The sequence below is a fragment of the Rhodococcus aetherivorans genome (assembly GCF_025722975.1).
Taxonomy (GTDB): Bacteria; Actinomycetota; Actinomycetes; order Mycobacteriales; family Mycobacteriaceae; genus Rhodococcus; species Rhodococcus aetherivorans.
Genome location: NZ_CP106982.1, coordinates 1,709,939 through 1,825,281 on the forward strand (window position 1 = coordinate 1,709,939; position 115,343 = coordinate 1,825,281).

Annotated in this window: 99 protein-coding genes and 3 riboswitches (2 of these 102 running past the window's edge); of the genes, 43 read left to right on the forward strand and 56 right to left on the reverse strand. The window is 70.1% G+C overall.

Going from position 1 to position 115,343, the window contains the following annotated elements; translation table 11 throughout:
- The 3 genes from OCS65_RS07880 to OCS65_RS07890 form a co-directional block, all read right to left on the reverse strand.
- Nucleotides 1-323, reverse strand: partial view of an LLM class flavin-dependent oxidoreductase gene (locus tag OCS65_RS07880; protein ID WP_043796671.1) — the start only. The gene continues 667 nt to the left of window position 1, outside the view; 323 of the gene's 990 nt are visible here — the first part of the coding sequence; the start codon lies at nucleotides 321-323; its stop codon lies beyond the left edge, outside the window.
- A gap of 101 nt (nucleotides 324-424) precedes the next feature.
- Entirely contained in the window at nucleotides 425-964 is a 540-nt protein-coding gene (locus OCS65_RS07885) for a flavin reductase family protein (protein WP_006945120.1), read from the reverse strand.
- 89 nt (nucleotides 965-1,053) lie between these two features.
- Nucleotides 1,054-1,443 (reverse strand): nuclear transport factor 2 family protein, encoded by a 390-nt coding sequence (locus tag OCS65_RS07890; RefSeq protein WP_043796674.1) that lies wholly within the window; start codon nucleotides 1,441-1,443, stop codon nucleotides 1,054-1,056.
- Nucleotides 1,444-1,727: 284 nt separating this feature from the next.
- Between OCS65_RS07890 and OCS65_RS07895 the strand changes: the two genes are divergently transcribed.
- A complete protein-coding gene (locus OCS65_RS07895; protein ID WP_043796677.1) occupies nucleotides 1,728-3,443 on the forward strand; it encodes a 3-ketosteroid-delta-1-dehydrogenase in 1,716 nt (571 codons plus the stop codon).
- 13 nt (nucleotides 3,444-3,456) lie between these two features.
- Here the strand turns inward: OCS65_RS07895 and OCS65_RS07900 are convergent, their stop codons facing one another.
- The 7 genes from OCS65_RS07900 to OCS65_RS07930 form a co-directional block, all read right to left on the reverse strand.
- Nucleotides 3,457-3,912 carry a hydrogenase maturation protease gene (locus OCS65_RS07900; protein ID WP_043796679.1) on the reverse strand — a complete coding sequence of 152 codons (456 nt, stop codon included), beginning with the start codon at nucleotides 3,910-3,912 and terminating at the stop codon, nucleotides 3,457-3,459.
- Complete coding sequence (locus tag OCS65_RS07905; protein ID WP_185712972.1) at nucleotides 3,909-5,201, reverse strand: Ni/Fe hydrogenase subunit alpha; 1,293 nt, start codon at nucleotides 5,199-5,201, stop codon at nucleotides 3,909-3,911. Before OCS65_RS07905 ends, OCS65_RS07900 begins: the two co-directional genes overlap by 4 nt.
- Nucleotides 5,185-5,958, reverse strand: a complete 774-nt coding sequence (locus OCS65_RS07910; RefSeq protein WP_029545468.1) for an NADH-quinone oxidoreductase subunit B family protein — start codon at nucleotides 5,956-5,958, stop codon at nucleotides 5,185-5,187. Before OCS65_RS07910 ends, OCS65_RS07905 begins: the two co-directional genes overlap by 17 nt.
- Nucleotides 5,958-6,818, reverse strand: coding sequence for an FAD/NAD(P)-binding protein (locus tag OCS65_RS07915; RefSeq protein ID WP_029545466.1), 861 nt, complete (start codon nucleotides 6,816-6,818; stop codon nucleotides 5,958-5,960). The genes OCS65_RS07910 and OCS65_RS07915 overlap by 1 nt, the downstream gene beginning before the upstream one ends.
- On the reverse strand, nucleotides 6,808-7,269 hold the full coding sequence (locus OCS65_RS07920; protein WP_029545463.1) for a Crp/Fnr family transcriptional regulator: 462 nt from the start codon (nucleotides 7,267-7,269) through the stop codon (nucleotides 6,808-6,810). The genes OCS65_RS07915 and OCS65_RS07920 overlap by 11 nt, the downstream gene beginning before the upstream one ends.
- The gene (locus OCS65_RS07925; protein WP_185712971.1) at nucleotides 7,266-8,426 is read right to left on the reverse strand and encodes a 4Fe-4S dicluster domain-containing protein; all 1,161 of its coding nucleotides are present in this window, start codon (nucleotides 8,424-8,426) and stop codon (nucleotides 7,266-7,268) included. The genes OCS65_RS07920 and OCS65_RS07925 overlap by 4 nt, the downstream gene beginning before the upstream one ends.
- A gap of 121 nt (nucleotides 8,427-8,547) precedes the next feature.
- Nucleotides 8,548-9,339: an FAD-binding oxidoreductase gene (locus tag OCS65_RS07930; RefSeq protein WP_168579984.1), complete on the reverse strand. Its 792-nt coding sequence runs from the start codon at nucleotides 9,337-9,339 to the stop codon at nucleotides 8,548-8,550.
- Between the two features lie 175 nt (nucleotides 9,340-9,514).
- Between OCS65_RS07930 and OCS65_RS07935 the strand changes: the two genes are divergently transcribed.
- From OCS65_RS07935 to OCS65_RS07945, 3 genes are all read left to right on the forward strand, one after another.
- On the forward strand, nucleotides 9,515-11,068 hold the full coding sequence (locus OCS65_RS07935; RefSeq protein ID WP_006931227.1) for an AMP-binding protein: 1,554 nt from the start codon (nucleotides 9,515-9,517) through the stop codon (nucleotides 11,066-11,068).
- Between the two features lie 166 nt (nucleotides 11,069-11,234).
- Entirely contained in the window at nucleotides 11,235-12,866 is a 1,632-nt protein-coding gene (locus tag OCS65_RS07940; protein ID WP_263509365.1) for an IS1634 family transposase, read from the forward strand.
- 244 nt (nucleotides 12,867-13,110) lie between these two features.
- Complete coding sequence (locus OCS65_RS07945; protein WP_338049261.1) at nucleotides 13,111-15,927, forward strand: AfsR/SARP family transcriptional regulator; 2,817 nt, start codon at nucleotides 13,111-13,113, stop codon at nucleotides 15,925-15,927.
- On the opposite strand, the gene OCS65_RS07950 is transcribed toward OCS65_RS07945, so the two are convergent.
- The 16 genes from OCS65_RS07950 to OCS65_RS08020 form a co-directional block, all read right to left on the reverse strand.
- Complete coding sequence (locus OCS65_RS07950; protein ID WP_065922218.1) at nucleotides 15,928-16,473, reverse strand: phage tail protein; 546 nt, start codon at nucleotides 16,471-16,473, stop codon at nucleotides 15,928-15,930. It abuts the gene before it with no gap.
- Nucleotides 16,470-18,419 (reverse strand): putative baseplate assembly protein, encoded by a 1,950-nt coding sequence (locus tag OCS65_RS07955; protein ID WP_065922219.1) that lies wholly within the window; start codon nucleotides 18,417-18,419, stop codon nucleotides 16,470-16,472. Before OCS65_RS07955 ends, OCS65_RS07950 begins: the two co-directional genes overlap by 4 nt.
- Before the next feature lie 4 nt (nucleotides 18,420-18,423).
- Nucleotides 18,424-18,861 (reverse strand): GPW/gp25 family protein, encoded by a 438-nt coding sequence (locus tag OCS65_RS07960; protein ID WP_065922220.1) that lies wholly within the window; start codon nucleotides 18,859-18,861, stop codon nucleotides 18,424-18,426.
- Nucleotides 18,862-18,864: 3 nt separating this feature from the next.
- The gene (locus OCS65_RS07965; RefSeq protein WP_335740036.1) at nucleotides 18,865-19,179 is read right to left on the reverse strand and encodes a PAAR domain-containing protein; all 315 of its coding nucleotides are present in this window, start codon (nucleotides 19,177-19,179) and stop codon (nucleotides 18,865-18,867) included.
- Nucleotides 19,157-20,968: a VgrG-related protein gene (locus OCS65_RS07970; RefSeq protein WP_065922221.1), complete on the reverse strand. Its 1,812-nt coding sequence runs from the start codon at nucleotides 20,966-20,968 to the stop codon at nucleotides 19,157-19,159. The genes OCS65_RS07965 and OCS65_RS07970 overlap by 23 nt, the downstream gene beginning before the upstream one ends.
- Nucleotides 20,965-21,759 carry a CIS tube protein gene (locus OCS65_RS07975; RefSeq protein WP_065922222.1) on the reverse strand — a complete coding sequence of 265 codons (795 nt, stop codon included), beginning with the start codon at nucleotides 21,757-21,759 and terminating at the stop codon, nucleotides 20,965-20,967. Before OCS65_RS07975 ends, OCS65_RS07970 begins: the two co-directional genes overlap by 4 nt.
- A gap of 10 nt (nucleotides 21,760-21,769) precedes the next feature.
- A complete protein-coding gene (locus OCS65_RS07980) occupies nucleotides 21,770-22,210 on the reverse strand; it encodes a phage tail protein (protein ID WP_065922223.1) in 441 nt (146 codons plus the stop codon).
- Nucleotides 22,211-24,758: 2,548 nt separating this feature from the next.
- Nucleotides 24,759-24,959: a DUF6760 family protein gene (locus tag OCS65_RS29850; protein ID WP_306430604.1), complete on the reverse strand. Its 201-nt coding sequence runs from the start codon at nucleotides 24,957-24,959 to the stop codon at nucleotides 24,759-24,761.
- Nucleotides 24,911-25,360 (reverse strand): hypothetical protein, encoded by a 450-nt coding sequence (locus tag OCS65_RS07985; RefSeq protein WP_231772565.1) that lies wholly within the window; start codon nucleotides 25,358-25,360, stop codon nucleotides 24,911-24,913. Before OCS65_RS07985 ends, OCS65_RS29850 begins: the two co-directional genes overlap by 49 nt.
- The gene (locus tag OCS65_RS07990) at nucleotides 25,353-25,805 is read right to left on the reverse strand and encodes a phage tail protein (RefSeq protein WP_050035730.1); all 453 of its coding nucleotides are present in this window, start codon (nucleotides 25,803-25,805) and stop codon (nucleotides 25,353-25,355) included. The genes OCS65_RS07985 and OCS65_RS07990 overlap by 8 nt, the downstream gene beginning before the upstream one ends.
- 28 nt (nucleotides 25,806-25,833) lie before the next feature.
- A complete protein-coding gene (locus OCS65_RS07995; RefSeq protein ID WP_065922225.1) occupies nucleotides 25,834-27,369 on the reverse strand; it encodes a phage tail sheath family protein in 1,536 nt (511 codons plus the stop codon).
- Nucleotides 27,370-27,888: 519 nt separating this feature from the next.
- Nucleotides 27,889-31,503, reverse strand: coding sequence for a phage tail protein (locus OCS65_RS08000; RefSeq protein ID WP_263509371.1), 3,615 nt, complete (start codon nucleotides 31,501-31,503; stop codon nucleotides 27,889-27,891).
- Nucleotides 31,504-31,606: 103 nt separating this feature from the next.
- A complete protein-coding gene (locus tag OCS65_RS08005; RefSeq protein ID WP_050036417.1) occupies nucleotides 31,607-32,335 on the reverse strand; it encodes an eCIS core domain-containing protein in 729 nt (242 codons plus the stop codon).
- Nucleotides 32,336-32,458: 123 nt separating this feature from the next.
- Entirely contained in the window at nucleotides 32,459-33,331 is an 873-nt protein-coding gene (locus tag OCS65_RS08010) for an RsiV family protein (RefSeq protein ID WP_185712963.1), read from the reverse strand.
- A gap of 80 nt (nucleotides 33,332-33,411) precedes the next feature.
- Entirely contained in the window at nucleotides 33,412-33,906 is a 495-nt protein-coding gene (locus OCS65_RS08015; protein ID WP_050035726.1) for a hypothetical protein, read from the reverse strand.
- On the reverse strand, nucleotides 33,903-35,393 hold the full coding sequence (locus OCS65_RS08020; RefSeq protein WP_263509374.1) for a peptidoglycan DD-metalloendopeptidase family protein: 1,491 nt from the start codon (nucleotides 35,391-35,393) through the stop codon (nucleotides 33,903-33,905). The genes OCS65_RS08015 and OCS65_RS08020 overlap by 4 nt, the downstream gene beginning before the upstream one ends.
- 1,735 nt (nucleotides 35,394-37,128) lie before the next feature.
- Here OCS65_RS08020 and OCS65_RS08025 point away from each other — a divergent pair.
- On the forward strand, nucleotides 37,129-39,120 hold the full coding sequence (locus tag OCS65_RS08025; protein WP_157127569.1) for a hypothetical protein: 1,992 nt from the start codon (nucleotides 37,129-37,131) through the stop codon (nucleotides 39,118-39,120).
- A gap of 8 nt (nucleotides 39,121-39,128) precedes the next feature.
- Here OCS65_RS08025 and OCS65_RS08030 read toward each other — a convergent pair whose 3' ends face one another.
- The 4 genes from OCS65_RS08030 to OCS65_RS08045 all read right to left on the reverse strand — a co-directional run bounded on the left by OCS65_RS08030 (nucleotide 39,129) and on the right by OCS65_RS08045 (nucleotide 43,929).
- A complete protein-coding gene (locus OCS65_RS08030; RefSeq protein ID WP_065922229.1) occupies nucleotides 39,129-41,153 on the reverse strand; it encodes an ATP-binding protein in 2,025 nt (674 codons plus the stop codon).
- Nucleotides 41,150-41,887: a Pvc16 family protein gene (locus OCS65_RS08035; protein WP_072635971.1), complete on the reverse strand. Its 738-nt coding sequence runs from the start codon at nucleotides 41,885-41,887 to the stop codon at nucleotides 41,150-41,152. Before OCS65_RS08035 ends, OCS65_RS08030 begins: the two co-directional genes overlap by 4 nt.
- Nucleotides 41,888-41,901: 14 nt before the next feature.
- Entirely contained in the window at nucleotides 41,902-42,513 is a 612-nt protein-coding gene (locus tag OCS65_RS08040; protein ID WP_373566445.1) for a response regulator transcription factor, read from the reverse strand.
- A 255-nt stretch (nucleotides 42,514-42,768) separates the two neighbouring features.
- Nucleotides 42,769-43,929 carry an FAD-binding oxidoreductase gene (locus OCS65_RS08045; RefSeq protein WP_006931236.1) on the reverse strand — a complete coding sequence of 387 codons (1,161 nt, stop codon included), beginning with the start codon at nucleotides 43,927-43,929 and terminating at the stop codon, nucleotides 42,769-42,771.
- 242 nt (nucleotides 43,930-44,171) lie between these two features.
- Between OCS65_RS08045 and clpB the strand changes: the two genes are divergently transcribed.
- The 9 genes from clpB to OCS65_RS08090 all read left to right on the forward strand — a co-directional run bounded on the left by clpB (nucleotide 44,172) and on the right by OCS65_RS08090 (nucleotide 53,671).
- Entirely contained in the window at nucleotides 44,172-46,727 is a 2,556-nt protein-coding gene (gene clpB, locus OCS65_RS08050; protein WP_029545447.1) for an ATP-dependent chaperone ClpB, read from the forward strand.
- 77 nt (nucleotides 46,728-46,804) lie between these two features.
- On the forward strand, nucleotides 46,805-47,722 hold the full coding sequence (locus tag OCS65_RS08055) for a DUF5666 domain-containing protein (protein ID WP_029545445.1): 918 nt from the start codon (nucleotides 46,805-46,807) through the stop codon (nucleotides 47,720-47,722).
- Between the two features lie 30 nt (nucleotides 47,723-47,752).
- Nucleotides 47,753-48,412, forward strand: coding sequence for a type III secretion system chaperone family protein (locus OCS65_RS08060; protein ID WP_029545443.1), 660 nt, complete (start codon nucleotides 47,753-47,755; stop codon nucleotides 48,410-48,412).
- Nucleotides 48,413-48,461: 49 nt separating this feature from the next.
- Nucleotides 48,462-49,250: an SDR family NAD(P)-dependent oxidoreductase gene (locus OCS65_RS08065; RefSeq protein ID WP_029545441.1), complete on the forward strand. Its 789-nt coding sequence runs from the start codon at nucleotides 48,462-48,464 to the stop codon at nucleotides 49,248-49,250.
- A 108-nt stretch (nucleotides 49,251-49,358) separates the two neighbouring features.
- A complete protein-coding gene (locus OCS65_RS08070) occupies nucleotides 49,359-49,991 on the forward strand; it encodes a LemA family protein (protein ID WP_306430621.1) in 633 nt (210 codons plus the stop codon).
- Nucleotides 49,992-50,069: 78 nt separating this feature from the next.
- Nucleotides 50,070-50,609 (forward strand): orotate phosphoribosyltransferase, encoded by a 540-nt coding sequence (gene pyrE, locus OCS65_RS08075; protein ID WP_006945331.1) that lies wholly within the window; start codon nucleotides 50,070-50,072, stop codon nucleotides 50,607-50,609.
- Between the two features lie 19 nt (nucleotides 50,610-50,628).
- Nucleotides 50,629-51,735 carry a galactose-1-phosphate uridylyltransferase gene (gene galT / locus OCS65_RS08080; protein ID WP_251551007.1) on the forward strand — a complete coding sequence of 369 codons (1,107 nt, stop codon included), beginning with the start codon at nucleotides 50,629-50,631 and terminating at the stop codon, nucleotides 51,733-51,735.
- Entirely contained in the window at nucleotides 51,732-52,874 is a 1,143-nt protein-coding gene (galK, locus tag OCS65_RS08085; RefSeq protein ID WP_029545435.1) for a galactokinase, read from the forward strand. The genes galT and galK overlap by 4 nt, the downstream gene beginning before the upstream one ends.
- A 47-nt stretch (nucleotides 52,875-52,921) precedes the next feature.
- Nucleotides 52,922-53,671 (forward strand): lysoplasmalogenase, encoded by a 750-nt coding sequence (locus OCS65_RS08090; RefSeq protein ID WP_029545433.1) that lies wholly within the window; start codon nucleotides 52,922-52,924, stop codon nucleotides 53,669-53,671.
- Between the two features lie 36 nt (nucleotides 53,672-53,707).
- On the opposite strand, the gene OCS65_RS08095 is transcribed toward OCS65_RS08090, so the two are convergent.
- On the reverse strand, nucleotides 53,708-54,154 hold the full coding sequence (locus OCS65_RS08095; RefSeq protein ID WP_043796715.1) for a hypothetical protein: 447 nt from the start codon (nucleotides 54,152-54,154) through the stop codon (nucleotides 53,708-53,710).
- Nucleotides 54,155-54,217: 63 nt separating this feature from the next.
- Between OCS65_RS08095 and OCS65_RS08100 the strand changes: the two genes are divergently transcribed.
- The 5 genes from OCS65_RS08100 (at nucleotide 54,218) to OCS65_RS08120 (ending at nucleotide 58,640) form a co-directional block, all read left to right on the forward strand.
- Entirely contained in the window at nucleotides 54,218-54,985 is a 768-nt protein-coding gene (locus OCS65_RS08100; RefSeq protein WP_029545431.1) for an SDR family oxidoreductase, read from the forward strand.
- Between the two features lie 47 nt (nucleotides 54,986-55,032).
- Entirely contained in the window at nucleotides 55,033-55,653 is a 621-nt protein-coding gene (locus OCS65_RS08105) for a hypothetical protein (RefSeq protein ID WP_029545429.1), read from the forward strand.
- A gap of 2 nt (nucleotides 55,654-55,655) precedes the next feature.
- Nucleotides 55,656-56,321, forward strand: a complete 666-nt coding sequence (locus OCS65_RS08110) for a TrmH family RNA methyltransferase (protein WP_029545427.1) — start codon at nucleotides 55,656-55,658, stop codon at nucleotides 56,319-56,321.
- A gap of 76 nt (nucleotides 56,322-56,397) precedes the next feature.
- Nucleotides 56,398-57,558: a glycoside hydrolase family 76 protein gene (locus tag OCS65_RS08115; protein WP_161997176.1), complete on the forward strand. Its 1,161-nt coding sequence runs from the start codon at nucleotides 56,398-56,400 to the stop codon at nucleotides 57,556-57,558.
- A gap of 17 nt (nucleotides 57,559-57,575) precedes the next feature.
- Entirely contained in the window at nucleotides 57,576-58,640 is a 1,065-nt protein-coding gene (locus OCS65_RS08120; RefSeq protein ID WP_065922232.1) for a GTP-binding protein, read from the forward strand.
- On the opposite strand, the gene OCS65_RS08125 is transcribed toward OCS65_RS08120, so the two are convergent.
- Nucleotides 58,637-59,302, reverse strand: a complete 666-nt coding sequence (locus OCS65_RS08125; protein WP_006945353.1) for a DedA family protein — start codon at nucleotides 59,300-59,302, stop codon at nucleotides 58,637-58,639. The genes OCS65_RS08120 and OCS65_RS08125 overlap by 4 nt on opposite strands.
- 23 nt (nucleotides 59,303-59,325) lie before the next feature.
- Entirely contained in the window at nucleotides 59,326-60,099 is a 774-nt protein-coding gene (locus tag OCS65_RS08130) for a DedA family protein (RefSeq protein ID WP_006945355.1), read from the reverse strand.
- 150 nt (nucleotides 60,100-60,249) lie between these two features.
- Here OCS65_RS08130 and fbaA point away from each other — a divergent pair, with 150 nt between their 5' ends.
- Nucleotides 60,250-61,287, forward strand: a complete 1,038-nt coding sequence (gene fbaA / locus OCS65_RS08135; protein ID WP_006945356.1) for a class II fructose-bisphosphate aldolase — start codon at nucleotides 60,250-60,252, stop codon at nucleotides 61,285-61,287.
- A gap of 69 nt (nucleotides 61,288-61,356) precedes the next feature.
- On the opposite strand, the gene OCS65_RS08140 is transcribed toward fbaA, so the two are convergent.
- Nucleotides 61,357-62,343: an Rv0361 family membrane protein gene (locus OCS65_RS08140; protein ID WP_185712957.1), complete on the reverse strand. Its 987-nt coding sequence runs from the start codon at nucleotides 62,341-62,343 to the stop codon at nucleotides 61,357-61,359.
- A gap of 80 nt (nucleotides 62,344-62,423) precedes the next feature.
- Here OCS65_RS08140 and OCS65_RS08145 point away from each other — a divergent pair, with 80 nt between their 5' ends.
- The 3 genes from OCS65_RS08145 to OCS65_RS08155 all read left to right on the forward strand — a co-directional run bounded on the left by OCS65_RS08145 (nucleotide 62,424) and on the right by OCS65_RS08155 (nucleotide 64,974).
- Nucleotides 62,424-62,840 carry a DUF3151 domain-containing protein gene (locus tag OCS65_RS08145; RefSeq protein WP_029545418.1) on the forward strand — a complete coding sequence of 139 codons (417 nt, stop codon included), beginning with the start codon at nucleotides 62,424-62,426 and terminating at the stop codon, nucleotides 62,838-62,840.
- A complete protein-coding gene (locus OCS65_RS08150) occupies nucleotides 62,827-63,972 on the forward strand; it encodes an FUSC family protein (RefSeq protein ID WP_044476451.1) in 1,146 nt (381 codons plus the stop codon). The genes OCS65_RS08145 and OCS65_RS08150 overlap by 14 nt, the downstream gene beginning before the upstream one ends.
- Before the next feature lie 69 nt (nucleotides 63,973-64,041).
- Nucleotides 64,042-64,974 (forward strand): cation diffusion facilitator family transporter, encoded by a 933-nt coding sequence (locus OCS65_RS08155; protein ID WP_006945361.1) that lies wholly within the window; start codon nucleotides 64,042-64,044, stop codon nucleotides 64,972-64,974.
- A 12-nt stretch (nucleotides 64,975-64,986) separates the two neighbouring features.
- Here OCS65_RS08155 and OCS65_RS08160 read toward each other — a convergent pair whose 3' ends face one another.
- Genes OCS65_RS08160 through OCS65_RS08180 form a run of 5 tightly spaced genes read right to left on the reverse strand, consistent with a single transcriptional unit; the run spans nucleotide 64,987 to nucleotide 71,622 of the window.
- Nucleotides 64,987-65,976: an ABC transporter permease gene (locus OCS65_RS08160; RefSeq protein WP_044476452.1), complete on the reverse strand. Its 990-nt coding sequence runs from the start codon at nucleotides 65,974-65,976 to the stop codon at nucleotides 64,987-64,989.
- A gap of 5 nt (nucleotides 65,977-65,981) precedes the next feature.
- Nucleotides 65,982-66,932 carry an ABC transporter permease gene (locus OCS65_RS08165; protein WP_006945380.1) on the reverse strand — a complete coding sequence of 317 codons (951 nt, stop codon included), beginning with the start codon at nucleotides 66,930-66,932 and terminating at the stop codon, nucleotides 65,982-65,984.
- Complete coding sequence (locus OCS65_RS08170; RefSeq protein WP_006945382.1) at nucleotides 66,925-68,520, reverse strand: dipeptide ABC transporter ATP-binding protein; 1,596 nt, start codon at nucleotides 68,518-68,520, stop codon at nucleotides 66,925-66,927. Before OCS65_RS08170 ends, OCS65_RS08165 begins: the two co-directional genes overlap by 8 nt.
- A gap of 1 nt (nucleotide 68,521) precedes the next feature.
- Complete coding sequence (locus tag OCS65_RS08175) at nucleotides 68,522-70,321, reverse strand: ABC transporter substrate-binding protein (protein ID WP_006945383.1); 1,800 nt, start codon at nucleotides 70,319-70,321, stop codon at nucleotides 68,522-68,524.
- Between the two features lie 41 nt (nucleotides 70,322-70,362).
- Nucleotides 70,363-71,622, reverse strand: coding sequence for a GNAT family N-acetyltransferase (locus OCS65_RS08180; protein ID WP_006945384.1), 1,260 nt, complete (start codon nucleotides 71,620-71,622; stop codon nucleotides 70,363-70,365).
- Nucleotides 71,623-71,942: 320 nt separating this feature from the next.
- Here OCS65_RS08180 and OCS65_RS08185 point away from each other — a divergent pair, with 320 nt between their 5' ends.
- The 7 genes from OCS65_RS08185 (at nucleotide 71,943) to OCS65_RS08215 (ending at nucleotide 80,778) form a co-directional block, all read left to right on the forward strand.
- Nucleotides 71,943-73,535: an ABC transporter substrate-binding protein gene (locus OCS65_RS08185; RefSeq protein WP_161997169.1), complete on the forward strand. Its 1,593-nt coding sequence runs from the start codon at nucleotides 71,943-71,945 to the stop codon at nucleotides 73,533-73,535.
- Nucleotides 73,532-74,485, forward strand: a complete 954-nt coding sequence (locus OCS65_RS08190) for an ABC transporter permease (protein WP_006945386.1) — start codon at nucleotides 73,532-73,534, stop codon at nucleotides 74,483-74,485. The genes OCS65_RS08185 and OCS65_RS08190 overlap by 4 nt, the downstream gene beginning before the upstream one ends.
- Nucleotides 74,482-75,372, forward strand: a complete 891-nt coding sequence (locus OCS65_RS08195) for an ABC transporter permease (RefSeq protein ID WP_102799305.1) — start codon at nucleotides 74,482-74,484, stop codon at nucleotides 75,370-75,372. The genes OCS65_RS08190 and OCS65_RS08195 overlap by 4 nt, the downstream gene beginning before the upstream one ends.
- Nucleotides 75,372-77,132: a nickel ABC transporter ATP-binding protein NikE gene (gene nikE, locus OCS65_RS08200; protein ID WP_044476453.1), complete on the forward strand. Its 1,761-nt coding sequence runs from the start codon at nucleotides 75,372-75,374 to the stop codon at nucleotides 77,130-77,132. Before OCS65_RS08195 ends, nikE begins: the two co-directional genes overlap by 1 nt.
- 197 nt (nucleotides 77,133-77,329) lie before the next feature.
- Nucleotides 77,330-78,175, forward strand: a complete 846-nt coding sequence (locus OCS65_RS08205; protein WP_161997168.1) for an LLM class oxidoreductase — start codon at nucleotides 77,330-77,332, stop codon at nucleotides 78,173-78,175.
- 37 nt (nucleotides 78,176-78,212) lie between these two features.
- Complete coding sequence (locus OCS65_RS08210; protein WP_081637061.1) at nucleotides 78,213-79,466, forward strand: acyl-CoA dehydrogenase family protein; 1,254 nt, start codon at nucleotides 78,213-78,215, stop codon at nucleotides 79,464-79,466.
- A 4-nt stretch (nucleotides 79,467-79,470) separates the two neighbouring features.
- Nucleotides 79,471-80,778: an NtaA/DmoA family FMN-dependent monooxygenase gene (locus OCS65_RS08215; protein ID WP_044476454.1), complete on the forward strand. Its 1,308-nt coding sequence runs from the start codon at nucleotides 79,471-79,473 to the stop codon at nucleotides 80,776-80,778.
- A 32-nt stretch (nucleotides 80,779-80,810) separates the two neighbouring features.
- On the opposite strand, the gene OCS65_RS08220 is transcribed toward OCS65_RS08215, so the two are convergent.
- Complete coding sequence (locus OCS65_RS08220; RefSeq protein ID WP_006945392.1) at nucleotides 80,811-81,350, reverse strand: histidine phosphatase family protein; 540 nt, start codon at nucleotides 81,348-81,350, stop codon at nucleotides 80,811-80,813.
- A 59-nt stretch (nucleotides 81,351-81,409) separates the two neighbouring features.
- Nucleotides 81,410-81,523: riboswitch (cobalamin riboswitch) on the forward strand.
- A gap of 59 nt (nucleotides 81,524-81,582) precedes the next feature.
- Here OCS65_RS08220 and OCS65_RS08225 point away from each other — a divergent pair.
- From OCS65_RS08225 to OCS65_RS08240, 4 genes are all read left to right on the forward strand, one after another.
- Complete coding sequence (locus tag OCS65_RS08225; RefSeq protein ID WP_373566487.1) at nucleotides 81,583-81,747, forward strand: CbtB domain-containing protein; 165 nt, start codon at nucleotides 81,583-81,585, stop codon at nucleotides 81,745-81,747.
- Between the two features lie 86 nt (nucleotides 81,748-81,833).
- Nucleotides 81,834-82,625 (forward strand): CbtA family protein, encoded by a 792-nt coding sequence (locus tag OCS65_RS08230; protein WP_263509386.1) that lies wholly within the window; start codon nucleotides 81,834-81,836, stop codon nucleotides 82,623-82,625.
- A 5-nt stretch (nucleotides 82,626-82,630) separates the two neighbouring features.
- Nucleotides 82,631-84,124: a cobyric acid synthase gene (locus OCS65_RS08235; protein WP_006945396.1), complete on the forward strand. Its 1,494-nt coding sequence runs from the start codon at nucleotides 82,631-82,633 to the stop codon at nucleotides 84,122-84,124.
- Nucleotides 84,121-84,855, forward strand: a complete 735-nt coding sequence (locus OCS65_RS08240) for a cobalt-precorrin-6A reductase (protein WP_263509388.1) — start codon at nucleotides 84,121-84,123, stop codon at nucleotides 84,853-84,855. Before OCS65_RS08235 ends, OCS65_RS08240 begins: the two co-directional genes overlap by 4 nt.
- Before the next feature lie 57 nt (nucleotides 84,856-84,912).
- Here the strand turns inward: OCS65_RS08240 and OCS65_RS08245 are convergent, their stop codons facing one another.
- From OCS65_RS08245 to OCS65_RS08265, 5 genes are all read right to left on the reverse strand, one after another.
- Complete coding sequence (locus OCS65_RS08245) at nucleotides 84,913-85,470, reverse strand: hypothetical protein (protein WP_006945398.1); 558 nt, start codon at nucleotides 85,468-85,470, stop codon at nucleotides 84,913-84,915.
- A gap of 53 nt (nucleotides 85,471-85,523) precedes the next feature.
- Complete coding sequence (locus OCS65_RS08250) at nucleotides 85,524-86,474, reverse strand: cobalamin biosynthesis protein (protein WP_203330040.1); 951 nt, start codon at nucleotides 86,472-86,474, stop codon at nucleotides 85,524-85,526.
- The gene (locus tag OCS65_RS08255) at nucleotides 86,456-88,825 is read right to left on the reverse strand and encodes a bifunctional hydrogenobyrinic acid a,c-diamide synthase/histidinol phosphate aminotransferase CobBC (protein WP_029545400.1); all 2,370 of its coding nucleotides are present in this window, start codon (nucleotides 88,823-88,825) and stop codon (nucleotides 86,456-86,458) included. Before OCS65_RS08255 ends, OCS65_RS08250 begins: the two co-directional genes overlap by 19 nt.
- A 100-nt stretch (nucleotides 88,826-88,925) precedes the next feature.
- Nucleotides 88,926-89,540, reverse strand: a complete 615-nt coding sequence (gene cobO, locus OCS65_RS08260; RefSeq protein ID WP_006945402.1) for a cob(I)yrinic acid a,c-diamide adenosyltransferase — start codon at nucleotides 89,538-89,540, stop codon at nucleotides 88,926-88,928.
- On the reverse strand, nucleotides 89,540-91,480 hold the full coding sequence (locus OCS65_RS08265) for a magnesium chelatase subunit D family protein (protein ID WP_029545398.1): 1,941 nt from the start codon (nucleotides 91,478-91,480) through the stop codon (nucleotides 89,540-89,542). The genes cobO and OCS65_RS08265 overlap by 1 nt, the downstream gene beginning before the upstream one ends.
- A 34-nt stretch (nucleotides 91,481-91,514) precedes the next feature.
- Nucleotides 91,515-91,706: riboswitch (cobalamin riboswitch) on the reverse strand.
- A 39-nt stretch (nucleotides 91,707-91,745) separates the two neighbouring features.
- Between OCS65_RS08265 and cbiE the strand changes: the two genes are divergently transcribed.
- Both cbiE and OCS65_RS08275 read left to right on the forward strand, forming a co-directional pair.
- Complete coding sequence (gene cbiE, locus OCS65_RS08270; RefSeq protein ID WP_168579963.1) at nucleotides 91,746-92,948, forward strand: precorrin-6y C5,15-methyltransferase (decarboxylating) subunit CbiE; 1,203 nt, start codon at nucleotides 91,746-91,748, stop codon at nucleotides 92,946-92,948.
- Nucleotides 92,945-93,709, forward strand: a complete 765-nt coding sequence (locus OCS65_RS08275) for a cobalt-precorrin-4/precorrin-4 C(11)-methyltransferase (RefSeq protein WP_251549564.1) — start codon at nucleotides 92,945-92,947, stop codon at nucleotides 93,707-93,709. Before cbiE ends, OCS65_RS08275 begins: the two co-directional genes overlap by 4 nt.
- A 54-nt stretch (nucleotides 93,710-93,763) precedes the next feature.
- Here OCS65_RS08275 and OCS65_RS08280 read toward each other — a convergent pair whose 3' ends face one another.
- From OCS65_RS08280 to OCS65_RS08290, 3 genes are read right to left on the reverse strand one after another with little or no spacing between them, the layout of a single operon-like run.
- Nucleotides 93,764-95,293: a precorrin-2 C(20)-methyltransferase gene (locus tag OCS65_RS08280; RefSeq protein WP_065922248.1), complete on the reverse strand. Its 1,530-nt coding sequence runs from the start codon at nucleotides 95,291-95,293 to the stop codon at nucleotides 93,764-93,766.
- Nucleotides 95,290-95,940, reverse strand: coding sequence for a precorrin-8X methylmutase (locus OCS65_RS08285; RefSeq protein WP_006945411.1), 651 nt, complete (start codon nucleotides 95,938-95,940; stop codon nucleotides 95,290-95,292). The genes OCS65_RS08280 and OCS65_RS08285 overlap by 4 nt, the downstream gene beginning before the upstream one ends.
- A complete protein-coding gene (locus tag OCS65_RS08290) occupies nucleotides 95,937-96,995 on the reverse strand; it encodes a cobalamin biosynthesis protein CobG (protein WP_065922249.1) in 1,059 nt (352 codons plus the stop codon). Before OCS65_RS08290 ends, OCS65_RS08285 begins: the two co-directional genes overlap by 4 nt.
- 37 nt (nucleotides 96,996-97,032) lie before the next feature.
- Nucleotides 97,033-97,226: riboswitch (cobalamin riboswitch) on the forward strand.
- 73 nt (nucleotides 97,227-97,299) lie between these two features.
- Between OCS65_RS08290 and cobN the strand changes: the two genes are divergently transcribed.
- Nucleotides 97,300-100,908, forward strand: a complete 3,609-nt coding sequence (cobN, locus tag OCS65_RS08295; protein ID WP_263509394.1) for a cobaltochelatase subunit CobN — start codon at nucleotides 97,300-97,302, stop codon at nucleotides 100,906-100,908.
- Nucleotides 100,905-101,678, forward strand: coding sequence for a precorrin-6A synthase (deacetylating) (gene cobF / locus OCS65_RS08300; protein ID WP_006945429.1), 774 nt, complete (start codon nucleotides 100,905-100,907; stop codon nucleotides 101,676-101,678). Before cobN ends, cobF begins: the two co-directional genes overlap by 4 nt.
- A gap of 133 nt (nucleotides 101,679-101,811) precedes the next feature.
- On the opposite strand, the gene OCS65_RS08305 is transcribed toward cobF, so the two are convergent.
- The 4 genes from OCS65_RS08305 to OCS65_RS08320 form a co-directional block, all read right to left on the reverse strand.
- Nucleotides 101,812-102,324, reverse strand: a complete 513-nt coding sequence (locus OCS65_RS08305; protein ID WP_006945430.1) for an Rv2732c family membrane protein — start codon at nucleotides 102,322-102,324, stop codon at nucleotides 101,812-101,814.
- Nucleotides 102,325-102,358: 34 nt separating this feature from the next.
- Nucleotides 102,359-103,801 (reverse strand): PepSY-associated TM helix domain-containing protein, encoded by a 1,443-nt coding sequence (locus OCS65_RS08310; RefSeq protein WP_102800155.1) that lies wholly within the window; start codon nucleotides 103,799-103,801, stop codon nucleotides 102,359-102,361.
- A 132-nt stretch (nucleotides 103,802-103,933) separates the two neighbouring features.
- The gene (locus OCS65_RS08315; protein ID WP_029545392.1) at nucleotides 103,934-104,458 is read right to left on the reverse strand and encodes a hypothetical protein; all 525 of its coding nucleotides are present in this window, start codon (nucleotides 104,456-104,458) and stop codon (nucleotides 103,934-103,936) included.
- Between the two features lie 88 nt (nucleotides 104,459-104,546).
- On the reverse strand, nucleotides 104,547-104,867 hold the full coding sequence (locus OCS65_RS08320) for a hypothetical protein (RefSeq protein WP_029545390.1): 321 nt from the start codon (nucleotides 104,865-104,867) through the stop codon (nucleotides 104,547-104,549).
- 225 nt (nucleotides 104,868-105,092) lie between these two features.
- On the opposite strand from OCS65_RS08320, the gene OCS65_RS08325 reads away from it, so the two are divergent.
- Entirely contained in the window at nucleotides 105,093-105,989 is an 897-nt protein-coding gene (locus OCS65_RS08325; RefSeq protein ID WP_006945447.1) for a glucose 1-dehydrogenase, read from the forward strand.
- A 92-nt stretch (nucleotides 105,990-106,081) separates the two neighbouring features.
- Here the strand turns inward: OCS65_RS08325 and OCS65_RS08330 are convergent, their stop codons facing one another.
- Together OCS65_RS08330 and OCS65_RS08335 are read right to left on the reverse strand one after the other, a co-directional pair.
- Nucleotides 106,082-108,226 (reverse strand): catalase, encoded by a 2,145-nt coding sequence (locus tag OCS65_RS08330; protein WP_065922252.1) that lies wholly within the window; start codon nucleotides 108,224-108,226, stop codon nucleotides 106,082-106,084.
- A 421-nt stretch (nucleotides 108,227-108,647) separates the two neighbouring features.
- Nucleotides 108,648-109,115, reverse strand: a complete 468-nt coding sequence (locus OCS65_RS08335) for a pyridoxamine 5'-phosphate oxidase family protein (RefSeq protein WP_006945450.1) — start codon at nucleotides 109,113-109,115, stop codon at nucleotides 108,648-108,650.
- A gap of 63 nt (nucleotides 109,116-109,178) precedes the next feature.
- On the opposite strand from OCS65_RS08335, the gene OCS65_RS08340 reads away from it, so the two are divergent.
- Nucleotides 109,179-110,129: a helix-turn-helix transcriptional regulator gene (locus tag OCS65_RS08340; protein ID WP_065922253.1), complete on the forward strand. Its 951-nt coding sequence runs from the start codon at nucleotides 109,179-109,181 to the stop codon at nucleotides 110,127-110,129.
- Nucleotides 110,130-110,197: 68 nt separating this feature from the next.
- Here the strand turns inward: OCS65_RS08340 and OCS65_RS08345 are convergent, their stop codons facing one another.
- On the reverse strand, nucleotides 110,198-110,848 hold the full coding sequence (locus OCS65_RS08345; RefSeq protein WP_029545383.1) for a hypothetical protein: 651 nt from the start codon (nucleotides 110,846-110,848) through the stop codon (nucleotides 110,198-110,200).
- Nucleotides 110,849-111,112: 264 nt separating this feature from the next.
- Here OCS65_RS08345 and OCS65_RS08350 point away from each other — a divergent pair, with 264 nt between their 5' ends.
- On the forward strand, nucleotides 111,113-112,402 hold the full coding sequence (locus tag OCS65_RS08350) for an adenylosuccinate synthase (RefSeq protein ID WP_006945457.1): 1,290 nt from the start codon (nucleotides 111,113-111,115) through the stop codon (nucleotides 112,400-112,402).
- A 19-nt stretch (nucleotides 112,403-112,421) separates the two neighbouring features.
- Here OCS65_RS08350 and OCS65_RS08355 read toward each other — a convergent pair whose 3' ends face one another.
- Nucleotides 112,422-112,961, reverse strand: coding sequence for a methylated-DNA--[protein]-cysteine S-methyltransferase (locus tag OCS65_RS08355; RefSeq protein ID WP_006945458.1), 540 nt, complete (start codon nucleotides 112,959-112,961; stop codon nucleotides 112,422-112,424).
- 66 nt (nucleotides 112,962-113,027) lie between these two features.
- On the opposite strand from OCS65_RS08355, the gene yczR reads away from it, so the two are divergent.
- The gene (gene yczR / locus OCS65_RS08360; RefSeq protein ID WP_006945460.1) at nucleotides 113,028-114,491 is read left to right on the forward strand and encodes a MocR-like transcription factor YczR; all 1,464 of its coding nucleotides are present in this window, start codon (nucleotides 113,028-113,030) and stop codon (nucleotides 114,489-114,491) included.
- Nucleotides 114,492-114,615: 124 nt separating this feature from the next.
- Nucleotides 114,616-115,343, forward strand: the 5' end (the start) of a protein-coding gene (locus OCS65_RS08365; RefSeq protein ID WP_251549558.1) for a serine/threonine-protein kinase. It continues 2,752 nt past the right edge of the window; 728 of the gene's 3,480 nt are visible here — the first part of the coding sequence; its start codon is at nucleotides 114,616-114,618; the stop codon falls past the right edge of the window.

A 115,343-nucleotide genomic window follows, 5' to 3' on the forward strand; every position in this document is an offset into this window, starting at 1 on the left:
CCGAGACCGAGGTCGATGCGGCCGGGATGCAGCGTCTCGAGGGTGCCGAACTGCTCGGCGATGGTCAGCGGCGAGTGGTTGGGCAGCATGATGCCCCCGGCGCCGAGCCGGATCGTGGACGTGTGGGCGGCGACGTGCGCGATCAGCACGCTGGTGGCCGACGAGGCGATGGTCGGCATGTTGTGGTGTTCGGCGTACCAGATGCGGCGGTAGCCCCACCGCTCGGCGCGCTGCGCCATGTCCACGCTCGCGGCGAAGCTGTCGCGCGCGGTTTCGCCGCGGCCGATGTGAGCCAGGTCGAGAATCGATAGTGGTGTGGTCACCTGGATCCTTCGCGTGTCCGGGGCCCGGGTTCGGGATCCGGGCACACGATCGGTCCAACCACACCGGCCGGTCCACTATTCCGTGACGTGCGCCTCGCCGCTCACCGCACCGGGTTCACGTCGGTGGCGGTGCGGGGATCGAGGAGCGTCTCGCCCGCATACCTGCCGAAGCCGCCGCGGTAGAACAACAGCGGTCCGTCGTCGTGCAGCGCGGTCAGCCCCGTCACACGCGCGACGACGATGGTGTGGTCGCCGGCGTCGTGCTCGGCCTCGACGGTGGCCTCGATGCGGGCCAGCGCGCCCGCGATGGCGGGCGCGCCGTTGTCGCCGCGCGTCCAGTCCACGCCGGTGAACTTGTCGCCGCCGCTGACGGCGAACGCCATGCACGTGTCGCGCTGGTGGTGGGCCAGGACGTTGATCGCGAGGGTGCCGATCTCACGGATCTTCGGCCAGGTCCGCGACGTGCGGGCGGGGCAGAACGACACGAGCGGCGGATCCAGGGACACCGACGCGAACGACTGGCACGCGAAACCCAGCGGTTCGCGGCCGTCGTGGCCGGTCACGACGGTGACGCCGGTGCAGAAGTTGCCCAGCACGTCGCGCATCGTCCGGGGATCGAGCACCGTGTGTTCCGCGCTCATAAGGTTCCTCTCGCCGTTCGGTATCTCTCCAGTGTCCGTCATTCCGGCGGCGGGTTGCGACCGGCGTCCGGCGGACCGTGCCGGGGCTTTCAGCGCTGCCGCATGTCCGACGGCGCCCAGTAGGCGCGCATGCTCGTGATCCGGGCCTGGTCGTCGAAGGTCATCACGTCGATCGGCTCGACCTCGTGCACCCGGCCCCCGGTCTCGGTGACGACCCGGAAGTGGAACGCCGCGCACGACCCGGTCACCCGCAGCGCCAGCAGTTCGGTCGCGCGCCGGGAGCCCTCGAGTGCGCGGTAGAACTCGGCGATCGCCGCCCGTCCGGTCCTCGGCGCGGAGCCGACCGGGTCCTCGAGGGTGGCGTCCTCCGCATACAGCGCAGCGATGTCGGCGCCGCTGCCGTCGGCGACGGCCGCCAGATACTCGACGACGGTGGCGCGGATGCGTTCGGCGTGCGTGACGGTGCCGGACGTGGTCATGGCTGCTCCTGTGGGATCGACGGTTCGTCGCGAGACGAGTCGACGCTAGCGGCACCGTGGACCCGGCCGGGGTCGTCGTCCCACGCATCGGGAGGTTGCGGGATCGCGTTTGCGCGCGCTGCGGTGAGCCGGTGGCGACCGCGCCCACGGACGTCCCGGTGGCCGGGAACCCGCCCGCCGGCGTGGTGGAACTGTCCTAGCGTCGTCGGGCATGCGTGCAGTGGGTCGCCTCGGGTCCGAGGCGCGACCCGACCAGGCAGCGACGATGTGAAGGAGAATTCGAAATGGCGACGAGTCCCGTACCGGCCGTGACCCCCGCCCACGACACCACCGTGGATCTGCTGGTGATCGGGTCCGGCACCGGTATGGCCGCCGCGCTCACCGCGCGCGAGCTCGGCCTGTCGGCGCTGATCGTGGAAAAGACCCGGTACGTGGGTGGCTCCACGGCCCGCTCGGGAGGCGCGTTCTGGGTGCCCGCCAACCCGGTGCTGCGCGAGGCCGGTTCGGGCGACACCCCCGAGCGGGGTCACACCTACGTGCGGTCGGTGGTCGACGGCTCGGCGCCGGCCGAGCGCGGCGAGGCGTTCGTCGATCACGGCGCCGCGACCGTCGAGATGCTCCGGCGCACCACGCCGATGAAGTTCTTCTGGGCCAAGGGCTACGCCGACTACCACCCGGAGCAGCCGGGCGGCGCCGCGGTCGGACGTACCTGTGAGTGCCGGCCGTTCGACACGTCGGTGCTCGGCGACGAGCGCGGACGGTTGCGCCCCGGCCTGATGGAGGCGGGGCTGCCGATGCCCACCACCGGTGCCGACTACAAGTGGCTGAACCTCATGATGCGGGTTCCCCTCAAGGGATTCCCGCGCATCTTCCGGCGGCTGGCGCAGGGTGTGGGCGGCCTCGCGCTCGGCCGGCAGTACGTCGCCGGCGGGCAGGCGATCGCCGCGGGCCTGTTCGCGGGGGTGCTGCGGGCCGGGATCCCCGTCTGGACCGAGACGTCGCTGGTGCGGCTGGTCACCGAGGGCGAGCGGGTGACCGGTGCGGTCCTCGAACAGAACGGCCGTGAGGTGACCGTGACCGCCCGTCGCGGTGTGGTCCTCGCGGCCGGCGGGTTCGACCACGACATGGCCATGCGACGGAAGTTCCAGTCCGACAGGCTCGCCGACAACGAAAGTCTCGGCGCCGAAGGCAACACCGGCGACGCGATCAAGGTCGCCCAGGAGGTGGGCGCCGGCCTCGACCTGATGGACCAGGCATGGTGGTTCCCCGCCGTCGCGCCGACGGCCCCGGGCAAGCCGCCGCTGGTGATGCTGGCGGAACGGTCCCTGCCGGGGTCGTTCATCGTGGACCACACGGGCCGCCGGTTCACCAACGAGTCCTCGGACTACATGTCGTTCGGTCAGGTCGTCCTCGAGCGCGAGCGGGCCGGCGACCCGGTCGAATCGATGTGGATCGTCTTCGACCAGAAGTACCGCAACAGTTACCTGTTCGCGGCGGGGCTGTTCCCGCGCCAGCCCATCCCGGGCTCCTGGTACAAGGCAGGCATCGCGCACCGGGCCACGGATCCGGTCGAGCTGGCGCGCTCGATGGGGATACCCGAGGACGCGTTCGCCGAGACCTTCCGCCGGTTCAACGACGACGCCGCGTCGGGAACGGACTCCGAATTCGGTCGTGGGGGAAGCGCATACGACCGCTACTACGGCGATCCGACGGTCGAGCCGAACCCGAACCTGCGGCCGCTGACCGAAGGGCCGCTCTACGCGGTGAAGATGACGCTGAGCGACCTCGGCACGTGCGGTGGCGTGAAGGCCGACGAGCGGGCGCGGGTGCTGCGCGAGGACGGCAGTGTGATCGACGGTCTCTATGCGATCGGCAACACCGCCGCGAACGCGTTCGGCAACACGTACCCGGGTGCGGGGGCGACGATCGGTCAGGGCCTGGTGTTCGGGTACATCGCCGCGCAGGACGCCGCGAAGGCAGCCGTTCCCGCGAACGGATGACTCGGCAACGGTCTTACCGCTCGCATTCGTCGATCACTGCCCGCACCACGGCGGGCAGTGCCGCGGCGGTGGCGGGCGTCAGGCCGACGCCGTAACCGACCTCCGTCACCTCGAGGGTGTAGACCACGACCCGACCCGGGTCGACGCCCAGGATCCGGCTCAGCGCCCACGCCTCGGCGGGGCCGAGGCTGTGCGAGCCGGCGTGTCGCGAGCGGCGGGCGAGACTCGCCTCCCCGATCTCGTGACGCCGGATCGCGCCGGGCGGACCGGTGCCGACGGTGGCGTCCACGACGACCGCCAACCGCGTCCCGGCCCACGCGTCCAGCATTGCCGTCGGCTCGCCGTCGGAGATCAGGACCCGCCATCCGGGCCGGGACCGGCCGACCTCCCGGGCCGCCGCGGGCCCGACGCCGTCGTCGCGGCGGTACTCGTTGCCGACGCCGATCACCACGAAGTTCGTCGCGATCACCCGCGGTCGATCGTGAGGTCGAGGAAGTGCGTGGCACACGAGATGCACGGGTCGTAGTTGCGGATCACCCGTTCGCACAGCGACGTCAGATCAGCATCGGACAGCTCCAGGCGGCCGGCGATCAGCGTGCGCAGATCGTGTTCGACGGCAGCCTGGTTCTGGGAGGTCGGGGGGACGATCACGGCCGAGCGGATCAGTCCGTCGTCGCCGAGCTCGTAACGGTGGTACAGCAGTCCCCGCGGTGCCTCGCTGACGCCGTGCCCGGTCGCGGCGCGGGCGGCGACCTCGGTGCCGGGCCGGCCGGGACGCTCGTACCCGGCGATCAGGCGGAGCGCCTCCTCCACCGCATAGACGGTTTCGACGGCGCGAACAACGATGCTGCGAAACGGGTTACGGCACTGCGTCCCCAGTCCCGCCGCGTGTGCCGACTGTCGTGCGGTGTCCGACAGCTGCGCGGAGTTCAGGGTGTATCGGGCCAGGGGTCCGGTCAGGTACCGGCGCCCGTCGAGCCGCGCGTACAGGGCCGTCGAGTGCGGGACCTGGTGTTCGACCACATGGTCCGGGAACTGTGCTGCGGCGAAGGAGGATCCGGTCGACGACCGGATCTGCCCGTCCTCGATGGCGTAGCGGTCCGGCCGGTGCAGGGCGAGCAGGTCGTGATCGAGATCGACATCGGGAAAGTCGAACCCGGCCACCCAGCGGACCGTGTCGAGCGCGTCGTCGAGGGCGCGGCGCAGCCGCTCGGCGAGCGGGGCGAGTTCCGTTCGGCTCGGTGCGCGATAGAAGCCGCCGATCCGCACGTTGACCGGGTGGATGGGCCGTCCGCCGACCTGCTCGAGGATCGCGTTGCCGGCCTTCTTCAGGGCCAGCCCGCGTTCGAGCGCGCTCCGATGACGCTCGGCGAGGGCGATCGCGTCGGGAAGGCCGAGGAAGTCGGGGGCGTGCAGGAAGTAGATGTGCAGCACGTGGCTGGCGATCCACTCGCCGCAGTAGAGCAGGCGGCGCAGGTTCAGCACCGGCTCGTCGAGCTCGACCCCGCAGGCCTGCTCCAGCGCATTGCAGGCGCTGACCTGGTAGGCGACGGGGCAGATCCCGCAGATCCGGGAGGTGATGTCCGGAGGCTCGCGGAAATCCCTTCCCCGCAGGAACGACTCGAAGAACCGGGGCGGCTCGTAGATGTTCAGCTCCGCGCGCTGCACCCGCCCGTCGCGCACCGACACGTTCAGTCTGCCCTCGCCCTCGACGCGGGCGAGAGCACGGACCGTCAGCTCTCTACGGCTCCCGCTCACGGCGGTGCCTCTCGGCGAGCACGGGGGCGCCGACGTTGAACGTCGCGAAGGCGCGGTCGATGTCGTCGTCGCTCATGCCGCACGTGCGCAGCCACCCGGCCAGCGACGCGATGTTGGGGTCGGTCGTCGGCCCGAAACAGCCGTAGCAGCCGCGCGACTGCGCCGGGCACAGGGCGCCGCAGCCGGAGTGGGTCACCGGGCCGAGGCAGGGCGTGCCGTCGGCGACCATCACGCAGGTCAATCCCCGGCGCTTGCACTCGGTGCACACACTGGTGTTCGGGATGTTCGGCCGGCGGCCGGCCAGGAACGCGGTGATCACCTCGAGCAACTGGCGCCGGTCGATCGGGCAGCCGCGCAACTCGAAGTCGACCGGCACGTGCGCCGCGATCGCCGTCGACGTCGCGAGGGTCTCGATGTACTCCGGGTGGGCGTAGACCATCGAGGTGAACTCGGCGACGTCGGCGAAGTTGCGCAACGCCTGGATGCCGCCGGCGGTTGCGCACGCGCCGATCGTGACGAGGGTCCGGGACCGCTCCCGGACCCGGTGGATGCGCGCGACGTCCGCGGCGGTGGTGATCGAGCCCTCGACCAGCGACAGGTCGTACGGACCGTCGTCGACGGCGCTCGACAGTTCGAGGAAATGGGCGATCTGCACCGCCCCCGACAGCGCGAGCAGTTCGTCCTCGCAGTCCAGCACGGACAGCTGACATCCGTCGCACGACGCGAACTTCCACACCGCGAGCTTCGGCCTGTCCATCACAGCTCCCGTACGTGCAGCAGCGGTCCGGCCACCGCGTAATCCAGCACCGGGCCGTCCCGGCAGAGCAGGATCTCGCCGAGCTGGCAGTGCCCGCACAGCCCGATCCCGCACTGCATGTTCCGTTCGAGCGAGACCCGGATATCCGGGGGCCGAATCCCCTTGCCCAGCAGCACCCGGGCCGAGAACCGCATCATCGCCTCCGGCCCGCACAGCAGGGCCGTCGTCCGCGCGGGATCGAGATCGAGCCGGCTCAGCGGCGCGGTGACGAATCCGACGGACCCGGACCAGCCCTGGACCGGCTGGTCGATCGTCAGCCGGATCTCCACGCCGCCGTCGGCCCAGTCCTGTAGCTCGCGCCGATACAGGATCTCGGCCGGCCGGCGTGCTCCGACCACGAGCACGACGCGCCGGAAGTCGCCGCGCGCGGCCACCGCACCGAGAACGGCGGCCCGCACCGCGGCCAACCCCACCCCGCCGGCGACGATCACCAGGTCCCGGCCGGTGCACGACTCGAGGTCCCAGCCCACCCCGAACGGGCCGCGCACGCCGACGATCGCGCCGGGCTCGGCGTCGTGCAGGGCCCGGCTCACCGCACCCACCTTCCGCACGGTGTGGACCAGCTCCCCGGTCGTGTCGGTGGGATCCCCGCTGACCGAGAGCGCGATCTCGCCGACCCCGGGGGCGTAGAGCATCATGAACTGCCCGGGCCGGAACCGCGGTCGCGGCGCCCCCAGCGGGGCCAGCGACAGCGTCACCGCATCGGCGGTCTCGACGGTCCGCGAGCGAACCCGGTGGGCGCTGGGCAGCATCGGCGCGCCCGGCGCCGCTGCGGTGTCGTGAGCGAGGTCACCGAACATCGGGACCCGCATACAGGTCCAGCAGTCGCGCCCGGGTGGCCTGCAACCGCTCCAGGAGGGCCCCGAACAGGGCCCGCATCACCGTGTATCCGAACTCGGCGTCGGCCTCGCTCAGCGCCTGCAGCGCCGCGGCGTCCACCTCCAGAGCCGAGGTCGCAGCGGCCGCGACGGCCCCGTAATGCCAGCGGTAGGGCGGCGTCAGCCACGACCATCCCAGGACGTCACCGTCGACGAACGTGTCGAGGGTGACCGGGCCGCGGCCGGGCACCACCGTGTACAGATCCACCCGGCCGTCCTGGAGCAGCCAGCAACTGCGCGCCTCCCCGCCCTCGTGGAAGACGTGCTCCCCGGCGGCGAAGCGGACCGGGTGGGCGAGCGCGGCGATCCGATCCCGCGCCTCCGGGCCCAGCCCCGCCAGAGCCCGGATGCCGTCGAGCGGTGGGGTCGTCATCGGTGCCCGTCCGGTTCGTCGTCGTGGGTGGCGAGCGCGCCGGTGAGGCGGGCCGCCTCCGCGGTGATGTCGATGCCGACCGGGCACCAGTCGATGCAGCGGCCGCAGCCGACACATCCCGAGCTGCCGAACTGGTCGTGCCAGGTGCCGAGCTTGTGCGAGATCCACTGCCGGTACCGGCTCCGGCCGGACGCCCGGACGTCACCGCCGTGGATGTAGGAGAAGTCCGGTTCGAAACAGGACGCCCAGTGCTGCCACCTGCCGGCGTGCCCGTCGGCGAGGTCGGTGACGTCCTCCGTCGACGTACAGAAGCAGGTGGGGCACACCATCGTGCAGTTTCCGCAGGTCAGGCAGCGATCGGCGACATCGTCCCAGACGTCCGCCTCGCGGGCGTCGCGGAGCATCGCCCGCAGGTCGACCTCGGGCATGCTCCGTCCCATCCGGTCGCCGGCCGCCGCCACCGCGTTGCGGGCCCCGGTGGTCTCGTCCGCGGTGGCGTCGCGGTGGGGGAGCAGGTCCAGGATTCGGGCGCCCTCGTCGGTCCCGACGTCCACGAGAAAACGGTGTCCCTGCTCGTCGATGCGTTCGGTCAGGCCCAGGTCGTACCCCGGGCCCGCGGCGGGACCGGTGGCCATCGAGGCGCAGAAGCAGACCTCGCCCGGTTCGGTGCAGTTGACCGCGACGACGAACAGCCCGCGGAACCGTCGCGCGGTGGCCCCGTCGGGATGGGCGCCGCGGGTCAGCACCGTGCCCAGGATGCCGATCGCGGCCAGGTCGCAGCCGCGGACGCCGAGGAACGCGTACCGGGTCTCGTCCGCGGGTGGGGGCCGGTAACTGCCGTCCGGCGCGGTCGACCACAGTTGCTGTCGTGCGGGGTGCAGGAACTGCTTCCACGACTGCGGACCCGCGGAATGGCCGAACACGGCGGTGTCGTCGCGTCGCCGGAGCCGATACCGCCCGGGTGCGGTCGACACGCCCCACCCGTCGGGCAGCTCTCGTCCCGACCCGAGCTCGTCGAGCACGATGGCGTCGTCGCGGACGGTGGGGCCGACGACGCGATATCCCTCGGCCTGCAGCACCTCGATCAGCCGGTCGAGGTGGGCGCGGGACAGGATTGCCGGCGTCGGGGGGTCGGCGTGCGAATCCGCAATACCCATGGCAGCTCCCGTGATTCGAACGGTCACGACCCGGCGCAGCCCTCACTCGTCGCGCTGGTGGCCCCCTCGAGTATCGTCGCGGGCGTACCGCCCGGTCAACCGGCCGGCCGTCGCGGCCCGGTCAGTACGGGTCGAACCGGACGTTCTCGGCGGGGGTCCCGGTCTCGACGAGCGTGTGCAGGGTCGCGCGGACCATCGCCGCGGACCCGCACACGAGCACCTGGTGGTCGCCGAACGCCCCGTAGGAGGTGACCACCTCGTCGAGGCTGCCCTCGAGCAGCTCGTCGGGGTGGAACCCGGGATCGCCGACGTGGGCGACGATGCGGTCGTACCACTCGTCGGGGATCCCGGGGTCGTCGACCGACTCGACCACCGGCACCACGGTCAGCCACGGCAGCGTCTCGGCGAGCAGGATCAGCATGTCGGCGGCGTACAGGTCGCGGGGCGTGCGGCCGCCGACGAACAGGAAGGTCTGGGGCGGGTCCGGCCGGCGCGCGACGTCGAGGATCAGCGCCCTCAGCGGGGCCAGGCCGGTGCCGCCGGCCACCATGATCACGATGCGGCCGGAGTCGTCGACGTGCAGGTTGCCGCCCTGCGGCGCGCCGATCGTCCACACGTCGCCGGGCCGGGTGGCGGTGACGATGCTGCCGCTGACCCAGCCGCCGGGGACGGTACGGACGTGGAACTCGAGCTTGCCGTCGAGCGACGGGGGCAGTGCGGGGGAGAGGCGGCGCGGCAGCCGGGGATGCTGCGGCACGGTGACGTCGACGTACTGCCCGGGCGCGAACGGCACCATCGCGTCGTCGCATTCGAGGCGCACCACCGCGACGTCGTGGCGGAGCCGGTGATGCTCGACGACGGTCGCCGACCACACCGTGTCGGTGGTGTGCAGGGTCTGTCCGGCCGGCTGCATGGTGTGACTCCCGGTGCTCGAGCGTGAAGGTGGCCCCACTCTAGGTCAGGGCCGCAGCCCCGTCCCGAAATGAAACATGTTCCAATTCTGCCGCCGGAGCGGTTATGGTGACGAAGGGGTGATCCCCGCCACGTCGAGCCGTCACCACGCTGACCATCGAGGAGAAGGACTCTCAATGACCGAGGAGTACGCCGACCTGCATCGGCCCGTGTTCACCGCGGACCTGCTCATCACCGCCCTCGAGCGCAGCGCCGAGAAGCCGGCCCTGTACCTCGGCGACGTGGTGCTCACCGGCGGGGAGATGCGCGACGAGATCAGCCGGTTCGGGCAGGCACTCGCCTCGGTCGGGGTGGGGCAGGGATCGTCGGTGGCGATGCTGTCGAAGAACCGCCCCGAGGTTCTCATCTCGATGGGCGCGACGATGGTCGCCGGCTGCCGCAACAGCGCGCTCAATCCCATGGGTTCGCTGTCGGACCACCTCTACATCGTCGACGACGCCGCCATCGAGACCCTCATCTTCGATCCGAACCACTTCGAGGAACGCGCCGCCGAACTGAGGGCACAGGTGCCGACGCTGAAGAACGTCTTCTCCCTCGGCCCGTCGGAGGTCGGCACCGACATCCTCGCCCTGGCCGCACAGTTCACGCCGCAGCGGCTCGTCGCCGCGCCGGTGGCGGCCGAGGACACGTCGAGCATCGTCTACACCGGCGGCACCACCGGCAAACCCAAGGGCGTCATGGGCTCGTTCCGCTCCGGCGCGACGCTCACCCAGATCCAGATGGCCGAATGGCAGTGGCCCGACGAGCCGCGCTTCCTGATCTGCACGCCGCTCTCGCACGCCGGCGCCGCGTTCTTCGTCCCGACGCTGCTGCGCGGCGGATCCCTCTACGTGCTGCCGTATTTCGAGCCGGGCCTGGTGCTCGAGACGATCGAGAAGCACCGCATCAACGCCACCATGCTAGTGCCCACGATGATCTACCTGCTGCTCGACCACCCCGATTTCGACCGCCGCGACCTGTCCAGCCTCGAGACCCTGTTCTACGGCGCGTCGGCGATGTCCCCGGCGCGGCTGCGGGAGGGCATCGAGCGGCTGGGCCCGGTGTTCTTCCAGTTCTACGGGCAGAGCGAATGCGGGATGACCATCTCCGTGCTGCGCAAGGAGGACCACCTCGCCGACGATCCGGAACGCCTCGCCACGTGCGGGCGGCCGGTCCCGTGGCTCGACGTGCGGCTGCTCGACGACGACCTGAACGAGGTGCCGCGCGGGGAGCTGGGGGAGATCTGCGTGCGCGGGCCGCTGGTGATGAAGGGATACCTCGGCAAACCCGCAGAGACCGCCGAGGCGCTGCGGGGCGGCTGGCTGCACACCGGCGACGTCGCCCGGGCCGACAAGAACGGTTTCCTCACCATCGTCGACCGCAAGAAGGACATGATCGTCACCGGCGGATTCAACGTCTTCCCCCGCGAGATCGAGGACGTCATCTCCGCGCATCCGGCGGTCGCGTCCGTCGCGGTCGTCGGCGTGCCCGACGCCAAGTGGGGCGAGGCCGTCAAAGCCTGCGTGGTGCTGCGCGACGGCCGGTCGGTCCGCGCGGAGGAGCTGATCGAGAGAGTCCGCGCCGCAAAGGGTTCGGTGCACGCACCGAAGTCGGTGGACTTCCTCGACGCGCTGCCGCTCACCCCGTTGGGCAAGCTGGACAAGAAGACTCTGCGCGCGTCGTACAGATAGGCGGAACATTCGTTTCGCAACCGAGGCAGGTTGTGCGGCGGGTAGAAACCGACGTCGGACCTGAGTTGGGACATTACTGGCGGGTAGAAGGCTCGGCAGGCTCGTCACCTGCGCCTTCGTGATCCCGCGAAAGCCGATCGGGACACTAAGCGGGTAGGTTCGGGCGGTGGCATTCGTGCGGAAAGTGCGCACCGCATCCGGCGCGGTCGCGGTGCAGCTCGTGCGCAAACATCGGGGCCGCCACGAGATCATCGCGCACGTCGGATCCGCGCACACCGACGTCGAGCTGGGCATCCTTCTCGAAAGAGCCCGCAACCTCCTGCACGGCGACCAAGGCATGCTCGAGCTCGACGTACCGTCACCGGTCGAGCAGATCGCCGACGTCGCCGACTGGCGCACCGGACAGCTATCCGTGTCGCCGCCCACGGCGGGTCGGGAGGTTGCCGGTCCGGGCCGGACCGTGCGCACCACCGCCCGGCTGCTCTACGACGTACTCGCCTCGGTCTACGACCGGCTCGGCTTCGACGTCCTCGACGATGCGGTGTTCAAGGATCTGGTGATCGCACGCATCGTCGAACCGACCTCGAAGATCGATGCCCTGCGTGTCCTCGACGATCTCGGTGCGGACACCGTGTCGTACAAAACGATTCAACGCCACCTCGCGCAGATCCTCACCGGTGACTACCGGGATCGGATCGCCCGCCGCTGCTTCGAATACGCCGCCGCCACCGGCGGGTTGGGGTTGTTGCTGTTCGATGTGACGACCTTGTACTTCGAGGCCGAGAAGGAAGACGACCTGCGCAAGGTCGGCTACAGCAAGGAGCGGCGGGTCGATCCACAGATCGTGGTGGGACTGCTCGTCGATCGAACCGGCTTCCCCTTGGAGATCGGTTGTTTCGAGGGCAACAAGGCCGAAACCCACACCCTGATCCCGATCGTGCGCCAGTTCCAGACCCGCCACGGCGTCGACGGTGTGGAGATGGTCATCGCCGCCGACGCCGGCATGCTCTCCGCCTCGAACCTGACCGCGCTCGACGAGGCGGGCCTGAAGTTCATCGTCGGCTCCCGGGTGACGAAGGCGCCCGCTGATCTGACGTCTCATTTCCATTGGCACGGTGATGTGTTCACCGACGGGCAGATCATCGACACCGTCACACCCCGGCACGCCCGCAGTGTCGTCAACACCGTGAAGAGACGAGCCGAACCGGTCTGGGATCCGGTGCGGCACCCCACCTCGTGGCGGGCGATCTGGCAGTACACCCGCAAACGCGCCGTGCGCGACAACCAAACCCTCAATGCGCAGGAAGCGCGGGCGAAGGCGGTCGTCGACGGCACGAAGAAAGCCAAGGCCACTCGGTTCGTCAAGACCACCACGGCCGGTCAGCAACTCGATGATGCCGCCCTGGGCAGGGCCCGGTCCCTCGTCGGCCTGAAGGGATACGTGACCAACATTCCGGTCACGCTGATGGAACCGGGTGAGGTGATCGGCAAGTACCACGATCTCTGGCATGTCGAGCAGTCGTTTCGGATGTCGAAGACCGATCTGCGGGCACGGCCGATGTTCCACCGCACCCGCGACGCGATCGAAGCACACCTGACCATCGTGTTCGCGGCATTGGCAGTCGCGCGCTGTGTTCAGGACCGGACCGGTGTCGCGATCGCACGAGTGGTCAAACAACTGCGGCCGCTGCGGACCTCGACGATCGCGATCAACGCCGCCGTCCAGGACTTCCCGCCGCAGATCCCGGCCGCCGACCAGGAAATTCTGTCTCGCCTCGGGTTCGAAGCGGGGTACTAAGCGAAATGTCCTAACTCAGGATTCGTTTCGCAACCGAGGCAGGTTGTGCGGCGGGTAGAAACCGACGTCGGATCCTCACGAACACGGACGTCGAGGCTCTACAACTCGCGGCATCCGTAAGTGTTCCGTCCCTCGGAGCTGCAATGAGTTCGGAAATCGGCCCACCGAACACTGGCGTTCGGTTTCGTTCGGGAGGATATTCGAACGGTGGGGATTGCAGTCCGGTGCCAGGGGTGGATCCGAAATGCCAACGTCGGAAATTTTGAGGGCAAAACTTCGAGTGCCCGCTCAACGTGGGTTGCGGCGAGAAAGGTTGTTGAAACAATGCTATGACGAGTTGACCCCCGTGGTCGTCGTCGTCGGTCCGGCGGGATCAGGGAAATCGACATTGTTGTCCCAGGTCGCCGCGTCGACTGACTCCCCGGTCGGGTGGTATCGGGTGACCGAGGACGACTCGACCGAACATGCCTTCGGTAAATATCTCTGCGCTGCTGCTCGGGAAATGGGCGTTGCTCTCGACCCGGAAACGAATTCGATCGACGCTGTTCTCGGCGAATTGGACAAAATCGGCGACGTCGATGCATTGTTGATCATCGACGATGCTCACGAGATCGCCGATAGTGGCGCCGAAACGGCACTGGGTCGTTTCGTCGCATTGCGCCCTCCTCGTCTACGCATCATCCTCGGAACGCGGCGCACCCTGGAAATCAACTTACCCCGACTCGTTGTGTCGGGCGAGGCTCGCGTGATCGATCAGGACCAGTTGCGATTCCGGTCGTGGGAAGTGGAAGAGCTGTTCGCAACCTTCTACGGCGAGCCACTCTCGCCTGAGCCGGCAGCCAGACTGACGCGCCGGACAGGAGGATGGGCAGCAGGCTTGCAGCTGTTTCATCTCGCCACGTCCAAACTCGCGGACTGCGACCGGCAGCGTGCCGTCGGCCACCTCACGGGGCACTCCAGACTCGTCCGGGCGTACCTCGCCCGTAACGTTCTGGCGGAACTGCCGGCCGATCAGCGATGGTTCATGACGCACACCGCCTCGCTCGAGCTCATGACACCTGCCCTCTGCGACACTCTGCTGGGAATCAGCGACAGCGGACGCATTCTTCAGCAGTTGACCGAACATCAGCTGTTCACCGAGTGCGACGACGTCGGTCGGACCTTCCGGTATCACGAGGTGCTCCGGACATACCTCGAGCTCGCATTGCTGGAAGCCAACGGGGAGAGGGAAACCAAGGCGTGGTACCTACGGACAGCCCGGGTGTTGGAGGAGGCCGGCGAGCACCGACATGCCGCCCACGCCTATGCCAAGGCATCGGACTGGGCGGCGGTCTCGCGACTGGTCCGACACGCAGCCAGCTGCACCGTGCCGATAGGGAACGACGATCCCCTTATTACATGCAGCGAGTGGCAGACCGATCCGTGGCTGGCACTCGCGTTGGCGCGCTTGCGCGTGCGGGAGGGGGCCATCGCCGAAGCCGAACAAGTCTATCGAGCGGCGCGCGAGTTGCTCGACGACCCGGAGTTCGTCGCACGGTGCGAATCCGAGCGGCGCGAACTGCTGGCATGGCTGCCGGGAGCGTCGGTCGACGCGCGACTCCTGCAACACTGGCTCGGGCCCCTGCGGGCCGCATTGCGGGCCCCTAACACTGGGCGCGCCGCAACCGAACCAGGAGCGCCGAAGGCGCGATTCGTAGAGGGGATGTGCGCCCTCAGCGCGGGCGACATCGCCTCGGCCAGAGAGGCAATGGTCGAGGCGCAAGCCGCGGACGAGCCGATTGCCGCGATCTCGTCACGGTTGGTGGTCACGATCGTCGATGCGCTTCGCGGAGCGATGCCAGATCCTGCGGTAGTGAACGATCTGGCGTCGAGATGCTATCGGGAGGGCCTGCTGTGGCTCGAGAGAGTTTGCCGCGGCCTGCAGGAATTGGTGCTCATGCGGGACCTTCCCGCCGAGTGGCGCGCCGACATCTGCGAGGAAATGCTGGTCGAGTGCGAGAAGGTCGACGATCACTGGGGCGCTGGACTGCTGACATTCGGGCTCGCGCTCGTCGCGCTGCACCGACGTGACCCGACGGCGTTCGATCGGTTCGAGGATGCGGCACGCCGCTTCGAGCGCCTGAATGCGCCGGTTCTCGTGGTGTGGAGTCGTGTCCTGGGGCTGAACCCGGCCGCCCCCGACATCGTCGCCCGGTCGAAACAGGCAGCCGCCGCCGCACACGGCGTCGGACTGCACCGAGCCGAGATGATGGCATTGTCGTACGCAACAGGCTACGACAAGAGTCGCTCTCCCACTCTCAAAGAACTTGCGCCAATGACGGCCCATCAGACGGATCCGATCCGCGGTGCCGTGCTTCCCGCGATCGGGATCTTCTGCTTCGGCGGATACCGACTGGAGGCATTCGGACAAATCGTCGACCTCACAGGTCTCCGGCCCCAGGCACGGATACTGCTGCACCTCCTGTCGATGACCCCGAACCTCGATTACCACCGGGAGGTGCTCGAAGATGCGCTGTGGCCCGGTGCCGCGCACGAGGTGGCATGCCACCGATTGCAGGTCGCAGTCTCGAGCGTGCGAGGTCTGCTCGGTGAGTACGGGATGACGCTGCAGCGCAGCGACGAGTCGTATCGATTGGCGACGCCCGGGTATGTCTTCTCGGACGTGGTCGAATTCGAACGCGCGTTGTCGAATGCCGCCGCCCGAACCGACCCGGAGGCGGCACGTGACCGGGTGGCATCCCTCGAATACGCGCTCACTCTCTACACCGGCGACCTCCTCCAGGAAGATGGTCCCGCGGAGTTCGTGGCCTCCGAGCGACATCGGCTGCGCAGTGCCGCTGCGAGCGCAGCCGTGGCACTCGCCGAAGACTATGTGGCGCTCGGTGACAGCGTGAAAGCCGACATCGCTGCCCACCGTGCGGTGGATCTGAACCCTTATCAGGATCGGCCCTGGTGGATCATGGTCGATATCCGCGAGAAGGCCGGCGACATGAGCGCCGCCGAACAGGTACGACTCGACCATCGACGGGTGCAGGAAGAACTCGGTCTCGTCGAGAGTTGATCAAACGGCGCCTCCGGAAATCTCGACTCGGTGCGGAATATGTGCAGGCTTGACCGCCTCGACCAAGGCGTCGAATCGGCGTTCGTCGACCATCCTCGGGTCGGTGACGGTCAGGCGGACGACAAGATAGGGATGGGGACTTCCCGGTGGTGCGACACCGGCCGTGGCGGAACCCACGGTCCCTCCGGACTCCTCGATCTCGGGCTCGAGGTCGAACACGGCCGCTACGGCCTCCCTGATCCCATGCACGGTTCCGCGAACCGCCATCGTCCGGACTCCTGCGGCGATGAGGTCGCGTCGGCGGGATTCGGATTCGTGGCCGTCGAAGGCGAGTCCGATCCAGCCGGCGAGCCAGCCGAGCATGTCCTCCGGCGTGGTGTGTGGATCCAGGTAGGCACAGAACGAATCGAGGGTCGCCAGTATCGGCGCGAGGACCTCGTCGAATGCGTCGCAGAGCTGTTGTGTGCGCGCATCCTGTCGATACACCGCGGGCATTGTCTCGACGAGTGGTCGCGGGGACGACAGCGCTGCGAGGGTGCCTCTCATGCCGTCATCACCACCTGGTGGTCGTACGAGTAAACGAGCGTGTCCGCGGCCAGCGGCAAGACCGATGCGCGTTCCCCGCGACTGCCCGTGACGGGATCCGCGGGATACAACCGGATCGACGTGCTGCTCGACATCTCGAAGCCGGGCACCGCACTGATCGCCGCCGCGATCTCACCGTCGCGCACCGCGCGGCCCAGCGGCCAGCCTCGGCCGTCCCGTCCGCCACGCAAGGGGTCGAGATAGCGGTACAGGACATCGAGCAGACCCGATTCGACCTGGGCGGCAGTGAATCCGGGTCCCGGACGCACGTTCACCACGACGACCGTCACGGCCCGATAGACCGGTGGTTCGATGATCAGACGGGTGCCCACGAGCCGGCGTTCGTCGAGATACCGCCGGATTCGCTGGACGGTGTCGTCCGGGGGTTCGAGATCGGCCAGGGCGATGTGTCCCGCATCGTCTGGACGGACGTGGGGAACCAGGAGGACCCGGACCACGCCCGCCTCGGACGCGTCGTTGGACGGAAGACAGTGCACACGAGCGGTCTCCGGCGCGACCTCGCGTGTCAACTCCTCGAAGTCGCGGGCGGTCACCGCGCGCCCGCGGGAGCGCAACAGCAACGGTCCGCGGATCTTGAGTTCCTCCAGGGTTTCCGGGGGTGCACCGCCGATCGCCGGGCCGCGATTCTCGATTCGGGAGATATAGGGCACGCTCGTCTTCAGCACCCGGATCCGTCCGGACGCGACATTCCCTTCGGCGCCGCCGCCCGTCCGATATGCGGCCATGCGTATCGCCGACGATTTCGCCGGCACCGCACCGTACCGCCGCAGGGTCCCGTCGGCCTGACGCAGGGCGGGACCGAAGGACACCTCGCCGGTGACTGCGTCGACGTGGAACACCTTGTCCTGCGCGGTCGATTCGGCGAAGTGTTCCACGTGATGCCACCGCGACTCCTGGCCGGCGTCGACGACCACCATGCTGCATCCCGGCCACCGCAGGACCGGCGTGTGGCGCACCCGAAGGTGCTGGTCGGCAGCACCGTCGGAGACCCCGAGGAACTCGTCGTGCACCACACGGGCGTGGATGACCGGAGTGGTGCCGCCGATCGTCCGGGCGGTGATCTTCCGGATGCGGGGAGGTTCGGAGTAGGTGCGTTCGCCGCTCTCGGTTTCCCGCAGCCGACAGCGGATCCACGCCCGGCGCACGCCGGCGAACACCGATTCCGTGTGCTCCGGGGGGATGTGCAGGACCACGTCGCCGGGCTTGTTCAGGCCTCCCGTCTGGTCGCGGTCGACTTCGCAGCGCTGCCAGCCGGTGGGGGTCCTGGCCTCCCAGACCCGCGGTGGTCGTCGTGGATCGACACCGATGCCGGAGACCTCGCAGTCGATCCGGAGCAGTACCGCGCAGCGCGGAACGGCATTCGACAAGCCGATCACCAGGGAGTCCCCGGGGCGCGGGACCGGTGAGAAACATGTGAACCCGGCCGAGCCGCGCATCTCGTTGGTGCGTTCGACCGGTTCCGAGCCGACCAGCTGGACGCCCACCCAGGCGGCGCTGCAGGGAACGATGTCGAGGCGCTCCGCCGTCGAGAACACGACCGGCTCGGTGACGTCCGTGCGATCCGTCGCCACCTCGGTCTCCGCGCGCACGACGACCGTCTGCGGTTGCGGTGCGGACAGCCAGAAGGTGACCGCCCCCTGAGCAACTCCCGGTGGTCGTCGCTCCACGCCGATCAGTTCCAGGAACTTGAGGTAGTTCCGGTTGGGGACGCGATTGAGCCGGTAGATGAGCTGGTCGACCATCATCGCGAACGTCTCGATGAGCGTGATGCCGGGATCGGAGACGTTGTGGTCGCTCCATTCGGGGCATCTGTCCTGAACCAGTCGACGTGCGTCGTCCACCAGTTGCTGGAAGGTTCTGTCGTCGAGGTTCGGGGCGGGGAGCACGGAGTCACTTCCTCTGCGGTGGTTCGACGGCCGTGAACGACTCGGCGGGTTCGTCGACGATCAGATAGAACGGGAAGACGAGATTGCGGACGTCGTTGCGCTCGCGGAGCGAATAGGAGATGTCGATGTAGCAGGTCGTCGGTACGTCCGGATCGAACCGGACCACCACGTCGACCAGGTCGATGCGGGGCTCCCAGCGGGTGAGGGCATCGTGCACATCGGCGGCGATCGCAGCCGCGGTCCCGTCGTCGGCGGGTGAGAAGACATGATCTTGTACGCGGCACCCGAACTCGGGTCGCATCGGTCGTTCGCCCGGTGTGGTTCGCAGGATCAGCTCGATCGCCTGCTCGATGTCGCGGGGCCCCGACGCCAGCGCCACCGCGCCCGCGGCGTCGAAGCCGACGGGATAGTTCCAGCCACGCCCGACGAAATCGGTGGACATGGGTCAACCTCCGATCAGGACAGTGAGGGCGCCGGAGACGATCGGAGCTCCGCAGGCGGACATATCTCCTATCCGTGCGGCAGGCATCCCGCCGATGAGGACGGTGGCCGAGCCGGGTCCGACGATCGCCGAGGGTGGGTGCGGTGGGGGAGGTGGGAAGCTGCAGATGTGCGGGGTTCCCACCGTCGCCGCCGGTTGACCGGCGATGAGGACGGTGGGGACTCCCGGAGGGCCGATGACTCCGGGATGGCCTGTGGGATCACCGACGCGCGCGGCAGGGGGCACGACCACCTCCTCAGTTGATCTTGACGAGTGCACCGGAGACGATTGCCGGTCCGCCGGACTTGAACTCGGCGGTCGCGCTCGCCGTCACCTTCACGCTCGGGCCGCCGACCTTCACGCCGGTCGTGTCCGCCTCGACCGTTCCCCGGGCGCCCGCGATCTTGACCGAACGCTTGCCCTTCAGGACGATCTCACCCGACGTGAGCTCGATCTTCGAGTCTGCGCCGTCGATCACCACGCCCTGAGTTCCCTCGACGAGAATCCGTCCGTCACTGTGTATCTCGATCTTGGTGCCGATCTTGTCCAGCGACAGACGCAGTCGTCCGTCACCGGTCTCGGCCAGGATGCCTTCGGTCTTCCCGTCCTCGTCGAGCAGATCGATCCGGTGTCCGTTGCGGGAGACGAACGAACGACGATTGACCGCTCCCGATCCGGCGTCGACGAGATCCGGTCCCTTCGTGTCCGGTGTGTCGATTCCGTTGTGCAGCCCGGCGAGGACATAGGGTCGATTCGGGTCATTCTGTTCGAAAGCGACGAGCACTTCGTCTCCGACCTCGGGGACGACGAGTGCGCCGCGATCCTTCCCGGCGCCCGGCTGCACGACGCGCGCCCAGTCGCTGACGTAGTCCTCGGACAACCACGGGAAGGTCAGACGGACCCGGCCGAGCTGTTCCGGGTCGCGGGCGTCGCTGACGACGGCCACGACCACTCCGTAGTCCGCCTCGCCACCGGTGCCGGACGACAGCCCGAACAGGCTGCGTTCCTCCCTGCCGGTGACGGACAGCGACGTGGTGTAGCCCCCGGCGCCGGGCACGTACCGATGGCGGGCTGCGGTCACGAGGTACTTCCCGTCGAACGGTTCACCCATGTTCGCCAGGCAGATCGGGGTGTCCGCCCGCAGTTTCGGGTTCCCGCGGACGAGGGCCTCGACCTGAGCGAACGACCCGCCGATCACCTCGGCGAGAGCGGTCGCCGCCGAGTCGGCTTCGGGCTGGGTGCGGTAGGCGACGTCGGAGGCGACGTAGGTGGGGTCCCCGAAGGTCGCCGCGACCTCCGCCGGGGTGATCGTCGGCAGCACCGCGCTCTTCGTCTCCGCGGGTGCTTCGGCCACGATCGCCTGCTTCTGCGCGATGTCCCACCCCCGTACCTGAACCTTGGCGACCTGCTCGGCGGCGGTCACCACCGAACGCACCCGCAGCAGATCGGTTCCGAAGGTCAGCACGAGCGGATCCCGGCTGGAGGTGCCCTCGGCCTGCGGGGCCTCCTCGGCGGGTTTCCGGGGACCGAAGTCGAGTTTGTTCTCGCGCACGGCGACCTCGAAACCGACCCGTCGCGCGAGGCCGACGAGGAATTCCCAGTCGGTTCGGCCGCACTGGGACAAGTGATCGAAGACGGTTCCGGTGGACGTGATGTTGCCCAGTTCGATGCCGGCGTCACGTGCAACGCCGACCGCCGCGTCCGACGCCGTCGTCTGGGTGAAGGCCCGGGTGTGCCGGCCGCGGAAGAGCCGGTGGGACGCGTCGTAGCCGCGCACGGTCGTGAACGTTCCCGTACCGTCGAATTCGAGTTCGACGGCGGTGACCTCGCCTGTCACCAACGGTTCCGGAACGGCGACCGCGTCGGTGACGACGGCGATCCTCAGCTCGGAGCCGATCTTGATCTTCGATTTGGCGAGCAGGGTCCGGTCGGTGTCGCGGAAGCGCAGGGCAAACATGTCGGGCACCTGCAGGCTCGAATCCACGAATGCCGTTGCGAGCACGGCCACGAGATCGTCGGCCAGACGATCGCCGTCGACCTCGATCTCCAGTCCGGATGCCGATGTCATCGCAGCGATCCGATCTTCGTGAGCAGGTCCGTCACATTCGGCAGCACGAGCGATCGGCCGGGCGGGAGGCGCGTCGGGTCGTCGATTCCGTTGTAGGCGGCCACCGCTCGCCACATGGCTGGATCTCCGTATTCGCGATAGGCCAGCAGGTGCAGCGTGTCGCCCTCGATCACCTCGTGGACCCGGGAGTGGGTGACCGAACCCGACGACGGATTCTGCCGGCTCGTCTCGCCCGGCATCTCCTCCAGGCTCACGCTGCACACAGCGCGGATCGGTTTGCCGGACGCCGAGAAGAGGGTGTACTTCGCGCTCACCTGGGTGACGAAGGCATTGAAACTCGTGGTTCCACCCCACTTCAGCACCACCAGCGGCGGCATGGGCTTCTTGTCCTTCTCGTCGACCGGGACGCAACACGAGAAGAGCTTGTCGACGCACTTCGCGACGTCGGTGTCCTGTTTGAAGGTCGCGTCGAAGAACATCTCCAGGGTGAGCTTGCACGGCTCGGGCCCGGAGTATTCCGGTGGGCCTGCCTTCTTCGTTCCTTTGGCCGGGCTCCGGTCCCACTTCGCGGACTTGGAGATGGTGATCTCCTTGGGATTGAACTGGAACGCGATCGTCCCCAGCGAACTGCCTCGCTTGCTTCCACCCACGGCCTTCTCCGCCTTGTAGAGGAGCAGCTCCGCGTGGCTCTGCGCCTCGGGTGGTGGCGACGGTTTCTTCGCGGCAGCCTTTCCAGCCTTCTTTGCCGGGGCCGTGCCGGGGGTATTGGCCAGTGCGATCGGATCGGACATTCGTCGGCCTTCACTTCGTAGGTCCCGGCAGGATGCCGTGGTGTGCGATCTCGAGGGTCTCGGTGGCGACCTTCGCGGTGTCGACGTTCAGGCTCGGGCCGGTCCACCGGACCGGCACGACGCCGCGCAACGACCAGCCGGCGATGACCGTTCCGTCCGCCGTACGAGCAGTGATGCCAGCCGTGGTGGGTTGGAGATCCTCGAGGGCCTGGCTGAGCCATTCGGTCAGTTTGCGGCTGTTCGGGCCGACCGGTCGAGTGAGTTTGACGTTGGTGAACTTCATGCGAGTGGGAAGCTGCCACACCATGGTGTTGTTGCCGCCCTCCTCACGCTGCTCCATGACGATCTCCACCCCGAGTCCTTCGCAGCTGTTGAAGGAGCCCAGGTCCGTGCCGTCCACCTCCACCGTGAAACACACGCTCACGGCAGGGTCGTCGTCGGAGGTCGACATCGATTGCTCCTTCGGCTCAGATTTGTGGATCGGCGAGCAGACCGGCGCGTTCCCGGTCGAGCCACAGTTCCGTCTTGATGCGGGTGACGATCGGTTCGTAGAGGCGGTTGGCGAGATCGTCGATGTTCATGCCCGCGAGGGGGCCGGCCGGGGACGCGGTACCGGCGATCGGAGTTGCCGTGGTCGGAGGGTGTGGTTCTGTGGTCGAAGCCGGCTCGGATGGAGGGGAAGGCTCCTCCAGGCGCTGAGCGACGGGGGCTTGCCGTGTCGGCTCGACGTCGTCGTCGTCGACCTCACGTGCGACGTGGGCGAACATCTCCCGAAGCGACACCGGTCGGTCGATTCCGCCGGAGAGCGGTCCCGGCGCCGGAGCCGTGATCGGCGATCCGATACCTGCGGGTTGCGAAGTGCCGGTGTGTCGCTGGACTGTGATCGGTGGGTTCGGTGCACCGCGAAGGGTGACCATGGGTGCGGAGGGGCTTGGGTCTACGTCATGGCCCGCGTTGCGGTGGGGCGGGGCGCCGGGCGTCCCGGGCGGATCGGCAGGAACGGCCGCTACTCGCATGAGCGGAACCGGCTCATCCTGCACCGCTGTGTGAGGAGGATCCGGGACGAATTGCACCGACGTAGTCGGGTGGGGTTGCGGCGCAGCAGGAGCGGTGACGGTTTCAGATGTGAGGTTCCGCTGCAACGGGATCCGATGCGGTGGGACGAGTGGTTCTCTTCGGTCGGTAGAGCTGGAGCGGACCGTCTCCGGTGTCGGTGTCGGTGTCGGTGGTAGGGGATGTGTCGGAACCACCGGCCGGGACGCGACATCGTCCGGCACCGGCGTCATGTCATCAGCGATGCTCGACGTATCGGCCGGGTTCTCGGATGCCTCGATCGACTCGATCTCGTCTGTCAAAATCGGCTGCACAGGAGAGCTTGTAGGGCTGGTTGCGTCGATCGGCGTCTCGGAATTTCTCGAGACGGTGGGGACGGTCCGGGTAGGCGAGGGATCGACGTCCGGTGCTCGGTTCGGAACCGGATCAGGCGTTCGCGATCGACTCGACGCTCCGTTCGTGGGAGCGTCGTCGACCCGTTGGACGCTCGGGGCGACCTGCAGCGGAGCTTCTTCGCCGCGAGATCGATGTTCGACCGGGTCGGGAGCGGCGGTGTGACGAGCGACCACGGGGACAATCGGGGCGGGTTCACTCGCCTCGAGGACCGGGCCCGTGACGGTCGGACTCGGCTCGGGATCCGGACTGTCTCCGGGATCCGGAACCGGAACAACGTCGCGCTGCACTATCGGAGGTGCAGGGACCGAGGACGACGACGGGGACGCTCTCTCCGGGACTACGCGGGGCGCAGAGACGAGGTCGTGCGGGATGACGGTCTCGTGTGAAGTGACGGCTTCGGGTGACGGGATGACCCGTTGGACAACGCGCTCTTCGAAGGGCAGGGACGTGGGCGCCGAACGAGGTGCACGCAGCGGTTCGGGGATCGGTGTGCTCGCAGGGCGAGGTTCTTCAGGCGGGGGTGTCTGCACCGACGGTAGGTCGAGTGTGGGCTGCACCGTCTCGACCGCGGTGTCATCGGCTCGGATGTCGAGGCGAATGGGGCGACGGTGGGGTTCGGGTGTGGCGGGATGCTCGGTCGAGTCCGGAGCCGGAGCCGGTTCCGGCCCCGGGGTCGGAGGCGATGACGAACGTTCGAGGCACGGCGCCGATACTTCTGCCGCCGATCGCTGGACGGGACGGCGGAGTGGCTGCTCGCGCGGGGGAGGAAGCCGATCGATGCTCTGCCGTTCCACGTGCGGCGATTCGTGATGCGGGGGACGCGCCCGCGTCCGTTGCGGTTGCGGTTCGAGCTGGGGCTGCGGGCGTGGCTCGATGGATACTCGCTGTGCGACCTCGGGCTGCAGCACCGACGGTGGATCCACGGGCCGGTCCTGCACAACCTCCGCGGGGTCCGAATCCTGGTGGCCCGCGTGGGCAGAGAGAGGCAGGATCCGTCCCACCGGAAGCTCGTCGACCGGGAACGTCGAAACAGTAGGGAGTGCCCGTTCGTCGTCCGGTGGCGACGCAGTGACCATCTCGTCGATCTCGGTATGTGCACCGGGTACCTCGTTCGATACGGGCGACGAGTCGAGGTGACGAACGGGAGCAGGCGGCGGAGCCGTGTCGGTGGGGGTGGACGGCACGGCACCGACCCTTGCTCGCTGGAGGGAGCCCGGGGGCCGGTGGTGCCGCTGTGCGACGGTGTGGGGGGTTGGACCGTCGTGCCGGGACACCGGCGTAGACGTAGGGGCCGCGGTCAGCGACAACCACGGCACACCGGCGCCGACCGTCGGGAGCGGTTCGACGAGAGCCGGCGATCGGGAGGTTGTGAGCGTTCGAGTGAATCCGTCGAACTGTGTGGTCGACTCGATCGGTTCGACCACCCGCTGCACCGGGGGCAACGACAGCCGTTCGCGAGAGGTCCGCGAGGGGCGAACGTCCGGACGTTCGGGCGGTGTCCGGGCCGGTTCGGCCGACCGGCGTTGCCACGGCCATCGGATGGTCATCGCTCACCTCCTCGCGGATTCCGGCGCCAAGTTCCGGCTCAAGCGCACATACCGTTGCCGATCTGCGTGTTCGAGGTCGAGGATCGTGTCGAACGACCAATGCAGGTGATAGGCGATGTACGCGACCTCGGCGTGCAGACGTTCGGTCCCGTACGTCACGATTCCCCCAGGCGGCCCCCGGCGATGTCGACGGCGAAGTCGCATCCGCACTCCGGACAGGTGACGCCCGCCCGGGTGTGCCCGTCCTGATTGATCCGCCGATACAGATCCTGGAGGAAGGCGAGGTCGGACGCGAACATGTTCTCCACGACTCCGGCGTGCACGTCCTCGATGCCGCCGAGCCGGGACACGACCCGACTGATCAGCACCACCGTCAGATACGACGGATCCTCCCGCACCCGGTCGTCGCGTTGGGAGACGAGTTCGTCGCGGGCCGTGGCGAGACGCATGACACCGTCGCGGTGGACGGTGCCTGCCGAATCGATGTAGCCACGGGGCAACAGGAAACCGAATTCCGTGCGCAGCGCTTCTCGGGTACCCGAAGTTTCTGCCGAACGGTCCGGCTCGTGCTCCACTGTCAGGGTGGAGGTGCTGGTTCTACGCACCGTCCACCTCGACGCGTTCGAAGGTCAGTACCAGTTTCTCCGTCATGACGCTGGTGTCGCCGGCCTTCATAGAGCTGACCTCAAGGCTCTTCGGCCAGGCATTGGTGAGTGTGTATCGCTTGACGGGCTGTCCTTCGTAGTCGTACACCACGATGGCGCCGCCCTTGCGAACGTCCTTCATCTTTCCCAGCTGAGAGTCCTTGATCCACTTGTCGAATCCGTGGTCCTCGGTGAGCGGCCGGGTGAGAGTGACCTCACCGGCCTTCCAACGTCCGGGAAGCTTCTTGACGAGGTACTTTCCGTCCTTCGCTTCGTTGGACTTGTACTCGATGACGTCCTGTTCCATTTTCAGGCCGGTCACCTCGGTGATGGCCTTGATCTGAAGCCCGTCGAACTCGAGTCCGAACGAGTGGCCTACCGAGCTGTCGAATTCCGGTAGAGGCATTGCGGTTCCTCACTGTTCGATACGTCGATCACTCGGCGACCAGGCTGGTGCCGCCGGAGAACTGGGACAGTCGGAAGATCACGAACTCGGCTGGCTTCACCGGGGCCACGCCGATCAGGCAGACCACTTCACCCGCATCGATTCCCTCGGCGGGGTTCGTCTCCTCGTCGCACTTGACGTAGAACGCCTCGTCGGGAGTGCTGCCGAACAGTGCGCCCTTACGCCACTCGTTGACGAGGAAGGCGCTGATCGTCCGGCGCAGCTTCGCCCACAACGCTTGATCGTTCGGCTCGAAGACGACCCAGTCCGTGCCGTTGAGGATGGATTCCTCGAGGTAGTTGAAGAGCCTGCGGATGTTGAGATAGCGCCAGGCCGGATCGGAGGACAGCGTGCGGGCTCCCCACACGCGGATCCCACGGCCGGGGAACGAGCGGATGCAGTTGATGCCTACAGGATTGAGCAGGTCGTGTTCGTTACGGGTGATCTGCGTCTGCAGGGAGACGACACCGCGCAGCACCTCGTTCGCGGGGGCCTTGTGTACACCTCGCGTGTCGTCGTTGCGCGCCCAGACGCCGGCGACGAAACCGGAAGGCGGGAGGTAAGTTCCACCGTCCGTGCTCACCCACGGCCAGTACAGGGTTGCGTACTTGGAGTCGTAGTTTGCCTTGTCGCTCTTCCACTCCTTGATCTGTTGCGCATTGAGGCCGGGCGGCGGGTCGAGGATCGCCATCCGGTCACCCATCAGCTCGCAGTGCGCGATCATGGCCTGCTGGACGGAGATGACGGTGTCGAGGTCGATCGCGCTGCGCTGGTAGGCGGTGACCAGATCAGGAACGCAGATCATGGTGATCTCGTCGATCGCCTCGAGACCGGAAAAACCGGTGCGTTCCGAGACGTCACCGACGTAGTCGTCGGTCGTGAGTTGAGCGGACGGCAGCAGCGCTGGTTGTGCGGGTGCCGCCAGCGTCACCTTCTTGCCGACGGCGAGTTCGTCGGAGGCCTGGGCGTTGGGGATCTGTTCGAGCTTGATCGTCCGGGATTGGCCGTTGACGACGGTCGCGGCATTCGTCTTGCCCCGTCCGGGCGTGACACCCGAATGCTCCTCGACGGTTTCACCGCCCCTGCGGACGACGAGCTTGAAGGTCCCGTCCGCGGGCTCTGCGTCACTCGGCACGACTTCTACTTCGATGCCGGATTCGGCTGCGGCCGGGTCGATCGCGAGCACACGGAAGTTGCCGAGAATGCCCTGCGGGGCAGCCTCGACGGGCTTGGGAGCTGACTTCGAACCGCTGTTGCCGTTGCTGTCGCCGATGCGAACGATGTACGCGTTGCCGCCACCGTTCTGGAAGTACGCATAGACCGACCGCGCGAGGCATGCGCCATCGACGAAACCACCGAAGAGACCGGTGAACTGGGTCCAGTTACTGACGAGGGTCGGTTCGTTGAACAGCCCTTTCTCCGACAACCCGACAAAGGCGGCGACGGCGGTCCCGACGCCTTCGATCGGCCGGGATCCGGAGTCAACCTCTTCGACGTAGACCCCGGGCGACAGGTAGGTCGGCATGGCGCCTCCTCGGATGGCGTTCGGTGAGATGGGTTGATGGTGGCCCGATTCTGTGGAGCGGCACAGATGCGGGGGGACGGACGGTCGGGTAGGGGGAAGTGCGCGAAAGGGCACAACGCGTGAGACCGCAGGCAGGATTCAGGGCCCTACGGTATGAGCGCGAACACTGTGCCCGTTCGCAAACAGTGAAATTCTGGTTCGTCCGGAAGTAACCACCGAGTCGACGTGTGGCGATGCATACACAGTTCAATAACCGAGTACTCGTGGCGGCCTGGCTGGCCTCGCGGCTGCTTGGAGGCACCCGTTGGACTCCAAGGTCGCGCGGTGGGATCTGACCACTGTGAAAAACTGTCTCAGACAAGTGATCAACGGGTCTGTGCGTCGAAGGTTCGAGGCTGCTGTGCGCCGACCATTCGGCGCATCACTCGGTCTAACTGGGCTGACTGTTCAGTCTGGGGAATACGTTGGCATCGAGGGGCTTCGAAGTGTGGATTCTCGGTTTCGGGAAAAAGTTGGCATTCACTGAAAGTCGGCTTTCGCGACAAGCTCCTCGATGGCCTTCCCGAGTACTCTTAGTTGGGAATGATAGCAGGTATCAATTTCTGAATCGGATGGCCGAGGTTCGGCATTTTCTCCGCGGCGATCCTTGACGGACTGCTGCTCCGACTTGACCGCCTCTTTGGTGCGTGTCAAAGCTTCAATGGAAATGCGTAATATTTGTGGCGACACTCGACGTGAGTACTGATCTTTCAGGTAAGCGCGCCAGTCTGCCTTCGTTGCAAGTGTTTCTGGTACCGGAGATTTTCGCAGATCTTTTCCGGATCCACCGGCTCGATCGCGGATCATTCCTACGATGTTTCTCATCGAACGAATCAAGCTGAGATCGCCTCGTCCGGATGTGCTCGATTTCAGGGCGTGTGTCTTTTTCTTTGCGGCTTCCTCATATAGGAGAATGGTCGGCTGCAGCTTGTACCCTGTATCCTCGGCGGTGACCTCGCCTTCCTTCTTCAATCCCATGAGTGCTCGTCTGATAAATGCGTCCGGAATTATGTGTTCCGCTATCATCTTCCATTCTGGTATGGGCTTCTTGCCGTGCAGGCTACTAATCTTGGCGCCATACGGTGCGATCGTCCCGATTCCGGGTGCGTGTGTGCCCGGTCCTGCAGACTCGTCCTTCAAGTGCTCCCGAGCTAGTGCCAGTATGCCTTTTTGAACTCTTGCTGCTCGGCGGCCGGCGGCCTTGATCTGCCTGAGCTCTTCTTTCGCTGCAGTTCCGAGTTTGACCAATTGATCTTCGCTTCGCCCACTCAGTGTGTTGAGTCGATTTAGGTAGTGCGCCATCTCGTCCCGAAACTTCCCCTCAAGATCGGAAACTTGCGACCTTACTGTTGCGTCGCAATTCTTGAAGGCGTCGGCTAGGGGAGTTGGGGATGAGGCGACGTAAAGCTTGTCGGGTGATCCTGGTCGGTTGTATAACTTATGAACCTGCCGGCTCGATTTCGGTCGGAACTCGGAATGGAACTTTATGTTAATAAACTCCTTGCACTTCGCTCGGATGTAGTCGGCGATAGATCGAGTACCTGATCTAATTTTTTTCCGTGTCTGCTTGTACTTCTTCTTCGCCCAAGCCTTGCCCGCCTCGAACTTCTTCTTCGCCCAAGCCTTACCCGTGGCGTAGGCGGCCTTCGCCTTCGCCTTGATATTTGCCGCAGCCTTGCCGAGCTTGGACTTCTTCAGCCTGTCGAGGAACTTCTTGCCGTACTTGACCGCCTTGGCGATCAGCCAGTCCACGGCCTTGCCGACGGGAGTCTGCACCTTCTCGAGGATGCTCTTGATCTTGTCGGCGATCCCGCCCAGCCCCAGCAGGCTGGCGAGACCGCTGATCAACATCGGGACGGTCTTCGACAGCGTGCCCTCGATCAGAGCCGCCACCTTGCCGACCCCGCCGGCCGCGATCGACTCGACCGAGTCGAGGACGGAGTCGACGAAGTCCTTCAATCGCTGTGCATTGTCCACGAACCACATCACGGCGTCGTAGATCATCTTGCAGGCCTTGATGAACGCCGCCGCAGGATTGAGAAGCGAGATCAGCCACGTCACGCCGGCCGTGATCACCTTGGTGATGACGAAGTCGCGGATGCGACTCATCACCTGTTCTTTCAGGTCCGAGATCTTCTGCGCGATGAACTTCCACAATGCCGGGACGCCCTCGGTGAGGATCATCTTGACGAAATCGACACCCTTCTCGATCGCGCTCATCGCCTTCTCGCCGACCACGTTGACGATCCGGGTTCTGATCGACGTCCACGTGAGGCCGAGAAGGGACAGCAGCAGACCGATGATGCCCTTCAGGTCGAACTTCTCGGGGATCTCGATGCCGGCTTCGGCGAGGGTACCGAACAACCAGCCCTGCAGACCCTTCTTCAAGTGCGTGAGTATGTTCGACATGAAGTTCTGGATGCCGGTCTTGACCGCGTTGACGAACTTCCCGAGGAAGTCCATCGGGTCCTTGATGATCTTCTCGACGGCGTTTGCGGCTCGGGTGAAGACGCCGAGCAGCATGTCCTTGAGTTTCTTCACCGTGTCGATAGCGCCGCCGATCGCCTCGGCGGCCTGGCCTGCGAATCCCTTGTTCTCCGCCTGAAGCTTCTTGATCTCCTCGTCGACCGCATTGCGTGCCTCGATGTACTTGTCCGCCAGATCGTCGACGAGCGACTCCTGCTTCTCGTCGACGGACTTCTCCAAATCTTCGAATTGCGAACCAATTTCCTTGGCGGCATCACCGGCCAGCTTCTGAAGGTTCTTGGGTTGCTCCGCGACGAACTTCTGGACCTGTGCGCGCCCCTCGGACACCCGGGCCTTCGCACGTGCGAGTTCGGAGCCCACGAGATCGGCGATGCCGCCGATGACGTCCTCCATCCGCGACTCGTACAGCTTCTTCGATTCCAGGAACAGCGCGTTCGCCTCGGGCGGCATGTCCAGGAGCAGGTCCTTCAACCACAACGCGGACCCACCAGGACCGCCGTATCGCTTCGCCTTGTACGCAGCCATGCGGGCCTGGTGGTCGGCGACGAACGCTTCCTTGGCCTTCCTTTCACCTTCCTCGAACCGCTCGGACACGGTCTTGTCGAGACCGGTCAAGATCCCCTCGACGTCGGCCTTTGTCTTGTCGAAGATCTTCTTGATCTCGCCGGTGATCCGGCTTCGTTCCCCTTCGTCGGCGGACTTTGTGGCCTGTTTGCCCGCACCGGCGGCTTGCAGCGCACTGCCTTTCGAGGCGGTAATCGAACTCAATCCGGTCTTCGCCGTGGCATCGGCATCCGCAGTGGCGCCGGCGATGACCTGAGCTTCCTTCTCGCGCACAGCAGCGGGCGCATTCGCGTCGTGCTCCTCGGCAGTCTTCTTCGCCTCGAGTGCACCGGTGAACTCGGGCTCGTTCGATTTGGCGAGTTGTTCCTTGGTGACCCCGGCTTCCGCCATCTTGTGGTCGGTGGCGCAGCTGTCCGCACCCAGTCTCGTCTGGTCGTCGGGTGCAGGTTTCGGTGCCAACAGTTTCGGATCCGGTGGTGGAGGCGCGGACGGCGACGGGGGTGGCTGAAGCGGTGTGACCGGCTTGTCCTTCGCAGTGGAGGTATCCGGTGTCGCCTCGGTCGAATCCTTGATTTCTCGGGCGGACGCCTGCTTCCCTCCGGTGACCTTGCTCATCACCTCGTTCTTGACCTGATCCGCCTTGCCGGATTGCGCGAACTTGTCCGCCTCGTCCAGGTTCTTCGGAGCCTTCGCCGCGATCGCGGCCTTCACCGCGGCGATGAAGCCCGCCTTGTCGAAGCCTCCTGGCTTCGCGGCGTCCATCTTGCCGGTGTGAGCGGCCTTGGCCTGGGCTTCCTTGTCGTCGGGTGGCGCGACGGCCGCGTTCTGTGCCTCGCCCACTTCCTTCGAGGCAGGGGGATGCGCTTTGGTTGCATCGGCTTTGGTCTCGATCTCATGTTTCGCGTGGGCCCATTGCGGATCCTTCTGCGGATCAGCCGGTGTCGGTTCTACGGGTGGCGCAACGCAACCGCTCTGGACGGGTCCGGCGTCGAGACGCTGGGTGACGAGAGACGCAACGGCGTGGTTGCCCGCGGCGGACTGCAAGCGGCGTAGTGAGTTGGAATCCGACCGCACAGCAGCAGCCGATCGCGCAGGAGTGCGTTCCGGGGCAACGGATCTCGTGACTCGAGTGGGTGCAGTCATGGCATCACGCCGATTCTTCCTCGGACTCCTCCTCCTGACGCTGCACGAAGGTCTGGGCGGTTTCGTCTTCCTTTTCCTCCGCGGCCTCCTCACGCTGCACGGCAGCGGATCCCTCTTCCGTGGTTCGCTGGAGTGCGCCGGAGGGCGCGGTCGTGGGAGCGGGTGCGGCCATGACGTGCTCGGCATTCGCGACGGCGTCGCGTTCGAACCGATCCGAGGGATCGCTGATCCGTACCCCACCGCCGGCGTCGGTGCCGTCGACAGGGCCATTGCGCTGCTGCACGACATGCGTCAGTTCGTGAGCGATCATGTGCTTGCCGGTGTCCGATCCGGGGTCGTACCTGTCGTTCTGGAAGACGATGTCCGAACCCACCGTGTACGCCTGTGCATTGACGGATTTCGCGGATTCGTGCGCTGTTCCGTCGCTGTGGACGCGCACGTCTCCGAAGTCCTGACCGAACCGGCCCTCCATCTCAGTGCGCAGGTCGGTGGGCAGCGGTGTTCCCGCAGAGGCGACGACGTCGTGCACGGGCGAACGGTCCTCGTCGAGGAGTGCCGACGCTCCGGCATTGCCGACGACACGCTGCAACCCGGCCATGCCTTCGGGTCCGGCGACGTCCAGACGTCCGGACAACGCCGCTCTCAGAGCGAGAGCCGAGTTCGGTTCGTCGAGTCGCGAAGCCTTGGGACGCAGCTCCGCATCGCCGTCGTGATCTGTCTCGTGCGTGCGCATGGTCTCTCGCTTCCGTCGGTACGCACCGAACATCCACCGTTCTCCAGCTGTACGAAAGATGCGAAGGCGTGGCCGTTCGGGCAACGATGACTGCCCGAACGTGCATCTGATCGGGCAGGATTCTCAGCTGGTGAGGACTGCATGCATGTCCGGGTCGAGCACAGTACTCAGTTCCTCCCACGGCACGGTGAGTTCCACAAGATCGGAGTAGGTCGGTGCGACGGATCCCTCGGCGAAGTAGATCCGCATCCCGTCGGGGGTCGCAAGCCAGCGAGAGAACAATGCCGGGTCGGCGCTGACGGCATTCAGGTCGAACGAGGCGCCCGCGTCGGTGCTCGGGCCGAGTTCGCGGGAGACGGCAACAAGACGATCGAGGCCGTCAGCGGTGTCGGTGAAAATCTCGTCGAGCGTGAGTACGTCACCGGAGTCGATGCCGACCACGACGGTGTCTGCGAAGTCCTCTGCGGACTCCTCGTATTCGGCTGTCACCAGTAGCACGCCACTAGTGACGCGTTCGCCGATATGGGCGACCTCGCCGTCCGAGCCGGTCAATCGACCACCTGCCCGTACCTCCGCGATGCGGTCGTCCAGAGCGGCGCGCATCGCTGCATTGAAGGTATCGGTGACGGCGGGGTCGCCCCCGGTGATCTGGGGGAGGACGACATCGACAGGTACGGGATTCGGCGTGACGACTTCGGTCGAGGCGTCGGTGTAGGGCTCCGGGGTGGCGGTGCCGGAGCCACCTCCGCCGCCTCCGCCAGCGCCACCTCCGCCTGCGCCGCCGTTCCCGTACGGTCCCGGTACGGTGCTGGGCTCCGGTGCTGGTGCGGAGTCGGGCGCTCCGCCTCCCTCAGGTGGGTGGTCGGGGCCACCCGTCGCTGCGCTGGAGTCGGCTTCACCCGGCGGTGCGTTCGCGGCGATGGACGTGTCGGAGACTGCCGAAGGTGTAGTAGGGCCGGTAAGGAGACCGTGGCCGACGAAGATCACTGCCACCACGAGAGCGACCACACCGACCGCAGCGGTGAAGATCCGTCCGCCGTTCTCGAGCATGCCGGGATCCCATCTCTACAGGAAGATCAGAACTGCAGCGACGTCAGCCGCCATCCGTCGTCACCTCTGGTCGCAATCGCCCATGCGACGTGTTCGTTCTCGTCGATGAGCAGGTCGTTCGGTGTCGTTGCCGATTGTCTGATCGAGACGACACGGTGGACGGTGTCGTCGCTGTCGGGGGGATGCTCGTCGGCGAGGAAGGCGGCGTCCGCGCGGACGGTCGCCTGGTCGCGTTTCCACTGCTCCCACTGTGATCCGGGTCCTGGTTGAGAGACGACGGTTTGGGACCCGAGTTCGGGACCGAGGTACGGTGCGGCCCGCTCCAGTGCGGCTGCTCCCGATTCGTCCTCTGCCGGCCTCCATGTGAACATCGTCTCCAGTGCGGTCTCGATGACGACGAGCGGATCCTCCCGGTCGATGTCCGGAGTGGCCGTTCCCTGGACACTCTCCCCGCATCCGGACGCGATGAGCACCACTGCGCACGACGCGAGCAGCGATCCGGAGCACTTCCCGAGGTTCATGTCACTCGCCGCCCCTCCGACTCGGGGTCGAAGTTCGAGACGGTCACGCCACTGTCGGTCGAGGCGTGCACCATCTTGCCGCCGCCAACCGCGATCCCGACGTGGGTGGGAATGTCGAACTCGTTCCACCCTGAGAAGACCAGGTCCCCGGGGTCGAGTTCGTTGACCGGAACGGGGTCGCCGATCTCCCACTGTTCCTGAGTCGAACGTGGCAACACGACCTTGCCGTCCGTTGCCTGCGCCACCGCATGCCGGGTGAGGCCGGGACTGTCGATACCACCCCTGGTCGGGCCGTCAATGTTGCCGCCGCCCCAGACCCACGATGTCCCCTCGAGGGTCCGGGCCACCTCGACGATCCGGTCGCCGACATCGGGCTGCGGCGCCTCGGTCGGCGGCGGTGGGGTCGTCCCCGTCGCCCAGGGCGCGGCCGCGAACGCCATGGCGCGCTCGAGGATCTTCTTCACGTAGGGCTGTGTCTGGGTGGTGTACTCCCCACCGAAGGGCATGCCTCCCGCCTCCAGCACCGCACCGAATCCGGCGTTGTAGGCGGCGAGCGCCAGGGCCACCGGATCGCCGACCACACGGCCCGTGGAGATGGCGTCGGCGCTTGATCGGTGGTTCTCGCACATCAGCGCGCCCTGGGCCATCACAGCGTCAGCGATGCTGTTGACGTCCGGGGGAGGTCCGCTGCCGTCGTAGTCCTTGCCCCAGGTCGTCCACGTGGCAGGCATGAACTGTGCCGGGCCGCGGGCTCCCGTCGACGAGACGGGGGCCGAAGGGCCGTGCCGGAATCCGTTCTCCGCCTCCAGTTGCGCCGCCAGGAGCGGTGCGGTAATACCCGAACACATCACGCCGGCCTTCAGCAGCCACGGTACGAACTCGGGCGGGACGAGTCCGGGGGTGAGAACACCGACGGAGCAGTCGGTGGTGGCGGCCACCAGTTCCACCACGGAGGAACCCGACGATGCGCCCTCGTCGAGCAGGGGAGCGGGGTCGACGGCTCGACCGTTGAAGCGCCCGCCCTCCCACAGTTCGAAGTGCAGGTGCGGTCCGCTGGATTGGCCGTTGGATCCGATGTCGGCGATGTGCTGCCCGGTCCTCACCGGATCACCGGTGCGCACCAGCACGCCGTCGGGGTACATGTGCCCGTAGACGGTGGAGACGACCCCGGTACGTGTCGGTGTGTCGATCACGATCCATTGCCCGAAGCCACTGGCAGGCCCGGCCGCCGAGACGGTGCCGTCGAGAGCTGCGTAGATGTCGGTTCCGGCATCCCCGGCCATGTCGACGCCCTGGTGGAAACCCCCACTTCGGGCACCAAACGGGGACGAGACGACGAACGTGCCGTCCGCGACCGGTTTCCGGTTCATGGGGCACGGGACACCCGCCCCGGTGTCGGCGAACGCCGGTCCCGGTTGACCCAATGCAACTGTCAGGACGACCACGAGCAGGCCCGCGAGCCGTCCGAGTGCACGACGCATTCTCATGGCATGGATCCCGCCGGCATTTTGTGGACTCGATCGCATCCGTTGTACGGCTTCAACTATCACCAGACCTGTTCTACAACGGCAGGGTTGCCGGCCGGTTCGGCCCTTTCGTCGAGGATCCGTGCCCCCGCTGTCCGGTATGCCTGCTCGAACGTTCCGACTGCCGTTCCCGATCGGGCATTCTGTTGCTTGCCAGCGCTCTTCGACCATGGAGCGTGCGACGATCGACTCCCAGGAGGGTTGATGAGATCGCTGCGCTTCCTCTCGGCATTCGTAGCGCTGATCGCAGCGCTGGGGTTCGTCGTGGCGTGCGGAGGCGGAGAACCGGATCCGCAGTCGGCATGGACGGGGACCGACGAAGACTCACTTCCGGACGGAGCCCGAGACGCCATCGAAGGTGCCCTCGAAACCATGTTCACGTGGTATCCGACGACGGACGCCTCGACACGCGACGCCTACGAGCGGGCATCGAAGTATCTGACTCCCGAGCTCGCGGCAGCGAATCACTCCAGTGAACGCGGAACCAGCGTGTGGTGGGACGAATGGAAAGCCGCGGATGCTTCGGTGATCGCCGATGCCCTGGTGATCTTCGGAGAGCACCCGAAGGACTCCGAAAACGCCGTCGAGCGTGCGGTGATGCTGAACCAGAAGGTGACGGCGTCGGACGGGGCGGTTCTCGAGGAGAGCGACATGCGCGTGGACCGTGTCGCTGCTGTCAAACAAGGGAACGACTGGCGCGTCAGCCTCATCTCCTTCTTCCCAGAAATTCCGACCCAGGCGCCACCACCGCCGGAATGCGCTGAGGGAGAGCAGCGTCTGCAGCACCCGACCGGCCCATGCGTCCCGATTCCGCAGGTACCGCCGGGGTCGGGGACTCAGCCTCACAAGCCGGGAAGCCCCGGACCAAGCCCCGGACCGGGAACACCGAATCCCGGAACTACAGGAACCACGTGCCCGGATGGAACTACGGTGCAGGCGGGGCAGACCTGTCCGCCGATTGTGGATCCTCCGGAGCCGTGTCCGGATGGTAGTCCTCGGTTGCCGGATGGGACGTGTTACGAGCCTCCGGAGCCGTGTCCGGATGGTAGTCCTCGGTTGCCGGATGGGACGTGTTACGAGCCTCCTGACTGCCCTCCGGGAAGCTATCCCCTAGCGGACGGAACATGTTACGAGCCTCCCGACTGCCCGCTGGGAAGCATTCCCTTGCCTGATGGGACCTGCTATACGCCCGAGGACGATGATTCCTCCTATATTTGTCCCCCTGGAACGATTGATCGGGAACGCTGTAGACGGCCTAAGCCAGACCGAAGGCGGACCAGGTCGAAGATGATCGCCGCAGATCGATGTGTGTAGGGGGACGGGTAGGTCGAGTAAGAAGCCGGCTGACATGGACGATTCAGGACGGATCTCGAACGCGGATGTCGCACCCATCTGCGGCAACTGCGGCACCGTCAACGCGGCGAATGCCGAATTCTGTGTTCGCTGCGGACGGTTCGTCGGGTTCGAGTCGGGATCGGGCACCCATGAGGGGCGCACACTTACGTCCCAGATCCCGGTGGTGACGTCCTGGAGTCCACCGGATCGGGCTACCGGTTCGGACGTTCGAAGTGCTGCCCCCTCCGCCCCGAGCCGGAGCTCCGCCGGCGGTCACGGTGAGGCGCGTCCTCCCCGCGTCGAGATCGTCACTCCGGAGCTGACGATCGATCCGGAAGGGGGTGGCACGTTCGATCTGCGGGTGCACAACACCTCCACGATCGTCGATCGCTTCCGGGCGGTGCCGCTCGATGCTCCGGGCTGGTTGAAGCTGACGCATCCCGCGATCGCCCTCTATCCCGACGAGGAGAAGCCGGCCACGATCAGCGTCGTGATCGATGCACCCAGATGGCCTGCCGCTCAGAGGTTCACGCTACCGATCCGAGTACATTCGGACGAGGATCCTGACGCCGCCATCGACGTCGCTCTGGCGTTGACGGTGCCACCGATCGGCGACCCCGCTCAGCTCCACGTCGAACCGGAGCGGGTCAGGCTCCGGGACGGGACATCGGCGAAGGTCGAGCTGAAGGTCGACAATCGAAGCAGCAACTATCCTCAACGTTTCGAGTTGAGCGGTTCGGACGCCGAGGATCTCCTCGAATTCGAGTTCTCCGCCGACGTCATCGAAGTTCCTCCGGGGGAGACGGTTCCGATCGGACTCGCCGTCCTCGTGCCACCACCGGAGGCCGGTTCGGCACGGTCGTATCGCGCCACGATCCGCGGTGCGAACGATCAGGCCGAGATCGAGACGCATCTGACGATCGAACAAGAGGTGTCGGCACTGCAGCTGCGGCTCGAACCGAGCACCCTCAAGGCCGCCGACGCGCCCTACGGGCAGGGATGGCTGATCATCGACAACCGCAAAGGTGGCGTCGACCGACATGTCCGGCTCTCCGGTCGAGACCCGGAAGGATCGGTCCGGGTTTTGTTCTATGTAGCAAAGATCGATGTCCGCGCCGGTTCCGAGAGCCGGGTCGGCATCCGCGCCCAACTCGTTGCTCCCCGGAAGGAAGCCGAAACCAGCAAACCCTTCACGGTCGTCGCGACCGACGGCACCAGTGAGGCCACCGTAGACGGAACCCTGATACACACGACCTCGCCGAATCCGATTGCCACAGCCGAAATCCGACTCGAACCCGAGCAGATCACGGTCAAGGACCGCACACACGGTCGCTGCCGTGTAGCGGTGGACAACACCCGTGGATCGCAACCACTGAAAGTGCGGCTGAACGGTTCCGATCCGGAACGCGCCGTCGGATTCGAATTCGAGGCGTGGGCACTCGAAGTGCCGCCGGGCGGGGTGTCGCGGGTCGCGATGACGGTCTCCGCTCCACCACCGCCGGGCGGAGAGACGGTCTCCCGGGAGATCCGGGTCGTGGCAAGCAACGAGGACGGTTCCGTCAAGACCCAGGGCGCCTTCGTGCAGACAGCGTCCCCGGCGCCGATTACCCTCGCTCGGATACGGCTCGAGCCGGAACAGTTCACCGTGCACAACAGTTCGCGTGGACAGTTGCGTGTCGTGGTCGACAACAGGAGCAGGGCCTTGCCTCTCCGGGCGCGACTGGTGGGCCGCGACCCCGAAAACGCCGTCCAGTTCTCCTTCGACCCGCCGACGTTGAACATTCCCCCGGGGCAAGCCGGTTGGGCGAAGGTCACCGTCCGGGCGCCGCGTCCGCGAATGGGGCACGCCAAGGTCCGAAACCTCGAGGTGGGTGCCGAGGACGGCGGAATCGTCGTGGATGCCGGCGCCGTGCTCACCCAGACCTCGGACGACCTGCTTCCGCTGATCCGGATCGCCGCGACCCTCCTTGGAGGCCTGATCGCGTTGATCGGAGCGTTTCTCCCATGGACGGGTGATGCACAGCAGGTTCCGCTGCTGACCGTGCGGCGGTTCCCCGGTATCGGCGACATCATGAGCGTCGCTACCGGAGACGACTACACCTACGTGACTCAACCCATCGCTCGGGCGGTCGTGATCGTGCTCATCGCGCTCATGCTGATCGGCATCCTGCGTCCGAAGGGTGGCATGACCATCATTGCCGGCCTCGCTGCCATCGCTGTCACGATCGGATTCGCGGTCTACGCGGATGCGCAGTTCTCTGCGGCGCCCGGAGGAACCGGTTTGCCGCTCGTGGTGGTGGGGTGCCTCCTCGGATGTGTCGGCGGATTGTGCATCCGAAGTAGCGAATCGTGACGATCGGATCACCCGGCGGCGACGGATTCCGGCACGAGTCGGCCGAGCTTGCGGTATTCCTGACGCACCGCGGGTATGGCATGTTCCATGCCGATCGCGCTGTTGCTCGCCGCCGCGAGGTAGGCGGCGGTGATGGCTGCGGAACGAATGTTGCCGCCCGACAACGTGAACGATCGGGCCAAGTAGTCCATATCGAGATCGTCACTGCACGGTACCGGTGAGTCGAAACAATGCCGCCACAACGCCCGCCGTGCGTCCTCGTCGGGCGTCGGAAAGTCCACGATGGCGTCGAGCCGGCGGACGAATGCCTCGTCGAGGTTGGCGCGCAGATTGGTTGCGAGAACGGCGAGTCCGTCGAAGTTCTCCATGCGTTGCAGCAGATAAGCACTCTCGATGTTCGCGTAGCGATCGTGCGCGTCGCGTACTTCGCTCCTCTTGCCGAAGACGGCATCGGCCTCGTCGAACAGCAGCACGGCATTGACGCCACTCGCTTCCGCGAAGATGCGTTCGAGGTTCTTCTCCGTTTCGCCCACATACTTGTCCACCACCGCGGCCAGGTCCACCGAGTACAGGTCGAGACCGAGATCCCCGGCTATGACCTCGGCGGCCATGGTCTTGCCGGTGCCCGATTCACCTGCGAGGAGGGCGGTGACTCCACGCCCTCGTCCGCCACCGGGCCGCATCCGCCAGTCGGTGAGGACTCGTTCCCGATAGCGAGCACGAGCGGTGAGCTCGTGCAACTGGTCGACGACGCGGTGGGGGAGTACGAGATCATCCCAGCCGACCGAGGGTTCGATGCGCCGGGCGAGTCGCTCCAGCCCAGCCGCGTTCTGCGCCCGCGCTCCCTGGCACAGGTCTCGTCCGGTGAGGGTGCTGCCGGTCAGGCTCGCCGATATACGCGCCGAACGAACCGCACGTTCGATCTGTGCCGGACCCAGCACGAACTGGTTCGCGACCTCGGTGAGGGAGCCGTCGACGACGCTGTCCCCGGCTGCGACGGCCCAGAGGTGTGCTCGGTCCTCGGTCGACAGGCGCTCCGCATCGACCTGGAGCGGCACGCTGTCCGACCAGCGCGGATCCCAGGTGACGGTTCCGATCGCAACGACGGGTGCTGTCAGTTCGCACAACGCCCGGATGATCGCCGTGTGTGTGGCCAGCGCGTCCATGGGTGTCACGACTATCCCGGCTCCGCGTAGCATCGCTTCTCGGCCCAGCCCAACCACCGCGCGGGCCGGGTCGGGGTGCTCGAGCAGCCGGCTGGCGTCCACACACAGGGCGGAGCGACCTGCTGCCTCCAGGGCTGCAACGGCAACAGCAGGAGCGCCGGACCCGATGGACTCCCGGATGTAGGTGCAGTGCTGGCCTGTTCGTATCGTCCGCGCGATCCGGCCGGACACGGGAGACTCGAAATGCCCTGCATCGAAAGGCAGATCGGCGATCTCCGGGTCGCAGCGATCGTCGCCGAGCAGATGCTGGGTCACACGATCCGGAACTCGCAGGCCCCGGGTGAGAAACGGGCGCTCCTCGTCCTCCACCAGTACGAGGCCGGTTTCGATCAGCGGCGCCCCTGCCGCCAATCGTGCGCGGTGCTCGGCTGTCATGGGGGACAGCTCGAGTAGTTCGAGGACCAGGCCGATCGTCGCCCTCCGCCGCGTGACGTCGTCGTTGAGGTAGCCGTAGAGACGTTCGAACCGCGAATTCAAGTCCGGCAGCATGCACATCAGCAACGCGTCGACATCGATGTCGGACAGCCCGGCGGACCGGGCAAGCCGACGCAGCCGCAGGTCGCCGCCCGCCGCTTCTGCCGCGTCGGCCCGGCGATCCAGTGCGATGCGAGCCACGCGGTCGGACTCCGGCGGGGGTGGAACCACGTCGAGCAACGCCACTGCGGATTCGTCGCTCAGATACAGGCCTCGGAAGGGGTCGTCGGGGGTTGGATCGTAACTGCGCCGATGGGTCACGACCATGCGGACGCGTGCCTCGATCAGGGCGCACCGGTCGAGCAGATCCCGCAGGTTGGCGTCCGAGTTCATTCGTTGCGTCCCTGCTTGCGGCGAGCCTTGCGCATGGTGATCGACGGACTCTCGCCGTCCGCCGGAGGTGCGTCCTCCGGCAAGGTCTCGAGGCCGGACGGGACGGGATCGGAGCCGTCCGGCGCCGGCGTGCGTCTGCGCTTCTGCTCACCAGGAACCGAGCCGTGTTTCCCTTCAGCGGACAGGCGCGGAGTGCGAAGGGCAGGTGGAGCGGCCGGGTGCACACGACCGGTAGGTGTGGGCATGCTGACGACGAGGTCGAGGGACGGTTTGAGTTCACCGCCGAGCGCTGTCCAGACGTCCGCGAACGATCGGTCTTCGGGCGGTGGCAGCGCGACGGCGACCGGAACAGGCATCCCGAGGTCGGCCAGCGAACCGGACAACAGGCTCCCCGGCAGTGCATCGTGCCGCAGGAAGCAGGTCAGCAACCGACCCAACAGGTGATGTTCGTCCTCGGGACGTTGGGTCCAGGCGGCCACGAGATAGGAGAGCTTGAAGTAGCGGGGAGGTAGATGCCGGGCGCGCACGAGCCCGTTGTCGTATTCGTTCACGAGGCCACGCTGGCGTCGGCGCAGGTCTTCCCTGATGTCGTACAGGTAGACGTCGACCGTCGGACCGGTGCGGCGGGCCGCCCAGTCCTTGGTCGGTGCGTCGAAGACGACATCAACCTCCGCGTCATCGATCGCCTCGTGCTCGATCAGCTGGCGGAGAGCTGCATCGACATCGGATATCACGGCGACCACCGGCCTCAGATCAGTCCCTCGCGGACGGCATATGCCACGGCGTGCGATCTGTTGCGGAGCTGCAGCCGGGTGGTGATGTCGTGCAGGACGTTCTTGACCGTGCGCTGGCTGTAGCAGAGCTTCTGCGCGATCTCAGAGGTGTCGTGTCCGTCGGCCACCAGACGCAGAACCTGGACCTCGCGTTCGGAGAGTCCCGAGAATCGCAATCCGCGCGGCGTCAGTACCTGTCGCTGCAGGGCACCGACCTGGCCGAGCAGGCGGCCGAGAAGGTCAGGAGGAACGACCCCGTCCCCGGCGATGACGCGCTGGACGGTGCGGACCAGCAGGTCGGGTGTCGCGTCACTACGGCGGAGCAGGCCGCTGATACCGCCCTCTGCCGCGGCGACGAGCGTGGAGTCGTCGATGACACGCAGGACGAGGATCACTCGCGGCGAGAAGCCGCGCTGGAGGGCGTGGAGGGTCCGCATGGCGGCGTCGTCGAGAACGTCAGCGGCGAGGATGGCGACCTCCGCGGATTCCGGATCGGTGTCGACGACGGCCACCTCGCTCCGCATGCGCAGCTGACTGACTACTCCGGCCCGGAGTATCGAGTCGTCGGCGTATACGTAAACAGGCACTCGGGGTTGCATCTCTTGCTCCCGGGGGAGGTGTGAATGGGCAACAACAAGTGTCCGGACGGCGCTCAACATCGGCTCAACGGGCGAATCGGAACGCTCAACACGGTGGACGTCCATTGCCCGGACCGAACGAGATCCCCAGGAATCGCTTCGGAGGTCGAATTACCCGTGAGGCGGCTCGAAGGGGAACGAATTGCGGTCACCGCCGGTGCGGTGCGTAGGCTCACCGGCACACAATGTGCGGCAGATGCGGATCTACAGCGGGTCGAAGCTGATGTTCTGCCGCGGCGTGCCGCCGGCGGACAGTGCGTAGAGGGTGGTCTTGATCATCGACGGGGACCCGGCGATCTGGATCTGCCGATCGGCCCAGGAGCCGAACTGTGAGACCACCTTTCCCAGCTTGCCGTGCAGGGTCCGGTGCAGGCCCGGCGGCGGATCTTCCACGGGAACCGGGTGCCACCACGGGTTCTCGGTCTCCTCCACGACGGGCACGACCGTGAGCCACGGATTGGTGGTGGCCAGCTGCCACAGCGTCTGCAGGTCGTAGAGGTCGCAGGGGTACTTGCCGCCGAAGAACAGGTGCACGCGCGGGTTGTCGCCCCGCATGCCCATCTCCATCAGTTGCGCCCGCAGCGGCGCGAGGCCTGTGCCGGAGGCGATCATCAGCACGTCCTCACCGCTGTCGCGGTCGACGTGCAGGCCGCCGAGCGGCGGCCCGATCACCCAGCGGTCCCCGACGGAGGTGTCGCCGACCAGTGCCGGGCTGACCCAGCCGCCGGACACGCGACGGACGTGGAACTCGATCTGGCCGTACGGGTTCGGGGGGATTGCCGCCGACAGGTACCGCCACATGTGCGGCCGCTGCGGGATCTGCACGCTCATGTACTGCCCGGCGTGGTACGGGATGGGCGAGTCCGTCTCGAGCCGGATGATCGCCAGGTCGGGCAGCACCCGTTCGTGGCCGACGACGGTGGCGCCCCACGCGGCGGGCAGGTCGTCCTCGGCGGCGGCGGCGGCCATGGTGTCGACGACGTGGGTGATGACCCCGGACCACGTGCGGTCGAGGGCGTCGGTCCACAGGATGGGCGGGGTGCACTCGCGCACGGCGGTGTGCAGGGCCCGGCCGGCGGCATGGAAGTGGTCGGGCCGGACGCCGTACTTGCGGTGGTCGCGGCCGAGCTGGGTGAGGAAGGCGGTGACGGTGTCGGGGTCGCCGAGCCGGTTGATCGCCCAGCCGACGGCGGTCGCGAACCGCTGCCGCATCGTCTCCATTCCCGCGGGGAACAGCTCGCGGATGCCGACGGTGTCGCTCCACAGGGCGGTGTAGAAGGCCGTGGCGAAGCGCTCGGCGCCGCCGGGGGTCGCGACGATCGACGCGAAGCTGAGCTGGACACGGGCGACGGCGAAGGCCTCCACGCACCCTCCCGCTCGCCGTCTCTGCTGGTCGGCCGCCACTGTAGTCCCGCGGCGGTGTTTCGGCCACAATCGACGTCGAGCGGCTCGATGACCCCCGCGATGTGCCGCAGGTCACACGACTCGATAAAGTTGAGCGGAACAAACTCAACTTTGGGGCCGTTGAAGCATGCGAACGCCCGCGGCGGGAGGCTGGCGGGTGCAGAATTGATACCGGCTCGCTCAATGAAGGGAAGGGGTTCGCAGTGGACTCGTTCAATCCCACCACCAAGACCCAGGCGGCGATGACGGCTGCCATGCAGTCCGCGTCCGCTGCGGGCAATCCGGAGATCCGTCCGGCCCACCTGCTCGTCGCGCTGCTCGACCAGACCGACGGCATCGCCGCGCCGCTGCTCAAGGCCATCGGCGTGGACCCGACCGTCGTGCACCGGGAGGCGCAGACACTCGTCGACCGGCTGCCCAGCGCCACCGGCGCCACCACCACGCCGCAGCTCGGCCGGGAGGCCGTCGCCGCCCTGACCGCCGCGCAGCACCTCGCCACCGAACTCGACGACGAGTACGTCTCGACCGAGCACGTGCTCGTCGGCCTGGCCGGCGGCGATTCCGACGTCGCCAAGCTCCTCGTCGGGCACGGCGCCACCCCCGCCGCGCTGCGCGACGCGTTCACCACCGTCCGCGGCAGCGCCCGCGTGACCAGCCCGGACCCCGAGGGCACCTACCAGGCGCTCGAGAAGTACTCGACCGACCTCACCGCCCGCGCCCGGGAGGGCAAGCTCGACCCGGTCATCGGCCGCGACAACGAGATCCGTCGCGTCGTCCAGGTGCTGAGCCGGCGTACCAAGAACAACCCCGTGCTCATCGGCGAGCCCGGCGTCGGCAAGACCGCCATCGTCGAGGGCCTCGCCCAGCGCATCGTCGCCGGCGACGTCCCCGAGTCCCTGCGCGGCAAGACCGTCATCGCGCTCGACCTCGGGTCGATGGTCGCCGGCGCCAAGTACCGCGGCGAGTTCGAGGAACGCCTCAAGGCCGTGCTCGACGAGATCAAGGAATCGGCCGGGCAGATCATCACCTTCATCGACGAGCTGCACACCATCGTCGGCGCCGGCGCGACCGGCGAATCGGCGATGGACGCCGGCAACATGATCAAGCCCATGCTCGCCCGCGGCGAGCTGCGCCTCGTCGGCGCCACCACCCTCGACGAGTACCGCAAGTACATCGAGAAGGACGCCGCCCTCGAACGCCGCTTCCAGCAGGTGCTCGTCGGCGAGCCGAGCGTGGAGGACACCGTCGGCATCCTGCGCGGGCTCAAGGAGCGGTACGAGGTGCACCACGGCGTGCGCATCACCGACTCCGCGCTCGTCGCCGCCGCCACCCTCTCCGACCGGTACATCACCTCCCGGTTCCTGCCGGACAAGGCCATCGACCTCGTCGACGAGGCCGCGTCCCGGCTGCGCATGGAGATCGACTCGCGCCCCGAGGAGATCGACTCGGTCGAGCGCATCGTCCGTCGCCTCGAGATCGAGGAGATGGCGCTGCAGAAGGAGACCGACGAGGCCTCCAAGGACCGGCTCGAGAAGCTGCGCGCCGAACTCGCCGACGAACGCGAGAAGCTGAACCAGCTCACCACCCGCTGGCAGAACGAAAAGACCGCCATCGATTCGGTGCGGGGAATCAAGGAACAACTCGAGGCGCTGCGCGGCGAGGAGGAACGCGCCGAACGCGACGGTGACCTCGGCAAGGCCGCGGAGCTGCGCTACGGCCGCATCCCGCAGCTGGAGAAGGAACTGGAGAAGGCCGCCGCCGCGTCCGGAGCCGCCTCCGACGGCGACGTCATGCTCAAGGAGGAGGTCGGCCCGGACGACGTCGCCGACGTCGTCGCCGCCTGGACCGGCATCCCCGCCGGCCGCATGATGGAGGGCGAGACCGCCAAGCTGCTGCGCATGGAGTCCGAGCTCGGCAAGCGGGTCGTCGGCCAGGACGAGGCCGTACAGGCCGTGTCGGACGCGGTGCGCCGCTCGCGGGCGGGCGTCGCCGACCCGAACCGGCCCACCGGCTCGTTCCTGTTCCTCGGCCCTACCGGCGTCGGCAAGACCGAGCTGGCGAAGGCGCTGGCGGACTTCCTGTTCGACGACGAACGCGCCATGGTGCGGATCGACATGTCCGAGTACAGCGAGAAGCACTCCGTCGCGCGGCTCGTCGGCGCCCCTCCGGGCTACGTCGGTTACGAGTCGGGTGGCCAGCTCACCGAGGCGGTGCGTCGCCGCCCCTACTCGGTGGTGCTGTTCGACGAGGTCGAAAAGGCCCACCCGGACGTGTTCGACACGCTGCTGCAGGTGCTCGACGACGGTCGGCTCACCGACGGGCAGGGCCGCACCGTCGACTTCCGCAACACGATCCTGATCCTCACCTCGAACCTCGGTGCGGGTGGCGACCGGGAGCACATCATGGCGGCGGTGCGGGCGGCGTTCAAGCCGGAGTTCATCAACCGGCTCGACGACGTGGTGATCTTCCACTCGCTGACCGAGGAGCAGCTCGAGCAGATCGTCGACATCCAGCTCGAGCAGCTGGCCGGGCGTCTAGCGGCCCGGCGGCTCGCGCTCGACGTGTCGACCTCGGCCCGGTTCTGGCTCGCCGTGCGGGGCTACGACCCGCAGTACGGTGCGCGTCCGCTGCGCCGGCTCATCCAGCAGTCGATCGGCGATCAGCTCGCCAAGAAGCTGCTGGCCGGGGACATCAAGGACGGCGACACCGTCTCGGTGGGCGTCAGCGACGACGGCGACCACCTCGTGATAGGCGCCTGACGGCGCCGGTGCGTCCTTTGGGCTGCTGTGCCAGCCCGAAGGACGCACCGGCGCGCAGCGCCTAACCTGGAGGGACCATGACGAACCCGCACGATCCGCGCACCCCCCAGGAGCGCGCCTACTCGCTCGACGAGGGGCGTGCGGACGACGCGCGCGCGACGGGCACCGGCCGCACCGACCCGGACGCCGACGACACCCGGGTCCTGCACACCGCCGACCCGACCGAGGCGTACGGCCGTCCGCCCGCCAACCCCACCCTGGTCTACCCGGCGTACGACCCCCGGTTCGATCCGACGGCGGCGCCGCCCAACCCGACGCAGGCGTTCGAGCAGCCCGGCTCCTACGGGCCCCAGCCGCAGTACGCGCCGACCCAGCAGTACGCGCCGACCCAGCAGTACACGTCGGCGCAGCAGTACCCGCACACCCAGCAGTACGGGGCGGCGCCACCCACCCCGCCGCACACCGGCGAGTACCCGGCTCTCGACGCGAAGCCGCCCCGGCGGCGCCGTTGGGGCCTGATCCTGCTCGCCGCGGTGGCGCTGATCGTGCTGGCCGGCTTCGGCGGCTATCTGCTCAGCGGCGGCAGCGGCGACGACCCGCAGCAGCGCAGCGCGGCGGCCCCGACCACCACGACCACGGTGCCCCGGCCCGCGCCCACGACGCCCGCGCCCACCACCGACCCGGCCGTGCCCGGCCTGCCGTTCGAGCAGCTGCCCGGCGGGCTCGGCGACGTCATCGGCGCGGCCGGCACCGTCGTCGGCACGATCACCGCCAACGACGGCACCTCCCTCACGCTCAGCGGCATGGGCGGCTCGAGCGTCACCGTGCGGCTCACGCCCGAGACGCAGATCATGTCGCTCGCGGGCTCCGATCCGTCGGCGCTGCGGGTCGGCGACTCGGTCGTCGCGCAGGGCTCGCCGTTGCGGGACGGGGAGATGATCGCCGACACTGTGGTCAGCGCGTCCCTGCCGTCCTTCGGCGGTCCGGGCAACTAGAACGCGATAGGCTGACCCTCGATGACGGTTATGTGGTTCGGACTGGCGGCGATCGCACTCGCGGGTGCGCTGGTGCTGCTCTACATCGACCGCACGCGCCGCGAACAGTCCGGCCGCGTGCGCGAGATCTGGGCGCGCGCCCAGGGCTACAAGTACAGCGCCGCCGACGACACCCTGCCCGGGCACTGGCACCGGGCGGCCCTGGCCAAGCAGGAGTATCTCGGCGCGGTGGACGTGGTCCACGGCATCCGCCGTGGCGAGGAGTTCATCCTCTTCGACATCGAGGAGACCGCGACGATCGTCGCGGTGCGCCGCAAGGTCGGCTCCGACGTCGACATCGACCTGCGCCTGAAGTCGACGCCGCCGCCGAAGGACTCGGACATGAACCTGCTCGGCGCCATCGGTCCGCGCATCGTGTTCGCCACCGACCTCGAGATCGCCCGCCGCATCTGTGACCAGCGCATGGTCGCCTACACCGAGTCGATCCCGCCGCACGTGCAGATGCTGTGGAGCGAGGGCGAATGGACCCTCGGCTCGATCCCCGTGGGCAGCACCGGCCGGGAATGGGACTCGGCCATCGAGACCGTCGCCCGGCTCTCCGGGATCCTGCACGTGCTGCCCCCGATCGTGGAGCCGCAGGAACTCGACCGGGTCGCGCACGACCCCGGCCGCCCCTCCGCGCGGCACTGAGCCCACCGCGTCACCGGAAGCGGCCGGCGCGCTGCGCTAGCTTTAGCCCATGACTTCCGCTGCCACCCGGCCCGTCGCCCTGATCACCGGCCCCACGTCCGGCATCGGCGCAGGCTTCGCGCGCGCGCTCGCCGGCAAGGGGTACGACCTCGTGCTCGTCGCCCGTCGCGAGGAGAGCCTGCGGTCCCTCGCCGACGAACTGACGTCGCGTTTCGGCACCACCTCGGAGGTCCTCGCCGCAGACCTGGCCACCGAGGACGGCCGCGCCTCCGTCGCGCGGCGCCTCGCCGAGGGCGTGGAGATGCTCGTCAACAACGCCGGGTTCGGTACGTCCGGCGAATTCTGGACCGCCGACCCCGCTCTGCTGCAGTCGCAGCTCGACGTCAACGTCACCGCCGTGATGCAGCTGACCCGGGCCGCGCTGCCGCCGATGATCGCGGCAGGCAGGGGCAGCATCGTCAACGTCGCCAGCGTCGCCGGGTTGCTCTCCGGGCGGGGTTCGACGTACTCGGCGAGCAAGGCCTACGTCGTCTCGTTCACCGAGGGACTGGCCGGCGGCCTCGCCGGCACCGGGGTGCGGGTGCAGGCGCTGTGCCCCGGCTTCGTGCACACCGAGTTCCACGAGCGGGCCGGGATCGAGATGAGCTCGATCCCGGAACTGATGTGGCTCGACGTGGACACGGTGGTGCGCACGTCCCTCGCCGACCTCGAGGCCGGCAAGGTGATCAGCATTCCGGGCCTGCAGTACAAGGTGCTCACGACGGTGGGCCGGCTCGTCCCGAAGAACCTGGTGCGCAGGGCGACCAACCTGGTCGGCCGCGGCCGGGGACGGACGTAGGCCCAGCGCAGGTAACGGTCCGGACACGGCGCGCCGACACGGCGCGTCGCGACTCGGGCGTCCCCTCGGCCCCGCGGTAGATTCCGCCCTGTGACGTCTGTGGCTCTTGTGATTGTCGTTGCGGTCGTGGTGGTACTGCTGCTGTGGACGCGCGTCGCCGTCCGCCGCCTCCGGGTGCTGAAGTCGCGCCACCGTGACAGCCTGCGCCTGCTGACCAACGAACTCGACGACCGCTACGACCAGGTGCCCGCCCTCGTCGCGGCCTCCGCCGGCGCCGGCATGGACCGCAGCCGGCTCAGCCCCGTCGTCGGAGCCCGCTCCCTGGCAATCGCCATGCGCGACCAGCGGCTGCCCCTGGGCGAGCGGGCCGCGGCCGAGAACACCCTGTCGGCGGCCCTGCACGACCTGATCGGCGTCCTCGACGGCGTCAACCACTGGCCGTTCATCCGCGTCGCCCGCGAGTTGCAGACCCGCGAGCAGCGCATCGCCGGGGCCGCCCGCGTCCACAACGACCTCGGCCGCGCCATCAACACCGCGACCATCACCTTCCCGGCCTCGGTGTTCGCGCGCCTCGCCGCGGTCGGACCCGTCCCGCTGTTCGAGGTCGCCGCCCCGCCCGCCCCCACCGCCGTGGCCCCGCCGGAGCCCGTCGCGACGGCTCCCGCCTCCGCCCCCGGAGGCGACGCGCCGACCGGCGGATCGGACGCGCCGACCGGCGGATCGGACACCGTCGCGGCCTGACCGTCGGACCCCGACTAGGCTCGTCGTCGCCGGCGCCCTCGGGGCGCGGCGTGGAACGAGAGACGGTGAGGGGTTGCGATGAGTGATCGCGAGGAGTTGGCTGCGCTGGTTCGCGAACTGGCGGTGGTGCACGGCAAGGTGACCTTGTCGTCCGGCAAAGAGGCCGACTACTACGTGGATCTCCGCCGCGCCACCCTGCACCACCGGGCCGGCCCGCTGATCGGCAAGCTCATCCGGGAACTGGTCGCCGACTGGGACTTCGACGCCGTGGGCGGCCTCACCATGGGTGCCGATCCGGTGGCGCTCGCGGTCATGCACGCCGCCGGCCGCCCGATCGACGCGTTCGTCGTCCGCAAGGCCGCCAAGGCGCACGGCATGCAGCGGCAGATCGAGGGTCCCGACGTGCTCGGCAAGCGCGTCCTGGTGGTCGAGGACACGACCACCACGGGCAACTCTCCGCTCACCGCGGTCAAGGCCCTGCGCGACGCCGGCGCGACGGTCGTGGGTGTCGCCACCGTCGTCGACCGGGCCACCGGTGCCGGCGAGGTGATCGCCGCGGAGGGCGTCGAGTACCGCTACCTGCTGGGTCTGCAGGACCTGGGACTGCAGGACGCCTAGGTTCTCCGTGGCCGGGCGGGTGCGACGGACCGCGACGCGCCTCGCGGACGGCCGGGAACTGTTCTATTTCGACGACACCGAGCCGTACGTCGGTGGTGGCGCGGTGCGGGAGCGGCACGACACGCGGCGGCTACCGTCGGCCGGGGCCGCGTCCGAACTCCGCTTCGACCCGCTGACGGGGGAGTGGGTGGTCTCCGCGTCGCACCGCATGGACCGCACCTTCCTGCCGGACCCCGCGGACTGCCCGCTGTGCCCCACCCGTCCGGGCCGGGCCGCCACCGAGATCCCCGCCGACGACTATGACGTGGTGGTGTTCGAGAACCGTTTCCCGGCCCTCGGGCCGGGTGGCGCCGTCGCCGGTCCGGTGGACGGCGACCCGCTGTGGCCGCGACGACCCGCGACGGGCCGCTGCGAGGTGGTCGCGTTCACCGCCGACCACGACGCCCGGTTCGCCGACCTGAGCGTCGCGCGGGCCCGCACGGTGTTCGATGCGCTGGCCGACCGCACCGCCGAGCTCTCGGCCGCCCCCGACGTGCGGCAGGTGTTCTGCTTCGAGAACCGCGGTGCGGAAATCGGTGTGACGCTTCAACATCCGCACGGGCAGATCTATGCCTACCCGTTCCTGCCGGCGCGCTCGCAGGTACTGGTGCAGCGCGCCCGCGCGCACCACGCCGCGACGGGCCGGCTGCTGCAACGCGACGTGCTCGAGGCCGAACGCCGGGCGGGCACGCGCATCGTGTGGTCCGGGCGGCGGTGGACCGCCTACGTGCCGGCCGCGGCGCGGTGGCCGATCGAGGTGCACCTCGCCCCGCATCGCGACGTGCCGGACCTCACCGCCCTCGACGACGCCGAGCGCGACGAGCTGGCGGTGGCCTACCGGGAGTTGCTGCGCCGCGTGGACCTGTTCTTCGACGGCGTGGACCGCGTCCCCTACATCGCGGCCTGGCACCAGGCGCCGGTCGGCGACGAGCGACCGTACGGTCGTCTGTTCTGCCAGATCTTCTCGCTGCGCCGCGCCGCCGACAAGCTCAAGTACCTGGCCGGCTCGGAGTCCGCGATGGGTGTATGGATCAGCGACACCTCCGCCGAACGCATCGCGGCGCGACTTCGGGAGCTCGCCGGATGAAGGTGTGCGCGGCCGCGGCGGCCGAGTTCGCCCGGGAGTTCGGTGGGATACCGGAGGGGGTGTGGTGCGCGCCGGGCCGGGTCAACCTGATCGGTGAGCACGTCGACTACGCCGGCGGGCTGTGCCTGCCCCTGGCGCTGCCGCAGGTCACGGCGGCGGCGGTGCGTCGCCGCGACGACGGGACGGTGCGGCTCGTCAGCGAGGGCTTCGCCGGTGCGTCCTTTGGGCTGCTCCAGCCGCCCAAAGGACGCACCGGCGGCTGGGCCGCCTACGTCGCCGGGGTGATTCATACGCTCGACCCGCCCGGGTTCGCGGGCGTCGACGTCGCGATCGCCTCCGACGTGCCGGTGGGGGCGGGCCTGTCCAGCTCGGCGGCGCTCGAGGCGGCCGTCGCCCTCGCCCTGGCCGAGCTGTACGGGCTGCCGGTCGACGATGCCGGCCGGGCCGCCCTCGCCGCCGCCTGCACGCGGGCCGAGAACGACTGTGTCGGCGCCCCCACCGGCGGCATGGACCAGCAGGTCGCGCTGCGCGGCCGGGCCGGTCGTGCACTGCTGCTGGACTGCGCGACCGGAGCGGTCGAGCACATCCCGATCGACCTGGAATCGCACGGCCTGGCGCTGCTCGTCGTCGACACGGACGCGCCGCACCGCCTCGTCGACGGGCCGTACGGGCAGCGGCGCCGCGACGTCGAGGAGGCCGCGCGCCGGCTCGGCGTGACGAGTCTGCGCGAGGTCGACACCGTGGCTGCGCTCGACGCGCTGACCGATCCGGTGCTGCGGCGCCGGGCCGGGCACGTCGTCACGGAGATCGCCCGGGTGCGTGCCGCCGTCGCCGCGCTGCGGGACGACGCCCCGGACCGGCTCGGGCCGCTGCTCGACGCCGCGCACCGGTCGCTGCGCGACGACTTCGAGGTCAGCTCCGTCGAACTCGACAGCGCCGTCGACGCCGCCCGCGCCGCCGGGGCGCTCGGGGCCCGGATGGTCGGCGGCGGATTCGGCGGATCCGCGATCGCGCTGTGCCGGGCGACGGACGTCGCCGCGGTGGCGGAGGCTGTGACGGCGGCCGCCCGCGAGCGGGACCTGCCGCGGCCGAAGTTCCTGCGTGCGGTGGCGGCGGCGGGCGCCCGGCGTTGCTCCTGAGGGAAAGGCGGCCGGGTGACGTCGTGCGGGTCGGTACGCTGCCGGCCATGGGATGGTTCAGCCGGGACAAGTGGAACGCCGAGCATGTGGTGTTCGCCGCGGCCGCGGCGGCGACGGTCGTGGGCGGGGTGCTCGGCAACGAGCGGTTGCAGCGGGTGGCCAAGCCGCTGATCGGCCCGTCGCTGGCGGTGCGGGTGCTGCGGCACGCCCCGCACACCGACCGGCTCGACACCGCCCTGCTGCTGCTCGGGCTGACCGGCGCGACCGTCGGCGACGTGTTCATGATCGACCCGGACGACGACGCCCGGCTGCTGCGCGGTGCGTCGTCGTTCGCCGTGATGCAGGCCTGCTACTCAGCCCTGCTGGTGCGTCGCGGTGCCCGTCCGACGCGGTCGGCGGCGGTGCCGCGGGCGGTCGCGGCGCTCGGGGCCGCCGGTCTGCTCGGCGCACGGTCCCCGGAGGTGGCGGCGCCGCTGACCGGGTACGGCGCCCTGCTGGGCACCACCGCGACGCTCGCCGCCGATCCGGCGCTCGCGCCCGGGGCCCGGCGGGTGGCCGGACTGCCGATCCCGAACGAGGACCGGCGCAGCTGGCTGGGCGCCGGCGGCCTGGTCTTCACCCTGTCCGACGGCACCATCGTCGTGCGGCGGGTGCTGCTGCGGTCGCAGCGGACCCGGGCCGCGGCGGAGGGATTCGTGCTCGCGACGTACGCGCTCGCGCAGTTGCTCCTCGTCGAGGGCAAGCTCGCCCTCGGCCGGGACGACACTCGCGCGCGCCGGGGCTACCTGCGCGGGTAACGACGGGCGCGGCAGGCACTTTCGTGCGCGCGTCGCCTACGGGCAGAGGACGATCCGGTCGCGGTCGCGGGGGTCGACCCGGATGCCGACGACCCGGCCGGGCTCGAACCGGGCGAGATCCTCGCGGGCGACCTCGTAGAGCACCCGTCCGTGGTACGGCTCGGAGCCCGGCACCGTCAGGTCGAGGTCCAGTTCGGTCAGCTCGCCGTTGTCGACGGTGTGGCCGAGTTGCCGGGCCGAGGTGATGGTGGCCCAGCCCTCGAGGCCGCGGCGGGCGAGGCGGCGGTCGGCGCGCGGCGGCCGCCCGGCGAGGATCATGGCGATGCCCAGCGCCGAGCCGTACGCGGCCAGCAGGAACATGATCTGGTAGGGGACGGTGCCCTCGGGGGAGTTGCCGACGAACAGGCCCAGCCACAGCGCCAGGACGACGATGTACCCGGCGGTGACGAATGCGACGGCACGAACGACTCGAACGTGGTTCATTGCTCCTCCGATGCCAGGATAGTCCGTGACCTGCGCCACGTCCGTCGTCGCTACGCTGCATCCATGAATTCACCCAGTGTGTTCGTCACCGGCGCCGCCTCGGGGATCGGCCGCGCCACCGCACTGCTCTTCGCCCGCCGCGGTTACCGGGTCGCGGCCGTCGACGTCGACGCGGCGGGCCTCGAGGTGCTCGCCGCGGAGCAGCCCGGCATCGTCACCGGCGTTCTCGACGTCACCGACGCGCCGGGCTGGGAGCGGGCGCTGAAGGGGTTCTGCACCGACGGCACCCTCGACCTGCTCGTCAACAACGCCGGCCTCCTGGCGTCGGGACCGTTCGAGACGACCGCGCTCGCACGGCACCGGCAGATGGTCGACGTCAACGTCACCGGCACGATCACGGGCTGCCACAGCGCGTTCGAGTACCTGCGCCGCACGCCCGGCGCCCAGGTGGTCAACCTCTGCTCGGCGTCGGCGCTCTACGGCCAGCCGGAGCTCGCGACCTACAGCGCCACCAAGTTCGCCGTGCGCGGGCTGACCGAGGCGCTCGATCTGGAATGGGCCCCGCACGGCGTCCGGGTGATCGCGTTGTGGCCGCTGTTCGTCGAGACGGCGATGACCCGGGACCTGAACGTCGGCGCCGCGCGGCGGCTCGGGATCCGGCTCACCGCCGACGACGTCGCCCGGGATCTCTACGACCTGACCCGCCCCGGGCGGCGGCCGTCGGGTGTGCACCACGCGGTGGGCTGGCAGGCCAAGGCGTTCGCCGCCCTCGCGCAGGTTACGCCCACCCGGCTCAATCGCCTGGTCAACCGGTGGGTGACCGGCAGCTGAGGCGGTCTCGCTAGAGTGGCGGACGGATCAGCGACGGAAGGAGTCGGGTGAACGTGCGTCGGATGTCGTCGATCGGTGCGGCCGCGGTGGCGGTGCTGGCACTGGCCGGGTGCGGAGGGACCGCGGACGGCGGGGAGCAGCCGGCCGCCGCGTCGTCGGCGAGCGCGGCCGCCACGACCACCACCACGACCGCGGCACCCGTGCCGACGGCCCCCGGGACCACGACGGCCACCGGGACCACGACGACCACGCCGCCGGCGCCGGCCCCCGACAGTGCGCCGACGACGCTGGCGGACGTGCAGTACGAGCGCAACGAGTCGTACTACTTCACCAGCCCCGACGGCGGGTTCCGCTGCGGCATCGTCAGACTCCCCTCGCGCACCGAGGCCGGCTGCGAGGGCGCCACCGATCCGGTCCCCCCGCGTCCCGAGAATTGCATGGTCAACTGGGGCAACGGTATTCGCGTGCAGGACGCGGGCCCGGCGGAGTTCATGTGCTCGGGCGGCTCGGTCTACACCTCCGGCGGCGACGACCCGGTGCTGCCGAGCGGATCGCGGCTGAGCAAGCTCGGCTACACGTGCGAGACCACCGACGCCGACGTCACCTGCGCCAACGACGCCACCGGTCACGGCTTCACGATCGCCGCCGGCTCCAACACGACCTTCTGACCGTGCAACTCGACGACGCTCCCGGCCCCACCGAGTGGGGCGAGCACCCGCACGGGTGCGGCCCGTGGGCCGAGGAGTTCGGCACCGAACCGCCGCAGGATCCGCGCTACGATCCGGAGCTGCTGGCCCGCGGCGACCGCCGCAACGTCGTCGACGCCTACCGCTACTGGACGCGCGAGGCGATCGTCGCCGACATCGACAACCGCCGTCATCCGCTGCACGTGGCGATCGAGAACTTCGGGCACGACGCGAACATCGGCACGGTGGTGCGCACCGCCAACGCGTTCGCGGCGGCCGCCGTGCACATCGTCGGCCGTCGGCGCTGGAACCGTCGCGGGGCCATGGTGACCGACCGGTACCAGCATCTCGTGCACCACCCCGACGTCGACTCCCTGATCGACTGGGCAGCCGGACGGGGACTGACGATCGTCGCGGTGGACAACACACCCGGATCGGTGCCGCTCGAGACCGCGCAGCTGCCCCGCGCGTGCATGCTGCTGTTCGGCCAGGAAGGGCCCGGTGTCACGGCGCGGGCGCGGGAGGTCGCGGCGACGACCGTGTCCATCGCCCAGTTCGGCTCGACCCGCAGCATCAACGCCGGCGTCGCCGCCGGGATCGCGATGCACGCCTGGATCCGGCAGCACGCCGATCTCGACCGGGCCTGGTGAAGAAACGTTCGACGGGGAGCGGCCGATAGGGGAAAGCTGGTATCGGTAGCGACGGTGAGACGAGGTTGGCGACGACATGTCGGATGTGTGGGCCGAGCGGGCGGATCTCGCGGAGGCTGCAGTCATGTCGCGGCACGTGCGGCGGCTGTGGGCGCTGCCCGGCACCGCGCTCGGGGTCGTCGGCTGGCCGGCGGTGCGCCGCGAACGGCTCTTCCTCACCTGGCACTACTGGTGGCAGGCCCACCTGATCGATCTCGCGGTCGACGCCGCCGAGCGGGAGGCGACGCCGCGGCGCCGGCGCCGGGTGCTGCGGCTGACGCGCTCGCACCGGATCCGCAACCTCGCCGGCTGGACCAACAACTACTTCGACGACATGGCCTGGCTCGGCCTGGCGCTCGAGCGGGCGCAGCGGCACCTCTACGTCGACCGCCGCGACGCCATCGCCGTCCTCGAGAACGAGTTGTTCGCGGCGTGGGCGCCCGAGCGGGGCGGCGGCATCCCCTGGCGGCGCCGCGACGACTTCTACAACACCCCGGCCAACGGCCCGGCGGGCCTGCTGCTCGCCCGCACCGGAAAGCTGCTGCGGGCCCAGGAGATGGCGGACTGGATCCACGAGACGCTGCACGACGCGGAGACCGGCCTGATCTTCGACGGGATCCGGCGCGACCGGGTCGAGCGCGCCGTCTACACGTACTGCCAGGGCGTCGTGCTCGGACTGGAAACGGAGCTGGCGGTGCGGATGGGCGATCCGCGGCACCGGGAGCGGGTGCACGCCCTCGTCGAGGCCGTCGACAACCAGCTGACCGAACGGGGGGTGATCACCGGCGGCGGCGGTGGGGACGGTGGGTTGTTCAACGGCATCCTCGTCCGGTACCTGGCGATGGTCGCGACGACGCTGCCGGTGGTCGATCCCGAGGACGAACGGGCGCGCCGGGTCGCGGCGCGGATCGTGCTCGCGTCCGCGCAGGCCGCGTGGGCGAACCGCCTGCAGATCGAGGGGCTGCCCCTGTTCGGGCGGGACTGGTCCGTCCAGGCCCGGCTGCCGGGAACGGCCCCTGGGATCGCGCGCTTCTCCGGCGGCACGGTGCGCAGCTCGGGGGTGGCCGAGCGGGATCTGTCGGTGCAGCTGAGCGGGTGGATGCTGATGGAGTCGGCCTACGCCGTGGCCGCCGAGCGGGCGCCCGGGCCGAGCGCCGCGCGGCCCGACCGCACCCGTTTTGAAAACGGTTATCGATAACGGCTATCGTCGACGGCATGACCGTCGCGACGCCCCTGCCCGTCACCGTGCTCTCCGGCTTCCTCGGCGCGGGCAAGACCACACTGCTCAACCACATCCTCGCCAACCGCGACGGTGCGCGCGTCGCGGTCGTCGTCAACGACATGAGCGAGATCAACATCGACGCCGCGCTCGTCGCCGGCCAGGGCAGCCTCGACCGCACCACCGAGAAGCTCGTCGAGCTCACCAACGGCTGCATCTGCTGCACGCTGCGCGAGGACCTGATCGAGACGGTCGCGCGGCTCGCCCGGGAGAACCGGTTCGACCATCTCGTGATCGAGTCGACCGGCATCTCCGAGCCGATGCCCGTCGCCGCGACGTTCGACTGGGAGTTCGACGACGGCTTCCGCCTCAGCCGGCTCGCGCGCCTCGACACGATGGTCACCGTCGTCGACGCCGCCACATTCCTCGCCGAGCTCGCGCGCGGCGACCGCCTCGACGACCGCGCGCTCGAGGCCGGCGCAGGCGACGAGCGCAGCATCTCCGACCTGCTCGTCGAGCAGGTCGAGTTCGCCGACGTGCTGCTGGTCAACAAGACCGATCTGGTGAGCGACGCCGTCGCCGGGGCCGTCGAGGCCACGCTGCGCCGGCTCAACCCGACGGCGCGGCTGCTGCGCACCGTCCACGGCGCCGTCCCGATCGACGAGGTCCTCGGCACCGGCCGCTACGACCCGGAGGCGGCCGCGCTCGCCCCGGGCTGGGCCGAGGAGCTCGCCGGCGGTCACACCCCGGAGACCGAGGAGTACGGCATCCGCAGCGTCGTCTACCGCGCCGACCGCCCCTTCGACCGGGCCCGGCTCGAGGCGGCGGTGGAGAACCTGCACGGGGTGCTGCGCAGCAAGGGCTTCTGCTGGTTCGCCGACGACCCGGACACCGCGGCGATCTGGTCGCAGGCCGGCCCCAACCTGATGCTCGAACCGGCGCAGCCGTGGTCTCTGACCGGCGAGACGCCGGGCCAGGAGATCGTCTTCATCGGGGTGCGCCTGGACCCGGACACCCCGCGCCGCCTCCTGGATCCGGCTCTCGCGGCCGGGCACTCCTAGTCGGGGTCGACGTCCGCGATCTCCACGTCCACCGCGGGCCGCGCCATCTCGATCCGGTACTGCCGGACGCCGAGCACGGTGCCCACCACGAGGACGGCGGCCATCACGGCGAGGACCGTCGGCAGCAGCCACGAGACCCGCTCGAGGTATTCGCCGAAGTAGAACCCGACGAGCAGCAGGACGGGCGCCCACAGGATCGCGCCGATCGTGGACGCGATCGTGTACCGGGTGTGGTTCATCCGGGCGGCCCCGGCCACCAGCGGCGACAGCGTGCGCACCCACGGGATCCAGCGGGCGATCAGCACCGCCCAGAACCCGTACCGGTCGAGCAGAACATTGACCTTCCGCAGGTTGGCCGCGTTGAGGTATCGGCCGTTGCGGCGGGCGATGAGGTGGTGGCCGCGACGGTGGCCGATCACGTACCCCACCTGGTTCCCGGCGATCGCGGCCACCATCGCGCCGACCGCCAGGGCCCACACCTGCGCCGCACCGGAATGGTGGGCGGCCAGCACGACGCCGGCGGTCAGCAGCATGGAGTCCCCGGGCAGGAACAGTCCGAGGATGATCGCGCACTCGACGAACACGAACGTCACGACGACGAGCCACACCAGGGCGGGCCCGGCGGTTTCGAGAGGACCGAAGGTTTCCGCGGCGAGAATCATGGAGGACGCGTTCGCGCGCGTGCTCAGGGCGTGGTGTCGCGACGGGTCGTCGGCACCGGCACCGTGTCGGCCGTGGCCTCGGCCTCCGTGACGGCCGCGGCCCTGCGCTTGGCGATCAGGTGCTTGCCGATCTCGAGCAGGATCGGGACGACGGAGACGAACACGATGAGCAGGAAGATGATGTCGATGTTGTCGCGGATGAAGGCGATCTGACCGAGCAGGTAGCCCAGCAGCGTCACGCCGGCGCCCCACAGCACACCACCGACGATGTTGTAGGTGAGGAACACCGGATACCGCATGCGGGAGGCGCCCGCGACGACCGGCGCGAAGGTGCGCACGATGGGCACGAACCGGGCGAGGACGATCGTGATCGGACCGTGCCGCTGGAAGAAGTCCTCGGACTGGTCGATGTACTGCTTGTTGAGGATCTTCGCGTCGTAGCTCTTGAACAGGCGGGTGCCGCCCTTGGCGCCGATCCAGTAGCCCACCTGGTCGCCCAGGATCGCCGCGATCGGGATCGTCACCATCAGCACCCACAGCGGCGCGAACGGCGGGATCTCCTCGGACTTCGAGGCGGCGATCAGGCCCGCCGTGAAGAGCAGCGAGTCGCCCGGCAGCAGGGGGAACAGCAGACCCGACTCGATGAACACCACGAGCAGCAGGCCGATGAGCACCCAGGTGCCGAAGGAGTTGAGCAGGTTCACCGGGTCCAGGAATCCCGGCAGCAACGCCAGATTCGTCACGCTCTCCGGGACGACGGTCACGGACTCCAGGCCTCCGAGCACACTCACGGCCACCAGAGTACCGGTGGGAGGCCGGTGGCCCGAATCACGGCGGGCACCCGACTGTGTCCCCGCGCCGGCAGTTGACATACTGCAGGGACAACCCTGGCGCCTCCCGCACCCCCGGGGAGGCACCCATCGACTCTCATCTGGAGGACAGCCGCCGTGCCAATCGCGACTCCCGAGGTCTACGCCGAGATGATCGCCCGCGCCAAGGATCACTCCTTCGCGTTCCCGGCCATCAACTGCACCTCGTCCGAAACCATCAACGCCGCCATCAAGGGCTTCGCGGACGCCGGCAGCGACGGCATCATCCAGTTCTCGACGGGTGGCGCCGAGTTCGGCTCCGGCCTCGGTGTCAAGGACATGGTGACCGGCGCCGTCGCGCTCGCCGAGTTCGCGCACGTCATCGCCGCGAAGTACGACGTCACCATCGCGCTGCACACCGACCACTGCCCGAAGGACAAGCTGGACGGCTTCGTGCGCCCGCTGCTCGCCATCTCGCAGGAGCGGGTGAAGAACGGCGAGAACCCGCTGTTCCAGTCGCACATGTGGGACGGCTCGGCCATCCCGATCGACGAGAACCTGCAGATCGCCCAGGAGCTGCTGGCCCTGTCGAAGGACGCGAACATCATCCTCGAGGTCGAGATCGGCGTCGTCGGCGGTGAAGAGGACGGCGTCGAGAACGCCATCAACGAGAAGCTCTACACCTCGATCGAGGACTTCGAGAAGACGGTCGACGCGCTCGGCGCCGGTGAGAAGGGCAAGTACCTGCTCGCCGCGACGTTCGGCAACGTCCACGGCGTCTACAAGCCGGGCAACGTCAAGCTCGAGCCGTCCGTGCTGGCCGACGGCCAGGCCGCCGCTTCGAAGAAGCTGGGCCTGCCCGCCGGCTCGAAGCCGTTCGACCTGGTCTTCCACGGCGGTTCCGGCTCGCTGAAGTCGGAGATCGACGAGGCGCTGAGCTACGGCGTGGTGAAGATGAACGTCGACACCGACACCCAGTACGCGTTCACCCGCCCGATCGCCGGCCACATGTTCGCCAACTACGACGGTGTGCTGAAGATCGACGGCGAGGTCGGCAACAAGAAGACCTACGACCCGCGCAGCTACCTGAAGAAGGCCGAGGCGTCGATGACCGCTCGGGTCGTCGAGGCCTGCAACGACCTCAAGTCCGCGGGCCGCTCGGTGTCCGCCGGCTGATCCGTCCCTGCGCGGTCATCCCACACGAGCGGTGACGCGGGCCCGGCCCGCGTCACCGCTCGCGTCGTTTCACTCCCCGCAGACCTTCCAGTCCTCGCCCTCCTGGGCCAGGTCGAAGGTGCGCTGGGTGACGTCGGTCGGGGTGCCGGCCGGGTGCGCCGTCACCTGCGCGATGGCCTGGCCGTCGGTGATCTGCACCTTGTCGATGCCCGTGACGACGGGCACGGTGCCCTGGTCGACGGCGGTGCGGTGGATGTCGGCGAACTGCTCGGGCGGCACCGAGGCGTAGAACTCCTGCAGGCCGCCGCACGTCGTGGTGCGCAGCGTCGTCAGGTCGCCGGCGGCGAGCGCCCGGACGAAGGTCTCGACGGTGGTCCGGATCCGAGCCTCCGGCGAGTTCGCCGCCCGGTCGTCCAGGTAGACCTTCACGGCCGCGGCCGCCACCGCGGCGACGACGAGCAGGCCCGCGACGAGGGCCGCGATCGCCCAGCCCCGGCGGCCGCGCCGGGCGGGTGCGACCGGGTCGATGCGCTGCGGCCCCGGGACCGGCTGGACGCGCTGGGGTTCGATGCGCTGGGGTTCGATGCGCTGGGGTTCGACACGCCGCGCCTCCGGCCGGGGCGGCGGGACCCGCGTCGGCTGGACGCGCGGCGGTTCGGCGCGCTGGGGGGCGACCCGCTGCGGCTCCGCGCGTCCGGCCGCCCGATCGGGCTCGATCCGCTGCGGCGCCTGCTTGGGGGTGTGCGTGGTGACGGGGATGCGTGCGGTGGGTGCGTCGGCGGGGGAGGGCGCGGGCTCGGCGCGGCGCGTGGCCGGGATGGCCACGGTCGCCGCCTCGCTCGCCGCGGCCGGCCCGGGCTGTGCGGCCGGCGTGTCCGGGGCGGCGGCGGGATCCGCGGCACCGGCCGGGGCCGGCGCGTCGTCGCCGGGGGTGTCGCGCTCCGAGCCCGCGCGCGGCGCCGGGTCCTCGGCGTCGTCGTGCTCCGCGGAGGACCCGGGGGTGTCCGTCGCCGGACGGGGGGACGTGGTGGTGTCTTCGTTCTTCGGATCCGGCACGCGATCCCCCTTGCTGGACGGACGGCTGTTCTCCCGGGCAGCCTATCGACCGTCTTCGGGCGGTGGGCACAATGGTGGCCATGACGTCTTTCGGTGACCTTCTCGGACCCCAACCCACCCTGCTGCCCGGCGACGACGAGGCGGAGTCGGCGCTGCTGAACCACGAGGACCCGGCGAAGGTGGCCGCCGATCACCCGACCGCGTCGATCGCCTGGGCATACCTGGCCGAAGCCGCCCTTGGGCGCGGCGAGACGATCGCGGCCTACGCCTACGCCCGCACCGGCTACCACCGCGGTCTCGACCAGTTGCGCCGCAACGGCTGGAAGGGCTTCGGTCCCGTGCCGTTCGACCACGAACCGAACCGGGGCTTCCTGCGGTGCGTCGCGACGCTGGCCCGTGCGGCGAAGGAGATCGGCGAGGCCGACGAGCATGCCCGCTGCCTCGACCTGCTCGAGGACTGCGACCCGCGCGCCGCCGAAGCACTTGGCGTCGATTAGTCCCCGGTTACCCACCAGGGTGGGCACGCGCCGGCGGCTGCGCACGTCGGGGCTCCGCCTGCGTTCCTCGGCGCTGCCGATCCTGCAGTGCGCGCTGGCAGCGGGCATCGCCTGGTGGGTCGCCACGGGGCCGGTCGGGCACGAGCAGCCGTTCTTCGCGCCCATCGCGGCGGTGGTGTCGCTCGGGCTGTCACTGGGTGCGCGGATGCGACGGTCGGTCGAACTCGTCTGCGGTGTCACCGTGGGCATCGGTGTCGGCGACCTGATCATCTCGTTCATCGGTAGCGGCCCGTGGCAGATCGCGCTCGTCGTCGCGATGGCGATGGGCACGGCGGTCGCGCTCAACAGCGGCCCGATCTTCTCCATGCAGGCCGGGAACTCGGCGGTGCTGGTGGCGACCCTGATCCCGCCCGGCGGGTCCGGGGGTATCGACCGAATGGTCGACGCCCTCATCGGCGGGCTGGTCGGCATCGCCGTCGTCGCCGTCATCCCCACCCACCCGGTGCGCCGGGCGCGGCGGGAGGCGGCGAACGTGCTGTCCACCACGGCGGACGTGCTGCGCAAGGTCGAGGCCGGCCTGGTCGAGAACAACCCGAAACCCATCGAGGCGGCCCTCAGGGAGGCCCGGGCCACGCAGTCGGCGATCGACGCGATGCGCGCCAACATCTCCGGCGGCAAGGAGGTGAGCCGCATCTCGCCGCTGTACTGGAACAGCCGGCCCCGGCTCGAGCGCCTCATGGCCGCGGCGGACCCGATCGACAACGCCATGCGCAACACGCGGGTGCTGGCGCGCCGGTCGCTCTCGCTCGTGCGCGACGACGAGATCCTCGACCCGCGGCTGGTGCGGCGCATCGAGGACCTGGCCGGGGCGGTGGACGTGCTGCGGCTGATGGTCCTCGCCGAGCCGGGGGAGCAGCCCGATCAGGCGGAGGCGGCCCGGGTGCTGCGCAGCGTGGCCCGGGAGATGAAGCCGGACCTCGTGGCGGGGGCGGGCCTGTCCTCGACGGTGGTGTTCGCGCAGATTCGTTCGCTGATCGTGGACCTGCTGCAGGTGGCCGGCCTCGAGCGGGTCTCGGCGATCGCCACGCTGCCCCCGACGGTGGAGCATCCGGCGTATCCCCCCGAGTCCTGAGCGGCTCCCCTCTCCGTTGAACATATGCGTATGTCTGCATATGATTGCCGAAACTTCGGAGGGAGGACCATGGGCGTCGGACACGGCCACTCGCACGGCCATTCCGGGACGAGCACTCCCGGCGGGGCCGGCCCGTCGAAGGGACGGCTGTGGCGGATGGCGATCGCCCTCGTCGTCCTGGTCGCGTTCCTGATCCTCGAGACGGGCGTCGCCCTGTGGATCGACTCGCTGGCCCTGCTCGCCGACGCCGGCCACATGCTCACCGACGTGGTGGGCATGTCCATGGGCATGGTCGCGTTGATCCTGGCCCGGCGGGGCAGCACGGCGGCCGCGCGCACCTTCGGGTGGCACCGCGCCGAGGTACTCGCCGCCATGGCGAACGCCGCGCTGCTGCTAGCGGTGGCGGTGTGGGTGTTCTACGAGGCGATCCGCCGCATCGGTGACGCCCCGGAGATCCCCGGGACGGCGCTGGTGGTCACCGCGGCGGCCGGCCTGGCCGCCAACCTCGTCGTCATGCTGCTCCTGCGGGCCGACGCCAAGGACAGCCTCGCCGTGCGCGGCGCCTACCTCGAGGTGCTCGCCGACGCGGTCGGCAGCGTCGGGGTGCTCGTCGCCGGTGCCCTCGTGCTGCTGTTCGACTGGAGCCTCGCCGACGTCGTCGTCGGCGTCCTCATCTCCCTGTGGGTGGTGCCGCGGGCGGTGCGCCTGGCCGCGGCGTCGCTGCGCATCCTCACCCAGGCTTCGCCCGCCCACCTCGACGTCGAGGGGGTGCGCGCCGACCTGTCCGCCCTGCCCGGCGTCACCGGCGTCCACGACCTGCACGTGTGGACCCTTACCACCGGCATGGACGTCGCCACCGTGCACCTGATCAGCGACCACGACGGGCAGTGGGTGCTCGAGTCGGCCCGCGCCGTCCTCACCTCCCACGGGCTCGAGCACGCCACCGTCCAGGTGGAGACGACCGTCAACGGGCGGCGCTGCGAGGAGAACGTCACCTGGTAGGGCCGAGGCTGCTCACGCCAGGGAGGGCTCCCGTAGGCGGGTGACGCCGTCGACCACCAGCGAACACAGGACGAACACGGCTGCGGCGAACACGGTGGTGCCGATCACCACGGGGAAATCCCCCTCGAGCGCCGCCGTGATCGCCAGTCGGCCCACGCCGTCCAGGCCGAAGATCGTCTCGGTCACGATCGCCCCACCCATGATCGCCGCAAGCTCGAGACCGCCCAGGGTGATCACCGGGTTCAACGCCGCATCCAACCCGTGCCGGTAGTGGACGGCGTTCTCCGACAGTCCTTTCGCCCGCGCAGTCCGGATGTAGTCGGCGTCGAGGACTTCGAGCATCGACCCACGCACCACCCGCTGGAAGATGCCGATCTCCGCGATGGTCAGTGTCAGCCAGGGCAGCAGCAGGTGCCGTGCCCACTCGAACGGGTTCTCCGCGAACGGCACGTACCCGCTGCTGGGAAAGAGATACAGCCCGTGGGTCGACAGCGTGAAGAACAGAAAATACGACAGCAACATGCCGGTGAGAAACGTCGGCAGCGACAATGCGACGTAGGACAGGGCAGACAGGCCGTGATCGACTGCCGAGCCCGGCCGGCGGGCGGCTTCGACGCCCAGCACGATCGAGAGCGTCATCCAGATCACCAGGGCGCCCAAGGCCAGGGAGACGGTCACCGGCACCTTCGACAGGATCAGGTCCGTCACCGGTGTCTGCTGCCGGAACGAGTACCCGAGGGCGGGTGGCCAATGGGCGAGTCCCATCGGCGCGCCCTGGATGTCCGGGCCGCGGAGCAGGTAGTTCTTCAACTGCACGTACCACGGTTCGTGCAGGCGCAAGGCGCGGGCCACCGCGTCGATGCTCTCCTGAGTGGCGTTGCGCGGCGCGAGCATCGTCGCGGGATCCCGATAGGCGACGCGTGTGATCGCGAAGGCGGCGAGCAGCACGAGCAGGAGCGTGGTCGCCGATCGGGTGACGAGAGCGAGAAATTGCCGGAACATCGATCTCACCGCTTTCCGGGGTCGAGGACGTTGCGCAGGCCGCTGCTGAACGTGTTGAAGCCGAGCACGACGACGAACAGGGCCACGGCGGGACCGAGGAGATACCAGGGCTGTACCTGATAGATCGAGGTGCGTTGGGCGTCGGCGATCATGTTTCCCAGACTCGGCGTCGGGGCTTGGATACCGACCCCGAGGAACGACAGCGTGGCCTCGGCGACGATGTTGGTGGGCAACTGCACGGCCCAGTACACCGCGATCACCGGCACGACGTTCGGGAGGATCTCCCGGAACAGGATGTACCGCCGGCCCGCCGCGAGGGTCACCGCTGCGTCGACGAACGGCTGCGACCGCAGCGCCACCGCCATGCCCCGGCTCAGGCGCGCGAAGAACGTCCACGAGAACGCGGAGATGATCGCGATCACCACCAGGACCGGGCTGATGACCGGTCTGCCGTCCCCGCCTCGGTTGAGTGCCAGCAGGCTCAGCGCGGTCACGACGAACGGAAACGACAACACCACGTCGATGACCTGACCTGTCACCCGATCGAAGGCGCCTCCCATGAACCCCGACGTGAGACCGACGACCGTCCCGATCACCATCGCCAACGTGGTGGCGGGAATCCCTACGAGCAACGAGATCTGCGCGCCGTACAGCGTGCGCACCAGCACGTCGCGCCCTTCCCCGTCGGCACCGAGCCAGAACCCGAAGGACGGTCCGACCGGTATGCCGGATGCGTCCAGGGCCTCCTGCCGGAACTGTTCCGTGGGTCCATGCCCCACGACCGCAGCGACGAGCGGTGCCGCCGCAGCGGCCACGATCACCAGCAGCACCGTCCATGCTCCGAACCGAGCGGAGTGGTCCTGCATCAGTGCGCGGATCGCCTCGCCGCGGGACACCGGTGGGGCTTCGGCGTCCACGGCGCCGAGGCCGACGAGCTTCGTCCACGGTTCAGGCATCGACGGTGTCCCTTCGAGCGTGGCCGGGGACGGCACTCAACAGGGTGCGGGTGTACTCGTGCCGGGGCGCGGCGAAGATCTCGTCGGTGTACCCCTGCTCGACGATCATGCCGTCGCGCAGGACAGCGACCCGATCGCACAGCGCGGACACGACGCCGAGGTCGTGCGAGACGAACAGCAGTGAGGTTCCCTGCTCGTCGCGCAAGGCGCGGAGCAGGTCGACGATCTGCCGAGCGGTCGACATATCCAGCGCCGAGACCGGTTCGTCGGCGACGATCAGGGCCGGATCCAGCGCGAGAGCCCGGGCGAGCGCGACACGCTGGCGCTGACCACCGGACAGCTGTGCCGGATATCGGGCTGTGAATCCGCCGGGAAGGCCCACGCGCGCGAGTAATTCGCCGATTCTTCGCCGGATCTCGACCGGGGTGAACTCCCCCGCCAGCTCGAACGGTGCGGTGAGGATCTCGCTGATGCTGCGCCGCGGGTTCAGGCTGCCGTACGGATCCTGGAACACCATCTGGATCGACCGACGCACGTGCGGCTCCACCGCGACGCGCTGCCGTCCCGGACGCACATACGGAGAGCCGCGAAAATGCAGGATGCCCGAGTCGGCGGTCTCGAGCCCCGCGACGATGCGGCTGAGCGTGGACTTGCCGGAACCGGATTCGCCTACCAGGCCCACGATTTCGCCTTCACCGATGCACAGGTCGACGTCGGCGAGCACCTGATGGCGTCTGCGGCCTCCGGTGCGGAAACTCTTCGAGACATTCTCGGCCCGCAGTAGTTCGGCGCGGTGCGGCCGCGCACCGACGGGTGGGGCCACCGGCCGGTGCCGGGCCGCGAGCAGGGCCTCGGTGTAGCGGTGCGCGGGTGCGGTGTACACCCGATCCGCCGGGCCGGCTTCGACGACCTGCCCGCGGTGCATGACCACCACGTCGTCCGCGACGTCCGACACCAGGGCGAGGTCGTGACTGACCAGCACGAGCGCCATGTGATGGTCCTGCCGAAGGCGTTGCAGCAGACCAAGAATCGCGGACTGTACCGTCGCGTCCAGGGCTGTGGTCGGTTCGTCGGCGATGACGAGCTGCGGATCGTTCGCGATCGCGATCGCAATCATCACCCGTTGGCGCATGCCGCCGGAGAAGTGCACGGGGTAGTCGTCGATCCGGTCCCGCGCGCGGGCGATGCCCACCTCGTCGAGGAGTTCGACGACGCGGCGTCGCAGCGTCGCGCGGTCGACGCGCCTGTGCGCGGTGATGGCCTCGCCGATCTGTCGGCCGACCGGCATGAGTGGATGCAGGTTGCTCAGCGGATCCTGGAATACGAACCCGATGTCGCGGCCACGGAGCGCGCGCAACTGCTTCGGCGTCGCGGTCACCAGATCAGTGCCGTGGTGCAGGGCGCGGCCCTGCACCACGGCACCGGACCCGAGCAGCCCGGTGGCTGCGAGCAGTGACACGCTCTTGCCCGATCCGGACTCACCCACGATCCCGAGCGTCCGGCCCGCCTCGACCGCGAACGACACGTTCCGCACCGCGGTTCCGGACCGGAACGACACGGTGAGGTTCTCGACGCTCAACACGGACATGTCAGGCTCCGGGCCGGATCGCGATGTTGGTGAAGTCCGCCTGGGCCGGGAGCGACGCCCACGTCCAGTTGGTCACGCGATCGGACGAGATGAGGTTCTTGCGCTTTTCGAACAGCGGAATCCACGGCAGGTCGGTGGAGACGACCCGATCGGCCTCCGCCCAGATCGGCCCGGGGTCGACGGACGGGAAGGCCTGCCGGGCGAGTTCGTTGAGCCGATCGTTGCTGTAGCAGATGGCGTTGACGTTGCCCTTGCCGCACGGCGACGCCTCGGAGTTCAGCCAGCCGCCGAGCAGCATCCGGGTCGAGCGGCCCTGCCAGTCTGGGGTGAACGAACCGCTCAGGGCCACGTCGTAGCGGCTGCCGGGGTCCTGCAGGTAGGCCGAGTACTCGGTGCCGGGAAGTGCGGTGAGGTTCAGGGTGATGCCGGCCGCTGCCAGGTCTTCCTTCAGGGTGACCGCGATGCTCTCGAACTGCACGGTAGACCGGTAGACCGCGTCGAGGGTGAGGCCGTCGGGATATCCGGCCTCGGCCAGCAGTTGCCGCGCCTTGGCCGGGTCACCCTTGCTCCCCGGCGTCGCATACGGGTCGAACGGCTCGTGTCCGAGCAGGGTGGAGGTGACGATCTGACCGTTCGGCTTCGCGGCGATCGGGCCACCCTGTCCCTGAACGAGATTCGCCTTGTCGACGGCATAGGCCAGGGCCTGCCGCACTCGTGGGTCTCGCAGCGCGGTGGCGCCGGGGAACGTCGCCTCGGGCTTGGCGTTGAGCACGATGAAGTTGGCCGCGCCGCTGTCGGAGGTGTGCAGGTTGGGATTGTTCGTCGATGCGTACTGGTTCAGCACGGCGCGTGGCGGGACGTCCATGTACAGGGTGAGGTCCGCCTCGCCCGACTGCACCTTCTGCACCACGCTGTCCTCGCTGTTGGCCGTGAAGTCGATCGCGATCTCGTCGACGTAGGCTTTGCGGGCCGGATCGGCGTCGTGGTTGTACCCCTCGACCTTCTTCAGGATCAACTGCTGGCCCGGCTGGTACGTGTCGATCCGGTACGGGCCGGACGACGGGAAGTTCTGCCGGAACTCGAGCGAGTCGCCGAAGTACTTCGACGCGACCTCCGGCGGTAGCGGAGTTACGAAGTTCATGGTGAGGATGTCGAGGAAATCGTACGACTTGGCCGGCGCGGTGATGACCAGTGTCTTGTCGTCGAGGGCACGCACGCCCGAGATGTCGTGCGTGTCGATGAACCGCTTGGACGCGGCGAGGTCCCCGGTGGGCTCCTTCGCGAACTCGCTGCAGAACTGCGTGAAGCCCTCGAAGATCAGGTGGAAGTAGTTGACGGCCGCCACCTGCTTGTTCGGGTCGCAGAACCTCTCGATCGCGTAGACGAAGTCGCCGGCGACGATCTCGCGGGTCGAAGACCCCGAGTAGGTGATGCCGTCGCGCAGGTGGAAGGTGTAGGTCCGGCCGTCCTCGCTCACGTCCCAGGACTCGGCGAGGTCGGGGGTGAGTTCGGTGTCGTCCTTCAGTTCGTTCGCCGAGCCGGGGAACGTCACGAGCTGCCGGGTGATGGCGCGCTGCACGGCCCAGGCGTTCGTGTCGTACCCGGTCAGGGGATCGAGCGAGTCCATGTCGGAGGCCAGCGACGCGATCCGCAGCGTTCCGCCGGCGACGATGTCGCCGTCGGCGGCGCGGTTCGCCGGGGCGGTGCCGGTGCAGGCAGCGACAAGCACTGCAGCGAGCGCGGTGACGGCGATGCCAGCGCCACGCAGGGTGCGTGACGCCGGTCGGCGGGGTGTTCTCACAGGTGTCCTTCGGTGTAGCGGGCGGGAGTACGGTGGGGATCTCAGAAATTCGTCCCGGCGAACGCCGCCAGGTCGGTTCCGAAGCTCCGGTCGGCCGAGGCAATCGCGCCGGCGGAACGGGCCCGGACTGTTCCGGATGCGGCGAGCTGGTGCCATCGCACGCCACCGAGGAGCGCGCCGCTCAACGTCGCGACATCGGTTTCGAGATCGACGTCCGGTTCGATGCGGTGCGCGACTGTCTCCACGTCCCCTCCGGAGACGCGATATGTCCCGGTGTTTGCGGGGAGGAGGTGGTCGTGGACGCCGATGACGAGGGTCTCGCCGCCGGCATACGCACGAGCGCCGAGCGCCGTCCCGACATCGAGAATCCTCAGCCAGGTCTCGTCCCTGAGCCCGGTTGTCCGGGCCCCTCTCGGATCGGTGAGCAGCCACGGCAGCGACGAGTCGACCGGAAGGGTCGGGAAGATGATCCGGTCGACGAGATCGAGGTTCCAGAGGAACCGGACGATGCCGACGAACGTGTCTCGCGACGGAGCGTGAAGGTCGTCGACGACGACTGTGCGCTCGGTGCCGCCGAACCAGGCCTCCGTACCGATCGGGTGGTAGCGGACGAAGCCGGTCTCGGAGCCCTCGGATCCGGCGAGAGCGACGTAGGCGGGCCCCTGCGCGGTGGCCGCCCTCATCTCCTGGGCCGCCCACCACACCGGTGGTCTGGTGATCGCTCCTGGGCGCGGGTCCGCGTTGCGTGCATGGATACCGGGCAGAACGTCCCACGCGCCGGCCGGGTCGACGAGACGTACCCGATCACCGGCCGGGGCATCGGAGCGTAGGGCACCGCGGCGGGTGTCCACCTCGACGGCGGCCGCCCGGCTGGCGATCCCGTAGCCGTACCGGCCGTAGATCGTCGCCTCGGACGCGCGGAGCGTCGCGACGACCTCGCCGCCGGCACGGGCGTCCCCCAGCTGGCGCTGCAGTAGTCGCGAGACGATCCCGCGTCGGGTGTGGGTGGGGAGCACGCCGACGTGGGTGACTGCCGCGTGGGCGACCGTCCGCCCGCCCGGCAACGTCAACGAACTCGCCGCGGAGTCCACGGTGCCGACGAGCTGTCCCGCCACGTAAGCACCGAGGGTCCGGCCGGGCTCGAAGATCTTTCCGACGGTGCCGGGCGGCAGCGGATCGAACGACGGTAGGCCCACCATGGCGGTTCGGAAGACGTCGAAGGCACCGGTCAGATCCTGTTCATCGACCAGGACTCGAATGTCGACCTTGAGACCGGAGTGATCGGTTGGCTGCGGGGGCATGGCGTATTCCTGTCGTACGGGCGGCAGGCGTACCAGGAAGCGGTGCGCCTGCAGGATTGGGTGTCGGCGTCTCCGGATGCGTCACACCCGTCGCACACCGTACGACGGTCGTCGCCACCGACACACCTCGATTCACGGTGCCCGGTGTGCGATGAACGATCAACCTTTATGTGCGTCACTGATTTTTACCCTCGCGACTGCGGCGAACACGGGGTGGAGCGCACAAAAAATCACGGTGAGTGCAATCGGTGCCGACCGGGGATTTGCCCGGATACGGTGGACCGGTCGTTGCTTGTTTGTTGAAACGAAAGTGTGTGCCAGTGCGCAAAAGGAACCGTCTCGCCGCCGTGGCGGCGGGATTGACTGTGGTGTGGCTCGTCGCGGGCTGCGCATCCGGTGGTGCGGCGGGCGGCGACTCGAGCGAAAGTCCCAGCGATGGTGGTGATTTCGTCACCGGGCTGTATCTCGAACCGCGGGGCCTGGATCCGCACCGGCAGGTGTTCTGGGAGACGTATCGGGTCTCCCGCAACATCTTCGAGCCGCTCGTTGGCGAGGATCTCACCCGGGCCGAGGGTACGCCCGACCTCGTGCCGGTGCTCGCCACGAGCTGGGAGCACAGCGGGGACGGACGAACCTGGACCTTCCGGTTGCGCGACGGCGTCACCTTCCACGACGGCACCTCGTTCGACGCCGAGGCGTTGCACAAGAACGTCCGCCGGGTCTGGGACCGCTCCTACGAGTTCTTCGACGAGGAGAGCGCGGGCCGGGTCAAGGTGTGGTTCGGCGGCCTGCTGAAGGCGGCTCCCACCGGCGAGCACACGTACACCTTCGAATTCGAGCGCCCCTTCCTGGGCTTCCCGCGCATCCTCGCGCAGTCGATGTACACCCTTCCCGTCGGCAACCCGGCGATCTGGGAACGGTACGGAAACGACGGCTTCGCGGAACATCCGGAAGGCACCGGGCCGTACCGCTTCGTCTCCCGCGCCATCGGCGATCGCATCGTCCTCGAGCGCAACGACGGCTACTGGGGCGAGCGACCGCATCTCGACTCGCTCACCTTCCGCATCATCCCGAACAACCAGACCCGGGTGGCGTCCCTCCTGGGCGGCGAGGTCGACCTCATCAGTTATGTCCAGCCCGACGACGTGGAGACGCTTGAGAACGCCGGCCTCCACGTACCGGAAGGCACTGGGGCGGAACTGATCTACTTCTCGTTCAACCGGCGCAACCCGGTTTTCGACGACGACCGCGTGCGGCAGGCACTCGTCCACGGGCTCGACCGTCAGGCGCTCGCGGACGAGGTGTACAACGGCTATGCCGCGCCTCAGTACTCCTTCCTCCCGCCCGGTAACGAGGCGTACCGCGCCGACGTGAAGGACTTCGAGTACGACCCGGATCGGGCTCGGCAGCTCCTCGCCGAAGCCGGTTACGGGCCCGGCCAGCTGCGGTTCAACCTCGTCATCGACGTCGCCAACGAGAACGTCGGCCAGTGGCTGCAGGCGCACCTGAAAGAGATCGGTGTCGAGGCCGACGTGGTGAGCCTGGACCGAGTGAACTACTCTGCCCGCGTCTACAATCCGCAACCGGGCGACGGACTGAACATCGACGAGTTCGGCGAGACCGACGCGGAGTGGCTGTACAACGGCTTCAACGGCCTCGTCAACCGCGGCCTGAAGCCGGAGCAGTACCCGGAGGTCACGCAGGCGATCGAGACCGCGCTCTACACCGCCGAGCCCGACCGGCGAATCGCCCTGTGGCAGAAGGCGGAGGAGGAGCTGCGCCGGCGCGCGCTGGTCATCCCGGCCGTCAATCTGAACCGGTACTACGCGACGGGTCCGAACGTCGAAGGGTTCACGTTCGCGTCCACCAACTGGTACGACCTGTCGAACGTCTGGCTCACGGACATCCGATGAGCCGGTTCCGACGGATCGGATTCCGAGTCGCCAACATCGTCCCGATTCTGCTGATCGTGTCGCTGCTCGCCTTCCTGCTGGGCGCGCTGACGCCCGGAGACCCCGTCGAAGCGCAGTTCGCGTCGAGATTCCCGGCGGAACAGCTCGCGGAGATCCGGGCCACCTACGGCCTCGACCGGCCGTTGTGGGAGCAGTACTTCGTGTGGTTGAAGAACCTGCTCGTCGACGGCGGCGGGCTGTCCCTCACCCTGGGCACCCCCGTGTTCGACATTCTGGTCCCCAATTTCGTGAACACCCTGATCCTCACCGCGGCGGGGGCGGTCGTCTGCGTGGTGGTGGGGACCTCGATCGGGTTGCTCGCGGGCATATTTCACGGAACCTGGATCGACCGCACGGTCATGCTGCTCGTGCAGATCGGCAGCAACCTGTCGGTGTACTGGTTCGGTCTCGTCCTGATCAGCGTGTTCGCGCTGCAGCTGCGCTGGCTGCCGGTGGGTGGAATGGAGTCGCGCGGTGGCGGAGGACTCGCCGATCTTCTGCAGCACCTGGTGCTGCCGGCGGTGTCGGCAGCGTTGATCTCGATGCTGGTGCTTGCCCGGTTCGTGCGTATCGGGGTGATCCGGGAGAGGTCGTCGGACTGGTTCCGGACGTTTCTTTCCCAAGGCATTCCTACGCGAAAGCTGTATGGGAAGAACGTCTTCCGGAATATTCTGCCGAGCGTCGTGAATATCACGGGACTCGAGATCGGCACCCTGATCACCGGTGTGTTCTTCGTCGAGATCGTCTTCAATTGGCCCGGCATCGGTACGCAGCTGGTCAATGCGGTCAACGGTAAGGACTACCCGGTGATCCAGGGCGGGATCGTGCTCGTCGCACTGTGCTACCTCCTCGTCAACCTGATCACGGACCTGATCGTGGACGGCTTGAACCCCCGCCTGAAAGGCGCATGATGGCAACATTGCTCGAGGAGCGAGACACCACCGATCTTCCGGACCCCGCCCGCGTCGGTCGCCGACGTCATCGCATCCAGTTCATCGTCGCGGTGATCCTGATCGGACTCGTCGTGGTGTGCTCGCTGCTGGCACCGATACTGGCGCCGTACGATCCCGTCCTCACCGACTCCGCCGCGAAGTTCCTGCCGCCGGGAAGCCCCGGCCACCTGCTGGGCACCGACGAACTCGGACGGGATCTGCTGAGCCGGCTGCTGTGGGGCGGTCGCACGTCCCTGGTGCTCGCCGTGCTGGCGGTCGTGTTGGCGGCGGTGGTGGGCTCCGCGGCGGCGCTCGCGGCGGGCTTTGCGGGCCCGCGCGCGTCGGGGGTGATCATGCGGATCGTCGACGTGTTGTTCGCGTTCCCCGTCATTCTCGTCGCGATCGCCCTGGCCGCGTTGCTCAGCCCGGGTCCGGGCGTGGTGGTGCTCGCGATCCTGTTCGCGGTCGTGCCCTACGTCACGCGTGTGGTGTTCGCGGAGGTCAAGCAGCAGCATGGCAAGGAGTACGTCGAGGCCGCGATCTCACTCGGCGCCGGGCGTTGGTCGCTGATGCTGCGAGAGGTCCTGCCGAACGTCGCGGGCCCGATCGTCGTGTACGCCACGGGCCTCGTGGGCGCGATGGTGGTGTTTTCCGCGAGCCTCAGCGCGGTCGGAATCGGCGTGCAGCCACCCGAACCGGACTGGGGCCAGATGATTGCCTCCGGAGCGAAGGTGATCATCTCGGGGCACCTGTACGTCGCACTGATCCCCGGCGTGACGGTCCTCGTGGTCGCCCTGGCCTTCAACTGGCTCGGTGACGGCCTGCACGACGTGTTCAGCCCGCGAGTGCGGAGAGGAACCCGGTGATGACCAGCCTGTACGGAACCGACCTGCGCACACCGCCGACGCCCGCCGCGCCCGTTGCGGTCCTCGAGGTCCGGGGCCTGAACATCCGCTTCCCCGGCGATCCCGCCGACGCCCCCACGGTCGGCGACGTGTCATTCGCCATCAGAGAGGGACAGGTGCTCGCCCTCGTCGGCGAATCCGGCTCGGGCAAGAGTCTGACGGCCGCGGCACTTCTCGGTCTCCTTCCACCGGGGGCACACCTTGCCGGAGGCTCGATCCGGTTCCGCGGCGGCACCGACGCCCCCGTGGACCTCGCCGGCCTGCCCGAGCGGCGCCTCAACGCCTTCCGCGGGTCCGGCATCGGAATGGTGTTCCAGAATCCGCTGAGCTCGCTGGACCCGTCCTTCCGGGTCGGCAGTCAGCTCGACGAGGTTCTCGCCCGTCATCGACCGCGCACGCGGCGAGCGGAGCGGCGGAAGCTGAGCGCGGAGTGGCTGCGCCGCGTCGGGTTCGACGACCCGGACCGTGTACTCGACGCCTATCCGCACGAGCTCAGCGGCGGCATGCGGCAGCGAGTCATGATCGCGCTGGCCGGCCTCGCCGGGCCCGCGCTGCTGATCGCGGACGAACCGACCACCGCGCTCGACACCGTCGTGCAGCGGCAGGTCCTGGACCTGCTACGGGATGTGGCGCGCACGACCGGAGCGTCCCTGCTGCTCATCACGCACGACTTCGACGTGGTCGAGTATCTCGCGGACACCGTGGTGGTGCTGCGGGGCGGCGCAGTGGTGGAGTCCGGTCCGCGGGACACGGTGCTCTCGTCACCCCGCGACCCCTACACCCGAGAACTGCTCGCGGCGGTGCCCCGGCTCGGCAAGCGCCGTGCCCTGCCCCGCTGGCACGGACCACGCTCGTTGACCTCGCCCGGCGGCTCCGGTCCCGTACCTGTCGTGGAGGGCACGGATCCCGGTTCCGGGCCTGCCGTCCTGAAGCTCGACCACGTCACGAGGACGTTCACCGCCGGTGGCTGGGGGACCGGTACCCCCCGCCGCCGGTTCGTCGCGGTCGAGGACGTGTCGCTCGAGATCCGGTCGGGAGAGATCTACGGTCTCATCGGCTCCTCCGGCTCGGGCAAGTCCACCCTCGCCCGCCTGATGGGCGGCCTGCTCGACGTGACCGGCGGCTCGGTGGAGTTCCAGGGTCGTCGGATCGCGGGTGCAGATCGGCACACCCTGCGCGACATCCGTCCACGGCTGCAATATGTGTTCCAGGACCCGCTCGGCTCGCTCAATCCGAGCATTCGGGTCGGCGAGCAGATCGCCCGGCCGTTGCGGCGATTCGGCTGCATTCCCGACGGGGGCCGAGCAACGAACCTCGTCGTCGAAGCACTCGAACTGGTCGGACTGCCCGCCGAGTTCGCCGACCGGTACCCGCATTCCCTGTCCGGCGGGCAGGCACAACGGGTGTGCATCGCGCGAGCGCTCGCTCCGGCCCCGGAACTGCTGATCCTCGACGAGCCAACGTCCGCCCTGGACGTGTCCACGCAGGCTGGCGTCGTCGACCTGATCCTGGAACTACGCGAACGGCTCGACCTGACCTGTGTCTTCATCGGACACGGTCTGGGGCTCGTCGAATGGACTTGTGACCGCATCGGCGTGATGTCCCACGGACGCCTCGTCGACACCTTCCCGACCGAAGACCTGCACGACGCCGACAGATCGCCGGCCGTCCGTGAGCTGCTGAACGCCGATCTCGGCGCACGAAAGGTACGAATTTCATGACAGGACGTGATGCACCGGGCCGGACGCCGGTCGTTGCAGTGGGCCTCACCGGTGACGAGGCGAGTCGCCTTCTCGACGATCGCGAATCTCTCGATCGATGGTCCACGAGCGGTGCGGCATTCGGGGTGGTAGGGATCGATCGGATCACCCGGACACCACCCGCGGACCGAACGGCCGAGACTCCGCGCCCGACGGACATGGACCCGAGCATCGTCGCGACAGCGCTGGCCACCGGGGGTGGCCCGCCGCTGGTGGTCGCCGGCGCCGCGCACCACGACCTGCCCTATAACCTTGCGCGAAGGGTACTTTCGCTCGATCACCTCACGCACGGGCGGGCTGGACTGCTCCTCGGGCACCGAGATGCACGTGGTCACGGGCACAGCGCCTGGGGTGCTGTGGGGCTGAACGACGGTGCCGAGCTGGGTGCGGCCACCGCGGCCGACACGGCTCTCGCGATCGCCGAACTGTGGCAGAGCTGGCCACTCGACAGCGTGATCGCCGACAAGGACTCGGGCGTCCTCGTCCGCTCCGATCGGATCGTGCGCATCGACCACCACGGCGTCGTCGACATCGCAGGACCGTTGAGCGTGCCCAGCTCGCCACAGGGTGCGCCCGTCCTCGCGTGGTATGCCGACGATCCGGAATTGGTCGCGGCGGCTCCCGCCGCGGCCGATCTCGTCGTTCTCGGCGGATTCCCGGACGCCGCGAGCGTGGCCGCTGCCGCGTCCGGCCGCACGGGCCTGCTGGTGGAGGTCCCTGTCGCGGGAGTGCCGCGGCACGACGAGGTGATCACCGCGGTCGAAGAGTCGATCGCCGCCGGCGCCGACGGGGTGCTGCTCCGGTCGGCCGAGCCCGCCGAAGCTGCCGAGAGCGTGCTGCACCTGCTGGACCGAGCACTCGCCGTGCTGACCGCGGTGGACGGCACCGGCCGCGGAGATCGCGACGTGACGCTGCGCGCCACCCTCGGCCTCGCGCCACCCGCCCAGCTCCTCGCGCAAGCCCAGCCGGCGTTCGCGGCGCCGACGACGAGCGTCTACCGCTGACGCGCGTCGCCCCAGACCAATCCAGAAAGTGAACATCATGGCCGCACCCACCTCCACCGACATCCGGTCGCTGCTTGCCCGCCCCGCTGCGGAGTTCGGCACGCTCGCCGCGACCTACCGGCCCGTTTTCGCGCGGATCGCGGAAGGAAACCTCGCACGGGAACGCGCCCGTGAGTTCCCGCACGAACAGGTGCGCTGGCTGATCGACGCGGGATTCTCGCGGCTGCGGATCCCGCGTGAGCTCGGCGGCGACGGGGCATCGCTGCAGCAGGTCTTCCTGCTGCTCGCCGAACTCGCCGAAGCAGACCCCAACGTCTCCCATGTCTTCCGCAACCATCTTGCGTTCGTCGAGGATCGGTTGAATGCGCCGGACCATCCCGCCACCGAGGTCTGGCTCGAGCGATTCCGCCGGGGCGAGTTCGTCGGCGGCGGGTGGACGGAGGCGAGCAACGCGAGCTTCGGCGAGATTGCCACCCGCATCACCACCTCCGACGGCGTCACCCGCATCACCGGCAACAAGTTCTACGCGACCGGCAGTCTCTACGCGGACTGGCTCGACGTCATCGGCCGCGACGACAACGACGAACTCGTCACGGTCCTCGTGCCCCGCACTCAACCCGGCGTCACTCTGGTCGACGACTGGGAGGGCTTCGGCCAGCAGACCACCGCGAGCGGATCGGCCCGCTACCAGGACGCCGAGGTCGACGAGCACGGCATCTTCCCCGCCCAGGACCGCTTCGCCTACCAGGGGCTCTTCTACCAGACGGCGCTGCTGTCGGTGCTCGTCGGTATTGCCCGAGCAGCCTTCCGAGACGGCACTGCGGCGTTGCGGCGCCGCACGCGCAACTACCCTCTCGGCGTGGACCAGGCGCCTCCGCAGGACCCGCTACTGCAGCAGCGCATCGGTTTCCTCGCGACGCGTGTGTTCCAGGCCGACGCGGCCCTGGAAAAGCAGGCCGCCACGCTCGACGCGGTGGCACGGGCCCACGCGCTTGGCGACGACGAGACGGAGAAGGTCGCGCTGGTGCAGGCGACCGTCCGCACGCACGAGGCCCAGTCGGTCGTCGTCGACTCGGCGCTCGAGGTGACGACGACCGTCTTCGATGCGCTGGGTGCCTCTGCGACGGCGGTTCCGCTGGCGCTGGACCGGCACTGGCGCAACGCCCGGACGCTCGCCTCCCACAACCCGCGGGTGTTCAAGGAGCGCGTGCTCGGTGACTTCTACGTCAACGGCACGGTGCCGGCGGGCGGTTCGAACCCGTACGCCCGCCCGCAGGGACAGGGGGTCTAGCTCGATGGGGAACCGACGAGACGGTCATGTGATCCTCGGCGTGAATGTCCTCGTCTACGGGTACATTCCGTCGGCCTGGCGCTCGCCCCTGCTGGGAGCGCGGGACTTCCTCGAGCCGGCGTACTGGGAGCGCATCGGTCGGCTCGCCGAACGCGCCACACTGGACGCCGTGTTCCTGGCCGACGCGCTGGGGCTGGGGGATCCCGCGTACGACGCCAACCCGATCCGGCTCGATCCGACCGTCCTGTGGGCGCACGTCGCGCAGGCCACCGAACGGGTCGGTCTCATCGCCACCGCGTCCACCACGTTCAACGATCCAGTCGAGCTCGCGAGTCGCATTCTCACGCTCGATCACGTGTCCCGGGGCAGAGCCGGCTGGAACCTGGTGACCACCCGGGACGACCGCTCGGCCGCGAACTTCGGACTGTCACGGGTCGTGCCGCGCTCCGAACGGTACGACCGCGGTGCGGAGTTCGCGGAGCTGGTGCAGCGACTGTGGTCCGCTGCGGGAACCGGCGAAACGGTGCGATACGACGGGAGGTACTTCGGATACGACGGCGATTTCGTCGCCCCCGCCTCGCCGCAGGGCCGGCCGGTGCTCTTCCAGGCCGGCGGCTCGCCCGGCGGCCGTGACATCGCCTCGCGCTTCGCCGACGGCGTGTTCGCGGCGGAGATCACCCAGGAGACGGCACGGGAGCACTATCGGCAGGTCAAGGCCGATGCGGTCAGGCACGGGCGCGCGCCGGGCGACGTGAAGATTCTGCCCGGTCTGCTGCTGACTCTCGGTTCGACGGAGGAGGAAGCGCGCCGGCGGGTCGACGAGTTGTACGAGACCAGCCCGGGCTGGTACTCCGCGGCGTGGCTGTCGCACGCGATCGGTGTCGACGTCGCCAAGCTCGAGCTGGACGAGAAGTTCCCCGACGACGTCCTGCGGGGACCGGTGGACACCGACCTCTTCCAGGGAAGTATCGGATTCCGGGAGTCCATCCTCGAACAGATCCGGCAGACCCAGCCGACGGTCCGTGAGTACCTGCGCGAAACTCGATACACCGGCTCCGGGCACGGCGGGTTTGTCGGGACTCCGGAGCAGCTCGTCGACCGCATCGAGGAGTGGTATCTCGGCGGTGCGTGCGACGGGTTCAACCTGCAGCCGGACATCCTGACGGACGGGTTGGAGGTCATCGCGGACGAGGTGGTACCACGGCTTCGGTCGCGCGGTCTGTACCGCACCGAGTACGAGACGGAAACGCTGCGCGGGCACTTCGAGGCAGCGGAACCGGCCCACCGTGCCGCCCTGCACGCGGCGATCTGACGCGGCGGGGCGCCTCCGGTGGTCGCTGCGGCTCAACCCAGCCGCAGCGACCACCGGCCCCCGCGTCCGTGCAGCCGGACCTGTGCGAGCGGGCGCACGTCGATCCGCCAGAATCCTGCCGGGGGCGCGCCGAGGGCGTACACCGTCGCGGCGCGGATCACGGCCGGGTGGGTCACCGCGACGACCCGGCCCGGCGCCAGCTCGTCGAGCCACCGCGCCACCCGTTCGGTCAGCTCCGCGATCGACTCGCCGCCGTGCGGCGCCGCGTGCGGGTCGGTGAGCCACTGCTGCAGGCTCTCGGCCGGCACCTCGTCCATCGCCCGCCCCGCCCAGTTGCCGTAGTCCAGGTCCCGCAGCGCCCGATCGACCACGGCCGTCGTGCCCAGCGCGGCCGCAGTCTCGACGGCCCGTCGCTCCGGCGCCGCGACGACGCGGTCGGCCACCGGCGCGACCGCCCGCTCCAGTTCTCGTCGGCCGCGTTGCGACAGCGGCTCGTCGGCGGGGAACCGGACGGCGCGCTGCGCCTCCGTCGAGGCATGGGCCAGAAGGACGAGGCGAACCACGGCGGTCATCGAATCACAACCGCCGGGGGTGTCGCCTTGACAGGGGCGGGCTCACGGTGCGACTGTTCCTGCGTCACACGTGCCGAGGTGCAGGCAATCCGGTGCAAGTCCGGAGCGGTCGCGCCACTGTGACCGGGCGACCCGCCCGGGAGTCAGAAAACTGTCTCGGCGCATGGATTTTCGACGGGACGCGTTATCCCAGGAGGATGCCATGGCTACTGTCCACACCCCCGAGTCCACGATGGGCTCCGCGGCGCTGGCCGCCGCGATCACCGCCGTCGTGCTGCTCGCCTTCGTCACCCTCTACCTGGTCGGCTTCGATCAGGGCGCGATCTCGCGCACCGGCATGTTCATGCATGAGCTGATGCACGACGGCCGGCACCTGCTCGGCCTGCCGTGCCACTGAGGCCGGGGGCCGGCGTGTCACTGAGGCCGGGGGCCGGCGTGTCACCGAGTCCGGGGGCCGGCGTCTCGTCGCACCCGGACGCTGCCGTGTCGGCAGGCGTCCCGCTGACCGGCCCCTACACCCGGATCCTGCTGCGCGGCCTGCTGGCCGGCCTGATTGCCGGCCTGCTCGCCGGCGCCGTCGCCTTCGTGGTCGGCGAGCCGCACATCGAGGCCGCGATCGCGCTGGAGGAGGCCGCCGCGACGCACGCGGCCACCGAGGCGCACTCCCACACGCACGAGGCCGCGTCCGCCGGTCACAGCCACGGCGAGGACGCCCTCGTCGGCCGCACCGGGCAGAAGGTGGGCCTGATCCTCGCCACCACCCTCGCCGGTCTGGCGCTCGGCGCGCTGTTCGCGTCGGTGCTGCACTTCGCCCGGCGCCGCACCACGCTGTCGGGTCCCGCTCTCGGACTGCTCGGCGCCGGAGCGGGATGGCTCGCGATCGAAGCGGTGCCGTTCCTGAAGTACCCGGCCAACCCGCCGGCGGTGGGGGACCCGGACACCATCGACCAGCGCACCCTCCTGTGGGTCGCGGCGGTCGTGCTCGGCCTCGTCGCGCTCGCGGTGGCGGTGGCCGCCGCGAAGGCGCTCGCCCGTCAGGAGCTGCGTACCGTCCGGCTCGCCGGACCGGTCCTGGCGTTCCTCGTCGTGGTCGGTCTCGGGTATGCGGTGCTGCCGACGATCGACGAGGTCGGCACGGGCTTTCCGGCCACGCTGCTGTGGGACTTCCGCGTTGCGTCGGTGATCGTTCAGACCACCCTGTGGTTCGCCCTGGGCGTGGCGTTCGCGTTCCTCACCGAACGCGCCGATCGTCGCGTGCCCGTCCGCGTGGCGTAGCCGTCGTGGGACAGGGCCTGCTCGTCGCCGGAACCACCTCGGACGCCGGGAAATCCGTGGTGACCACCGGGATCTGCCGGGCCCTGGCCCGCCGTGGGTTGTCGGTCGCGCCGTTCAAGGCGCAGAACATGTCCAACAACTCCATGGTGGCCGTCGACCCGGTCACCGGCGACGGCGTGGAAATCGGCCGCGCGCAGTGGATCCAGGCGGTGGCGGCGCGCGCCGTACCCGAGGCCGCGATGAATCCGGTGCTGCTCAAACCCGGCAGCGACCGCCGCAGTCACGTCGTCGTGCTCGGCCGGCCCGCCGGTCACCTCGAGGCCGGCGAGTTCGCCGGCGGCCGAAAGCACCTCGCCGAGGCCGCCTTCGGTGCGCTCGACGACCTGCGGGACCGGTTCGACGTGGTGGTCTGCGAGGGTGCCGGCAGCGCCGCCGAGATCAACCTGCGGGCCCACGACTACGTGAACATGGGCCTGGCCCGGCACGGCGACCTGCCGACCGTGCTCGTCGGCGACATCGATCGCGGCGGGGTGTTCGCCGCCATGTACGGCACGCTCGCCCTGCTGGATGCGTCCGATCAGGCCCTCGTCCGCGGCTTCGTGATCAACAAGTTCCGTGGAGACCTCGGGCTGTTGCGTCCCGGTCTCGAGTCGCTCGAAAAGCTCACGGGCCGGCCCGTGCTCGGCGTCCTGCCCTGGCAGCGCGGCCTGTGGCTCGACTCGGAGGACTCGCTCGCCCTGTCGTCGCGCCCGGCCCACGACGGCGCCGGGTCGCTCACCGTCGCGGTGGTGATGCTGCCGCGGATCAGCAACTTCACCGACGTCGACGCGCTGTGCCTCGAACCGGACGTGCGGCTGCGGTTCGTCGACGATCCGCGCGCCCTCGCCGGCGCCGACGTGGTGATCCTGCCCGGCACCCGCGCCACCCTCGCGGACCTCGCGTGGCTGCGCGGCCGCGGCCTCGACACCGCCGTCGCCGACCACGCCCGTCGCGGGGGCGTGGTGCTCGGGATCTGCGGCGGCTTCCAGATGCTCGGCCGGCGGATCTCCGATCCGCACGGCGTCGAGGGCACCCCCGGGGCGTGCGTGGACGGGCTCGGACTGCTGGACGTGCACACCCGTTTCGAACCGGAGAAGGTGCTGCGGCTGCCGGCCGGGTCGGCGCTCGGGGTGCCGGCCTCCGGGTACGAGATCCACCACGGCCGCATCTCCCGCGGCGGCGACGAGGAGTTCCTCGGCGGCGCCCGGGCGGGAACGGTGTTCGGCACCATGTGGCACGGCAGCCTCGAGGGCGACGCCCTGCGCACGGCGTGGCTCCGCGAGGCGGCCGCCCTCACCGGGCGCGACCTCGCCACCGGCACCGTCGGCTTCCACGCCGCCCGCGAGGCGCGCCTCGAGGTGCTCGCGGACATGGTCGAGGAGCACCTCGACGTCGGCGCCCTGCTCGGGATGCTCGGGGCTCGGCCGGTGCTGCCCACACTGACGGGCGGCCTGGCGTGACCGTCCTCATCCTCGGCGGCACCGGCGAGGCGCGGGCGCTCGCCGCCGGCCTGGACACCGCGGGGGTGGCGTACGTGTCGTCGCTTGCGGGACGGGTGCGCAACCCGCGCCTGCCGGTCGGCGACGTGCGGATCGGCGGTTTCGGCGGCATCGACGGACTGCGGGAGTATCTGCGCGGCAACGGTATCCGCAGGGTGGTCGACGCCACCCACCCGTTCGCCGCGCGGATCAGCGGTAACGCCGCGGCCGCCTGCGCGGCGGCCGGGATGCCGCTGCTGCGCCTGGTGCGGCCGGGCTGGACCGGCACCGGCGACTGGACGTGGGTCGACGACCACGATGCGGCCGCCGCGGTGGCCGCCCGGGGGGCGAGCGTGTTCCTGAGCACTGGCCGCCAGACCCTCGATCGCTTCCTCGGGCCGCTCGCGCGGCACCGCGTCCTGGTGCGGGTGGTCGAGCCGCTGGACCTCGACGTGCCGGACTCCTGGACGGTGCTGCTGGCCCGCGGCCCCTACACCGTCGACGGCGAGCGTGCGCTGCTCGCCGGCCACGGGGTGGACGTGCTCGTCACCAAGGACTCCGGCGGGGACCTCACGCGCGCCAAGCTCGACGCGGCGGCCGAACTCGGGGTGCGGGTGGTCGTCGTGCGTCGCCCGCCGTCGCCGGCGGGCGTGCCGACGGTGGCGACGGTCGCGGACGCCGTCGCGTGGGCGACGGGTTCCTGCGCGGATTAGTCGTCCGTGCACGCAATGTCGTGTGCAGACGACCGGGAACCGCGCCGGTCCGCGATCTCAGACCTGTGGGCCCTCGGTGCGCAGGTCGTCGACCTTGCGCATCGCCTCGCGGAGCTCGGCGAGCCACTGCTCGCTGTGCTGCCCCACGAGCTGGACGCACCAGGCGAGCGCGTCGGAGCGCGAGCGGGCGACGCCGGCGTCGACGAGGGTGTCGAGGACCTTGCGCTCGGGCTGGCGCAACCGGGTCATCACCGGAACGGCCAAGTGGGTGAACAGCACTCGACGCTCGCCGAGCGTGACACCCCACGCGACCTTCCGGCCGTAGCGGGCCTCGGCCTCGTCGGCGATGCGCATGCGGTCCGGCCGGGTGGTCTCCCGGAACCGCGCGATGCGCCCGTCGACGGACGCCGGGCCGGTGTCCTCGGGCGGGGGCAGTTCCCCGACGACCACGATCTCCTCGCGGTCGACCTCGATGTCGGCGGGGCCGGTGAACCAGTCGTCGGGCAGGCGTCCGGCGAACCACTCGGCGGCGTCGCTCGCATCGGGGACGTCGGCCTGTTGCCAGCCGCCCGGGCGTCCGAAGCGGGGTCCGTGCATGTGCGGATGGTGTCGCATGTCGTCCTCCTCGGGACGAAGTGCCAATATCACTGATTACAGTGTTACACCGCTTACGTGATTCGCGCCACAACGGTGCTTGCGGACGCGACGACCGCGGACACCGCGAGCGCGCCCGCGCCGACCCGGGCCGCGAGCCGCACGCCCCGCGCGATGTCCCCGGGTTCCGGGGCCGGGCCGTCGCCGAGGGTGCCGCGGTCCTCCACCACGCCGTGGTAGACGTTCACCCCGCCCAGAGTGACCCCGAGCGCACCCGCGAACGCCGCCTCGACCGGCCCGGCGTTCGGGCTCGGATGCCGGTGGGCGTCGCGGCGCCAGGCCGTCAGGGCCGCGCCGGGCCGCTCGCCCAGGCCCGCCGCGAGCAGCGCGGACAGCCGCGCCGGCGCCAGGTTGAGCAGGTCGTCGAACCGGGCGGACGCCCAGCCGAACCGCTCGTGCCGCGGCGTGCGGTGGCCGACGCGGGCGTCGAGGGTGTTCGCGGCCCGGTAGCCGAGCAGGCCCGCCGGCCCCGCCACCGCACCCCACAGCAGTGGGGCGACGACGGCGTCGGAGGTGTTCTCCGCCAGGGACTCGAGGGTGGCGCGGGCGACGCCGGCGGCGTCGAGGCGCGACGGGTCGCGCCCGACGAGGTGGGTGACCTGACGGCGCGCGGCGGGCAGATCCGCGCGGCGCAGCTGGCCGTCGATCGTCGTCGCCTCCCGCGCCAGCGACCGGCCGCCGAGCACGGTCCACGTCGCGGCCGCGGTCACCGCCGTGCGCACCAGCGGACGACGCCGGGTGAGCCGGTCCACGCCGTAGCCGAGGCCGGCCGCGCCGCCGACCAGCACCGCGGTGAACAGCGTCCCGGCCGCCCGGTGGTCCGCGTACAGCGCGCGCTCGGTGGTCCGGGCGATCCGGCCGAAGCCGCTCACCGGGTGGCCGCGACGGGGATCGCCGAACGCCTGATCGGCGAGGTAGCCGAGGACGAGGCCGGCGGCGCGCGGGTTCACGTCAGGTCCCGCCATGCCCCGAGCAACGCCTCGGTGGTCTGCGCATCGCGCACCGCGATGCGCACCCAGTCGGCGCCGAGGCCGGGGAAGCTGTCCCCGCGACGCACCGCGAAGCCCTTGCCCCGCAGGCGCTCCCGCGTCCCCACGGGGACGTGCGCCAGCACGAACGGTGCCGCCGACGGGCCGGTCACCTCGATGCCGAGCGCGGTCAGGCCGTCGACGAGGACGGCGCGGTCGGCCGCGACCTGCACGGCGATGCGCTCCGCCTCGACCGTGGCCGCCGGCGACGCGCACGCGATCATCGCCGCCGCCGCCGGTGTGGACACCGACCACGGTGGCTGGTGCGCGGCGAGCTCGGCGACGATCGACTCGTCGCCGAGCACGTACCCGGCGCGGATACCGGGTATCGCCCACGTCTTGGTGAGCGAGCGGACCACCACGACACCCGGAAGCGACACGCCGGCAAGCGATTCCGTTTCCCCCGGTACCGCATCCATGAACGCCTCGTCCACCACCAGCACCCGGCCGGGCCGCGCCAGGGCCCGCAGCGCGGCACCCGGGTGCAGCACGCCGGTCGGGTTCGTGGGGTTGCCGACGATCACGAGGTCGGCGTCGTCGGGCACCAGCGCCGGGTCGAGGACGAAGCCGTCCTCGCGGCGCAGCAGCACCCGGGTCACCTCGTGCCCGGCGGCGCGCAGCGCCGCCTCCGGCTCGGTGAACTGCGGGTGCACCACCGCCGGTCGCGCCCAGCGACGGGCACGGGCGACGAGGGTGAACGCCTCCGCGCCGCCGGCGGTGGGTAGCACCTCGAGCGGGTCGCGTCCGTGCCGGGCGGCCAGGGCGGCCCGCGCCGCGCGCGGGTCCGGATACCGATCCAGCTCGGCCAGCGACCCGGCCAGCGCGGCGTCGAGCCACTCCGGGCGCGGCCGGCGCGAGACGTTGACGGCCAGATCCACCAGTCCCGGCGTGGCCTCCCGGTCGCCGTGGTGCTGCAGGTCCGGTGCGGCGGCCCGGGTCGTGCGCGGCGGCGGGGGGACCGGCGTCGCGGCCCGCACCGCGTCGGCGAACCGCTGCGCCAGCGCCGGATGCCCGGCCCAGTGGGTGTGCAGGTAGGAGGCGTGCACGGTGGCGGACGCGAAGCCGTCGGGCCGCCCGCCCAGCAGCCACGCCGGCTCGTCGGTGGAATCGACCGTGGTTCGGTGGAATTCGTGTCCGGTCACCCGCGTGCCCGCCGGCGCGAGCAGGGTCTCGCGCGGCGCGACGGCCGTGCGGTAGCCGAGGGTCAGGCGCGGCGTCATCCGGGCGGCCGCGTCGATCGCGCCGATCATCGGCGCCCCGTCCACCTCGCGGCACAGGTACAACAGCCCGGCGCACTCGGCGACGGTGGGTGTGCCGGCCGTGATCGCGGCCCGGAGATGTTCGCGCAGAGCGGTGTTCGCGGCCAGATCTGCCGCGTGCACCTCGGGGAAGCCGCCGCCGAGATAGATCCCGGCCGTGCCGTCGGGCAGTCGTTCGTCGCGCAGCGGATCGAACACCACGGTGCGGCACCCGGCGGCGCGCAGCATCTCCTCGGTCTCGGCGTAACGGAACGTGAAGGCGCGGCCGCCGGCGATCGCGACGACCGGGCCGTCGTCGGCCGGTGCCCCCGGATCCCACGGGCTCGCAGGAAGATCCGGTGCGGCGCACGCGATCCGCATCACCTCGGCGAGATCGACCCGCGCGGCGATCTGTGCGGCCAGGCGATCGAGCTGGGCGGCGGCCTCGGCCCGCTCCTGTGCCGGCACCAGCCCGAGATGCCGCGACGGCGCCGAGATCCCGTCGTCGCGCTGCAGGACGCCGAGCACCGGGACGCCCGTCGCGGCCAGGGCCTCGGCCACCTCGTCGGAATGCCGCACCGAGCCGGCCTTGTTCAGGATCACCCCGGCGATGCGGACGCTGCGGTCGAACGTGGCCATCCCGTGCACCACGGCCGCGACGGAGCGGGAGGCGTGGGAGACGTCCACGACGAGGATCACCGGGGCACCGAGGACGGCGGCCGTGTGGGCGGTGGAGGCGAACCCGTCGGTGCCGAGCATCCCGTCGTACAGGCCCATCACGCCCTCGACGATCGCGACGTCGGCACCGCGGGCGCCGTGCGCGAGCAGCGGTGCGAGCAGGTCGGTGCCGACGAGATGGGCGTCCAGGTTGCGGCCGGGCCGGCCCGTCGCGAGGGCGTGGTAGCCCGGGTCGATGTAGTCCGGGCCGACCTTGTGTCCCGACACGGTGTGCCCGGCCGCCCGCAGGGCCGCCATGAGGCCCGTCGCGACCGTGGTCTTCCCGTGTCCGGAGGCCGGCGCGGCCACCACCAGCCGGGGCAGCGGTGTCATGCGGTCACCACGCCGTCACCCGCGAGTGTCACCACGCCGTCACCCGCGAGTGTCACCACGCCGTCACCCGCGAGTGTCACCACGCCGTCACCCGCGAGTGTCACCACTCGATGCCCCTCTGGCCCTTCTGGCCCGCATCCATCGGGTGCTTGATCTTCGTCATCTCGGTGACGAGATCCGCGGCCTCGATCAGCGCCGGATGCGCCCGGCGGCCGGTGATCACGACGTGCTGGTGGCCGGGGCGCGTCCGCAGGGTCTGCACCACCTCGTCGGCGTCGATCCATCCCCAGCCGATGGGGTAGGTGAACTCGTCGAGCACGTACAGCCCGTGCTGCTCGGCGGCGAGCCGGCGCTGGATCTCCCGCCACCCGGCGAGCGCCGCGGCGGCATGGTCCTCCTCGGTGCCGTCCTTGCGCGACCACGACCACCCGGAGCCCATCTTGTGCCACTCGATCGGGCCCCCGGTGCCGCGTTCGGTGTGCAGGTCGCCGAGGGTCTCGAAGGCGGTCTGCTCGCCGAGGCGCCACTTGGCGGACTTGACGAATTGGAACACCGCGACGGACCAGCCCTGGTTCCAGCCGCGCAGTGCGAGACCGAACGCGGCGGTCGACTTGCCCTTGCCGTCGCCGGTGTGGACCATCAGCAGCGGCCGGTTGCGGCGCTGGCGGGTGGTGAGGCCGTCGTCCGGCACGGCGGTCGGTTGTCCCTTCGGCATCAGGCGGCCCTTCCTCGCACGACGGTGGTGAGCGCGTCGGCGTGGACCTCACCGACGGGGACGTGTTCGGCGCCGAGCCGCTCGGCGAGCCGGGCCGCGAGGCCCATGCGGAACCGGCCGGTCTCGGAGTCCACGACGACCGCGTCGATCCCGGCGGCGGCGAGCCGGTCGGCGGCCGCGAGGGACCGGGCCACCGCGTCCGGCCCGGCGGTGGCGCGGCCGTCGGTGACGACGACGAGCAGGGCCCGCCGGTCGGGTTCGCGCAGCCGGTGCCGCCGGATCGTCTCGGCCGCCTCGAGCAGTCCCTCGGCGAGCGGGGTGCGCCCGCCCGCCGGCAGCTCCCGCAGCCGCGTCGCGGCCACGTCCACCGAGTTGGTCGGCGGCAGCACGAGCGTGGCGCGATCCCCGCGGAAGGTCACCAGGCCCACCGTGTCGCGACGCCGGTAGGCGTCGAGCAGCAGCGACAGGATCGCCGTCTTCACCTGCGTCATCCGCTGCCGCGCCGCCATCGAGCCGGAGGCGTCGACGCACAGCAGCACCAGGTTGGCCTCGCGGCCCTCGACGACCTTCCGCCGCACCTGCCACCCGTGCGTGGTTTCGGTAGTCCCCGCTACCGGAACCACGCACGGGTGGGTGGCGGTGGCGCGGATGGTGGCGGGCAGATGGATCGGGCCGGTGTCGCCGCGACGCTCGCCGACGGTCCGGCCGACCGTGGTGCGGGCGCGGGAGCGGCGGCCCGCGGCACCGCGGCCGGTGCGGTCGGCCGTGAACAGGCGGGTCCGGTAGGGCTCGGCGGGGGCCGCGACGGACGTCGCCGCACCGGAGCCCTGCCCCCGGTCGTCCCGGCCCGGCGTCGCCTCGCCGGCGCCGGGGCCGTCCGGACCGGAATCGTCGGGACCGGAATCGTCGGGGCCGTCCGGATCGGGCTCGGGCGGCTGCTCGCCGAGCAGCTCGTCGAGCAGCGACTCGTCCATGCCGGGCTCGTCGAACGGATTGCGGCGACGACGGTGCGGCAACGCCAGCCGCGCCGCCACCGCGATGTCCGCCCGCGTCACCTCGTCGCGGCCCACCCACGCCGCATGCGCGACGGCGGTCTTCGCGGTGACCAGGTCGGCGCGCATCCCGTCGACGTCGAACGCCGCGCACACCTCCGCGATCGCGACGAGCGCGTCGTCGTCGAGCCGCACCTGCGGCAGCCGGTCGCGGGCCTGCGCCAACCGCCGCGTCAGCGCCGCCTCGGCGTCGGCCCACCGCGCGACGAACGCGTCCGGGTCGGCGTCGAACGCCAGGCGCCGCCGCACGATCTCCGCCCGCACCTGCGGATCGCGGGGCGCGGCCACCTCGACGGTGAGGCCGAAGCGGTCGAGCAGCTGCGGCCGCAGCTCACCCTCCTCCGGGTTCATCGTGCCGACCAGCACGAACCGGGCGGCGTGCGAGACCGACACCCCGTCGCGCTCGACGGAGCAGCGGCCCATCGCGGCGGCGTCGAGCAACAGGTCCACGAGGTGGTCGTGCAGCAGATTGACCTCGTCGACGTAGAGCACCCCGCGGTGCGCCCGGGCGAGCAGGCCGGGCTCGTACTCGGCGGTGCCCGCCGACAGCGCCTTCTGCAGGTGCAGGGAGCCGGTGACGCGGTCCTCGGTGGCACCGACCGGCAGTTCCACCAGCCGCGCCGGACGGGTCTGCGCCGCCGCACCGCCCGGGTGCGGCCCGTCGGGGCACGCCGGGTCGGGGGCGGCGGGATCGCACGCGAAGCGGCAGCCGGTGACCTCGGTGACCTGCGGCAACAGCGCGGCCTGGGCGCGCACGGTGGTCGACTTGGCGGTGCCCTTCTCGCCGCGCACGAGCACCCCGCCGATCGACGGCGAGACCGCGCACAGGGACAGGGCCAGCGCCAGGTCGTCGGAGCCGACGACGGCACTGAACGGATACACGTGCACTCGAACCTCCACAGGCTCCCGCTGGGATGTCTTCTCGGCAGCTGAAATCGAGGCCGGTATTCGGACTTCCCGGTCGAACGCCGTGCGATCGCCTTCCCGGACCGGTCGGTCCAGTGGCTGCGCGTGTTGCGCGTGATCGACAGCTCCCGGGTCACCGCAGCGGGCCTGTGCCGGATTCGCACCGGCTTCCCGATTATCCCCGTGAGGGGCACCTCGATTGTCTTGCCGCCGCCGAGTCTAACCGCACCGGCTAGGGTTCGACGCCATGGGTTCACAGATCACCGTCGTCGGCATGGGCGCCGACGGCTGGGACGGCCTGCCGCCGCCCGCTCGCGACGCGGTGCTCGGCGCGCAGGTCCTGCTGGGCGGGCGCCGTCACCTGGCGCTGCTGCCCGAGACCGGCGCCGTCCGGGAGCCGTGGCCCTCCCCGCTGCGCGACGGGCTCGGCGCGCTGCTCGAGCGCCATCGTGACCGGCGGATCGTCGCGGTCGCCTCGGGTGACCCCCTCGTCTCCGGCATCGGCTCCACGCTGATCGCCCACCTCGGCGCTGCCGCGGTGACGGTGCTGCCCGCGGTGTCGTCGGTGGCCCTGGCCCGCGCGCGGATGGGGTGGAGCGCCGAGTCGGTGGACGTGGTGACGCTGGTGGGCCGCGACGTGCACGCCGTCCGCCGCGCATTCGGGCGGGGCCGGCGGCTGATCGTGCTCTCCTCCGACGGCGGCACGCCCGCGCAGGTCGCGGACCTGCTGCGCCGCGACGGCTTCGGGGCGAGTGTGCTGACGGTGCTCTCCGACCTCGGTGCCCCCGCCGAGGCCCGCCGCAGCGCCACCGCCGACGAGTGGTCCGGCGACGCCCCCGCCCTCAACGTTGTCTGCGTCGAATGCCGGGGCGCGGAGGGCTATTCCACCGCGCCGGGCCTGCCCGACGACGCGTTCGAGCACGACGGGCAGATCTCCAAGCGCCCGATCCGGCTCGCCGCGGTGTGCGCGCTCGCGCCCCGGCCGGGGCAGTTGCTGTGGGACGTCGGCGCCGGCGCCGGTTCGGTGGGGATCGAATGGGCGCGCACCGATCCGCGCTGCCGCGCCGTCGCGATCGAGCGCGACGAGGGGCGTGCGGAGCGGATCGTGCGCAACGCCGCGCGGCTCGGCGTCCCGTCGGTCGCGGTGGTGCGCGGCCCCGCCCCGGCGGCGCTCGACGGCCTCGACACCCCCGACGCCGTCTTCGTCGGCGGCGGCGGATCGATTCCCGGTGTGCTCGAAAAGTGCTGGGAGGAACTGCGTCCGGGAGGGCGGCTGGTCGCGCACGCGGTGACGCTCGAGACCGAGGCGACGCTGGTGCAGTGGTGGAAGACCCACGGCGGGGAGCTGACCCGGCTGACCGTGGAGCAGGCCGCACCCCTCGGCGGGTTCAGTGGCTGGCAGGCGCTGCGCCCGGTGGTGCAGTGGCAGGTGACGAAAGGCGAGAAATGACAGTGCACTTCGTGGGATCCGGGCCGGGTGCGGCCGACCTGCTGACGCTGCGGGCGGCGCGGCTGCTGAGCAAGGCACCGGTGGTGCTCTATGCCGGCACCTACCTCGACGCCGAGGTGCTCGCGCACTGCCGGCCCGACACGGAACTCGTCGACACCCAGCACCTGGACCTCGACGAGATCACCGCGCACCTGGTGGACGCGCACCGGCGCGGCCTCGACGTCGTCCGGTTGTGTTCCGGTGACCCGTCGCTGTATTCGGCCCTGACCGAGCAGACGCGCCGGCTCGACGCGGCCGGGGTGCCCTGGGACGTGACCCCTGGCGTGCCGGCCTACGCGGCCGCCGCCGCGACCCTCGGCGCGGAGCTGACCGTGCCCGAACTGGTGCAGACCGTGGTCCTCACCCGTACCCGGGCACGATCCACGGCGATGCCCGACACCGAGTCCCTGGCGCGCGTCGCGGGACTGCGCGCCAGCCTGGTGCTGCACCTGGCGATCACCCGCATCCGCGCCCTCGCCGAGGAACTGAGCGGCGAGTACGGCGCCGACTGCCCGGCCGCGGTGGTGGCGTTCGCGTCCCGCCCGAACGAGCTGGTGCTGCGCGGCACCCTCGCCGACATCGCAGACCGGGCCGAGGCGGCGGGACTGAAGCACACCGCGGTGATCGTCGTCGGCCGGGCCCTGGGCGTGCGGGCGCAGCCGGACGTCGCGTGCTCGCATCTCTACGACCCGGCGCGGGATCGCACGGAATTCACGCGCTGACCCGGAATCCGCGCCCGCCGCGGCGGGCGCGGATTCCGGGTCAGCGCACGGATGTCAGGAGTCGGTGCGTACTGACCGCGCCGTCCACACCGCGCCGGCGTCGGTGACCGTGGTCCCGGACGATCCCACGATGAGCAGGCACTTCATGTCGATCGTGGCCGGGTCGAGCTTCTCGAGCGTGGTCACCTCGAGCGACTCGCCGGAGCGGCCGACGTCGCGGCCGACTACGACGACGGTGTCGGCCGGCCGGTGCCGCAGCAGCACGGCCTGGGCCTGCGCGACCTGCGTGGTCCGCGACCGCGACGCCGGGTTGTACAGACCCAGCACCAGGTCCGCCTGCGCGACGGCCGCGAGCCGCCGCTCGATCACCTCCCACGGCTTGAGCCGGTCGGACAGGCTCATCACGGCGAAGTCCCCGCCGATCGGGGCGCCCGCCCGCGCGGCCACCGCCTGGATCGCCGACACCCCGGGTAGCACGCGCACCGGCAGCTCGGCGAACCGCGGATCCTGCGCGGCCTCGAACACGGCCGACGCCATCCCGAACACCCCGGCGTCGCCGCCCGAGACGACGGCCACCCGTTCTCCGGACAGCGCCAGCTCGAGCGCGAACCGGGCCCGGTCCACCTCGACGGTGTTCCCGCTCGCGTGCCGCCGCTGGCCCGGGCGGACCGGCACGCGGTCGACGTAGGGCCCGTAGCCGACGATGTGGTCGGCGGACGCCAGCGCGGCGGCGGCCTCGGGGGTGAGCCACTTCTCGTCCGCGGGGCCGAGACCGACGACGAGGAGCTCCCGGGCAGCGACCGCCTCGGGAGCATCGGCGACGACGGGCCGGGACCGGTCGGTGATGTCCCGGTTGCGCGGCGCCCGGTCGCCGGGGGTGAGGATCACCGAGAAGTACGGCACCGCGTCGGCGTCGACCTCGGCGACGGGGACGATGCGCTGCCCGCCCATCGACGCGCGCTCGACGTACACCGCGTCGTCGAGCCGGCCCGCCTGGGCGAGCGCGCTGCGGACCGCGGGGAAGGTACGGCCCAGCTTCATGATCGCGGCGCCGTCCGTGTCGGCGAGACGGCGCGCCAGCTCCGGCTCGGGCAGCGTGCCGGGCAGCACCGTGAGCACGTCGGTGCGCCGCACCAGCGGTTCCGCCGCGGCCGCGGCGGCCGCGGACACCGACGTCACGCCCGGAACCACCTCGGTCGCATAGCGATCCGCGAGCCGGTCGTGCAGATACATGTAGGAGCCGTAGAACAGCGGATCGCCCTCGCACAGCACGACGACGGTGCGGCCGGCGTCGAGGTGGGCGGCCAGGCGCGCCGCGCACTCGTCGTAGAAGTCGGCGATGGCGCCGTCGTAGCCGCCGGGATGGTCGGTGGTGCCGGTGGTGACCGGGTAGATCAACGCCTCCTCGATCACCCCCTCCCGGATCAGCTCGGCCGCAATGCCCCTCGCGATGGAGCGGCCGTGGGTGCCCGAGTGGTAGGCGATCACGTCGGCCTGCTCGATCAGCCGAGCCGCCTTGCGGGTGATCAGCTCGGGATCGCCGGGGCCGAGCCCCACGCCGTAGAACCGTCCGGTGTCGTTCACTCCGCCTCCTGGGCCAGGGCATTGATCGCGGACGACGCCATCGCCGAACCCCCGCGGCGCCCCCGCACCACCAGGTAGGGGAGCTGCAGCGGATGCGCGGCGAGCGCCTCCTTGGACTCGGCGGCGCCGATGAACCCGACCGGCACCCCGACGATCGCGGCGGGCCGGGGGCCGCCGGCGTCGATCAGCTCGAGCAGGTGGAACAGCGCGGTGGGGGCGTTGCCGATCGCGACGACCGCGCCGTCGAGCCGGTCCTCCCACAGCGAGACCGCCGCGGCCGAGCGGGTGGTGCCCCACGCCGCCGCGAGGTCCGGCACCCGCGGGTCGCGCAGAAGGCACAGCACCTCGTTGTCCGCGGGTAGCCGCGTGCGCGTCACCCCGGACGCGACCATGTGGGCGTCGGTGAGGATCGGCGCGCCCGCCCGCAGCGCCCCGCGCGCCGCCGACACCAGGTCCGGATGGATCGCGAGGTCGCGGGTCAGGTCGGTCTGGCCGCACGCGTGCACCATCCGCACCGCCACCTTCTCGGCGTCGGCGGGGATCGCGGACAGGTCCGTCTCGGCACGGATCGTCGCGAACGACCGGACGTAGATGTCGGCGCCGTCGGTGACGTAGTCGTAGCGCCGGGGTGGGGGAGTGGGCGTCATGGGCGGGTCCTCGCGAACAGGAGGGTATGTGGGAAATTCGGGGCGCCACAGGATCGTTCGCATCCCACGACGTGGAGGTGCCCGGCCGGGGGCGCGCCGGCGACGGCACGCCGGGCCGCGGAACGGGTGTCGCCCTCGGCGAGGCTACACCCCGGCGCGCCGGCGCACGCGGTGGTGCGGGTCCACGGCGACGCACCGTCGAGCACGAACCCGGCGTCGCGCAGCGGCTGCGGATCGGGTTCGCCGGCGAGGACGAGGCCGCGCCACGGCGTGACGATCACCTCCGACTCGGGCAGCGCCGCCACCATCGCCGGCGAGAGGATGCCCAGCGGGACCAGCGCCGAGACCGCTCCCGGCAGGGGGCCGTACGGCATCGTGTACCGGGCGGCCGGCGGCAGCGGCGCGCCGCCCCCGAGCTCGGCCCCCGCCTCGGGCAGCTGGTGCACGTGCCAGCGGGTGCCGCGCACCGCCGCGAACCGTCGCGCCAGGTCGATCAGCGTGTCGACGACCCGGTCGGCCGGGACCACCGGACCGCAGAGCCGGCCGATCGCGATCTCGAACGACCCCGAGTCGGCGGCCACCGCGGCGAGGTCGCAGCGCAGGGCCGCGACGTCGCCGCGACCGTCGTCGAGGCCGAACAGGAACCGGCCCGGCAGCTGCGCGAGCACGGGTTCGGCGCACAGGGCGGCGTCGAGCGCGCCGATCAGCGGACGGAGGTCGGCGCGTCCTCCGACGATCCCGGACAGCGGCGAGGCGACGACGTTGCGGACCCGTTCGTGCGACGGTGCCGGCAGGAACCCGGCCGCCGCCACCGCGTCGACGAGGCCGGCCGGCACACCGCCGCACTCGTCCACCGTGACGCCCCTGAGCTGCAGGTTTCCGCGCGAGGTGAGGTGGATATCGCCGTCCGCGAAGGCGGTCGACGCCGCCGACAGCGCCCGCAGTCCACCGTCCGGGAGCCTGCCGCCGGGCGCGCGCAGCCGCACCAGCGCGCCGTCGGCGGCGAGGTGGGGGCGCAGCAGACCGGGGCACCGGTCCGGGGGAAGGTCGGCCATGGGGGCACATGGTTGCACACGACGAGGAAGCGGTGCGTTACGCTCCACCTGCCGTGGTGCTCGGGAAGCCGGTGTGAGACCGGCGCGGCCCTCGCCACTGTGAGCGGGTAGGTGCTCGCCCTCGTCCGGACCGGTCCGCCGGTCCGGAGACCACTGGACGGAAGTCCGGGAAGGTCGGCGCGGCAGCGATGATCCGTCAGCCAGGAGACCGGCCACGGCGCGGGAAGTCCACGAGGGTTTGGAGACTGAACATGGCTGATTTCGTGCTGCGCAGGGGCGATCGGGAACTGCGCGGGGCCCGGTCGTGACGCGGCTCGCGCTGCTGTCCACGTCGGACACCGACCTGCTGTCGGCGCTGAGCTCGGACGCCGAGTACGCGCTGGGCAACCCGTCGCGCCTCGACGTCGGGACCGAGCTTCCCCGCCTCCTCGACGGCGCCGACCTGGTGATCGTCCGCATCCTGGGCTCCGTCCGGTCCTGGCAGAACGGTATCGACGCGGTCCTGGCGCACGGCGCACCCGTCGTCGTGCTCGGCGGCGAGCAGCTGCCCGACGCCGAGCTGATGAGCCACTCGACCGTCCCCGTCGGCATCGCCACCGAGGCGCACGCCTACCTCGCGCAGGGCGGGCCCGCGAACCTCGCCCAGCTGCATGCCTTCCTGTCCGACACCGTCCTGCTCACCGGCGAGGGCTTCGAGCCGCCGGCCGCGCTGCCCGCGTGGGGCTGCCACGCGCCCGCCGCGACCGATCCCGGCCTGCCGCGGGTGGGCATCCTCTACTACCGCGCCCACGAGACCAGCGGAAACACCCGTTTCGTCCGCGATCTCGCGCAGGCGGTCGACGCCACCGGCCGCGCCGTGGCCGTGCCGATCTTCTGCTCCACGCTGCGCGGTGCCCCCGCGGACCTGCTGGCCGAGCTCGGCACCCTCGACGCCCTGATCGTCACGGTCCTCGCCGCCGGCGGCACCCGCCCCGCCACCGTCTCCGCCGGCGGCGACGACGATGCCTGGGACGTCGAAGCGCTCGCCGCCCTGGATGTCCCGATCCTGCAGGCGCTGTGCCTGACCTGGGGACGCGACGCGTGGGCCGACTCCGACGAGGGTGTCTCCCCGCTCGATTCCGCGACGCAGATCGCCGTCCCCGAGTTCGACGGCCGCATCATCACCGTGCCGTTCTCGTTCAAGGAATTCGGCGCCGACGGCCTGCCCCGCTACGTCACCGACCCCGAACGCTGCCGCCGCGTCGCCGGCATCGCCGTCGCGCACGCCCGCCTGCGGCGCATCCCGCCCGCACGGCGGCGCCTGGCGATCATGCTCTCGGCGTATCCGACGAAGCACTCCCGGGTCGGCAACGCGGTCGGCCTGGACACCCCGGTGTCCGCGATCCGGCTGCTGCGCGCGCTGCGGGAGCGCGGCTACGACCTCGGTGACGGCTTCCCGGGCCTCGACACCGCGGACGACGCCGAGGCGGGCAACGCGCTGATCCATGCCCTGATCGCCGCGGGCGGGCAGGACGAGGAATGGCTCAGCGCCGAGCAGATGGCGGGCAACCCGGTCCGGGTGAGCGCGGCGCAGTACCGCGAGTGGACGGCGGACCTGCCCGCGGAACTGACCGACGCGATGACCGAGGCGTGGGGCGCGGCTCCCGGCGAGCTGTTCGTGGACCGGCAGTCCGCTCCCGAGGGCGAGATCGTCCTGGCCACCCTGCAGGCCGGCAACGTGGTGCTGATGATCCAGCCGCCCCGGGGGTTCGGGGAGAACCCCGTGGCGATCTACCACGATCCGGACATGGCGCCGTCGCACCACTACCTCGCCGCGTACCGGTGGGTGGAGAACGGCTTCGGCGCCGACGCCGTCGTCCACCTCGGCAAGCACGGCTCGATGGAGTGGCTGCCCGGCAAGAACGCCGGCCTGTCCGCGGCCTGCGCGACCGACGCCGCCATCGGCAATCTCCCGCTGATCTATCCGTTCCTGGTCAACGACCCGGGGGAGGGGGCCCAGGCGAAGCGCCGCGCCCACGCCACCATCGTCGACCACCTCATCCCGCCGATGGCGCGCGCCGAGTCGTACGGCGACATCGCCCGTCTCGAGCAGTTGCTCGACGAGTACTCGAACATCGCGGCGATGGACCCGGCCAAGCTGCCGGCGATCCGCGCCCAGATCTGGACGCTGATCCAGGCCGCCAAGCTCGACCACGACCTCGGGCTCGAGGACCGCCCGCACGACGCCGAGTTCGACGACTTCCTGCTGCACGTCGACGGCTGGCTGTGCGAGGTGAAGGACGCGCAGATCCGCGACGGCCTGCACGTGCTCGGCACGGCACCCGTCGGCGAGGCCCGCGTGAACCTGGTGCTGTCGGTGCTGCGGGCCGCCCAGGTGTGGGGCGGGCGGGCCCACGCCGTGCCCGGTCTGCGCACCGCCCTCGGCCTGAAGCCGGACGCGCCGCTCACCGAGACCGACGCGGTCGAGGCGCAGGCCCGGGCACTGGTGCAGGGCATGGAGGACGCCGGCTGGCAGGCCGGCAGCGCCGCCACGGTCGTGCAGTCCGTGCTGGGCGGGGCGGACCCGGAGGTCGAGCGGGTGCTCGCCTTCGCCGCCGAGCAGGTCGTGCCGCGCCTGGCACGCACCACCGACGAGCTCGACGCGGTGCTGCACGCCCTCGACGGCGGCTACGTGCCCGCCGGCCCGTCCGGATCGCCGCTGCGCGGCCTGGTCAACGTGCTGCCCACCGGCCGCAACTTCTACACCGTCGACCCGAAGGCGGTGCCGAGCCGGCTCGCCTACGACACGGGCGTGGCGCTCGCGAACAACCTGCTCGACCGGTACCGCGACGACACCGGCGGCTATCCGCCCTCGGTCGGCCTGTCGGTGTGGGGGACCTCCGCGATGCGCACCTCCGGCGACGACATCGCCGAGGTCCTCGCCCTGATCGGCATGCGCCCGGAATGGGACGCCGAGTCCCGGCGGGTGCGCGAGCTGACTGTGATCCCGCTCGACGAGCTCGGCCGGCCGCGCATCGACGTCACCGTCCGCATCTCCGGGTTCTTCCGCGACGCCTTCCCGCACGTCGTCGCGATGCTCGACGACGCGATCCGCACCGTCGCGGCCCTCGACGAACCCGACGAGCTGAACTACGTGCGCGCGCACGCCCGCCGCGACGAGGCCGAGCACGGCGACCCCGAGCGCGCGGTGCGCCGCATCTTCGGGTCCAGGCCCGGCTCCTACGGCGCCGGCATCCTGCCGCTCATCGACTCCGGAAACTGGCGCAGCGACGCCGATCTCGCCGAGGTGTACACCGCGTGGGGCGGTTTCGCGTACGGGCGGCACCTGCACGGCGTCCCGGCCGCGGACGACATGCGCGCCAACTACCGGAGGATCGCGGTGGCGGCGAAGAACACCGACACCCGCGAGCACGACATCGCCGACTCGGACGACTACTTCCAGTACCACGGCGGCATGGTCGCCACCGTCCGGGCGCTCACCGGTGCCGACCCGAAGGCCTACATCGGCGACTCGACCACCCCCGACCAGGTCCGCACCCGCTCGCTGGCGGAGGAGACCGCCCGTGTGTTCCGGGCCCGGGTCGTCAACCCGCGCTGGCTCGCGGCGATGCGCCGGCACGGCTACAAGGGCGCGTTCGAGCTCGCCGCCACCGTCGACTACCTGTTCGGCTACGACGCCACCGCCGGGGTCGTCGCCGACTGGATGTACGAAACCCTCGCCCGCACCTACGCCCTCGACTCCGAGAACCAGCGGTTCCTGCGCGAGGCCAACCCGTGGGCGCTGCGCGGCATCGTCGAACGGCTCACCGAGGCCGCCGACCGCGGCCTGTGGGCCGAACCGGATCCGGCGACGCTCGCGGAACTGCAGCAGGCCTACCTCGATGTGGAGGGCGACCTCGAGGACCGCGCGTGAGGAGGCGGCTGCGGCTGATCGGGATCGGGCCGGGCGGGCCCGACGACCTCACCGTGGCCGCGGTCCGGGCGCTGAACGACGTCGACGTCTTCCTCGTCGCCGACAAGCAGCGCGGCGTCGACGACCTCGTCGCCGTGCGGGAGGAGATCTGCCGTCGCCACATCGCCGGCGACTACCGGACGATCCCGGTGCCGGACCCGCCGCGGGACCGCGCGCCGTCCGCCTACGGCACCGAGGTGCGGGACTGGCACGCCGCCCGGGCCGCCGCGTACGAGACGGTGCTGCGCGAGCAGGTCGCCGAGCACGAGACCGCCGGATTCCTCGTGTGGGGCGATCCGAGCCTGTACGACAGCACGATTCGCGTCGTCGAGCGCATCCGTGACCGGGGCGTGCTCGACGTCGACTACGACGTGATCCCCGGGGTGAGCAGCGTGTCGCTGCTCGCGGCGCGGCACCGGCTGGTGCTCAACCGGATCGGCGGCCCGATCGTCGTCACCACGGGCCGCCGGCTCGCGCAGGAGGTGGCGGCCGGCGGTGACAACCTCGTCGTCATGCTCGACGGTGCGCTGGAATGCGCCCGGCTCGAAGGTGATTGGCGCATCTGGTGGGGCGCCGACCTCGGCACGTCCGACGAGGAACTCGTCGCCGGCCCGCTGCGGGAGGTGCTGCCGGACATCGAGCGGGCCCGCGCCCGCGCGAAGGCCGCGCGCGGCTGGGTGATGGACACCTACCTGCTACGTCGCGCGGACGGCGACGGCGTCGTCTCCTGACCGCACGCCGAGGAATGCGCCGACCCGGTGCGGCCGATTCGGCGGGGAAATGTACGCCGCGTCCCCCCCGGCGCGCAGGGGATCCGTGCACACGGGACATCCGCGCGCCGAGGAACGGCGCGCGGATGCCCCGTCAGAGCACGGGCGTGGTCACCGGATGCGGGTGCCGGTCCGTGGGGGAGCGGCTGAGCACGACGGGCAGCCACTGCGAGGTCAGCGCCACCATGCCGAGCCAGGACAGCACCATCCCGGCGCCGGGGGCGTGCGGGGTCTCGACCGGCATGCCGTTCTGCGACCAGTAGCCGAGCAGCCCGAACAGGGACGCCAGTCCGGAGCCGAGCATCGACGCCGACGCGAGCCGCCAGCGGTGCGTGCACAGCGCCGCGGTGGACGACACCACGCCGAACACCAGGGCGAGGCTCACGAAGATCCGCATCGGCACCGTCGTCGTGGCGTCGTGCCCGAACCACGTGCCGAGCACCGTCCACGACCATTCCGTATCCGACTGCGGCAGAAGCAGACCCAGCACCACCGCGACGATGCAGGCGACGAGGACACGGTGCCGCCGGCCGGCGTCGAACTCGCCGGCGACCTTTCGTTCGATGCGGGCGAACTCCTTACGGTACGCGGACAGATCGTCGCTCACCGGCACTCCTCGTCGATCGGCACACGAGGGACCATTATGCGCGCCCCCGCATGCGCCACCCGACGGCGGTGTCGACGACGAGGAACGCCAGCAGGCTCAGCCCGAGCACCGGGGCGAACCAGCCCACGACCGCGGCCGCGACGCCGATCGCGACCGCCGGACCTGCGCCGATGCGGCGCAGCGCGCCGCGTGCCGGGGCCCGGCCGACGGCCCACGCCGACCCTCGCGTGGGCCGTCGCCGCCACCACATCACGTAGCCGCGCAGCACGACCGTGATCAACGCCACCGCCAGCAGCGCCAGGGCGACCTGCGTGACGAGCCCGAACATGATGCCCATGTGGAGAGTGATCGACCACCACGTCAGCTGCGCGGCGAGCGGCCAGTCCGCGAACCGCGACACGTCGACGACCTCGCCGGTCGCGCCGTCGACGGCGACCGAGTCGATGCCGTACACCCAGGGCTGGCGGGTTTCGGCGACGGTGAACGCGGTGCCGGGGCGCGCCGGGATCGAGGCCTCGACGACCCCGGTCAGTCCCGCGGCGGCGGCCGTGTCCAGCACCGAGTCGATCCGGGCGATGTTCGCGTCGAGCAGTCCCGGGTCGGCGGCGTGCCCGGCGTGGCCGCCGTGCCCCTCGTGGCCCGTCGCGGCCGCGGCGCCGCCCCCGGTCAGGGTCGCGTCGACGGTCGGCGTCTTCCAGTGCAGCGCGGCCCGCAGCTCGGCGATGTTGTCGCCGGCGAACCGGGACCAGGTCAGGCCGGTCGCGGACAGGAACACCAGGCCCACCGCGATCCACACGCCCACCACGCCGTGCCAGCCGAGGGTGCGGGACCGGCCGGTGGCGGTGCGGTCGACGGTGAGCAGGCGTGCCTGGGCGTGGCGGGCACGCACCGTGCGGTAGCGGCGCACCCACAGGTACACGCCGCCGAGCGCGATCACCCACATCCAGGACGCGGCCAGCTCGCTGTAGAGGCGGCCGGGCTCGCCGAGATGCAGGTGCCGGTGCAGCTGCGAGATCCAGGTCCGGACCGGCAGCGCGCTGCTGCTGCCGTAGACGGCCAGCTCACCGAGCGGCCGCGCGGTGACCGGGTCGACGAAGACGGCGAGCCGCTGCGACTCGCCGAGGCTCGGGTCGGCGAACAGGACCCGGGTGGTCTCGCCGGGGGCCGCGGCCGGCCGCACCGCGGTGACGGTGAGATCGGGGCGCTGTCCGGCGGCCACCCGGATCTGCTCCGCCACCGGCACGGCCGGACCGGTGGCGTCGGTGTGCAGCTGGTCGCGGTAGACGAGCTGCTCGATCGTCGGGGCCAGGGCGTAGAGGCCGCCGCTGACCGCGGCGATCAGGATGAACGGGGCGACGAGGATGCCGGCGTAGAAGTGCAGCCGCAGCATCAGCGGGCGCAGCGCGGGCGCCGCGGAACGGTCCGGGCCGGAACGGGGTGGGACGGGACGATCCGTCCCGAGGTCGGTCGTGGACATGCGAATGCTCGTTTCGATCGTCGGTGGCGACGGCAGCGCGCAGCGCCGTATCGAGGGGCGGCGCACCGCGCCGGGCGTCGGCACACGGGGAAGGCCGCCGCGGCGTACGGGCCACGGCGGAACGGGATCGGGTCAGGCGGTGCGGGGCGGACCCCGGGTGCCGGCCTGCGCGGAAACGAGCACCCGCAGCACGAGACGTGCCCGGTGCGACGGCGTGGCCACCCACAGCGGCGCATGCGCCGGGGGCGGGGTGAGCACCGCGGCGACGATGCGCCGCAACACGCCGAGCGCCGCGGCACAGCCCTGCTCGGCCGCCCGGATCAGGGCGGCGGAGACGACGAGGGCCGCGGCGTGGGCGCCGAGCATCGCGGGCGAGAGCCCGGGGCCGTGGGCGTGCTCGGCGGTGAGGGTGAGGACGGTATGACCGACGATCTGTCCCGCCCCCAGGGTGAGCACCAGGGCGGGCAGCAGCCGGGACGGCCGGATGGCGGACACCGCGGCGCCGAACGCGGCGCAGGCGGCGATCAGCAGCACCACCGACGACTGGGACGGAATTTCGCCGCCCGCCAGGCCGTGGGCCGCGACGGAGACCGCGGCGGAGGTCGAACCCACGAACGCGCCACGCATCGGCGCGGACGTCTGCGGGCGTGGATTCACGGTTGGGCACACTACCCGTCGTGACGACGGACCGGGCCGGCCCGGGGTGCGCAGCCGCAGCACCCCGGGCCGGGCGGGCCGGTGGGCGTCAGTGACCGCGCGGCTCGCGCAGGCTCGTTCCCTCGACGTCGCGGACCCGCTTGCGCTCCAGCATGACCAGCACGGCGCCCACCGCGAAGGACACGATGCATGCCGGGCCGGCGATCCACGCCCAGCCCTCGAATCCGTACCCGGCGGCCACCAGCGTCAGCCCGAGCAGGAGCAGCCCGAGGCCCAGGAAGAAGTAGCCGGGCCAGCCCTTGGAGTCGGTCAGGGCCTCGCCGGCGTGGCTGCGCATCGTGCGGGCGTCGTCGGCCGGGAAGTCGCTGTCGGTCGTCAGATCCCTGTTGTACGTCTGCCTGCCGTGCACCGGATCGGCACCCGCCCGGGTCTCGTCGCTTCTCCGAAACTCGTTCTCGTGTTCCGTCACAGCCGCATCCTTTCCAGAAGTCGGGCCGGGAGAGCGCTGCGGCGCTCGGATTCGCCGACCGTGTCCCCCGTGTACCCGCTCCCGGGTCCGGGTATGCACCGGCCGGACCCGGCGGTCCCCGTCCGGGGCCGCCGGCACTCGCCCGCAGACCTCGAGGGAGGAACCATGACCGACCAGCACCGGCCCCGCAATCCGGTCGACCAGTACCCGGCACCGGATCGCGAGCGGCAACCCGAGCTCGAATATCCGGGCCTCACGTCCGACATGGTGTCGGCACCCGACCACGGCGAGCAGACCTATCGCGGCAGCGGCAGGCTCGAGGGCCGGCGGGCGCTGATCACCGGTGCCGACTCCGGGATCGGCCGGGCCGTCGCAATCGCCTTCGCCCGTGAGGGCGCCGACGTCGTCCTCAGCTATCTCGAGTCCGAGGAGGACGACGCCCGCGACACCGTGCGGTGGATCGAGGACGCGGGCCGGCGCGCCGTCGCGGTGCCGGGTGACATCCGCGCCGAGGAACACTGCCGGCACCTGGTCGACACGGCGGTGCGCGAACTCGGCGGCCTGGACATCCTGGTGAACAACGCGGCGTTCCAGATGGTGCAGATGAACGGGATCGCCGACATCACGACCGAGCAGTTCGATCGCGTGCTGAAGACGAACCTGTACGCGTTGTTCTGGTTGTGCAAGTTCGGGGTCGGGGTGATGGAGCCGGGCTCGACGATCATCAACACGTCGTCGATCCAGGGGACGAGCCCCTCGCCGGAACTGCTCGACTATGCCACGACCAAGGCCGGCATCGTCGACTTCACCAAGGGGCTGGCGGCGGACGTCGCGAAGCGGGGAATCCGGGTCAATGCCGTTGCCCCGGGCCCGATCTGGACGCCGCTGATCCCGGCCACCATGCCGCGGGAGAAGTTCGAGTCCTTCGGTGACGACGTCCCGCTCGGCCGCCCCGGGCAACCGGCCGAACTGGCGCCGGCGTACGTCTTCCTCGCCTCGCAGGAGTCGAGCTACATCACCGGCGAGGTCATCGCCGTCACCGGCGGCAAGCCCTTCTCCTGACACGCCCGTGGTGGCCGAATGTCACACGCGTTCAATCCAATCGAAGCGGTGTGACATTCGGCCACCATCCCAGGCGGGGGACGCGCGGGGGGTCAGGCCTGGGCCCGCTCCCACACGCGGTGGGCGCCGAGCAGGTCGACGATCCCGGTGACCACCGCTTCCGGATCGTCGGCGGTGACCACACCCGGGGCTTCGGGGTGGACGGCCGCGTGCTCGAGCGCCTCGGTGCCGGCGCCCCACGTGCCGAGCGCCTTGCAGTGCCGGAACGTCTCGTCGACCAGGACGCGCACGCGCGGATCGGCCGGGGCGCTCGCGAGCAGCAGCGCGTCGTACTCGACGGACCGGGCCGTGGCGAAGGTCCGCGAGATCGGCACCTCCTTGCGGCCGCCGTCGAGCTTGCCGCCGTGCGGGCCGATCACCAGCGGCACGGCCTTCGCGGCGGCCACCGCGGCGACGGCCTTGGCGACCTCGGCGACGTCGGCGCTGTCGTCCGCGACGATGCCGACCATCCGGCCCTCGATCGGCCAGGTCGCACCGACCTGGGACAGCGCCTCGCTGCGCAGCGGCTCACCGGCGAGGGCCACCGTCGGCTCCGGTGCCGGCAGCCCCAGGCCGGCCGCGACGGTGGCGCACAGTCCGGCATCGATGTTCGCGAGCACGCGCAGGGCCCGCTCCTTGATCGCCTGCTCGAAGCACTTGCCGAGTTCGAAGCTGTAGGCGTCGGCCACGTGCTGCTTCTCGACCTCGGACAGGCTGATGTAGAACAGTCGCGCCTGCGAGAAGTGGTCGTCGTACGAACTCGGCTGTGCGCGTTCCTTGACCGCGGCGGCGATGGGTGCCGGCACGTCGATGAACGCGGCCTCCTCGGCGCCGGCCAGGAACGGGCAGCCGGCCCCGAGCGAGTTGGGCCGGTACGGGGCCGCCCCGGGATGAATACCGGTCTGGTGCATGCCGTCGCGCAGCATGTCGTTGACGGGCGCATGCGGCCGGTTGATGGGCAGCTGACCGAAGTTGGGCCCGCCGAGCCGGCTGATCTGGGTGTCGAGGTAGGAGAACAGCCGGCCCTGCAGCAGCGGGTCGTCGGTGACGTCGATACCCGGCACGAGGTGCCCGGGGTGGAAGGCCACCTGTTCGGTCTCGGCGAAGAAGTTGGTCGGGTTGGCGTTGAGCTGCATCGTCCCGATCAGCTGGACCGGCGCGAGCTCCTCGGGGACGATCTTGGTGGGATCGAGCAGGTCGATGCCCTCGAACGTCTGCTCCGGGGTGTCGGGGAAGACCTGCACGCCCAGATCCCACTCCGGGTAGGCCCCGGCCTCGATCGCGTCGGCGAGGTCGCGGCGGTGGAAGTCCGGGTCGATGCCGCCGAGCAGCTGCGCCTCCTCCCACACCAGCGAGTGCACCCCCAGGCGCGGCTTCCAGTGGAACTTCACCAGCGACGTCTCACCGTCGGCGTTGACCATGCGGAAGGTGTGGACGCCGAAGCCCTCCATCATCCGGTAGGAGCGGGGGATGCCGCGGTCGGACATGTTCCACAGGGTGTGGGCGGTGGCCTCGGTGTGGAGCGAGACGAAGTCCCAGAACGTGTCGTGTGCGCTCTGCGCCTGCGGGATCTCCCGGTCCGGGTGCGGCTTGGCCGCGTGGACGACGTCGGGGAACTTGATCGCGTCCTGGATGAAGAACACCGGGATGTTGTTCCCGACCAGGTCGAACGTGCCCTCCTCGGTGTAGAACTTCGTCGCGAAGCCGCGTGTGTCGCGGACGGTGTCGGCGGAGCCGCGCGAGCCGAGCACGGTCGAGAAGCGGACGAACACGGGCGTCTCGGCGCCCTTCTGCAGGAACCCGGCACGGGTGATCTTCGAGGCGGCGCCGTTGGCCCGGAAGACGCCGTGGGCCGCGGCGCCGCGGGCGTGCACCGCCCGCTCGGGGATGCGCTCGTGGTCGAAGTGGGTGATCTTCTCGCGGAAGTGGTGGTCCTGCAGCAGGGTGGGGCCGCGCCGACCGGCCTTGAGGGAGTGGTCGGTGTCCGTCAGCCGCGCGCCCTGCGCGGTGGTGAGGTACCGGCCCTGGGGCCCGCGCGCGCCGTCGGGCAGGTCTTCGGGGGTGCCGGTGGCAGTGACCGGGATGGGTTCACGCTGGTCGGGCTTGGCCGGTGGCGGGTCCGTCGGGGTGGTGGGTTCCTCGACCGGGACCTCGAAACCGGCGGGTGAGCCGGGAACCGGCGGATTCTTCTCGAACACTGCGATGCTCCGTTCGGTCGAGACGGGTGACGTTCACGTCTCGGCCGAGTTGCCCCGCACGCCCGTTTCCAAACATCGGCCGGCGCGTCGGGTCTCGGCGTGCGCCGGGGTGGCGACCCACCCCGCCCGTGACAACGTCTGCGGCCGGCCACGCGCGGTGGCCGGCCACCACGGGCGGGTACCCCTTCGGCGGGGATCCCACACTTCGCCCGACGGGGCGACGAGAACGGATGCCCGGCGGGCGGACGTATTCGGGGCCGGAGGTTTCGACCGCGCGTCAGTGGGCACAACGGTTCAGGGCCGTCTCGTAGTCCGGATGCGGGCCGGCCAAGGTGCCCCGGGTTGAACTCGACAGCCCGGGGCGCCGAACTCCCTCGGCGTGCCGGGCCGACCGGCGGGTCGAAACGGCAGCTCCGGCCGGTCAGCGGGTGAAGCGTTCGACCGCGGCACCGGGCCGCCACAGGTCCACGTACAGGTGCTCCCCGTCCACCGACGTGAGCACCGCCTCGGCCAGGCCGAGTTCGAACACGTGCATCGGTCCCGGCGGCACCTCCTCCGGGTAGGCGGCGAGCACGGCTGCCTTCTCCTCGTCGTGCAGCTCCCGGGCCCGGCCGGCGACCTTCGCGTCGCCCCCTGTCATCGAGTGGTGCCCGGGATTCGAATGCAGGGCGTAGCGCGGATCGCGCTGCAGATCGCGCGCTTTCCGCGCGCCCGGCATCGAGCCGAGCACCAGCCGGCCGCCGACGATCTCGACCTCCGTCCCGCTGACGCGGGGCGACCCGTCCCGTCGCACCGTCGCCAGGACGTGATGCTTGTGCGCCTGCAGTCGTGCGGCGATCGCCTTCGCCAGATCCGGTGCCTGCTCGGAGAACTCGTCCCATGTGGTCATGGACCCAGCATGCCCCCGTATCACTGACATCCGATGTCAGTGTTTTCCGCGTAGGCTGCGGACATGCGATCGGCACGTCTGCTCGCGATGATGCTCCGGCTCCAGGGCAGCGCGGGCCTGACCGCGCGGCAACTCGCGGACGACCTCGGCGTGTCGGTGCGCACCGTGTACCGCGACGTCGGTGCCCTGTCCGCCGCGGGGGTCCCGGTGTGGACCGAGAGCGGGCCGGGTGGCGGCATCCGCCTGCTCGACGGGTGGCAGTCCCGGCTGAGCGGGCTCACCAGCGACGAGAGCGCCGCGCTGATGCTGCTGGGGGTGCCCACCCTCGCCGCCGACCTCGGGGTGGAGCTCGAGGCGGCACGCGGCAAGCTGCTCGGGTCCATGCCGGTCACCCTGCGCAGCGCCGCCCAGGCGTGGCGCGACCGGGTACACGTCGACGTCCCAGGCTGGTTCGCCGCACCGGGCGACAACACGCACCTGCCGGGGGTCGCGTCCGCCGTGTTCGACGAGCGCCGCCTGCACATCCGCTACCGGCGCGGCGGCCGGACCGTGGCCCGCACCCTCGACCCGCTCGGGCTCGTCGCCAAGGCCGGGGTCTGGTACCTCGTCGCCGCCCACACCGGTCACGTCCGCACCTACCGCGTCGGGCGCATCGCGTCCGCCGACGTGCTCGACGCTCCCGCGCACCGCCCCGGCGGATTCGACCTGCCCGCCTACTGGGCGGCGTCCGCGGCGGAGTTCGACCGGGCCCTGCGTACGTTCGCCTGCACGGTCCGCCTCACCCCGGCCGCGTGGCGGCGCCTGCCCCGCGTGGTGGGCGCCGACGCCGCCGCCGTCGAGCCGGGCCCGCCGGACGCGGACGGGCGGGTTCGGGTGGACCTGCTGCTCGAGACCGAGGAGGTGGCGCTCGACCAGCTCCTCGCCCTCGGCGGCGGGGTCGAGGTCGTGGCCCCGCGGTCGTTGAGGGCCGCCCTCCGCGGCGCCGGCGAGACGCTGGCCCGGTGCAACTCGTGACGTCGGATCGAAGGCGACAGGCGTTCTGCGCGAACGGCTCTCGTGGTGCAGCGGTGTGAGCGGACGGCTCAGCGCACCAGCTTCCACTTGTGCTCGTGCCGGTAGAACGTGGATCGCTTCACCGCCCGGGGATTGGCCACCCCGTCGCGGGTGAGCAGGGCGCCGGGCGAGCCGAGCTGGACGGCGCGTCCGGTCACCCAGCGGTAGCCGCCGAACCAGCGCGGCCGGTCGATCGCGGCCCGCAGTCCCGGCATGTCGGGGATCGGCTCGATCCGCACGCCCGGGGCGACCCCGCTGAACAGGCGGGTGTCGTCCACGTACGCCTCGCCGACGAGCTCGCCGACCTCACCCTCGACGAGGGCACGCCCGACGAGGGCGATGCCGGCGTCGTCGCGGATGAGCGGCACCGGCCGGGCCACGCCCTGCAGGGCGACGGTCGCGGCCTTGGACCCGAACCGCAGCCCGTAGGCCTCGGCGGCCGGGGTGCGCCGCTCGGGCACGTAGGCCAGTTCGATGCCGAGCCGCTCCGTGCGCATCATCCGGGTCAGCGCTGCGGCGAAGGCGGCATCCCCGCCCACCACCACGAGCCGGGGATCCTCGACCGACTCGAGATGCGCGAACACGTCCTCGAAGTCGTCCTTGCCGGGAAGCACGGGGGCGGTCAACGTGGTCAGGGACGTCAATGTCAACGGCAGCGGGGCGTCACCGCACTTGAGCACAACGGGGGTCAAGAGCACTCCTCTCGCGGCCGACGATGCTCCGTTCACTCTAGTCACGACGGGCCCCGCCGCCGGGCGCCCGAACGTGGCACGGTGAGTCGGGCGGATTCTCGGTCCCCGTCGCAGGCGGGGCGGCGACCGGCGGACGCCGGAGGCAGCGCCGCGCGCGTGGTCCGCTAGACTGTCCCCCCGGCTTCTGTTCTGTGACGGCAGAACCCTGCAGGCGGAGGGCGCCCGCACGTCGACACCCTAGGAGACAGCGAAATGCCGGCAATCGTCCTGATCGGCGCCCAGTGGGGCGACGAGGGCAAGGGCAAGGCCACCGATCTGCTCGGTGGCCGGGTGCAGTGGGTGGTGCGCTACCAGGGGGGCAACAACGCCGGCCATACCGTCGTCCTCCCCAACGGGGAGAATTTCGCGCTGCACCTGATCCCTTCCGGCATCCTCACTCCCGGCGTCACCAACGTGATCGGCAACGGCGTGGTCGTGGACCCGGGCGTGCTGCTCGACGAGCTGGCCGGTCTCGAGAACCGCGGGGTCGACACCACGAACCTGCTGCTCAGCGCCGACGCGCACCTGATCATGCCGTACCACGTGGCCATCGACAAGGTCACCGAACGCTTCCTCGGCGCCAAGAAGATCGGCACCACCGGCCGCGGCATCGGCCCGTGCTACCAGGACAAGATCGCCCGCGTGGGCGTCCGCGTCGCCGACGTCCTCGACGAGAAGATCCTCACCCACAAGGTCGAGGCCGCCCTGGAGTTCAAGAACCAGGTGCTGTCGAAGATCTACAACCGCAAGGCCCTCGACCCGCAGCAGGTCGTCGACGAGGTGCTCGGCCAGGCGGAGGGCTTCAAGCATCGCATCGCCGACACCCGGCTGCGCCTGAACCTGGCCCTCGAGGCCGGCGAGACGGTCCTGCTCGAGGGCTCGCAGGGTACTCTGCTCGACGTCGACCACGGCACCTACCCGTACGTGACGTCGTCGAACCCCACGGCCGGCGGCGCGGCGGTCGGGTCGGGCATCGGCCCCAACCGGATCGGTACGGTGCTCGGCATTCTCAAGGCCTACACCACCCGCGTCGGTTCGGGCCCGTTCCCGACCGAACTGTTCGACGAGCACGGCGCCTACCTGGCCAAGACCGGCGGCGAGGTCGGCGTCACCACCGGCCGGGCCCGGCGCTGCGGCTGGTTCGACGCCGTGATCGCCCGCTACGCGACCCGCGTCAACGGCATCACCGACTTCTTCCTCACCAAGCTCGACGTGCTGTCGAGCCTCGAGACCGTGCCGATCTGCGTCGGCTACGAGGTGGACGGGGTCCGCGTCGACGAAATGCCGATGACACAGACCGACATCCACCACGCCACGCCGATCTACGAGGAGATGCCCGGCTGGTGGGAGGACATCTCCGACGCCCGCACCTTCGAGGACCTGCCGAAGAACGCACAGAACTACGTGCTGCGGCTCGAGGAGCTTTCGGGCGCGCGCATGTCGTGCATCGGCGTCGGCCCGGGCCGCGACCAGACGATCGTGCGGCGCGACATCCTGGGCTGAAACCCGCTGCGGCTGCCCGTCAGAACAGGGTCGGATCGTCGAAGCCGGGGGCGTGCTCGAGCGCGAGCAGCTCCCGCTTCGTGACGGTGCTTCCGGGTGCGGAGAAGCCGCCGATGCCGCCGCCCGCGGCGAGGATCCGGTGGCACGGCACGACGAGCGGAACGGGGTTGCGTCCCAAGGCCTGTCCGACGGCCTGCGCTCCGGCCGGCCGACCGATCCGGGTGGCGACCTCGCCGTAGGTCGCCACCGTCCCGGGGCCGATCGTGCGCGCGAACTCGTAGACCGCGGTGTCGAATTCGGACACGTTCTGGTAGTCGACCGGAACCCAGCGCAGGTCGTCCGGGGCGCCGGCGAGATGCGCGGTGACGGCCTCGATCACGGGCTGCACCGCGGCCGGGGCCGGGCGCTCGACCGCGTCCGGGAACCGCTCGAGCAGTTCGTCGCGCGTCGGCTCAGGTGCGGTCTCGGGCAGTTGCAGGCCGACGATGCCGGCTGCGGACCACACGAGCCCGCACGTGCCGACGGCGGTGTCGAAGAGGGTGTAGCCGAGGGTGGTCACGTCGCCAGTATGGACTGGACCGGGGACGGGCGACCACTTCACCGACTGGACTGCGATACTGGACCGGTGATCACGCGTGCGATCGGCGCCGGCTCCCTGGCCCGCGACCTCGGCAACTGGCAGGACACCGCCGATCGGCGGCCCGCGTACCGGGCCCTCGCGGACGGAATCCGCCTGCTGGTGCACGACGGCCGCGTCCCCCTGGGGGTGGCGCTGCCCAGCGAACGCGAGCTCGCCGCCGCGCTGGCCCTGAGCCGCACCACCATCACCTCCGCGTACACGGCGCTGCGCGAGGCCGGCTACCTGCGCAGCCGGCAGGGCGCGCGCAGCACCGTCGCGCTGCCGTCGGGCCGGACCGCCGCCCCGGCGCGGGCGGGCGGTCCCGGTCCCGCCCGGGCGCCCGAGACCGTGGATCTGAGCTACGCGTCCATGCCCGCGCCCGCCGCCGAGATCGAGTCCGCCTACGCGGCCGCGTTGCGCTCGGTGCCGGCCTACCTCGACTCGCACGGCATGGAGCCGATCGGCGTGGCCCCGCTGCGCGAGGTCATCGCGCGGCGCTACCGGGAGCGGGGGCTGCCCACGGACGCCGACCAGATCATGGTCACCTCCGGCGCGCAGCACGCGCTGCGCCTGCTGCTCGGCGTGCTCACCGACGCCGGCGACCGCGTGATCGTCGACCATCCCACGTATCCCAATGCGCTCGAGGCGATCCGGCGGCACGGGGCGCGGCCGGTCGTGGTGCCGGTGCGGCCCGAGGGCGGCGCCGACGCCGGCTGGGACCTCGAGGGCCTGCGCAGCGCCGCGCGGCAGACGGCGGCGCGAATGGCGTTCCTGATCCCGGACTTCCACAGCCCCACCGGGCTGTGCATGGGCGCACAGGGCCGGGCCGAACTCGTCCGGATCGCCCAGGAGACCCGCATGACGCTCGTCGTGGACGAGACGATGGTGGACCTGTGGCTGGACACCCCACCACCCCCCGCGGTCGCCTCGTACGGCGCGGACCGGTCCGTCGTGACGGTGGGATCCACCGGGAAGTCCCTGTGGGGCGGGCTCCGGGTGGGCTGGATCCGTGCCGACCGGTCCCTGATCACGCGGCTCGTGGGGGCACGCTCCGCCGTCGACCTCGGCACGCCGGTGATGGAGCAGCTCGCCGCGGCGCACCTGCTCGGCGACGTCGAAGACCTGCTCGAGCGGCGGCGCGGACAGCTGCGCCGCCGCCGGGCGGCGATGCTCGGCGCGCTCGGCGAGCACCTGCCCGACTGGAAGTACACGGTGGGGCCGGGCGGGATGTCGCTGTGGGTGCGGATGCCCACGCCGGTGTCGACGGCCCTCGCGGCGACCGCCCCGAATCACGGTGTGGTCCTCGCCGCCGGACCGCGGTTCGGCGTGGAAGGCGCGTTCGAGCGCTTCCTCCGGCTGCCGTACGCGCGGGAGGTCGACGAGGTGCGCCGGGCGGTGGCGTCCGTGGCGTCGGCGTACGACGCGCTCGCCCGCGGCCGGGACCTCGCGGAACCACACCTCGTGGTCTGATTCGGAGGTGGCCGGACGGGGCCCGGGAACCGGTCCGCGGCGTTATGCTCGAGGGGTACGCACGGGCGGTCATGCCGTTGTGGCCGTCCGCGAGCCGCCACTTCGGACGGATGCGAGAACGACTGTGGCCGAAAAGGATCCGTACGCGACGCAGCGCGACATCGGGTTCGACCTCGCTGCCGAACTCGCCGCCGCCGGGTTCGACGACGCGCGGGAGATCGGGCGCGGCGGATTCGGTGTCGTCTACCGCTGCTACGAGACCGCACTCGATCGCCCCGTCGCGGTGAAGGTCCTCACCTCCCACATGGACACCGACAACCTCGAGCGTTTCCTGCGTGAGCAGCGCGCCATGGGACGGCTGTCCGGGCATCCCAACATCGTCAACGTCCTGCAGGTCGGCACCACCGAATCCGGGCGCCCGTACCTCGTGATGCAGTACCACCCGCGCGACTCGCTCGACGCGCAACTGCGCCGCTCCGGGCCCATCCCGTGGGCCGAGGTGGTGCGGATCGGCATCAAGCTGGCCGGCGCCCTCGAGACCGGCCACCGCGTCGGCATCCTGCACCGCGACGTCAAGCCGGCCAACATCCTGCTCACCGAGTTCGGCGAGCCGCAGCTCACGGACTTCGGGATCGCCCGCATCAGCGGGGGCTTCGAGACGGTGGCGGGTGAGGTGACCGGGTCGCCGGCGTTCACGGCCCCGGAGGTGCTCAGCGGCCGCGTGCCCACCCCCGCATCGGACGTCTACAGCCTCGGCGCCACGCTGTTCTGCGCGCTGACCGGGCACGCGGCATTCGAACGGCGCAGCGGCGAGCGGGTCGTGGCGCAGTTCGTGCGGGTGACCACCCAGCC

Bases quoted from the DNA above. Each gene is read 5' to 3' on its own strand.
- OCS65_RS07975 (WP_065922222.1), bottom strand. From the start codon at position 21,759: ATGTCCGATCCGATCGCACTGGCCAATACCCCCGGCACGGCCCCGGCA.
- OCS65_RS08290 (WP_065922249.1), bottom strand. From the start codon at position 96,995: ATGGCCGACCTTCCCCCGGACCGGTGCCCCGGTCTGCTGCGCCCCCAC.
- nikE (WP_044476453.1), top strand. From the start codon at position 75,372: ATGACCAGCCTGTACGGAACCGACCTGCGCACACCGCCGACGCCCGCC.
- OCS65_RS08275 (WP_251549564.1), top strand. From the start codon at position 92,945: ATGACAGTGCACTTCGTGGGATCCGGGCCGGGTGCGGCCGACCTGCTG.
- OCS65_RS07945 (WP_338049261.1), top strand. From the start codon at position 13,111: ATGCCAACGTCGGAAATTTTGAGGGCAAAACTTCGAGTGCCCGCTCAA.
- OCS65_RS08325 (WP_006945447.1), top strand. From the start codon at position 105,093: ATGACCGACCAGCACCGGCCCCGCAATCCGGTCGACCAGTACCCGGCA.
- OCS65_RS08060 (WP_029545443.1), top strand. From the start codon at position 47,753: ATGTGGTTCGGACTGGCGGCGATCGCACTCGCGGGTGCGCTGGTGCTG.
- OCS65_RS08195 (WP_102799305.1), top strand. From the start codon at position 74,482: ATGATGGCAACATTGCTCGAGGAGCGAGACACCACCGATCTTCCGGAC.
- cbiE (WP_168579963.1), top strand. From the start codon at position 91,746: ATGGGTTCACAGATCACCGTCGTCGGCATGGGCGCCGACGGCTGGGAC.
- OCS65_RS08190 (WP_006945386.1), top strand. From the start codon at position 73,532: ATGAGCCGGTTCCGACGGATCGGATTCCGAGTCGCCAACATCGTCCCG.
- OCS65_RS08090 (WP_029545433.1), top strand. From the start codon at position 52,922: ATGGGATGGTTCAGCCGGGACAAGTGGAACGCCGAGCATGTGGTGTTC.
- OCS65_RS29850 (WP_306430604.1), bottom strand. From the start codon at position 24,959: ATGCGACTTCGCCGTCGACATCGCCGGGGGCCGCCTGGGGGAATCGTG.
- OCS65_RS08205 (WP_161997168.1), top strand. From the start codon at position 77,330: ATGGACCCGAGCATCGTCGCGACAGCGCTGGCCACCGGGGGTGGCCCG.
- OCS65_RS08065 (WP_029545441.1), top strand. From the start codon at position 48,462: ATGACTTCCGCTGCCACCCGGCCCGTCGCCCTGATCACCGGCCCCACG.
- OCS65_RS08020 (WP_263509374.1), bottom strand. From the start codon at position 35,393: ATGAGAATGCGTCGTGCACTCGGACGGCTCGCGGGCCTGCTCGTGGTC.
- OCS65_RS08125 (WP_006945353.1), bottom strand. From the start codon at position 59,302: ATGATTCTCGCCGCGGAAACCTTCGGTCCTCTCGAAACCGCCGGGCCC.
- OCS65_RS07980 (WP_065922223.1), bottom strand. From the start codon at position 22,210: ATGTCGACCTCCGACGACGACCCTGCCGTGAGCGTGTGTTTCACGGTG.
- OCS65_RS08220 (WP_006945392.1), bottom strand. From the start codon at position 81,350: ATGACCGCCGTGGTTCGCCTCGTCCTTCTGGCCCATGCCTCGACGGAG.
- OCS65_RS07925 (WP_185712971.1), bottom strand. From the start codon at position 8,426: ATGGGTATTGCGGATTCGCACGCCGACCCCCCGACGCCGGCAATCCTG.
- OCS65_RS08245 (WP_006945398.1), bottom strand. From the start codon at position 85,470: ATGCGACACCATCCGCACATGCACGGACCCCGCTTCGGACGCCCGGGC.
- OCS65_RS07890 (WP_043796674.1), bottom strand. From the start codon at position 1,443: ATGACCACGTCCGGCACCGTCACGCACGCCGAACGCATCCGCGCCACC.
- OCS65_RS08055 (WP_029545445.1), top strand. From the start codon at position 46,805: ATGACGAACCCGCACGATCCGCGCACCCCCCAGGAGCGCGCCTACTCG.
- OCS65_RS07990 (WP_050035730.1), bottom strand. From the start codon at position 25,805: ATGCCTCTACCGGAATTCGACAGCTCGGTAGGCCACTCGTTCGGACTC.
- OCS65_RS08180 (WP_006945384.1), bottom strand. From the start codon at position 71,622: ATGCCCCCGCAGCCAACCGATCACTCCGGTCTCAAGGTCGACATTCGA.
- OCS65_RS08210 (WP_081637061.1), top strand. From the start codon at position 78,213: ATGGCCGCACCCACCTCCACCGACATCCGGTCGCTGCTTGCCCGCCCC.
- OCS65_RS08015 (WP_050035726.1), bottom strand. From the start codon at position 33,906: ATGAACCTCGGGAAGTGCTCCGGATCGCTGCTCGCGTCGTGCGCAGTG.
- OCS65_RS08095 (WP_043796715.1), bottom strand. From the start codon at position 54,154: ATGAACCACGTTCGAGTCGTTCGTGCCGTCGCATTCGTCACCGCCGGG.
- OCS65_RS07995 (WP_065922225.1), bottom strand. From the start codon at position 27,369: ATGCCGACCTACCTGTCGCCCGGGGTCTACGTCGAAGAGGTTGACTCC.
- OCS65_RS08115 (WP_161997176.1), top strand. From the start codon at position 56,398: ATGTCGGATGTGTGGGCCGAGCGGGCGGATCTCGCGGAGGCTGCAGTC.
- OCS65_RS08030 (WP_065922229.1), bottom strand. From the start codon at position 41,153: ATGAACTCGGACGCCAACCTGCGGGATCTGCTCGACCGGTGCGCCCTG.
- OCS65_RS08285 (WP_006945411.1), bottom strand. From the start codon at position 95,940: ATGACGCCCACTCCCCCACCCCGGCGCTACGACTACGTCACCGACGGC.
- OCS65_RS08120 (WP_065922232.1), top strand. From the start codon at position 57,576: ATGACCGTCGCGACGCCCCTGCCCGTCACCGTGCTCTCCGGCTTCCTC.
- OCS65_RS07920 (WP_029545463.1), bottom strand. From the start codon at position 7,269: ATGACGACCCCACCGCTCGACGGCATCCGGGCTCTGGCGGGGCTGGGC.
- OCS65_RS08005 (WP_050036417.1), bottom strand. From the start codon at position 32,335: ATGCGCACGCACGAGACAGATCACGACGGCGATGCGGAGCTGCGTCCC.
- OCS65_RS07970 (WP_065922221.1), bottom strand. From the start codon at position 20,968: ATGACATCGGCATCCGGACTGGAGATCGAGGTCGACGGCGATCGTCTG.
- OCS65_RS08335 (WP_006945450.1), bottom strand. From the start codon at position 109,115: ATGACCACATGGGACGAGTTCTCCGAGCAGGCACCGGATCTGGCGAAG.
- OCS65_RS07935 (WP_006931227.1), top strand. From the start codon at position 9,515: ATGACCGAGGAGTACGCCGACCTGCATCGGCCCGTGTTCACCGCGGAC.
- OCS65_RS08160 (WP_044476452.1), bottom strand. From the start codon at position 65,976: ATGTTCCGGCAATTTCTCGCTCTCGTCACCCGATCGGCGACCACGCTC.
- cobO (WP_006945402.1), bottom strand. From the start codon at position 89,540: ATGCCGAAGGGACAACCGACCGCCGTGCCGGACGACGGCCTCACCACC.
- OCS65_RS07910 (WP_029545468.1), bottom strand. From the start codon at position 5,958: ATGGACAGGCCGAAGCTCGCGGTGTGGAAGTTCGCGTCGTGCGACGGA.
- pyrE (WP_006945331.1), top strand. From the start codon at position 50,070: ATGAGTGATCGCGAGGAGTTGGCTGCGCTGGTTCGCGAACTGGCGGTG.
- OCS65_RS07885 (WP_006945120.1), bottom strand. From the start codon at position 964: ATGAGCGCGGAACACACGGTGCTCGATCCCCGGACGATGCGCGACGTG.
- OCS65_RS08340 (WP_065922253.1), top strand. From the start codon at position 109,179: ATGCGATCGGCACGTCTGCTCGCGATGATGCTCCGGCTCCAGGGCAGC.
- OCS65_RS08310 (WP_102800155.1), bottom strand. From the start codon at position 103,801: ATGTCCACGACCGACCTCGGGACGGATCGTCCCGTCCCACCCCGTTCC.
- OCS65_RS08170 (WP_006945382.1), bottom strand. From the start codon at position 68,520: ATGTCCGTGTTGAGCGTCGAGAACCTCACCGTGTCGTTCCGGTCCGGA.
- OCS65_RS08155 (WP_006945361.1), top strand. From the start codon at position 64,042: ATGGGCGTCGGACACGGCCACTCGCACGGCCATTCCGGGACGAGCACT.
- OCS65_RS07930 (WP_168579984.1), bottom strand. From the start codon at position 9,339: ATGCAGCCGGCCGGACAGACCCTGCACACCACCGACACGGTGTGGTCG.
- OCS65_RS08165 (WP_006945380.1), bottom strand. From the start codon at position 66,932: ATGCCTGAACCGTGGACGAAGCTCGTCGGCCTCGGCGCCGTGGACGCC.
- OCS65_RS08225 (WP_373566487.1), top strand. From the start codon at position 81,583: ATGGGCTCCGCGGCGCTGGCCGCCGCGATCACCGCCGTCGTGCTGCTC.
- OCS65_RS07895 (WP_043796677.1), top strand. From the start codon at position 1,728: ATGGCGACGAGTCCCGTACCGGCCGTGACCCCCGCCCACGACACCACC.
- OCS65_RS08100 (WP_029545431.1), top strand. From the start codon at position 54,218: ATGAATTCACCCAGTGTGTTCGTCACCGGCGCCGCCTCGGGGATCGGC.
- galK (WP_029545435.1), top strand. From the start codon at position 51,732: ATGAAGGTGTGCGCGGCCGCGGCGGCCGAGTTCGCCCGGGAGTTCGGT.
- OCS65_RS07960 (WP_065922220.1), bottom strand. From the start codon at position 18,861: ATGTCCACCGATTTCGTCGGGCGTGGCTGGAACTATCCCGTCGGCTTC.
- OCS65_RS08255 (WP_029545400.1), bottom strand. From the start codon at position 88,825: ATGACACCGCTGCCCCGGCTGGTGGTGGCCGCGCCGGCCTCCGGACAC.
- OCS65_RS08250 (WP_203330040.1), bottom strand. From the start codon at position 86,474: ATGGCGGGACCTGACGTGAACCCGCGCGCCGCCGGCCTCGTCCTCGGC.
- OCS65_RS08215 (WP_044476454.1), top strand. From the start codon at position 79,471: ATGGGGAACCGACGAGACGGTCATGTGATCCTCGGCGTGAATGTCCTC.
- OCS65_RS07950 (WP_065922218.1), bottom strand. From the start codon at position 16,473: ATGAGAGGCACCCTCGCAGCGCTGTCGTCCCCGCGACCACTCGTCGAG.
- OCS65_RS08145 (WP_029545418.1), top strand. From the start codon at position 62,424: ATGACGTCTTTCGGTGACCTTCTCGGACCCCAACCCACCCTGCTGCCC.
- OCS65_RS07915 (WP_029545466.1), bottom strand. From the start codon at position 6,818: ATGTTCGGTGACCTCGCTCACGACACCGCAGCGGCGCCGGGCGCGCCG.
- OCS65_RS08350 (WP_006945457.1), top strand. From the start codon at position 111,113: ATGCCGGCAATCGTCCTGATCGGCGCCCAGTGGGGCGACGAGGGCAAG.